Source organism: Rheinheimera sp. A13L, from assembly GCF_000217935.1.
Taxonomy (GTDB): Bacteria; Pseudomonadota; Gammaproteobacteria; order Enterobacterales; family Alteromonadaceae; genus Pararheinheimera.
This window is the reverse complement of sequence record NZ_AFHI01000067.1, coordinates 57,672-168,910: the sequence shown is the minus strand read 5'-3', so window position 1 is coordinate 168,910 and position 111,239 is coordinate 57,672. Positions and strand designations below refer to the sequence as shown.

Sequence of the window (111,239 nt, the reverse complement as noted above, 5' to 3'; positions counted from 1 at the left end):
TTAGTTAGCAACTTAGCTTCTGTTTGGGCCTGGCTGGGCTTTGCTACTTAAAATCAGTTGCTGAATAATGAGATCAGCCTGAGTTTTATAGAGCGCCCATTGTTGGTAATTGCCTTGTGTCAGCACCAACACCATATCCAGAGTTGGAAACACGGCAATATACTGACCACCATCCCCTTCGGCGGTGTAATAAGACACGCCATCCTGCTGGCGTAACCAGAAATAGTAACCATAATCTCCGGCCGGGCTTTTAGCATGACGGCTGGTCATCTGCTGCACCCAGCCCAACGGCAGCAGCTGTTCGCCTTGCCACTGACCTTGCTGTAAATACAAAATACCTAACTTGAGCATATCCCGTGGGGTGAGCCATAAACGGGCCGAACCTTCGGGCACGCCGTCGGGTTGAGTGTCCCAGCGGTAATTCGTAACACCTAACTTATCAAATAGCTGCTGTTTGGCCCAAGGCTGCAGCTGTTGTTTTAACTGCTGCTGTAGCAGCTGCAATACCAGATTAGGTAAAGCACTGTTGTACGCCCAGCTTTTTCCCGGTCCGGTATTGGGCTGTTGCAGCAGGTAATAGACAAAATTCTGCTGCTGCCACAGCTTCACCAAATCCTGCCCTGTCCATTCATCCCAGACAAAACCAGCCTGCATCGACAACAGCTGATGCAGGCTAATACTGGCTTTTAACGGGTCCGCTTTGATCACAGGGTGTTGTGGTAACAACTGTGCCAAAGTGGTATCAACAGTCAGACCTGTCTGCTGCAAAGCAATACCGGTTAAAGTGGCTGTCACAGCTTTTGTCACTGAAGCCACATAATGCGGTTTATCCGCAGTCCAGACAAAATCCTGCGACCCTTTCACCACCTTGATCCCTTGTTCAAAGTTGATAAAGTCGTTATTGCCCTTTTGATACAGCTCCAACACCAAAGCGCCGGATTTATACAGCAAAAGGCTATGTACTTGCTGATAACCGTTTGTTGTCTTGTCCTGCAGCTGCGATAACAGCTGATGCAAAATCTGCTCATTCAAGCCTTGAGCTGCAGGCCTTTGTACAGGCAAAGCCGGGTCTGGCCTCTTGTGCTGATGAAACTGAATGTTGTCCTGTGATGGCATGCTCTGCGCCAAAGCAGGTAAAAAAGCACCACACAAAACAGCCCTTTGAATAAGCCTTTTACCTGCAGTAAATAACATCTGTCAGAACTCCACTGTACGGCCAAGCTGCTGGCTTTGTTGGGCCAGTTCAATCAGCCGGATCCCTTGTAAAGCTTGAGTTGCAGAAACAGGGCTGGCTTTCCCTAGTTGTAGGGCGGCCACAAGTTGCTGATAAAACAGCTGATAATTGCCAGCTAAGGTTGGATAAGTTCTTTGTCCGTCCGCTTTAGCCAACACACCAAACAGAGCTTCAGACTCCAGCCCCCAGTTTGCACCTTGCGGTTTTTGCCCAGCTCTTAATGCGTCTTCCTGCGGATCTAAACCCGTTTTATGGCAAGAACCCTTATCACCCTGCAGAATGAATCTAGTGGTAGGAAGCGCACAAAAAGGGCTGGAATGCAGCACCACTTCTTTATCAGCGTAATGCAGCATCAAATGAAAATAATCCACTGCCTCACTGCCCTGACGCAAAGCGCGACAACGGGCAGTTAACGCCTCTGGTGCACCAAATAAAGCAATGCTTTGATCAATCAGATGTGGCCCTAAGTCATACAAAATACCAGTGCCAGCTCCTTGCTGTTCACGCCAGCGCTGCCTTGGCACAGGCCGGAAACGGTCAAAATGCGATTCAAAATAACGGATAACCCCAAGCTCTTCAGACTTGAGCAATTGCTGTAATGTCAGAAAATCCCCATCAAAACGCCTGTTATGGTAAACAAAAAGCTGGCGTTGCTGTTTGTCAGCCAGCTCAAACAACTCCCGACCTTGTGCCTCTGTCAGCACAAAAGGTTTTTCCACCAGCACATGTTTTCCGGCCAACAAAGCTTGTTTTGCCAAAGGGTAATGACTGTCATTGGGTGAGCTGATCACCACCAGTTCAGCATCCGACACACGAATAAGCTCATCGCCATGTTGATAATGCTGTAACTGTGGGTAATCTGATTTGAGTTCAGGCTGACTGCTGCTGATAGCCACCAGTTCCAGCTCTGATTGCTGCACAATAAAAGGCAAATGAAAGGTTTTGGCAGACAAGCCATAACCAATAACAGCTGTTTTGATCATTAGAACTCCGGCAAAATAACAACGACAGGCTTTGCTATCAGGCGCATCGAAAAATACAGCTAAGCTAACAGATACCCGCCTTGTTGCCTACTTTGCTAAGTTTGCTAAGTTTGCTAAGGTTGCTAAGGCAAGACTAAAGTTCTACCGGATAACCTGCGTCCGACCAGGCCTGAAAGCCTCCTGCTACAGAATAGACTGTACTAAATCCCATGTTTTGTAAGGAGTCAGCTGCCAATGCAGAACGAGATCCCGATCGACAGATCAAATAAATAGGTTTTGTTGCCAACAATTCCAGTGCGGCCTGGCTGTCACAGTGTGAAGCAATGCTGGGATGCTGATGGATGCGCATCTCCAACACCCCACGTGGATAATTCACTGAACGGTCGATATAACCCTGAACAACCTCATCCTGCTCCCGCACATCAACCAAAATAGTCTGGTGATCCTGTAAAGCCAGGGCTAATTCTTGTACTGACACTTCGACAATTCTGCTTTTTGCGTCATTGACCAGCTGTTGTGCACTTTTCATCACTTTCCTTTATAAGGTTATAAAACAGATTGAGTAAGAACCAGGCTGGCCATGATCACTAAAAATACTGAGAAAGATTTTTGCAGCTTTTCTTTGGGTAACAGATGCCCAATCCATAGGCCTAAAAAACTGCCTGCCACACCACCAGCGATCATGATAGAAATCACCAACCAATCAAAAGACTGATGCTGCATCGTCAGCACTTCATAGTATTTGGCAAAACCAACAAAAGACTTCAGCGTAATAATCAGCAAACTGGTGCCGACCGCCATCGCCATTGGAACACCGCCCAGCAACACCAGTGCCGGTACAATAAGGAAACCGCCCCCTACACCAACAAAGCCCGTGATCAGCCCAACAACCAATCCGTCCAGCACTACTTTAGCTCTGTTAATTTTGCCCTGAAGCTGCGGTGTTTGATTGCCACGCCACATCATCACTGCAGCCACAATCATCAGGAGCACAAAAACGGACAACTGAACCATGCTCTCCACTAAAGTGCCTAACCAGGCCCCACCATAAGTACCAGCCATGCCCGGAAGGCCAAACAGCAACACATGGGGCCAGGATACTTTTTTATTTTTTATATTCGGGATACTGCCAAACAAGCTGATCCCTGCGACTATCAATAAGGATGACGCTATCGCCATAGAAGCGGGCATATCCACCAGATACATCAACACGGGAACTGTCAGAATAGAGCCACCTGAGCCAAAAACTCCCAGACTGATACCTATCAGTAAAGCGCCAAGAATTGCTTGAACCATAAGAGACTCCCTTTAATAGCCACTCAAAAAGCACAACAACTTAAAGCTGATTCAGAGGGATTTTTAAGTATACTTTTCCGGTCTCGTCAGCAGGCGGCATATGCCCGGCCCTGATATTGACCTGAATAGAAGGCAGAATAAGCCGCGGCATCTCGAGAGTGGCATCACGGGCTTGCCTTTTGGCAACAAACTGCTGCTCTGAGATCCCATCTTGTACATGGATATTCCGCTCACGCTGCTCCCCTACCGTAGTGACATACTCATGTTCACGCCCTTGAGTTGGATAGTCGTGGCAGACATAAATTTGGGTAGTTTTGGGTAAGGCGAATAGCTTGTTGAGCGACTGAAATAAGGTGGAAGCATCGCCGCCGGGGAAATCACAACGTGCAGTGCCGACATCTGGCATAAACAAGGTATCGCCAACAAAAGCCGCTTTTTCATTAATCAGATAGGTTAAATCAGCAGGTGTATGACCCGGTGTATGTATCACCCGGATTTGCATAGTTCCAAGTTGCAGTACTTCGCCATCTTCAAATAAATGGTCAAATTGGGCACCATTAGGTAAAAACTCTTTTTCCAGATTAAAAACTTCTTTAAAAATGGCCTGCACTTGCCTGATCTGTGCACCTATGCCCACTTTTGCACCCAGTTTCTCCCTGAAAAATGGCGCTGCTGACAGATGATCGGCATGGGCATGAGTCTCAAGAACCCAACCCACCGTCATCTGATTCTGCTGAATGTAAGCCAGTATCGATTCTGCACCTGCAGTGGAGGTGCGCCCTGATTTGTAATCAAAATCCAGTACGGGATCGATCACTACCGCTTGTTTAGTGACAACATCAGATACAACATAACTAAAGGTTTCACTGTCGTTATCCAAAAAAGCCTGAACCTGAAAATCACTCATCATATGCTCCTAAGGGAACGCCTGGCGCTCCGTCATCACTGAACTAAAAGTTCTGAATACTAAGACCCTGATGCTGGCACAGTGCATCGACCCGCTGTGTTGCCTAAACCACAGCCACTAATTCAAATTAAGTATAAGCATATACCAAAAAGAGATAAACATATTAGACAAAACTAATTAAATTTGGCAAATCACTCTTTGTTTGATGTATATCAAACTTCAGTTTTCGAGAGTCATTAGATTAGAGATGACTGAACTACAACAACCTTTATCGCTTTTTATTGAATTCATAAGGGAAAACAATGATGCAAAAAAATGTGGGTGGTCTGGACAAAATAGCTCGGGTAAGTGCTGGAGTAGTACTGATCACCTTAGCTGCAATCGATATGATTGGCCCATGGGGTTGGCTGGGTATCATACCCCTGTTGACTGGAGTTGTAGGAATTTGCCCGTTGTACAGCCTGATAGGTATTAATTCCTGCCGGGTTTCAAAATAGAGACTCTTAGAGGATCCGCCAGGTCATGTTGGTTCTGACTCAGCTGTCAGCTCCAAATCAGTTTCTGTCGATTTAACTGCGTCACTTGCTATCAGGGGCGACGATGGATCCCTAACAGCATGATCCTGTTCTGAAACTGGCTATGGCTGAATTTAAGGGCACCATAGCCACATAGGATTTATCGGACAGCGTCGACAATGAATGGTTGTGTGTTCAGATATGCTACTTTTAAGCCATCAGCTCAATCAGATCTTTTTTAGCATGTAATTCAAGTTGCATGGTTCTGGCGATGTCCTTGAACTCTTCTGAGATATAAGTGTTGGTAAGCAATTCAGCCCAAAACTGCCCGGCCATGCCATAGACAACATATCGTATACCGGAGCTACAGTAAGTTCACCCTCTCCTGCATAATAAAACGACAGGTTTCCCCCATGCATATCCATATTTGCAATCAAACGACCAAAACACCAAATAACGGCGATAGTATCCGCATCCTCTGCACTCATCAGTTTGTTCTGCACCAGATGCTTAGCAATCACAGGCCATTCTGCTGGCTTGCCAACAAACTCATGATTTTTTGAATAAAAAGCAGCCATGCGCAACGAAACCTTTGCGGCCAAGTGTCCCCACTCTGTCAAATCGCTCACAACTTAAAAAAGTACGTTGCTCTTGCATCACAATGTTTGATTGAGCTGCTGCAATTCCATGATTAGCCAGAGTATTCAAGGCACTATGCTCCGCCTGCAACAAATCAACCCAGCGTTGGCTATTGGCGTTGACCGCAGGTTCAGTGAATTTGACTAATCTATGTTTGCCGTCGATAAAAGTACAAAACTTAGGTTGTTCACCTCCGGCTGAAGAGCCTACAACCTCTCCAGCCATTGCTTCCGTTGCAATTCTGGCAAAATCAGCTTCCGAAACAGCCGCCAGTTCATGCTGTAACCATTGCTGATAACTTAATTCACCAATCAACAAATGTCCTGGTGCATCACCTTTTGCATGCAACAAAGCGCTGAGTTGGCCCGACAGGGTGAGCGCCATGGATGGCGGCGAATAAAAAAACCAGCTCAAGGCTGGTTGATTTGTTTACTGAGTGATATACCCAGTAAAATGGCTTCGCTGCCGGGACTCGAACCCGCGCATCTTTCAACCTTGGGCGTGACAGGCCGGCCATGCTTTAACAGAGAGCAACCGACTGAACTGCTGTCGGCAGATGACCGAATTTTAAGAGTACAAAATTGCCCGGAGCAATTTTGAACAACGCGCAGCGTTGGCCCGACAGGGTGAGCGCCATGGATGGCGGCGAATAAAAAAACCAGCTCAAGGCTGGTTGATTTGTTTACTGAGTGACAAACCCAGTAAAATGGCGGAGCGGACGGGACTCGAACCCGCGACCCCCGGCGTGACAGGCCGGTATTCTAACCGACTGAACTACCGCTCCGCGCTGGAGTGAGCTTGCGCTCTAATGGCTTGTTTGCTGAATTGGCGGAGCGGACGGGACTCGAACCCGCGACCCCCGGCGTGACAGGCCGGTATTCTAACCGACTGAACTACCGCTCCGGAATCAGACAAACTATAAATGCTTTGTGGCGGAGCGGACGGGACTCGAACCCGCGACCCCCGGCGTGACAGGCCGGTATTCTAACCGACTGAACTACCGCTCCGAAGAAGCATTTATTAAATTGGCGGAGCGGACGGGACTCGAACCCGCGACCCCCGGCGTGACAGGCCGGTATTCTAACCGACTGAACTACCGCTCCGCGCCAATACACTGCAGCATTTTCAATTGGGTATGCTGCTGTGCGGCGGGAATAATACGGATTCACTGGTGGGCCGTCAACGACTTTTTTGCCGCTTTTGTTTATTCCTTAATCATCCGGTAAAGAAAGTTCCAGAATGTCGTTCGACTTGCTGCTTTTTTGCCCTGAACTGCTCGCTTTTGCTTCACCTGGTCCAGGCATGGCAATAGTATCTAAATCCATCGAGTTGTTCTTTTTCGCAAACAAGGTCTTAAATGAACGATCCGTTGCGACCATCCAAATGGCAAAACCACCACCACCTAAAATAACAATGTTGCTCAGGATCACTAATAACCATGGGAAAGGTTTCTTTTCTTCCACTACAGGCTCAGTCACCACAGGGCTGGCCTGCATTTCTGCGGCTTGAGTATTCAGGCCTGTATCCTCTGTAGCAGCCACCACAGGTTCTGGCTCTATCACTTGAGCAACAAAAGATGCTTGAGGTAAGGTGATCACTACATCGCGCCCCGTCACTGTCTGAGCAAACAGGGTGCTTTCGACTTTATAAGTGCCGCTGGCGTAATTGACTATTTTCAACTTTTTATCCACTTCGGCACTTTCGCCCAGGGTAAAACTTTGTATTTCATTATTTGGAAAACGAACCTTACCCTGCAAAGCGACTGACCTTGGATTAATCATAGGATCTGTCACTTTAAAAGTCAGCCAATGCAAATCTTCGGCTGTTGTCGCCTGCGCCACCTCGTAGCTGATTGGGCTTTTATGAATAATCACAGGCTCCTGAACTACCTCGCGGGTATATAAAGGCGTTTTCACCACAAACTTGGGTAACCACTGGCCCGGTTTCATCTCCAGTTTAAATTCACCGGTAAAAATACCGTCCCTGGGTTTTTCATCAAAATTGCGGCCATCATCAGCCAGAGTCGTCAGTTCAATCACACCAGCACCAAAATTCTCATGTTCCGAGTTGTTGCTGCTGATAAAAAGTACATCAAGCCGCAGCAAATCACGGAAGTCTTTTGCCACTATAGGCTTGCCCCCATTGGTCAATGTTGCTGTCACTTTAATGGTTTCCCCTACCATCAAATGATCTGGTAATGGAGGAACATTTAACTCTATATCTGTCAGTACCATAATTTTGCTTTCTGGCAAAATTTGCCCCAATGCCTGCCAGGGACCAGGAGTAGGCTTCTTAATTTTAATCAAATCGTAGGTTTTATCGTCAAACCACTCGATATCCTGATCGTCGGCATTAATAACATTCACTTTGCTGCCGTCGGGCTTCACCAAAATAACGGACGCTGAACCTCGTTTGCGGAAAAAGACCATGGTAATTTCTTCCACTTCGTAATCAATGCGGAATCTGTTATCAAACAAAGGGATCTGGTTTTTGGCGGGTAAATCGGGCAACACACTTAAACCTGTTGGATCATTCAGCGATTCGCCGACGCTGTCCGTCGTTACGCCAACATCCTGCGCCATTAACTGCAGGCTCAAACATAACAAAAGCGTGTACATTAATTTCGCCACAAGCAACTTCCTCCTTTTTTCTGCACCAGATCCAGACGTTGCTCATGCGACTGCAATTCAGCGTCAGAGGCAAAAATAACAGGTAAACGACTGGTTCGTTTTAGTTGCCCTACCACCACATTTTGTTGGGCTGCTGCTTGTTCATCATTGGCTAAATTTAAGCTGACTTGCCCCCCTGTCATCGCCAGATAAACATCAGCCAAAATTTCAGCATCCAACAAGGCGCCGTGTAAAGTACGGTGGCTGTTGTTAATGTCATAGCGACGGCATAGAGCATCCAGGTTATTTTTCTGTCCAGGATGGGCTTCACGCGCCATTTTTAGCGTATCCAGTACACCACAGATATCAGTGACAGGCGAAAGTGCAGGACGCAGCAGGTTAAATTCGTGGTTGATAAAGCCAACGTCGAAGGCTGCGTTATGGATCACCAGTTCAGCGCCCGCTATATACTGGCAAAACTGCTGGGCTATTTCGGCAAACCTTTGCTTACCTATTAAAAACTCATTGGTAATACCGTGAACCGCTATGGCTTCCTGATCAATCAATCGGTCCGGTTGCAGATACACATGGAAGTTATTGCCGGTCAGCCGACGGTTAATCAGCTCTACACAACCAATTTCTATGATGCGATGGCCTTCCTGCGGACTTAAGCCTGTGGTTTCGGTGTCGAGTACTATCTGTCTTTTCAGCATTCTGATTCGTGTTCTTAGCGCTTTTACGTTAGATTATACGCCGATTTCAGTTGTGGGAAGCATCGATGCGTAAAACAGTAGCAATCTATACAGACGGATCTTGTCTTGGAAACCCAGGACCAGGCGGTTATGGCGTGGTTTTACGTTATCAGGAGCACCAAAAAGAAATGTCTGGCGGCTACCAGAAAACCACCAACAACAGAATGGAATTACTTGCTGCTATTATTGGTCTGGAAAGTTTAAAACAGCCTTGTGATGTGGACTTAACCACTGACAGCCAGTATGTGCGTTTAGGTATTACGCAGTGGCTGACCAACTGGAAAAAAAACAACTGGAAAACAAGTCAGAGAGAACCTGTAAAAAATCAGGATTTATGGCGTCGCTTAGATGCAGCCTGTCAGGGACATAAGGTAAACTGGCATTGGGTCAAAGGGCATGCAGGACATCCGGAAAACGAACGTTGTGACGAGTTAGCCAGAATCGCGGCTACCCACAATGCCACAGAAGTGGACACTGGTTTCCAGGCCTCGTCATAAAGAGAAGACAGGCCAAAGTAATGAGACCGCAGTCCCCATCAGCAGTATAGAAAAGCTTTTCCGCACCCATAACTGTGGAATATAAGCCGACAAGATGATGCCAAGCAAACTGCCCCCAGCACCAATTAACCCCAGCCAGCCAATCAGTTCCAGCGGCAAGCTTTCACCCTGAACAGACATCAGCCAGTAATGGCTGATAAAGCCAGTGCTGCTTTGCAGAAAAATTAATGCCAGACTACAGGCTATAGCACCTGACATAGGGATTGTTGTTACCGCAAGCAGTAAGGGAACTATTAAAAAACCGCCGCCCACCCCCACCAAACCGGTCAGCATACCTAAACACATCGCCAGAGCAGCCAACAATAAAGAAGAATGGATCTGCCACTGCCAGATGTGTTGACGCCACATATTAGCGGCGCTGCCCAGCATTAAAATAGCCAGAATTAATAGTTGAAAAGATGAGTGCAGCCATTGAGCTAAAGCAACTCCCAGCAAAGTTCCAAAAAAGGCGGGTACAGCAAAACGCTTAAATAAAGCGAAATCGAGATGGCGTCGCCACAGATAAGGCAATAAAGCAATAAAGCTGATTTGAGCCACTACACCTAAAGACGAGACTATGGCGATTTTTTCCGGCAACTGCACCAGATGCACCAGTACAGGCACTGTCAGAATAGAACCACCCGATCCTAACAACCCCACACTTAAGCCAATAATCAGGGCCGAAATAAGCACCAAAGCAGACATAAAAAACCACAAAGCTTAATAACTAAAAGAAATATTAAGCTTCACTAAAGGAATAAGCAAGCACAGGTTAAATTCAAATGAAAACAAAAAAGCCAGCATCAGCTGGCTTCTGTTGGCTCAGACCTGCGACTTATTCTGCCTTTAGTAAAGCTTCCACTTCTTTGACAAAATCAGCATCGTCTGGCGAGACTTTGCTGCCAAAGTGTTTGACCTGTTGCTCGTCTTTGCTGACCAGATATTTGTTAAAGTTCCAGGACGGTTTTTCACCTGTTTTAGCAATTAAAGCTTTAAAGACCGGATTCACATCACTGCCGCGTACAGCGCTGGTGGCAAACATCGGGAAAGTCACGCCGTAGTTGATGTAACAGACTTCAGCAGTTTTTTCCGCATCGTCATGCTCCTGCATAAAATCGTCTGACGGGAAACCTAAAACCACTAAGCCTTGATCCTTGTACTTTTCATACAAGGACTGCAACGCAGTAAATTGAGGAGTAAAACCACATTTACTGGCGGTATTAACGATCAATAAAGTTTTACCTTTATAAGTTTCACATAAATCCAGAGTTTCTTTTTTACGTAACTGCGGCAGTGAATGGCCTAAAATTTCGCCACAGCTATTGGCAAAAGCCACGCCGCTTGCGCTAAGCAGTAAAGCTGCCGTCAGCATTTTCTTCATTGTTTTCATTAGTAGCTCCTGTTAGTAGATGATGTGAACCGTTACGGGCCAAGTTAGATATTGGATCTGAGCTGTAACAACAGACCGTCCATCAAAAGTTGTTATTTCAGCAATCTATCCTCAAAGTAATTGCTGCTGCAGCTAGGCGACAAGTGTGCGAGTCTCCAGGAGCATAGTCCACTATGTGACTGGAGCGAGAGCGCGAAGTCAACAACGCTGTGGCTGCAAGTACGACGAGGATAAAAAAAGGCGACTTACGTCGCCTGTTTCATTTTAAAATTTTACTGCACTAAAGCCAGAGCTTCTAAAATTTCACGTGGCTCTACTTCAGGGCCATTTAAGGATTCATCCCAGTTGGTGCCAATCAATACGCCATCGTCGTACATTTCTTGCAGCCAGCCTTCACAAAACACGTCCAGTGGAATAGCTTCAGGTTTGTAATCTGACCATTCATCCGAACAATGCACTAAAGCCGCTTCCTGACTGGACCAGAAAGGCATCACGTCTGTGTCTTCAAAATCAACAGACTCCACCACCAGCAAATCTTCGCCGTTTGCTAAAGTCCAAACCACACCATGGGTTTTGGCTTCCGCAATAAAATTTTGAAACACCGGATCATGTGAATATTCGCCCATGGCAACCACCTTTATCTGAACTGTTAGTTTAATTGCGACTATTAGAGCAGAAAACCAGATTAAAGACGAATTAAAATGCCCTTTCCTGCCTGGCGCTGTTCCCCTGTTTTTTAAAAATAACGTACAATTGCCGCATTCTAAACAACAAGATGAGTGACTCTTATGGCTCAGTATATTTACAGCATGTACCGCATGTCGAAAGTAGTGCCGCCAAAACGTACTATTTTAAAAGACATTTCGCTGTCGTTTTTCCCAGGTGCAAAAATTGGTGTTTTGGGTTTAAACGGTTCAGGTAAATCCAGCTTGCTGCGCATTATGGCTGGCGTGGATCAGGAATTTGACGGTGAAGCCCGTGCTTTAGCCGGTATCAATATTGGTTATTTGCCACAGGAACCTCAGCTTGACCCGGAAAAAACCGTGCGTGAAGTGGTAGAAGAAGCCGTTGCTGATGTGAAAAACGCCTTAACCCGTTTGGATCAGGTATACGCTGCTTACGCAGAAGAAAATGCTGACTTTGACGCTTTAGCCCGTGAACAAGGTGAGTTGGAAGCTATTATTCAGGCCAAAGAAGGTCATAACCTCGACAATATCCTTGACCGTGCTGCCGATGCACTGCGTCTGCCAGCCTGGGATGCGCTGATTAAACACTTATCAGGTGGTGAACGCCGCCGTGTGGCTATCTGCCGTTTACTGTTAGAAAAACCAGACATGCTGCTGCTTGACGAACCAACTAACCACTTGGACGCTGAATCTGTGGCCTGGTTAGAACGTTTCCTGCACGATTACACAGGCACTGTAGTGGCTATTACCCACGACCGTTATTTCCTCGACAATGTAGCTGGCTGGATTTTAGAGCTGGACCGCGGCGAAGGTATTCCGTGGGAAGGCAACTACTCCTCATGGTTAGAGCAAAAAGATGCCCGTTTAGAACAGGAAGAACGCAGCGAAAATGCGCGTCAGCGTTCTATCAAGCAGGAATTGGAATGGGTTCGCACCAATCCAAAAGGCCGTCATGCCAAGAGCAAAGCCCGTATGGCGCGTTTTGAAGAACTGCAAAGCCAGGACTTCCAGAAACGTAATGAAACCAACGAGCTGTTTATTCCGCCAGGACCTCGTTTAGGCGACAAAGTGCTGGAAGTGAAAAACCTGCGTAAAACCTTTGGCGACCGCGTTTTGATTGACGATTTAAGCTTCAGCATTCCAAAAGGCGCCATCGTTGGTATTATCGGCCCGAACGGTGCCGGTAAATCGACGCTGTTTAAAATGATCACAGGCATGGAACAAGCGGATGGCGGCACTATTGAAGTGGGTGATACAGTTCAAATTGCCAGCGTGGATCAGTTCCGTGACAGCATGAATCCGAAAAATACCGTATGGCAGGAAATATCCAACGGTCAGGATATTCTGCAGATTGGTAACTTCCAGATCCCAAGCCGTGCTTATGTCGGTCGCTTTAACTTTAAAGGCAATGATCAGCAGAAGTTTATTGGTGACTTATCAGGTGGTGAGCGTAACCGTGTGCATTTAGCTGCGCTGTTAAAAGCGGGCGGCAACATGCTGTTACTCGATGAACCAACCAACGATTTGGACGTAGAAACTTTACGTGCTCTGGAAAACGCCATCCTCGACTTCCCTGGCTGCGCCATGGTGATCTCGCACGACCGTTGGTTCCTTGACCGTATTGCCACTCACATCCTGGATTACCGTGACGAAGGCAAAGTGAACTTCTTCGAAGGTAACTATTCAGACTATGAAAGCTGGATGAAAGCTACCTACGGTTCAGATGCAATGCAACCGCACCGTATTAAATACAAAAAGATCTAACGAAAAAGGGGGCAAAGCCAATGGCTTTACCCCCTTTTTATTTACGCCGGGTTTTACACCGCGTCTTCGTTTTCTTCGCCTGTGCGGATACGAATAACTCGTTCCACATCAAACACAAAAATTTTGCCATCACCAATACGGCCTGTCTGGGCAGTTTTGATAATTACATCAATACAACGCTCGACCTGATCATCCGGCAGTACCAGTTCAATTTTTACCTTAGGTAAAAAGTCGACCATATACTCAGCACCACGGTACAGTTCGGTATGACCTTTTTGACGGCCAAAACCTTTCACCTCAGTCACTGTCATGCCGGTGATATTAATTTCGGCCAGAGCTTCCCGTACATCGTCTAATTTAAAAGGCTTAATAATAGCTTCAACTTTTTTCATGACTTCCTCAGCGCTGTTTCCGCATCCACGATGTGATGGGGTATCTTCTGTCTTTACCAAAGTTGCGGCTGGTCACTTTTGGACCCACGGCCGACTGGCGTCTTTTGTATTCGTTGATGTCGATTAAATTTAAAACCCGGCGAACTGTCGCTTCATCATAGCCCATCGCCACTATCTCAGGCAGTGACTTGTCGTGCTCGACATAAGCTTCAATCATCGCATCTAAATCATCATAAGGTGGCAAATTGTCCTGATCGGTTTGATCCGGTGCCAGCTCAGCGGACGGTGGCCTGTCTATAACCCGCTGCGGGATCACAGGCGAAATACTGTTGCGATACTCTGATAAACGATACACCAGGGTTTTAGGCACATCTTTAATAACCGCAAAACCACCACACATATCACCGTACAAGGTACAGTAGCCTACAGCGTTTTCGCTTTTATTGCCTGTAGTTAACAGCATACGGCCAGTTTTATTCGACATCGCCATTAATAACACACCACGAATACGGGCCTGCAGGTTTTCTTCTGTCGTATCTTTACCACGGCCTTTAAACAGCGGCGTAAGTTGCTGCATAAAGCTGTTGTACATAGGTTCAATAGAGACTGAATCAAACTCAACGCCCATCACTTCGGCCTGAGCTTTGGCATCTTCCACACTCATGGACGAGGTATAAGCAAAAGGCAGCATCAGGGCTTGAACCTTATCAGCACCTATCGCATCTGCCGCTATAGCCAGGGTTAAAGCTGAGTCGATACCACCTGACAAACCCAAGACTGCGCCAGGGAAACCGTTGTGCTGAATATAATCGCGGGTTGCCATCACTAAAGCGGCATAAACTTCAGCTTCAAGTGATAAGCGGGGTCTGAGATCAATAGAGCCATACTGCTGACCGCGGGCCGCTAAATTGACTGTCGCCAGTTCAGGCTCACAGGCTTTACCACGAAACAGCAGTTGTGCATCGGGGCTGACCACCAGAGACTGACCATCAAATACCAGTTCATCCTGACCAATCACATTATTCACATAAACAAAACCTAAATGCAGGTGTTTGGCCAGGGTTTGCAGTAACTCTTCACGCCGTGAAGCTTTGCCTGTTTCATAAGGCGATGCGTTTAACACCAAAGCCCATTCAGCGCCCTGCTCTTTGGCTAAAGCAGCCGGAGCGCCCTGCCAGACATCTTCGCAAATCAGTACCGCAAAACGCTTGCCTTTCAGCTCAAAACAACAAGCTTCTGTGCCTTCAGTAAAATAACGTTTTTCATCAAAGACGCCATGATTTGGCAAAGCCTGTTTGTAATAACGCGCTATCACTTCACCATTTTGGATCACAGAGGCGGCGTTATACAAAGCTTCACCGTCACGCCAGGGGTGACCCAGCACCAGCGTAGCAGGCAATTTAGCCGCACATATCTGCTGCAGACTTTGTTCAACCAACAGCTGCAAATCAGACCGCAGCAATAAGTCTTCAGGTGGGTAGCCAGTTAAGGTCAGCTCAGGAAATAACAACAAATCGCTTTGACTGCTTTTGGCAATTTCCAGCACTTTTGCGGTGTTTTGCGCCACGGCAGCCACAATAAAGGGCTGCTGCACCAGGGTAATAGAGACAGCAGAGGACATCTGAACCTGCACTAAAGGATGAAAAAACTGCCGCTATGGTAGCGATTTTTGCCGCCGGACTCAATCAAGCAGCGGCAGAAGCTGTATTTCAGCTGGCATTTAGATATTTAACATAAATGCAACTAAACTGAAGCTGATACATTCCACGGATGGTCAGGCTTATGCGATATCACCAGAGGATCCTAAAAATACGGGCTTTTAGCCTGATAGAGCTTTTAATTGTATTGGCTATTGTTGCGATACTTTCGGCTATAGGCATGCCTAATTTACGGGAAGTCTGGCAACGCTTGCAGGCCGAACACTTTATGCGGCAACTGAGTCAGCATCTGGCCTACGCCAAAGTCCATGCTATAGCCCAGCAAAAGCCGGTACAACTATGCCCGCGTCATGGACAACTATGCAGTTCAGACTGGAACTCGGCCCCTATTCAGCTGCATCAGAAAGGTTTAAAAAGTTGGCAGGACTTATTATTACGTGAACTGAAACACCCGGTGAAAAGCCATCAGTTGTTTTATAACAGGCCGTCACTGCAGTTTCGCAGTGACGGTAGTCTGGATTTATTGGGGTCCGGTACTTTTGTTTATTGCAGTAAAGAGCCGTACCGCTGGCACTTCAGGCTGAGTGTCAGTCAGGCTGGCCGTAGTCGTTTATGGCAAGAGAATAGCCCCTGCCCTTATTAAGCAGTGCAGTTTAGTAACTCCAACAGGCAGAACTTGGTTCACTGCTTTTTTGGCCATAGCTGTTCAGCAAAAATACCTGACAGCTTTTATCTTCGCTCTGAGCCTGCTGTGCCTGGGCTTTGAGCTGATAACCTTGCTCTGTGACCACAGCACTGACTTTATAACGGCCGGATTCGGTGACAAACTGCTTAGCCGCAAAACCCAGTTCAGTCAGATCGGCGCTATATCTGTGTTGATCAACCAGCAACATCTCCTGCAAACCTGCCACTTTCAACAGCGCTTGCATAGCTTCAGCTCTGTAGCTTTTTAACACATGGTCCTGATAACCAGGTAACAACACAGACGCCAGAATGCCCATAATAGCCAGTACCACCAACAGCTCAATTAAGCCTATGCCTTGCGTCCTGATCTTCATTCATAAGCTCCTTCTTCACTATGGTAAGTCCCCATTAACTGCCAGCGCGGGAAGCTGCCTTGTTGTATAGGTTGAGTGCAATGGCTGCAGTCGGGACTGATCTCCAGCAGATTATCAATGAGTACTTGTTGCTGGCTCTGATCAATCAGCGAAAAGCCACCCTGCGCATTGGTTTTAACGACCAAGGCTCCTGTGGCTTTTTCCAAAGGTAAAAGAGGCTGGCGATAGACAGAAGACGCATGATGTAAATGCAAAGCCATTAAAGCTGATGACGCCTGATCAATGCTGCAGATCTGTGTTAGATCCTGCTGCAACAGGCTTAGATACACCACGCCAGCAGCGACAACCGGAGGCTGAGTCAGACGTCCTGTAATATGGCTGTACCAACCATCTTTCTGTTGGATTTGCTGCCAGTCCTGATCGGTTAACACCGCAAGGCCAGGCGCCGCTGGCAAAGTCCGGTCGACTAAATCGGCAAACCTGGCAGGTGGCCCTTCTTGTAGTTTTAATAGCACTACGACACTTTTTTCTTGCCGCAATGCCCCTAACAGCACCAGCCATTGACTGCGTCTGGAATGAAAATCGCTGCCCGATCCTCCTACCGGAACTGCGGCATACAAAGTGCGGACAAATTGTATATCGCTGAACTCAAGGGATGACAAATCAGCGATTAGCTGGATGTTATAAAACTGGTTATGCTCCATCTGAGCCAACCAGACCTGACCCGCTTTGGTGCTGAAGATCAGACTGTCTGAAATTGAATCCCTGTTTTGATCGTACACAGTCAAGGCGCCGGATAAGTCAGACACTTTCTGCCCGGCGATTAGCCTGCCACGCACCTTGCCTGTAAAGGCTTCCACTTGATAAAACAGCGTTTTTTGCTTCGTAGCTCCGGTATTAGGTAACAAAAGCGACAAAAGCGAATCACCCGGCCCCTGAGCCTGCTCTGCCAGTAATACAGGTTGCGCCATAGCACCTGTTAATTCTTCAAAACCAGCCACTGCAGTAGTGGCAGACCACAAAAGTTCCGGCAGATGCAGGGGGTTGAGCTTTAGGGCAAAATACGACGGACTCTGATTGCTGCTGCCACTGATAAGAATAAACTGACCATTTTGTTTCAGCTCTTGCTCAGTGAGCAGCAGCGGCTGATGAACCTGCAGAGCCAAATCTTCCAGTTCAGCTCTGATCTGCGCTAAGGAGGGTAATAACGGCCAGGGTAGCCACCAGAGGGTGTCTTTCGTCTGATCATCCGCTTTGAATTTCAACACGCCTGCATAGCTGACCACCTGATAGTCTGCATCAACATAAGCAGGCAAGGGCTGACTTTGTGCATCCAGTGTACTGCAGGATAAAGCCTCCAATTGAGCAGGCAGATGACCCAGCCAGGCTTTGGTATCTTCCTGACTCAGCTTTAAATGGCTCGCTAATGCAGTATGCTGCTCCTGGTTTAGTTCTGTCAGTTGCACTGAACCAAAACCCGGTATATGGCTCCAGTAGTTGTCTGCTGACAGTGGATGACTGAATAACAACAGCCAGAGTCCAAGCCTAATAAAGCCCATCCCTGCCCCCTTCAGGCAAAGATTGCCTGACTAAAAAGCTGGTCACACTATGCTGATGATGCAACGCCCCTCCGGCAGTGCGAAGCTGATGCCACTCGCACTGCAACGAGAGATCGCTCCAGGCAGCATAAAGTGCAGGACAGGGAACGACCGTAAAAACCCTGGACTCAAAGTCACCTTGTTTCAGCTGTTGCAATTGCTGCACATGCTTACTTTGGGTTTGCTGCTTTAACTGCACAGCTAAAGTGGCACTACCCGCCAACTTTTGACTCAAGCTGGTTTGAACCAGCATAGGTATAGTAATGCAGGTTAAAATCAGCATTAATATTAAGGTGGTAACCAGAATAAAACCTTTAGAACTCAACATCATAACGACCTCCTTTTATAAGCGTGTGTTGCTAAATGCCACAGAACTGCTGACTAACAGGCGTCGGAACGGATCAGAGGGAGCTTTAAACCACTCTTGTCCCATCTGATAAAGCTGATTGTTTTGGTAACTAAAGTCTTCATCTAAACTACGTAACAACAAGTAAAACTTAATATTGATAATGCGGTGTTTTTGCTGCTGCCAATGCTGTGGCTGCATTTGTGCAGTAGTCAGGTAATAATCCACCTGACCATCTAAATTGGCGTCTAAACCAAATTCGAAATGCATACGCTCCACGCCATCCATAATGGAATCGGTATCCATAATGGATTGTCCTGCCGCATTGCGAATTAAGCGTTTGCGCATTAAAACCGGCACTGTCTTGCCCGCATGTTTTTGTTCGCTGATGTAAAAAACTTCATGGGAAAAAGGCCAGTACAATGAATCCGGAATCAACTCAGCACTGGAACTATTGACAAAACGACTGCTCGCCGCTGAAGTTTCAAAATAAAACCGGTTTGTGCGCATCTGAGTGGCGAACACGCTGCTGCCAACCAGACGTTTGAACTGCAATAATTCAGAGCCAGCTTTGGGCTGATTTAAGCAGCTCAGATGCTTTTGTTGTTTCACTTGTTCTGCATAAAGCGTCAGATAAGGCTGGTCTTTCATAGGGAAACTGCCGACATCCAACTCCGCGATACAATCCCCTAATACCGGAGGCAACTGATGCGAAGCTGAAGCCACATCCGCCAGACTACGACCAGCGAAAAACATCATATTTGGCAACTCAGACTGAAACAAACTCAGCAACATCTGGCTATTTTTCTGCAATTGCACCAGCTGTTGGGTTTGTCGATTGGATTGCTGAGTGGCAAACAAAGTCCCGATCAAAAAGGTCATCAAAACTAAACCTAAAGTCAGACTGATCAATACTTCCAGTAAGGTAAAACCGCGCATCTTAAGGCACCACCACAGAAAGTTGCAGCCGGTTAGGCGATAAATCGCAAACGGAGACCGGGCGCTGAATTTGAACTTTGGCCTGAGACCGCCAGCTTAACTGCACCAGTTTCTGATCTGCCTGCTGGCGAATACAAAGCGCAGGTTGTTGCAGTAGCTGTAAACTTTGGGGGTGACCTGACGCACTTAAGGTGCTGTATAAATGAAACTGACTCAGCTGTTCCGCATCACAGGAATGACGGTCAGTGCACTCAGCAGATTCAGTAGTTGTCCAGAGCGGATGAACGCCCTCATAATAGCCAGCAGAACTGTCATGACTTGCCATACGGCTGGCGAGTTCAGTGGTTAAAGACAGAGCTATGGTTTGCTGGGTTGCCATGATCACTTGCTGACGGGCAAATAAAGACGCACTTAAAACGCCAAGCCCTGTAAGACAGAGCAATAATAAACTGATCAGAACTTCGGTTAAGGTAAAACCAGAGGCATTCGGCATATCCTTGCGCCTGTGAAAGTCCGTTTACTTTAAATTTACCTGCGTTCCTTAAAAGGTCAAATCCTACCAGCACTTTTTCACAATGGTCGCACCAGTGCCACCGTTGGCGCCTTTAATACCCGCCTGGTTGTAGCTTAATGAAGTGCAGTCGTCAGCGGCTTGTGCACTTTTGGCTGTTGCTGTCAGGGTAAAAGTGCGGCTGGCTAAATTATCAAGATCAAAGTTAAAACGGTCGGATAAGTCATTGCTGCATTGCAGTGTTGGCAACTCTGTTGCTGCGCCATTATTGGTAGCGTACGTCATATTGGTGGTATACACCCTTTCCATAAACTGGGCGTATTCCAATAAACAGGCGGTAGCACTGGCACGGGCGCTGCCCAGCATATAGCCCTGATACGAAGGCACAGCAATAGCAGTTAAAGTGCCTATGATCGTAATGGCTATCAGTAACTCCACCAGAGAAAACCCATGAGATCTGGTACTTTGCATTAGTTGTCTACCTCTCGCCATGACACGCGGCCACGTCTGATTTGAGTGTTTACGTCTAAATTCACCACATTGGTGTCGGCCAAACCTACCGCCATTTTGTCTTCAAAAAACAAAGGTTCAGTTGGCATACTGTTAAAACGTACACCGGACAATTCCACTATCTCATCCCCTTCTGCCACCCCATCGTCCTGATTAAAACCTTCATCGCCTGAAATATCGAAGAAGTGGTATTTCAAGCGGCCACCATGAAAAGGATCGATGGCCATGACATAACCATCCCCTTCCGGATTACACACATTGCTGTCCGGGATAATGCTGTTCACCACTAAAGTGGTGCCCACTAAACGAGGCGACGACACAATACGTTCACGGGTATCGGGCAGGTCGATAAACCAGCCTTGAAAACCAGCCATATCATTAGCGGCAGAAGCAGACACAGTGCGTCCTTCTGTGCCATTGCTGTGGCTGACGTTGGTTAAAGTTCGCTCTTTAAGTAAAGCCCGGCCAGACAAAGCAGTGCCGTCCATAATGCCGTACCAGCTTTGTTCGTCATCCAGTTGAGGGTCTGGTGTTTCCAGATAGCGGCCTGTGCCAAAAAACAGCCACAACTTGCCGGTTTTAGGTTCAGACCCCAGCGCTATGCCGCCGGTAATAGATTGTGGATCACCAGCCGCATCTTCAGCCTGATACAAAGGCCCGCCGCCATAAGCTATACCCCAGTTTCCCGGGTTGTTTGACGATAAATCAAACTTCCAGACATTGCCTTGTAAATCTCCGGCAAAAAACCAGTCCGTATTGCCATTTTTGCTGTAATCCCAGCCTTCAATCTGCCCTAAACCTGTATCCCCTGAACCCGTTGTCACTTCCAGATCATTACCGGCAGCCATAGAAATCCCAGTTTCGATATCCAGCACTAACAAGCCAGGCCGGCCTGTGCTGTTGTTGTAGCCATAACCAATCACCACAGCCCATTTGCCGTTATTTAAGCGAGTCACCACAGGTTTGGCTGTAGTGATCCCTAACTCTGGAAAGCTTTTATCCCATAACAAACTGGCTTCGCTGATTTGCCCAGGGTCGGTAATATCAAGGGCAAACAAACTATTGCCGCCCCGGCCAGTGCTGCCAACCAGCACAGTACGCCAACTGCCATCAAAATACACATCGGCAGACACTGCTGTGCCATCGACAAAATAATCTTTTTGGATCACCCCACTGACATTGGGTTCACTCAGGGCCTTGAGGTTTGTTGCTGCCGTCAGCATCTGCTTTGGCACATAAGCAAAAGCTTCAGCACCAGTGGTGGCATTAAACGCATGCAACATACCGTCATTAGCACCGACATAAATCAGTGGCTGCCGGTTTTTATAAGCCGCGATATGCGCTTTGTAACTACTGGACTCAGGCCAGCTGTAAGCATGGTAATTAAAATTCACAGGTGCGCCTACATACACAGGAGAGGAGTTGGCAATATCACCTAAAGCTGTGGATCTGTTGCGGTAGCTGCCACCATTTTGTTGCTCCAGTGCGCTGTTACCACGTAAATAATCCACCACATTGCTGCTGCCCAAAGCCGCTTGTTGACTGCCAACACCACTGGTTAAGTTGGCCCAGACAAACACATCTGCAGCAGTTTCTGTTTTGCCAAAATAAATCACTCTGTCGTCCCAATCCGGCATTTCTTCAGCCGCACTCCAGACATAACTGGTGGTGTCTTCAATATTGTAATTCACCAGATCACCACTCCAGTCACCGCTGTTAAAGCGGCCCTGATACACACTTTGTTCCGCCTGCAAGGAGGTGGTGGTGCCCGCTAAATTCGACCCAGACGCCACCCGGGCAATAATAGCGGACAAGGTATTGGATAATCCTGTGGCAAAAGTGTCCGGGTCAGCCGCACTGAAAAAGCCCCCTCTGCTGTTCACAGCCGCATGTAATAAATCATCAATTTTTGCTGGTTGGGTGGCTAAAGGATCTGGCCATGAAATAGCACTGGCCGAGCCAATAGCATTAAAAGCTGTAGTAGAACTAATAGTGCCTTCGACTCCAAGGCCGACACCAAAAGTGACCATATGCTGCCAAAAGGCCGGATTAATAGGGCTGGTGGGGACTAAGTTATCCAGATCGGTGCGTAAATCCCGCTTCCAGTAGTACATAGCTACATCAGCCAGTGTATTACTGCGGCCATCCGAAAACGGCCCTGATGGCGCATAGACATAAGAGGTCCCGCCTGGCCTGCTGATGGTTTGATTATTGGTGGTACTGCCATCGTTGTTATTACGCGCTGCACTGGTTTGCGCTTGTGATGCGCTGTCTTCGCTCCAGTAGCCATCTGTCATCAAAATGCTGTAACTCTGGCGGCACATAATATGTTGGCTAGCATCATCAGTCCCCGGATCTTCTCCCCATGGGCCTTTGTTGTCGGTTCTGGAATAGTACAAACCTGCGTCATTTAAGGCTTTGCGCAGTGGGGTGCCGCTGTAGTCGTATATCCGTTCATACAGTTGATCGTAAAAATTTTGTTTGGCATTGCCGGTAAAAGGCCGCACTCCATTCACAATAGTGCTGATACTGGAGCCATCTACTGTGCTGCTGCCTTTATTAATAGCACCAAAACCCACCCTTAACGCTTCGGTTTGAGTAGAAAAAGCACGGCCTATACCGGCCTGAGAAGCCAATAAGCGTGAGCGGTAATAAGTATACCAGTTGGCAAAATTCTGCATTTCCTGATCGTAGCTGCAGGTACCCGCAGTGCAATCCGTTCGATTCACCCGCCCTTCACCACTGTAGCTTAAGGTGGCGGCATTAATTTCTACACGCTGATAATTGGTGTAGGTAAATAAACTACCGCCTGTATGCTGGTAATACACCGCAGGGTAAAAAGTCCGGCTTGCTGAAGTGTTCTGGCAATTGCTTTTTGTTGTTGCCGTAATAGTGCAATAACGCCAGGTCGCGCTGGATGTTTCATTCACAGTCAGGTTGCGGCTGCCTTTGAACGTGCGGAATGGATGATGATAAGCCGCAGCGGGGTTGGAATTCGGATACGAAGTGCCATCAGCTTTAATCCAGGGCTTATAAGTAATAGACGGATTATAGTAGGATTTATTCAGCGCATAGGAGCGCATAGCTCTGGAATACAAAGCCTCATTATTATTGGTGGCGTTCAGATTCGTCGCATTACTTTCATCCCGAAAAGAGACTACATGATGAGTGGCGTCTCCATCACCATAAATACCCGTCACTCTGGGATAAACATAATGTGGATTATCTGCATAAAGATCCGGGGTAATTTCCCAGTGCATTGAACCTGAGTCATCAATAATAAACATGATATTGGGTTCTACCGAGCTGCCAGTTTGCAGTGGCGGTGAGGTTAAATCAAGCGCGGCGATACTGTAAAAGCTGGTAAGCATTAAACTCAATGCCATGGGTCTTATGCACGATGTTTTTAGTTTCATCACATCAGCCTCAGCAGATTAGCGCCTGAATAAACTTTGCAGCATGACCGCAGCCCTGCCGTTGTCTGACACAGTACGTGCCGTAATACGAAAAGTGGGTGATAAACAACCCACAGAAATTTTGTCTTTACTGGCCACATCAGCGCATTCAGGCGGATAAGGCCAGTCGCCCATATATTCAATCAGAAACTGTGCACCGGTTTCGCTGTCGTTATTCAGTGCTGTAGCTGGTAGCCAAAGCAGCCCGTTGTCATTCCAGCGATCGTCAGCGCCAACCACAGGTAAATCATAAACTCCTGCACCATCAATCAGCGCCACAGGGTCGTTCACATTCAGTATACCCTCAGCCTCCAATAACGCCGCTTCTACCTGCTGGTAGGACGATTGCCGGTCGTACAAATTGGCGCTCATTCGCTCCTGCAATAAACTTGATTGCATACTGCTTACGGCGACCAAGGTAATGGCCAATAACAACAATAAGCTAATGACCAGCACTATGCCTTGCTGTTGATGAATGGGATGAGAGGACTGAATTCCCACTGCTTTCATAATCAAATCCTGTTCCTGATGCTGATCTGATAATTCATCCGGCTCATTTGTTCTGGTAACTGCAGATCAGAAGCCCCGGTAGCGGCAAACTGCAATGAAATGCGCACCGAAATAATATCCATCCAGTCCAGTACCTGATTGGCGTCACGCCAGCTTCTGCTGCGTTCGTCCATAAACTCCAGCTGTAAATCAGTGACACCATAAAGAATTTCTTCAGCCGCACTGTTGTTTCTGACCCGAAACAAAGAGGTGTTTTGTTGATCAGTGCTGGTGGCTACATACCAACTGACAGAATCAAAGTTCATCAGCATCGAATTAACTGCATATTGTTTTACTGTTCCCGCAGCACCATCACACAAGAGTGGAAAACCCAAACCTGAAGCACAGTTGCTGGCATTGGCCTGATGGGATACGCTGGTCAGATCGGTCGCGCTGACGCTAAAAATACTGCTTAAGGTTTCATCACAAAGTATTAATAAATCACCGTTTTGCAGCTGATGCTCTGTGCTGAGCAGCAGTTGGCTCAGTGCCGCATCATGGGATTCCACACTGTAACTGCGGCCAGAGCCAAACATCAGCCGGATAGCATCTGTACCCGCCAGCGGAGTCACTCCATTCATTGCAGGAGCAGGCTGCTGAAAGCCTTCAATACCGCCGTTCCAGACAGCCCAGGCTGAGCCTGCTACGTTAGCCGCATTGAGCACATTCACCACGCGGGACGCGTTACCACAGCCAATATAACCGGAGCGTCGGATGTCATTGGCCATCAGCTCAAAAGTAGTTCGGCTGGAGTTTTGTAATTCGCCCAACACTGTGTTCAGCTCCGCCGTTTTACTATTGGATAAATACACCCCTATCACAGAACCTGTCAGCAACAAGCCTAGCAGCATAGCAATCATCAGCTCAGATAAAGTAAACCCCTGCTGCTGCTTCATGGCCGCACCTGAATTTCAAAATTAGTGGAGCTTGAGACCTTTTCATCTAACCAGCTGATACTAATGGTATAAACACCAGCACCAGCATCCCAAGCTACTTCAGGGCAACTGCTGGTTCCAGTGGCAAGTTGTAACTGCAGTGACCACTCAGCCAGCAATTCAGACTCGCAATTCCCTGCATAAGAGCCTGCCCTGGCCACAACAGGGTTGGAGCGGATCATCTCAGTTAAAGTGCCCGCCATAATCAGCGCAGTGGTACGCTCCTGAGCGCTTTGGCTATAACGTACCGAGCTGCTTTGCAAAGCAGCTATGCCCAATAAACCAATGGCCAGCACCAGCACCGCGATCAGGATCTCGATCAAGGCAATACCTTGTTGTGTTGATCCGGAACAGCAGTTGTGATGATTGTCGCTATTGACGCTGTGCATGGGCGTTCCTTATCAACTGCCGCATTGGGACAGCTGAATACTGCTGCGCCCACCGGATAAGAAAGTCAGGGTTCTGCCATTGTCCGCAAAGTCGGGGCCATCGGCACATAAGCTAAAACTGGAATTGAGCGGTTGATTGGTTTGACTGCGGATCAACCCCTGCCCACTAAAACGCAGTTCAGTAAAAGCAGCGCTGATGATCAATCGCTCGTCAAAGCGGCCTGCCCGGATCACTACAACAGGGGAGGCTGTATCCGTCACCAACCAACCTTCCCAGGAACCACTTGCAGCCGAACAGTCACTTAGTTCGGCATTTGCTTTACATAAACGTATGGTTTGATTTTGTTTAATGGCTTCAGAGCGCGCCAGTTGGATCACAGAAAGTAGTTCATTGGCCTGGCCCGACAAACGGTTTCGGGCTAACAAATCAGTAAAGGAAGGCACAGCAACAGCCACAAGCACCAACAGCACCAGAAGAGAGATCATCAGTTCAATCAGGGTAAAAGCTTTTTGCCGCTGCAACAAAGGACGATCATCCATTTGTTTACTACTCCCATAGGTCACCTACTGAAAAGGACCAAGGGTTTAAGCATAGCAAAAGATTGGCAGGACGCTAGGCGCTCAACAGCACAGTTGTGCCTGCAGCCAAAGCTTCAGGCACAACTGGTTAATAAAGGGAAAATTATTTGAAATGATAGTGTTAGCGAAGCTCTGCTGGCACGGCAAAAATAACGTTTTCTTTACGGCCAGGATGTTCAATCACCTGTTTACCACCCCATTCGCTCAGACGCTGCACCACTTGCTGCACCAGTACTTCAGGTGCTGAAGCTCCGGCTGTCACGCCGACAGATTTAACGTCTTTTAACCAGTCCTGCTGAATATCAGCAGCAGTATCGATCAGGTAAGAACGACAGCCCATTTTTTCAGCCAGTTCGCGTAAACGATTTGAGTTACTGCTGTTTTTTGCGCCAACCACTAATAAGAGTTCAGTTTTGGCCGACAATTCGCGCACAGCATCCTGTCGGTTTTGGGTGGCGTAACAAATATCGTCTTTGCGTGGTCCTTCAATATCCGGGAAACGCTTGCGCAAAGCATCAATCACATCAGCGGTATCATCCACAGATAAAGTAGTCTGGCTGCTAAAGCACAACTGCGCCTGGTTTTTCACCTGCAGCTTTTCAACATCTTCCACTGACTCGACCAGATAAATGCCACCTTCAGCGTTATCGTATTGGCCCATAGTGCCTTCTACTTCAGGATGTCCGGCATGACCAATCAAAATACATTCGATGCCCTTACGACTGGCACGGGTCACTTCCATATGCACTTTGGTCACCAGCGGGCAAGTGGCATCAAACACCTTCAAACCACGCTTTTTAGCTTGTTCACGTACAGCCTGAGAAACACCGTGAGCGCTGAAAATAACAATGGCGTCATCCGGCACTTCGTCCAGTTCATCGACAAAAACTGCACCGGCACGACGTAAACCATCCACTACAAATTTGTTATGCACTACTTCATGGCGTACATAAATAGGTGGCTCGTAAATCTCCAGTGCGCGGGAGACGATGCTGATAGCACGGTCTACACCGGCACAAAAACCACGTGGATTGGCGAGTAAGATATCCATAATTAATTGATAACCTGTACGATTTCAACGTTAAAAGTCAGAGTCTGTCCAGCCAGTGGATGATTAAAATCAACAGTCACGGACTCACCCACTACTTCACGGATCAAACCCGGCAGTTCAGAACCATCCGGCATAGCAAAACCTACAATCATGCCCACCTGAGCAGGTGCATCGGCTGAAAACTTGCTGCGATCGACATAATAAATATTGTCAGGATTAGGCAAACCATAGGCATCTTCAGGCGCTAAGGTAAAAGTTCTTTTATCCCCTGCGGCCATTCCACCCAACTGGGCTTCAAAAGCGGGCGATAAACTGCCATCCCCCATTTGCAGTTTGGCCGGTTTGTTATGCACCCTGGTGCTTTCGGCGGCGCTGCCATCGGATAATTTAATATCAAAGTGAAATATCACAGTACTGCCTGGACCTATGATCACGGCTTGTCTCCTGAAGTGACTTTCTGGGTTTCGCTGTCGTTCGTAAAACTGTCCCAGATCAGTAAAACGGCACCAATGCTGATAGCGCAGTCGGCGATATTAAAAATAGGGTAATGCCAGTTCTGATAAAACACATGCAGAAAATCCACCACATAGCCATAAAGGCTGCGGTCGATTAAGTTACCAATAGCGCCACTGATGATCAAACTCAAGGCCAAAGACAACTTCACCTGAGCTTTAGGCAAACGGCTTAACCAAACGGCTAAAACGATGCTGACCACTAAGGCGATCAGGGTAAACAACCAGCGTTGCCAGCCGCCTGCATCACCTAAAAACGAAAAGGCAGCACCATAGTTACGGGCATAAGTGAAATTAAATACCGGTAACAAAGAAACCGACTCACCTAAACTGAAATTCTGAATGACCCAGACTTTGCTGAGCTGATCGGCAACCAGCAGCAGCAGGACCAGCCACCACCAGTGCCAACCCGTGTCTTTAAATAAACGGCCTTTAAATAACGACATCAGGCAAACTTCCTTACTTCACCAGCGCCTTCGACGTTATCCACACAGCGGATACAAATCAGCGGATGCAAAGGATTAACACCCACATCATGGCGATGATGCCAACAACGTTCGCATTTAGCCGCAGTAGACGCATTCAATACCACAAACAGGTTATCCATTTCAGTGGCAACTGCGTCAACCGGAGCAGCTTCATTGGAAACCACAGCGGTTGAAGTTAACAAGGCAAAACGTAACTCATCACCGATAGAGATCAGGTCTGTTGCCAGCTGGCCTTTGGCGTATAAAGTGACTTCAGCTTGCAGCGAGGCACCAATTTTGCCATCACGACGACCGACTTCCAGCACCTTGTTGACTGCATCACGCACTTCCAGCAGTTGTTGCCAGAAGGCATCATCAAACTGACCGGCAGGCACAGAGTTCAGCCCCTGATACCACACTTCAGTAAAGACAAACTCGCTATGCTGACCCGGCATCACTTCCCAGATTTCCTGTGCGGTGAAGCTCATGATAGGTGCCATCCAGCGCACCATGGCCTGTACCACATGGAATAAAGCAGTCTGGCAGGAGCGACGGGCTAAACCATCAGTTTTTGCCGTGTACTGACGGTCTTTAATTACGTCTAAATAGAAACTGCCCAACTCTACAGTACAGAAATTCATCAGCTTCTGGCTGACCTGATGGAACTGGTAGTTCTCATAGGCATCGACAATTTCCTGCTGCAATTTGGCAGCACGTTGCACCAGCCATAAATCCAGCTGCACCATCTCTTCAAATGGCACTAACTGTGTTTCTGGCTCAAAACCTTTTAAGTTCGCCAGAAGGAAACGGGCCGTATTACGGATACGACGGTATTTGTCAGCAGCACGATTTAAGATTTCATCAGAGACAGTCATCTCTGAGGTGTAATCTGTAGTGGCGACCCATAAGCGCAGAATATCGGCACCTAACTTGTTCATCACGTCTTGCGGCGACACTACATTGCCCAAGGACTTGGACATTTTGCGGCCTTCACCATCGACGGTAAAACCATGAGTCAGCACTTGTTTGTAAGGTGCGTGGTGTTTAATAGCCACACCCGTCATCAGGGAGGACATAAACCAGCCACGGTGCTGATCCGAACCTTCTAAATACAAGTCGGCCTGAGTGGCACCATGAAATTCAGGGCGAGGGTCAATGACACAAGCGTGAGTCACACCTGAATCAAACCAAACGTCCAGCGTGTCAGTGACTTTGACATACTGAGCTGCATCAGCGCCCAGCAAAGTTTCAGCATCTAAATCAAACCAGGCCTGAATACCAGACTGTTCGACTAACTTAGCCACCTGCTCCATCAGTGCCTGAGTATTAGGGTGCAAAGCGCCTGTGTCTTTATCGACAAAAAGCGCTATAGGCACACCCCAGGTACGCTGACGGGAGATACACCAGTCCGGACGACCAGCTACCATGTTTTCAATACGTTGTTGGCCCCAGTCGGGGATCCAACGGGTTTTGCCAATCTCTTGCAACGAGGTACTACGTAACCCTTTTTGTTCCATGCTGACAAACCACTGCGGTGTCGCACGGAAAATAATAGGGGTTTTATGGCGCCAGCAATGCGGATAGCTGTGTGTTAAGGCTTTATGTACCAGCAGCTTGCCTGCGTCTTTTAAAGCTTCAACCACAGAATCATTGGCTTTAAATACATGCTGACCAGCGAATAGCGGCGTATCCGGCAGATAGACGCCGTTCGCGCCAACTGGGTTGGCCACTTCTAAGTTGTACAGCTTACCTACTGTAAAGTCTTCAGGACCATGGCCTGGCGCTGTATGCACAGCACCAGTACCAGAATCAGTTGTGACGTGATCACCTAAAATGACCGGCACTTCAAAGTCATACAGCGGGTGTTTTAATTTCACCAGCTCCAGCGCCTGACCTTTGCAAAAGCCTAAATTATGGTAATGCTCCACACCAGCACGAGCCATCACAGAAGTGACTAAGTCTGTCGCCAGAATTAAACGTTCAGGGCCATGTGGGCCTTGTTCGACTTGAACCAGGCTGTAATCAATTTTGGCATTCAGGGCCACAGCGCGGTTGGCCGGTATAGTCCAAGGTGTGGTGGTCCAGATCACAACAGACACAGGGCCAGAACCGGTATGACCTTCAGGGTGATCGAATTTATTTACATCAGCTTCGTTGACCAGCGTAAAACGTACATCAATGGCTGGCGAGACTTTATCCTGATATTCCACTTCAGCTTCAGCCAAAGCAGAACCACAGTCTGTACACCAGTGCACAGGCTTAAAGCCTTGTTGTAAATGACCATTGTCAATGATACGGGCTAAAGAACGGATGATATTGGCTTCGGTATGAAAATCCATAGTACGGTATGGATTGTCCCAATCACCTAACACGCCTAAACGGATAAAGTCGATTTTTTGAGCTTCGATTTGCGTCAGTGCATAATCACGGCATTTTTGGCGGAATTCAGCAGCTGTAAGCTTGACGCCCGGCTTGCCGTATTTCTTTTCGACCACCAGCTCAATAGGCAAACCATGACAGTCCCAACCCGGCACATAAGGGGCATCGAAGTCAGACAAGGTCATTGCTTTGACGATCATATCTTTCAGTATTTTATTGACCGCATGACCAATGTGAATATTACCGTTGGCGTATGGAGGGCCATCGTGCAGGATAAAGGTTTTTTTACCTTGTTTGGCCTGACGAATTTTCTGGTACAGATTTTTTTCTGTCCAGTTGGCTAACATCTGTGGCTCACGCTGCGCAAGGTTGGCGCGCATGGCAAAAGCCGTGTCCGGTAAATTCAAAGTCTGCTTGTAGTCAGTCATCCGTTGTTGTTCCGTCTTCTTTAAGTTTAAATTCGTGATCACGCCGCCAGCAGCTTAAGCCGGTGGCAACGCAAAGTAGTCCCGCGCCTGCTGCGCATCTAACGCAATTTGTTGCTGCAATTGAGCAAGGCCGTCAAAACGTCGCTCCGGCCTGATTTTTTGCTTTAAAATCACTTCAATCTGCTGGCCGTATAAGTCGCCGTTAAAATCAAAAAAATGAGCTTCAAGCTGCTCTTTTTTACCTTGCAAAGTGGGTCTGGAACCAATATTGGCAACGCCATGGTACAGCCCCATTTGGGTCACAGCTTCAATGGCATACACCCCATGCACAGGCAAATTCTTCCGATAGAGCCAGACATTGGCCGTTGGAAACCCAAGCTGACGACCTACTTTCTGACCATGCCGTACCCGACCCATCAATGAAAATGGCCGGCCTAACATTTGAGCTGCCAGCTCTAGCTGATCGTGCTCCAGAGCCTGGCGAATTAAGGTGCTGCTGACCCGTTGATCATTTTGTTTCAGACTGGCCGTGCTGCCCAGGCCAAAACCATAGTCTGTCGCAGCCTGCTGTAACAAGGCAAAATTACCGGCACGGTTTTTACCGAAACAGAAATCGTCACCGACAATCAGATGCTTCACCCCGAGTTTATTCAGCAATAAGTCCTGAATAAACTGCTCTGGCTGTTGACTGGCAAAGTCTTTGGTAAAAGGCACGCAAAGCATGCGATCTACACCTTGTTGCGCCAGCCAGTGGTATTTCTCCCGAAAACGGCATAAACGCGCAGGTGCAGCTTCAGGGTTAAACAACTCCAGTGGCTGGGGTTCAAACACCATCACCACTGCAGGTAAATTCAACTCTGCCGCTATCGCTTTTAATTGCGTCAGTACCGCCTGATGACCCAGATGCACGCCATCAAAATTGCCTATAGTTAAGACGCAGCCCTGATGTCTGGGTTGGATCGTATGTAAGCCGCGAATTAACTCCATCCGGTATTCTTACTCTGCTGCTGCGAAAAGTGCCCGATTATAACCTTAAGTGACCCCAAGAATCATTTGCTTTCAGCATTTGTCTGGCGTTTAAAATCGTTCAAACGAACACCAAACGCAAAAAGTAAAACAAAGTAAGCCCCAATAGCAAAAGCAAAATAGGCCAATAAATGCAAGACCTGACCTGATAAACCTAAAGCTATCCAGCCAGCAAGGTCAGGCATCACATAAAAAATACAGCCTGCCATTACAGCTGCGGCGATAAAAGCCTTGGCGATAAACCAGCTGGTTTTGCTGCTGAAGCTATAAATATCGCGCTGCTTTAAGCCACGATAAAGTAAATACGCATTTAAAGTACCAGACATAGCCGTGGCCAACGCCAGACCAACATAACTTAAAAAAGGCGCCAGCATCAGGTTAAACACCATATTGGCTACCATAGCAATAATGGCAATTCGCACCGGTGTCTTAATATCCTGTCTGGCATAAAAAGCGGGAGCCAGAACTTTAATCAGCATCAGCGCCACTAAGCCAGTGTTGTAAGCTATCAGGCTGTAAGAGGTTTTTACCACATCATCGGCGGTAAATTCACCACGCATAAAGACCGACGCAATAATAGGTTCCGCCAGTACGATGAGCCCCATCATGGATGGAATACCAAACAGGCAAATAAAACGCACAGCCCAGTCCAGTGTGTACTTAAAGGCTTCTTCGCTCGCCGCTGCATAATGACGTGACAAGCCAGGCAAAATCACAGTAGCAATAGCAATGCCAAACAAACCCAAAGGAAATTCCAGCAGGCGGTCAGAGTAATACAGCCAACTGACAGCACCTGTGACTAAAAAGGATGCAATGATGGCATCGAGTAATAAGTTAATCTGACTAACCGACACACCAAACAAAGCAGGGATCATTAAAGTGCGGATTTTTGTCACATTGGGATCTTTCCAACCCCAACGTGGCATCACCAGAAAACCGGCTTTAGCTAAAAAAGGCAGCTGGAATAAAAACTGGATCAAACCACCTAAAAACACGCCCCAGGCAATAGCTTCAGCCGGGTTTTGCATTTGGGGAGCTAAATAAATAGCGGCCCCTATCATGGCAATATTTAAAAATACCGGTGTAAAAGCTGCTACCGCAAATTTGTTATAGGTGTTCAGCACGGCTCCCGATAAAGCAACAAAAGTGATAAACCAAAGGTAAGGGAAGGTGATTTTCAAAAGGAAACTGGCCTGCAGGTATTTATCCCCTTCAGGCGCGCCATCTAAATAGGCACTAAACCAACCAGCGCCAAATAACATCATCAATACAGGCGAGCCTATAACCGCCAACAGAGTGACGCCAGTCACAATAAAACCTAAAGTCCCTGCCGCTTTGGCGATCAGTTCACGTACCGCATCATCACCATGTTTTTCTTTGACTTCCGCCAGTACGGGCACAAAAGCTTGTGAAAAAGCTCCTTCGGCAAATAAACGTCGTAAAAAATTAGGAATTCGGTTGGCCATAAAAAAAACGTCGGCCATAGCGCCTGCGCCCAACACATTGGCGACGATCACATCACGCACCAAGCCCAATACCCGTGAAATAAGGGTCATAAAGCTTACGATCATGCCTGATTTTAATAATTTTCCTGACACAGACTGCTCCTGCAACGACATTTCTGCTATTTTCACCCGAGTCAGAGTGGATTACCAGCGAAGGGCTGATTTTATTCTGCAATCTGTCAAGGAAACCATTTGACAAGGGCCTACAAAATAGGCATATTATGCGGCCTTTAAAGGTCCCGGTTTAGTTTTTAGGAGTGTTACCTTGGCTAACATCAAGTCTGCTAAGAAGCGCGCTATTCAATCAGAAAAGCGTCGTCAGCAAAACGCAAGTCAGCGCTCAATGATGCGTACTTTCATGAAGAAAACATACGCTGCAGTGTTAACTGCTGATTTGGCTGCTTCACAAGAAGCGTTCAAAAAGATGGTTCCAATTTTGGATCGTATGGCAGACAAAGGTCTGATCCATAAGAACAAAGCTGCCCGTCATAAGTCACGCTTAAATGCGCACGTTAAGGCTTTAGCTACTAAAGCAGCTTAATTTCAATTCGCTGTTGTTCGCAACAGCAAATTGTGACAGTGCAAAATAAAGAAACCACCGCAAGGTGGTTTTTTTATTTGCAGCTGCTGATAAATCTTCACTTTTGCTTTATACAATTGAGCATTCGCAGCCATCCATGGCACTCAAAGTCTCAGACAGCTTTACTATTTCTTTTCACAATAGAGCTTATGCAGTAACCCAATCAAAGCAACAGCTTCTGCGCTATGGATACGATAAAACACCGTTTGAGCTTCTTTACGGGTTTTCACCAGCTTTTGTCGTCTGAGTACAGCCAGATGCTGAGACAAAGCCGACTGACTTAAACCCAACTTGTCGTTCATTTCGGTGACTGATAACTCAGACTCCAGCAAATAACACAAAATCAGCAAACGGCGTTCATTGGAAACCGCCTTCAGCAGCTTGGCTGCCTGCGCCGAGTTTTTCAGCATTTCTTCCAATTTCATTTTGTTGCTTCTTTGATCTAAAAAACAGCATTATGCCGCTAGGCGATCCGCTTAAACAATACGATCTATTCTCATCTGTCGTGTTTCGGGCTGTACCTGACTCATAGAGCAAAAACAAAGAGGGCAGCGTTTACAAAAAACATAGTATTTTTGATTGAAGCCGCAACAGCACAGGCTGAACTCTAGTTTTCGTTTGTGATCAGGAGCCATGCTTTTGGCCGATAAATTGGTTCCTGCACTGCCAAAAAATGGCATCCATTACTTTGACTGGCGGCTCCAGCATGATGAATGAAGAAACAAAATAGAGCCGATCCGCTAAAACAAAACTTGCAAGTCTTACTCATCATGACCGAAACTATGGTTAACACTTCAGTTAACTTGCGTCACTAATGGCCAAACAAATCAAAAAGACCTCGCTTTTAAGCGAAGCCGAACGACAGAAACTATTAAAAAAAGCGGGCAATAAAAAGCCAATCACTCAGCCACAGGCTACAACAGCTGCAATTCCGGCTGCACGCTCAGTGCCACGTTCAGCAAACCGATCAGCTGGCCAGGAGCAAGCGGACAACCCTACCGGAAGCAAAGCAAAACTCTGGGCTGGCATTGCAGTACTAGTGCTTAGCGTTTTTATCATAGCGCCAAAACCTCAATTGCTTGAATACCAAAGTGCTGGCCTTATTACAAAAAGTATCTATATGCCAGGCTGGTTTGGTAAGCCAGGTAGTATTCTGGATACCAATCAACGTGCAATAGTGGCAGAAGACGAATACAGTCTGTATTTGTGTTTTGAAGGCCAAAGCAATGAGCAGTGCGCAAAATACCAGCTACGTCAGCAACAAGGTTTGATTGCAGCTGCTTTATTCTGGTATTCATCACACTAAGGCTATTTGGAATGACTGCGCCAGCAAATCCGGCATAACCAGAGTTGTAGCCCCAGCACCAGCAAGATCATGGCAGAGGGATACAACAAAGAGCTGGGTGCGTAGTTAAACAACAAAGCTCCGCTGGTCAGGTAAATAAAAGGCTGTAATTCATAACACCAGAATGGTAAAACTCCATGCTCCTTAAATTTTATACCATAAGGGCTGCGGCGTTTCTCGCTGCGGATCACCCAAACCACAGCTCCGACAAATATCAGTACTACACCAGATAAAGCTGCAGTCCAATGGGGTAACCACAAGACGCTTTGTGCGCCACAGAGTACATAAAGATAAGGTAAAGTTTCATAAAGCCGTTCAGGGATCATGATGCTCTCCTTGCAGAATCAAAATCAGTTTAAGCATAGATTAAAGTAAAATAATTGTTACCGAAAAGTGCAATTTTATTAATCAATAGTCTAAGGCGGTCAATACCAATACAGATAAGGCATAAAAACCTGCGGCAAAGCACTGCGACTTCAAATAAGACGGGTATGGTATATAATGCCGCAATTCCCGGTCAGCTTAAGGCGGAGTAGTACTAATGCATGACGAAGATCTGGACTTGTTTTTACAGGAAATGGCTGGCGTGAAGCGCTTAAATGTCGATGCTATTGCCGATCCTAATGGTGAACATAATCCGAGCCTGGCCCAGCTGGCACGACGAAAGGCGGCCGAACAGGAAATGGAATACGATCCTAACTATCTGAGTATGGAGTACGTAGATCTGGTTGCACCTGACGATGTAATTGCCTATAAAAAAGATGGTGTGCAGGATGGCGTATACAAAAACCTGCGGCTGGGTAAATACCAAATGGATGCCACTCTGAATCTGCTGGGAAAAACCCTGGTCGAAGCCCGTGCTGCTTTATATAGTTTTATTGCCGATTGCCATCAGCGTGGCATACGGACTTTATTGATCCATCATGGTATGGGGCGTGACAGTAAACCTCATCCGGCGATATTAAAAAGTTACTGTTTTAAATGGTTACCACAAATACCTGAAGTCCTGGCTTGCCATTCTGCCTTAAAACCTCATGGCGGTTACGCTGCGACTTATGTGTTATTGCAGAAAAATGCAGAACAAAAGCGGGAAAACCGCGAGCGGCATCAGAAGAAATAACAACTGTACCCAAAGTAATTGAGTCAGGTAGGGGCTGGGTTTATCCCTGCCCGTTTCGCATTTGAATCGCTGCTGCGGCGAACTTCTTTCCAGAAGATCAGGCAGCCAACATTCAAGTAAGCTGGGTTATACCCAAAGTAATTGGAGTTGCAGTGAGGCGGCAAGTGAGCGAGACCCCATGAACATAGTCGTCCTATGTGATTGGGGCGAGAAACGCAGCCAACAAAGCTGCGGCTTCAAGTAAGCAGGGTATATACAAATACCCCCATACTGCGGGGGTACCTGGTCAGTACTATCCTTCGACTGACTGCTGTCCCTGGGAGCTATGAGTTGCCTCATTCGCTTCAGCCTTTGTTAGAAAAGCCGACAATGCCATTAATAACACCAAAATGGCGATTGCAGTAAAGCCAAGACCGCGACTGGACGCTTTACGCATAAAAAACCTCAGACTAAAAAATATTGTTATTGTTCTTGCTTTTTTGTGGATCTTGAGCAATCCAAAACCAGTGTAGACAACTTGTTGTTTAGTTACAAGATTTACAATCAATTACAACTAATTTTCTGATAAAGAGACTAAAGGAGGCGCAAAATAGCCTCTGTTTTTAGATTTTAGTCGCGACTTTTAGCTTTTAGTGGCGAGTTTATGCTGCAAAGCAGTAATCGCCTGACGCGCAGCCTCTTGTTGCAAACTATAAAATTGTTGCTGATATTCAAATTCAACAGCCTGACCATGCTCTTTGCATTGCAATAGCTGACGCATCGAGCTTTTGGTTTGCCGCACTAACTCGGTAGGCACAGTGGCTAAATCTGCTGTCATTGCCAGAGCCCTGGGTAAGAGTTGCTCAGCAGACAACACTTCTTTAACCAAACCATATTGCCAGGCTTGTTCTGCATTGAGTTTTTCACCACAAAACAACATAGCCATAGCTTGTTGCCAACCGATCAATTGCGGTAATAACCAACAATGTCCACCACCAGGATGCAAAGCCAGCTGGAAAAAACGACTGTCAAACCAGGCATCTTTGCTGGCTAAACGAATATCACAGACCATAGCCAGGTTCATACCGGCACCAACAGCTGGGCCATTGACTAAAGCTATAGTGAGGAGCGGTGAATCCGCCACCTGACTAAAGGCCTGATACAGCTGCTTCAGTTCGGTACCGTCGCCATCTACAGCATGTTGCAACACAGCTAAATCAGCACCGGCACAAAAAGCGCGTTCAGTGCCAATCACACACAAAACTTTCAGTTCTGGATCTAAACTCAGCTGATGCACAGCGGCCGCAATTTGTAAGGCGATTTCAGGTGTTAATAAATTACGTTTTTCAGCTGCCGTCAGTTGTAACACCGCAACATGACCCTGTTTTTCAATAGTAAAACTACTCATCAGTAGCCCCTTTCCCTGTTGACCAGATGCTTTAAAGGTAGCCCATTTATGGTGTGTTGATAATTTTCAACAATCTGATGAATTGCAGTGTCGACATTAGTTACAGCTGAGCAGTGTGGAGTCACCAGTACCGCCGGATGTTGCCAATAGGGATCGGTCGCAGGCAAAGGCTCCTGACGAAACACGTCCAGACAAGCAGCCTGCAGCTGACCAGCATCTAAAGCCGCTAATAAAGCCTTATCATCCACTATAGCCCCACGGGCCACATTGACGAGGATTGCCCCCTGTTTAAAAGCAGAGAAACGCTCTGTATTTAAGAAGTTCGTGGTCTCAGCTGTCAGAGGTAATAAACAAATAACCAAATCGGCATCACAAACAGCGCTTTTAAAGCCAGGATCGCCTGCGTAGCACCGGATACCATCCAGCTGTTTTAAGCTACGTGACCAGCCACTGACCTGATAACCTTGCTGCAAAAAATACTGCGCTGCCGCCTGCCCTAATTCACCTAAACCCAGCACACAAATCTGTTGCATAGTGCGGGGGCTTTTAGGTTTCCACAGCTGTTGTTGCTGCTGACGCTGAAACAGATCCAGACGCAACTGGTAATGCAGCACTATGCCAGCCAGGTAATTGACCATAGATGACGCCAAAGCCGGATCAACAATACGGCTTAAGGGTAAATCCGGCAACGTCGGATCCGACACAATGCTGTCGACGCCCGCGCCAAAAGATTGCAGGCTTTTTAAATTGCTTAAAGCCGCTAAGGAACCATGGGGTTGCTTCCAGACCACCGCCATCTGTACTTGCTCAGGCGCGCTGTAATCAGGCCATTGTTGAATAAGTACACCGGGTAATAAAGCACTTAGCTTTTCTACCAGAGCATCTAATTTACGATCAGGGATCACCAGGGCTATAGACATCAGTTCACCAAAGCTTCAATTTTTCGTCATATCTCTGACATGGGCAAAGCACATTCTACCCGAGCCTGAAGAACCAAGGCCAACAATTCGCAGGAGCTTTGTATGCTGCATTGTCGAACTATCTTCTTGTCTGACATTCATTTAGGAAATAAAGACTGTCAGGCGACCTATCTGCTGAACTTCCTCAATCAAACCAAAGCCGACACTATTTACCTGCTGGGCGATATCCTTGACCTGTGGGCTATGCAAAAACAAGTGTGCTGGAGTCCGGAGCAAAATGCAGTGATCCAAACGCTGCTGGCTAAAGCCGATCAGGGCACTGAAGTGATTTATATTCCAGGTAACCATGATGAAGAGTTCCGTCACTGGGCCGGTCGCCAGTTTGGCACTATCAAACTGCAATTACGGGGTTGTCACACCACGGCTTTAGGTAAAAAATTACTGCTGTTGCATGGTGATGAATTTGATAAAGAAGTGAACTTTGGCCGCTTTCACGCTTGGTTGGGTGACAATCTGTATGATTTTTTATTATTTTTAAACCGCTGGAGCAACCGCATTCGTCGGGCTTTAGGTGGCCGCTATTTCAGTTTGGCTGCTTTTATCAAAAGCAAAGTACCAGGCGCTCAGCAGGCGATTGCCCGCTATCGTGATGCTGCAGTGGCCAAAGCCAAAAGGTCAGGTTTTGATGGTGTGGTTTGTGGTCATATCCATCATCCGGAAATCAGCTTGCAGGATGGAATTATTTACTGCAACGACGGAGACTGGATTGATAACTGCACTGCCCTGATCGAGCAACAGGATGGTTCATTAACGCTGTACCATTGGACAGAACAAAGCCATACCTTAGCCGCAATGCCAATGGCTGTGCTGGCGGAAGATAAAGCTGCTCAGAGCAAAGTGGCCTGAGCAGCTTTATATTCTTCGTATTTGCAGCCAGACGGGCGGGGACAAGCCCACGCCCCTACAGTTGACTTGCACTCATTCGCCCCAGTCACATAGGCGACTATGCTCCTGGGGTCTCACTCACTTGTCGCCTCCCCGCAACTTCAAGTTTCTTGGGTATATCCAGCCCACTCTGATTAAAACTTCTACAAAAAGCCATAAATCTGACGCATTTTTGTCATCTTAACCCCCTACTCTCTGTACGGACAAAGGTCCTTACAGAGGTATCGCTATGATCAGTGTTGACCAAATGATGCAAACGCATCTGCCAAAACTCGAACAAAAACCCTGGTTAGCCAAACCGGTCAAAGGGGCCTTACGCCAACTTTTACACGAACAGGAATTTATCGCCTTCGCCAAACGTTATCCGCATTTGCAAGGGATTGAATTTGTAGAACAAGTACTGGATTACTTTAATTTTGCTTATGCAGTACGTGACAACGAAGTAGAACGTATCCCAAGCACTGGCCGTATCGTGATTATTGCCAACCACCCTATTGGCTCTTTGGACGGTTTAGCTCTGATCAAACTGGTGCGGGATATCCGGCCTGATGTGAAAGTAATAGCGAATCAACTGTTGATGGCAGTTGAACCTCTGCACTCCTTATTATTACCGGTCAATAATATGAGCGGTGGCACTGAACGCAGCCGCATCGACCGCATCAGCGACCACTTAGCTGCAGAAGGTGCGCTGATATTATTCCCAGCAGGTGAAGTGTCACGCTTAAAACCAAACGGTATTCGTGATGGCAAATGGCATGGTGGTTTTTTACGTTTTGCAATGAATGCCAAAGCGCCTATTTTGCCTATTTATATCGATGGCCGTAACTCAGCGATGTTTTATGGTGCTTCGATGATTTACAAACCACTGGCCACTATGTTGCTGGTGCAGGAAATGTTTAACCAGAAGCATAAAAACATTGCGATGCGGATTGGTGAACAAATTCCATATGACAGCTTTGCTCATCTGGCATTAGAAACACAAGCTAAGGTAAAGCTGTTTAAAAAACACTTGTATCGCCTTTCCAAAGACAAAGGGCCACTGTTTAAAACCCAAAAAGCCATAGCTCACCCTGAAGATCGTATTTTGCTGAAAAAAGCCGTCGAAGCCTGCCCGCTGCTAGGTGAAACCAGTGATGGCAAACAGATTTATTTATACCAGTATGAGCAAAGCTCGCCCGTACTGCGTGAAATTGGCCGCTTACGCGAAATTGCGTTTCGGGCTGTAGGTGAAGGTAGCGGTCAGCGCCGTGATATAGATCAGTACGACAGCTATTACGAACAACTGATTTTATGGGACAAAGACGACTTAGAAATAGTCGGAGCTTATCGTTTTGCCAACACAGCCAAAGTGATGGCAGAAAAAGGCCTGGCTGGTTTGTATACGGCGTCTTTATTTCAGTTTAATCCACAGATGACCCCTTATTTAGATCAGGGGCTGGAACTGGGTCGCAGCTTCGTACAACCACGTTACTGGGGCAAACGTAGTCTGGATTATTTATGGTATGGCATAGGCGCTTACTTAAAACAAAACCCGGATATCCGGTATTTGTTTGGCGGCGTCAGTTTATCCAACAGCTACCCTAAAGCGGCACGGGATCTGATGGTGTATTTTTACAGCCTGTATTTCCGCTGTCCTGAACAAAGTGCTGTGCCTAATATTCCTTACGAATTGCCTATGGATACCTTAAGCCAGCTGCAGCAACATTTTAGCGGCGATAACTACAGTCAGGATTTTGTGCAATTAAAGCACTTACTGGCCAATATGGGCGTCAGTATTCCCACTTTATACAAGCAGTACAGTGAACTGACCGAACCTGGTGGTGTACGTTTTCTGGCTTTTGGTGTCGATCCTGACTTTGCCGATTGTGTGGATGGTTTAGTTCTGGTGGATATGACAAAGCTGAAAGACAATAAAAAGGCGCGTTATATCTCCTGATCTTGAGCCCCGGGTTCATAAAGAAGCCTGTTCATTCAGGCTTTTTTGTTTTTGAATTCTGTATTTGTTGTTTTAAATCAATAAAACACGCAAAGCCAGAGCTCAGCCTTGTGCATTATTGATCTGGGGCAAAGTTTTACGGCAGCAGAAGCGCAGAATGACGCCAGTTTCTTAAGCTAAGGATCATTCTGATGAAAACAAGTTACAAAACCATCGCATCTCTTGTATTAGCAGTCTCTGCTGCCCCTGCTCTGGCCAACTGGTCAGTCAATGTTGGTGCTATTACTGTGGCACCACAGGATTCCAGCAGCCACCTGAATGTAGTGGAAACTGTTGCTGGTTTGCCAGCCAACTCCACAGAGTTGTCTGTAAATAACAATACCCAGTTGGGTATTACTATCGACTATCAACTGAATAAAAACTGGACCATAGAGCTGATTGCAGCCACCCCATTTAGCCATGATATCCAGGTGAAAGGTTCTGCCATCAATGGTTTGCCCATTGGCAGCAGCAAACATTTGCCACCCACTTTGTTAGCTCAGTACCATTTTGATTTGGGCGACAGCAGGTTTGATCCTTTTATTGGCTTAGGTCTGAATTACACTACCTTTTTTCAGGAAGAAGTATCAGGCGAACTGGTCAGCACCTTACAGGCGCTGGATGTCACTGATGCAAATGACAAAGTGGAGCTAAAATTAAAAGACTCAGTGGGCCTGGCCATGCAGGCAGGTGTCAATATCAAACTGGCGGACAACTGGAGCGCCCATTTGATGCTGAGCAAAATGGATATAGAAACTGAAGGTCGGGTGCAGGTCAACGGCACTACTATTCAATCAGTGGACGTGACTATCGACCCTTATGTTTGGATGATAGGCGCTCGTTATTCTTTTTAAGTCTTTCTCAGTAACACTGTTCCGGGCAGCTTTTACAGGCTGCCCGGACGTCGTTCAGGATGCGACAGCCAGTTTATCTAAATACAGCTGCGGTAAATTAAACTGAATGCCAATAGACAATCCTCTGTCTTCCAGTCTGGAATTACGCACTTCTCCCTGAATTTGCTGATCAATGCCTATTTTTTCACATTGAATATGTAAAACCACAGGCGCCAGATTCACCTTGCTGCCCTGATGAGAGGGCTCAAACAGGAAACGACAACCGCCACTGGATACGTCAACTAAATGCCCACGGAAACTGCGGGCATGCTGCACAACTTCCAAATTTAAACGTACCGAAGCAGGAATAAAAATGCTGTTACGTCGTTCGGTGCGCAAAGCACGGCGTTGGATCACCGCTGGAAAGCTGATCACCACTAATTTATCTGGGAAACGCATCAGTTGAAGCAGTTCAGATTTAAAGGCAAAACATTCACCGACAGAATCCTCCACTAAAAAGCGGCAGACCACAGCCAGACCATTAATAAAAAACCGGTCTGGCAAGCTGTCGTCATCAAGCCTGAACAACACATATTTACCGGCTTTATAACCCACCAGCTCACAGCTGCAGCGGCTTTTGCGTTGATCCAGCAATTCGACATCAAAACGCTGGCCAATTTTGACATGTGACAACCATTCTTTATTGTCTTGGGGTTCAGAACTCACAGCAACTTGCATACCTTATCCTTCAGGTTACATCGACTTCTTGTCGGCCATCTCACTCAAACGGGCTATATAAAAAAAGAGATGGAACTAGTGTGTAAAAAAATAACCTTGGGATCAAGATAAAAATGAAAATAACTGCAGATACAATAAAAATGAAAGGTTTAATTAAAAACTCTTTTACATAAAACAACAAAATCGTCAGGAACGATTTTCACTCACGTCGTCCGTGACGTTCGCCTCCGGCAGCTAAAGCTGTGAAAAACGGCTATCCTGCCGTTTTTTTAACAACGCGAAGCGTTGGCCCGGCAGGGTGAGCGCCAGGGATGGCTGCGAATAAAACAAAACCTGCCGAAGCAGGTCTTGTTTGTATCATTTTTAGGCTCTTAACCTAACCAGACTCGTGCGTTGCGGAACATCCGCATCCACGGGCTGTCTTCCTGCCATTCATCCGGATGCCAGCTGTTCGCCACAGTGCGGAATACCCGCTCAGGGTGAGGCATCATGATGGTGACACGGCCATCGGTAGTCGTTAACGAGGTAATACCCAGCGGTGAGCCATTAGGATTCGACGGGTACTGAGTAGTCACATTGCCGTAGTTATCGACAAAACGTAAGGCTACGGTGCCACTTTGATCCGCAGCCTGCAGTGCTGTTTGCGATGCAAACTCCGCATGGCCTTCACCATGGGATACAGCGATAGGCATACGGGATCCTGCCATACCTTTAAAGAATAAAGAGGCACTTTCCTGCACTTCAACCAGACTGAAACGGGCTTCAAAACGCTCAGACTTGTTGCGGACAAAACGTGGCCATAAATCAGCACCAGGGATCAGGCTCTTCAGATTCGACATCATCTGACAACCGTTACATACACCTAAGCTGAAGGTCGTTTCACGTTCGAAAAAGGCCGCAAACTCTGCCCGTGCTTTGTCGTTAAAGAGCACTGACTTCGCCCAGCCTTCGCCAGCACCTAAAACGTCACCGTAGGAGAAACCACCACAAGCCACTAAGCCGTTAAACTCAGCCAATGAACGACGACCAGATAAGATGTCGCTCATATGCACGTCTACCGCATTAAAGCCTGCTCTGTTGTAGGCAGCTGCCATTTCAACATGAGAGTTCACGCCCTGCTCACGCAGAATAGCAACTTTCGGTTGTGCGCCTTTCAGGATATAAGGGGCAGCCACATCTTCGTTCAGGTCAAAGCTTAATTTTGCATTTAAGCCAGGATCCGTCACGTCAGCTTTAGCCACAAATTCCTGACGAGCACCTTCAGGGTTATCACGCATCAACTGCATTTGATAGGTGGTTTCTGCCCAGATGGTACGCAAAGTAGTACGGCTGTTGCTATACACCAACTGATCACCGTGGCTGATCTGAATTTGATCGTCCGTTGTCACTTCACCTAATAAATGCGCAACTGCAGATAAATCATGCTGAGCTAAAATCGCCTGCACTACTGGTAAATCGCTGTTAGCCACCTGCACTACAGCACCTAACTCTTCGCTGAACAGCACGGCTAAATTGTCTGTGCCTAAAGTCTGAATATCCACTTTGACACCAGCTTTACCGGCAAAGGCCATTTCTGCCAGAGTCACAAACAAACCACCGTCAGAGCGGTCGTGGTACGCCAGTAATTTCTGTTGTGCAACTAAAGCCTGAACAGCCTGATAGAAGTTCATCAGTAATTCAGGGCTTTCCAGATCCGGTGCTGTCTGGCCTAATTGCTTATAGACCTGAGCTAAACAAGAGCCGCCTAAACGGTTGGCACCCTGACCTAAATCCAACAGGATCAAGCTGCTTGCACCTTTGTCAGTGCGCAGCTGTGGTGTCACAGTACGACGTACATCTTCAACACGGGCAAAAGCTGTGATAATCAAAGATAAAGGCGAAGTCACTGTCTTCTGCTCACCATCCTGTTGCCAGCTGGTTTTCATCGACATGGAGTCTTTACCTACAGGAATAGTTAAACCCATAGCAGGACACAACTCTTCACCTATGGCTTTAACGGCCTGATACAAACCAGCATCTTCACCAGGGTGACCTGCTGCAGACATCCAGTTGGCCGACAGTTTGATATGTTTAATATCGCCTATCTGAGTCGCTGCAATGTTAGTAATAGATTCAGCCACAGCTAAACGGGCAGAAGCTGCGAAGTCCAATAAGGCGACAGGGGTACGTTCGCCCATAGACATGGCTTCACCATGGTAAGTATCGTACGAAGCTGAAGTCACACCGCAGTTCGCTACCGGCACCTGCCATGGACCTACCATCTGATCACGCGCCACTAAACCTGTGACTGTGCGATCGCCAATGGTGATCAGGAAGGTTTTTTCAGCAATAGTAGGTAAACGTAATAAACGCTCAGCGGCATCAGCTACTGTGACGCCGTTCAGATCTAAAGCTTTACCTTCTGTCACTTGAGTTTTCACATCACGGTGCATTTTAGGCGCTTTGCCCAGCAGCACGTTCAGTGGCAAATCAATAGGCGTATTGCCAAAATGCTGATCAGATAAGGTCAGGTGGTGCTCTGCAGTGGCTTCACCTACTACAGCATAAGGTGCACGTTCACGTTTACAAATTTCTTCAAATACAGGCATCTGGTCGGCTGGAATCGCCATTACATAACGTTCCTGTGATTCGTTACACCAGATTTCCAGTGGCGACATGCCTGGTTCGTCGTTTGGCACGTTACGTAATTCGAACTTACCGCCCACACCACCATCGTTCACCAGCTCAGGGAAGGCGTTGGACAAACCACCTGCACCTACGTCATGGATAAAACAAATCGGGTTTTTATCGCCCAGCTGCCAGCAGCGATCTATCACTTCCTGGCAACGGCGTTCAATTTCAGGGTTTTCACGTTGTACTGAGGCAAAATCTAAATCTTCAGCCGACTGGCCTGAAGTCATAGATGAAGCTGCACCACCACCTAAACCAATGTTCATGGCCGGGCCACCCAGCACAACCAGTTTGGCACCTACAGGCAACAGACCTTTTTGCACGTGTTCAGCACGGATATTGCCTAAACCACCGGCAATCATAATAGGCTTGTGGTAACCACGCACTTCTTCGCCATTGTGGCTTGGCACTTTTTCTTCGTAAGTACGGAAGTAACCCAGAATATTTGGACGGCCAAACTCGTTATTAAAAGCAGCACCACCTAAAGGACCATCCGTCATGATGTCCAAAGCCGTCACTATACGATCAGGTTTACCGAAGTCGGTTTCCCACGGTTGTTCAAAACCCGGGATACGTAAGTTGGATACAGAAAAACCTGACAAACCGGCTTTTGGCTTAGCGCCAACACCTGTTGCGCCTTCATCACGGATTTCACCACCAGAACCAGTAGCAGCGCCAGGGAAAGGCGAAATAGCTGTTGGGTGGTTGTGAGTTTCGACTTTCATCAACACATGAATATCTTCATGGTTGTAGCCATATTCCTGAGTGTCAGCAGACGGGAAAAAACGACCGGCTTTAGAACCTGTCATTACAGCGGCGTTGTCTTTATAGGCTGACAACACATGTTCCGGTGTTTTTTCGAAGGTATTTTTGATCATTTTAAACAGCGACTTCGGCTGTTGTTCGCCGTCTATAGTCCAGTCGGCGTTAAAAATCTTATGACGGCAGTGCTCAGAGTTGGCCTGCGCAAACATATAAAGTTCGATATCATTTGGGTTGCGGCCCAACTGATTAAAATTTGTCACCAGATAATCGATTTCATCGTCGGCTAAGGCCAGACCCATATCTATATTGGCTTTCACTAAAGCTTCACGGCCACCTGTGATGATATCCACTGAACTTAAAGGCGCAGGTTCAGCTTTGCGGAATAAAGCTGAGGCTTGTTCAAACTCGCTGAACACCACTTCCATCATACGGTCGTGTACTAAGCCTTTTAACTGCTGCAGCTGAGCTTCAGTTAAAGTGGCAGTGGTCTGAATATAATAAGCCACACCACGTTCTAAACGTTTGACCTGACTCAGGCCACAGTTTTTGGCGATATCAGTGGCTTTGGAAGACCATGGAGAAATAGTGCCAGGGCGTGGCGTCACCACCAGCAACAAACCTTCTGGTGTATGGCTGACGATAGTAGGTCCGTAAGTCAGCAACTTGCTTAATGTAGTTTGTTGTTCAGCCGACAGTTCGCTGCTTAAATCAGCAAAATGCATAAATTCGGCATAAACACCATGTACAGGCAAGGAGGCTTTGGCACAAAGATCGATGAACTTCTGAACTCTAAACTCGGACAGTGCAGGTGCACCACGCAGGATCAACATAGGTTTTTTTTCCGTTGGTTGAGCGACAATGGAACCCAAAATCAGGCGCCGCATTATAAAGAAAAAACGTCAGTAATGGTATGAATAAGATCTGACGGCCTGCAGGAATTTTGGTATAAATGGCGCAGATTGGAAGCAAAGGCATAACCGGATGATTCGATTTGGTATTTCAGCAGCTGCACTGACAGCAGTAGTTTCTTGTACTCCGGTACAGGAACCTGTTCAGCTTCATGAAATTTATCAAAGAGATAGCATTCGTGTTGGCATTTTAAACAGCCCTACCAGCTATTATGTAGGAGCCGATGGCCCAACAGGGTACGACTATGAACTGTCGGTGGCTTTGGCAGAAAAATTAGGTGTCGAGCTGGAGTTATACCCCAGTTTTCAGCGTGAAGAATTACTGCAAAAATTGGATTCGGGTCAGGTTGATTACATAGCTGGTGGTTTAGCTGTGACGGACAGCCGCAAACAAAAGTACCGTATAGCACCAGCTTATTTATGGCGCAATGAAGTGGTGGTGTACCGTAAAGGTAAAAAAAAGCCGGGCAGTTTTAACGATATTAAAGCCCCTATTCTGGTACCTAAAGACAGCTCTTTGGCTGAAACACTCAAAGAAGTTCAAAAAGACCACCCACAACTGCAATGGCAGGAAAGTGAATCTGAAGATGCAGATGAACTGCTGCAGCAAGTAGAAGACGGAAAAATTCCTTATACGCTGGTCGATTCCAACTTATTGGCGGTGAATCAGCGCTTTTTCCCCAACTTAACGGTTGCCTTTAAAGTCAAAGAGCAGCAGCCAGTGGCCTGGCTGTTAAATAATAAAGCTGACGATTCCTTCTGGGCCGTATTGATTGAGTTTTTTGGCCAGAATTACCAGTCCGGTGATTTATTGAGCCTGGAAGATAAGTACTTTGGTCATATTCGACGTTTTGATTACATAGCCACGCTGGATTACATCAAAGCTATTGAAAAAGATTTACCTCGCTATCAGCCGTTATTCGAAAAATATGCAGGCAACTTTGACTGGCGTTTATTGGCAGCCATAGGTTATCAGGAATCCAACTGGCGGCCTGACGCCCGCAGCTCCACTGGTGTCATTGGTTTAATGATGCTAACGGTCAGCACAGCGCAAATGATGGGCGTCAGTAGCAGGCTGGATCCGGCGCAAAGTATCAGAGGCGGTTCTAAGTATCTGCAACGTATGGTTGAACGTATCCCTGAGCGTATTCAGATGCCGGACCGTCTTTGGTTTGCTATAGCAGCCTACAATATTGGTTGGGGCCATGTCGAAAGCGCTCGCGTATTAACTGAGCGGGATGGTGGCAATCCGGATCAATGGCATGAAGTGAAACAACGCTTGCCTTTGCTGCAACAAAAACGCTATTACCAGAATACAAAACTGGGGTACGCCCGTGGTGCTCAGGCGGTTTATTATGTGGAGAACGTACGTCGTTTCTACGATACGCTGTTATGGGTAGATGAAAAGAAAAAAACCGAACAAAGGTTAGATCAGCAAAAACAGCGCCTTAATGAGCAATTTGGCGATAAAACCGTAAATTCAATAGAAAAGTCCGGGAACATATAGCTGTCCTTATTAGTCTTATTATTGTAACTGCAACGTTAAGCTTTTATAGTAGCGGCACTAATTGGGAGTCATTGAATGTTAAAACGTAAAAAACCTACAATGCTGCGCAAGCGGCGATTAATGGATGTTGCATCCAGCAGAAGACGAGTGAGCCGCAATATGACGATGTTAAAATTAAACAGACGCCGCCGCTCTTTTCAATCTATTCAGGATTTAGCCAGCGCTAACGAGGCTATTGCTTAACCTGCCCTTCCTCAACACTCTGTTGTTTTTCCTGCTGTTTTAAAGCCTTTTGTTCTGCCCTGCGACGGCGGAAAAATTCAGAGAGTTTGTCGGCGCATTGCTGCGCTAAAAGACCATCCGACACATCAAGCTGATGATTCAACACCGGATGTTTCACTATATCCAGCACTGAACCTGCGGCCCCTGTTTTGGCATCTTTAGCGCCAAACACCAGACGTTTTACTCTGCTGTGCACTAAAAGACCTGCGCACATAGCACAAGGCTCTAAGGTGACATACAAGGTGCAATCAATTAAGCGGTAATTGCCAATTTTTTCTGCCGCCTGCCGAATCGCCATCATCTCGGCATGAGCCGATGGGTCATTGAGTTGAATGGACTGATTCCAGCCTTCCCCCAACACCACGCCATCTTTGACCAGCACAGCACCTACAGGAATTTCGCCGCTTTGCTCAGCTTTATCGGCCAGTTGCAAAGCATACTGCATCCAGTATAAATCGTTGTCTGCGGTCATCTTTGCCTCTTGTGCTGCTGAATCTGGCTAATTTTACCAGCTAAGGTTAAGCTTTTGACTATATTTTAGTGAGTTTACTTAAAGTTACCTAGCTTAAAATAGGCTAAGCATTTGAATAAAAACAAGATGTTAACTATGGTATAACACTTGCTACTTGTTGTACGCTCATTTATCAGTTCAGTTTATACAGACTTAGGGAAGGAATATCATGGGACCATTTGAAATAGGTTTTGTCGCTGTTGTTGGCGCTTTTGGTTATGCTTTTTATGAAAACTACACTAAAACACAAATCAAAATGAAAAGTGCCGGTCAATCAAATGACGAAATTAAACAACAAATAGAGCAACTAAAAGAAAGGGTTGCCACTTTAGAAGCGATAGTGACGGATAAATCCTATCAGCTGAAACACGAAATCAATAAGCTGTAAAAAGTGAAAAGGGGCAGATTAAATCTGCCCCTTTTTCTACCCATAGTAATTGGTATTGCAGCGCAACGACCTGTAGGGGCGTGGTTTATCCGCGCCCGTCCCGATTTAAAATCTAAACCGGGAACACGCAGTCAACAACGCTGCGGCTTCAAGTACGAAGGGGTTTATCCAAAGTAATTGGAGTTGCAGCTAGGCGACAAGTGTTCGAGACCCAAGGAGCATAGTTGTCCTATGTGACTTGGGCGAGAACACGCAGTCAACAACGCTGCGGCTTCAAGTACGAAGGATAAATTATTCCCACTCAATAGTTGCTGGTGGTTTACCTGAGATGTCGTACACCACACGGGAAATACCATTCACTTCATTGATAATGCGGTTAGAAATCTGACCTAACAGCTCATACGGCAAATGTGCCCAGTGTGCTGTCATAAAGTCGATAGTCTCTACTGCGCGGATAGACACGACCCAGTCGTATTTACGGCCATCGCCCATCACGCCGACAGATTTCACTGGCAGGAATACAGTAAAGGCCTGACTGACTTTGTCGTACCAGCCTGAATTACGCAGCTCTTCGATGAAAATCGCGTCGGCTTTACGTAATAAATCACAGTATTCTTTTTTCACTTCACCTAATACCCGCACACCTAAACCCGGGCCTGGGAAAGGGTGACGGTACAGCATGTCGTAGGGCAAACCTAAAGCTAAACCTACTTTGCGCACTTCATCTTTAAAGAGTTCACGCAGTGGCTCGACTAAACCCATTTTCATATCAGCAGGTAAACCGCCAACATTATGGTGCGACTTAATCACATGAGCTTTACCAGTTTTAGAAGCGGCAGACTCAATGACGTCAGGGTAAATAGTGCCCTGAGCTAACCAACGAGCGTTGCTTAGCTTTTTCGCTTCTTCGTCAAATACTTCAACAAATACGCGACCGATAATTTTACGTTTGGCTTCAGGTTCTGCTTCACCTTTTAAGGCGTCGAGGAAACGGTTTTCAGCTTTCACATGAATAATGTTCAGACCAAAATGATCACCAAACATATCCATCACCTGAGCGCCTTCGTTTAAACGCAATAAGCCGTTATCGACGAATACACAAGTCAGGTTTTTACCTATAGCGCGGTGTAATAACATAGCCACAACGGAAGAGTCGACACCACCGGATAAACCTAAAATGACCTGATCATCACCGACCTGCTTTTTGATATTGGCAATAGCGTCGTCAATAATGGTGGCCGGAGTCCAGAGTTTTTCACAACCACAGATATCGACCACAAACTGCTCTAACATACGCAGGCCCTGACGGGTGTGAGTCACTTCAGGGTGAAACTGTACGCCATAGAACTGACGGGCTTCGTCTGCCATAGCAGCATGAGGGCAAGTTGGCGTTTGCGCTGTAGTGACAAAACCTTCTGGGATTTGTACTACTTTGTCACCATGACTCATCCAGACATCGAGTAAGCCGTGGCCTTGTTCGTTCAGATGATCTTCAATACCGGTGAACATGGCATTTTCTGCAATCAGCTCAACCTGGGCATAACCAAATTCGCGATGCTCAGAACCAGACACTTTACCGCCCAGTTGCTCAGCCATGGTTTGCATGCCGTAGCACACACCCAGTACAGGCACACCGGCTTCAAATACATAAGAAGGAGCACGAGGTGAACCGGCTTCGGTCACACTTTCAGGACCACCGGATAAAATAATACCGGTTGGAGCAAATTCAGCGATTTGTTCAGCAGTAACGTCCCATGCCCACAGCTCACAGTAAACGCCAATTTCACGCACACGACGGGCGATCAGCTGAGTATATTGCGAACCGAAGTCGAGGATTAAAATTCGATGGAAGTGAATGTTTTTGCTCATAATCACCTTGTAGTAACAAATGTCGAACGAATAAAAAACTGAGGCTGGCGAAAAGCCAGCCTCTGATTAAGCGGTTAACCTAAGCGGTAGTTTGGTGCTTCTTTGGTGATTTGCACATCATGCACGTGCGATTCACCCATACCAGCTGAGGTTACTTTAACAAAAACCGGCTTAGTACGAACTTCAGCGATAGTAGAACAACCTGTTAAGCCCATAGAAGAGCGCAGGCCACCCATTTGCTGGTGAATAATAGTGCCGATTGGGCCTTTGTAGGCCACACGGCCTTCAATACCTTCAGGCACTAACTTCTCTGCATTGTTGCTGCCCTGGAAGTAACGGTCAGATGAGCCATTACGCTGCGCCATAGCACCTAATGAACCCATACCACGGTAGGATTTGTAGTAACGGCCCTGATACAGCTCAACTTCGCCCGGCGCTTCTTCAGTACCGGCAAACATAGAACCGACCATCACACAATGTGCACCAGCCACTAAAGCTTTAGCTATATCACCTGAGAAACGAATACCACCGTCAGCGATAATACAAACGTCCATACCCTGAACGCCATCTACTGCATCAGAGATAGCCGTCAGCTGTGGTACACCACAACCTGTGACAATACGGGTAGTACAAATAGAACCAGGACCTATGCCCACTTTGACAGCATTGGCACCAGCTTCGGCTAAGGCTTTTGCGCCTTCAGCTGTGGCAACGTTACCTGCAACTATTTGCAAATCAGGGTATAAAGCGCGGGTTTGACGTACGCGATCTAACACGCCTTCAGAGTGACCGTGTGAAGTGTCTATTAATAAAATATCCACACCAGCTTCGACTAAAGCGGCAATACGTTCGTCTGTGCCAGGGCCTACGCCCACAGCAGCACCCACACGTAAGCGACCAAATTCGTCTTTACAGGCATTTGGTTTGCTGGCGGCTTTATTGTAATCCTGTACTGTGATCAAGCCTTTTAATTTAAAAGCGTTGTCGACCACTAATACTTTTTCAATGCGGTGTTTGTGCATCAAAGCTAAAGCTTCGGCACGAGGGCCTGCTTCGTTCACTGTCACTAAACGCTCTTTTGGCGTCATCACAGAAGAAATAGCCAGTTGCGGGTTGGTTTCCACGTTCAGGTCACGACCTGTCACTATGCCAACCAGGTTGTTGTCAGCATCCACTACAGGGAAACCAGAAAAACCATGCTGAGCCGCCAGCTGCTGCACTTCACGGATACTTTGTTCCGGACGTACAGTGACAGGGTCTGAGACTACACCACTTTCGTATTTTTTTACTTTACGAACATTGGCTGCCTGCTCTTCAATAGTCATATTCTTGTGAATAAAACCTAAGCCACCTTCCTGTGCTAAAGCAATAGCTAAACGAGCCTCGGTGACAGTGTCCATAGACGCCGATACCATAGGAATATTTAACGTAATTTTGCTGGTCAATTGAGTCCGCAGGTCTGCGGTATGGGGTAACACAGTGGAGTGCGCCGGTACAAGTAACACGTCGTCAAATGTAATGGCTTCTTTCACGATCCTGAGCATTGCAACAATCTCGCTGTTAAAAAAAGAGGGGGGAATGTTGCGGCGCAATTTTATCCGCTTTTACGCTTTGCCACAATCAGTTTTTCGCTTTTGTGTTACATTAACTGCCTGAACCACCGGAATCCACCTTATGTCGCAAGCTGATATTTACACTGTCTCCCGCTTAAACTCTGAAGTTCGCCTGACGCTTGAGCTGCAATTCCGTCAGCTGTGGTTAGTGGGCGAAGTGTCCAACTTTATTGCTGCCTCTTCCGGTCACTGGTACTTTTCGTTAAAAGATCAGGCCGCTCAGGTCAAAGTGGCGATGTTTAAACAAAGCAACAGATACGCCAGTTTGCAGCCAAAGAATGGTCAGCAAATTTTGATCCGCGCCCGTATCAGTGTGTACGAACCCCGGGGTGAATATCAGTTATTGGCCGATATGCTGGAACCTGCTGGCGATGGCTTGCTTAAACAGCAATACGAACAAATTAAAGCCACGCTGGCTGCTGAAGGTTTATTAGCACCTGAGCGCAAAAAGCCGCTGCCTAAAAAAGTACAAAAAGTTGGAGTAGTCACCTCCCCTACTGGCGCTGCCATTCGCGATATCATCACAGTACTGAAACGCCGCGCTCCAGCTTTGGAAGTGATTATTTATCCTTGTTTAGTCCAGGGGACTCAGGCTCCGGCGCAAATTTACAATGCCATTCAAAAAGCTATCTCCCGCAATGAAGTGGATGTGCTGCTGATTGGCCGTGGTGGTGGCTCGCTGGAAGATTTGTGGTGTTTTAACGATGAGCAGGTGGCGCGCTTAATAGCCAACTGCCCTATTCCAACCGTCAGTGCCGTAGGCCATGAAATTGACTTTACCATAGCCGACTTTGTTGCTGACGTGCGTGCAGCTACGCCATCAGCTGCAGCTGAGCTGGTATCGCCTGATCAACAACAACAGCTGCAGTTAGTGCTCTCAGCAGAACAACGCTTGCAACGTTCGATGCAAAGCTATTTAAGACAGCAGCAACCGCGTTTAACGGCCTTGGTGCATCGATTAACCTTGCTCGACCCGGCTCGGCGTTTACAACAACAGCAGCAGTATCTGGATGAATTACAGATGCGGCTGCAAACAGCCTTAGTACGACGCATCGATAAAGCGGCGCAACAGCAGCAGTTTTTACAACATCGTTTGCAACAACTGACGCCACTGGTGCGGATTAAACAGCAGCAACAAAAGCTTGAACAGCACAACCATCAGTTACACCAATCCATGCAGCAGTTACTGAAGCAAAAGCAGCAGCAATGGTTATTGCAAAGCAGCCGTTTGCATACCGTCAGCCCCTTAGCCACTTTAGAGCGCGGTTACAGCATCAGCTTTGACGAGCAGCAGCAAGTGATTACGGATGCATCAACGCTACAACCGGGCCAGCAGGTGAAAACCCAGCTGGCGAAGGGGCATTTTCTCGCCCGTATAGAACAAGTTTTTCCAAAACACTGATGCAGCCAACTGATATCAGGCAAATAGCCACAGAATTAGTGCAAGTGCTAGGGCCAACAGACTGGGCCATAGGCGGCAGCTTCTTATTGCAGTGTTATGGCATAGAGCCACAAGCCCGGGATTTAGATTTAGTCTGCACACTGGAACGCTTTGAGCAGTTTAAAACCCTGCTCAGCCAGTATGCTCACCTTGTGCCTGTATCGCTGCATCCCATTTATCGCAGCAAGGGCTTTGCCCGTTTTAACAAAAATGGCCTTGTGATCGAACTGATGGCAGGCATACAGGTGTTAAAAGACGACGGCTTGCAGCAATTTTTGTTTCAGCCTGAAAAAACCAGTTGGCAGCAAGGGTTACCGCTTATGCAGTTAGCTGACTGGCTGGTGTTGTATCAGCTGTTTGAGCGGCCAAAGCGGGTGGCACAACTGCAGCAGTATTTCAATGACACGACCCACACAATAAAGACGAATAGATAAAAATCTCAGTTCAGGCCGACATACAAGTTGTAACTGTTCTGCAGATAGTTTTATGTTCTGATAGTGGCTGTATTTTTGTAAAGTAACAAGCAAACAGAAGGCCTGCACCAATGAAAGTAAAAGTATTTATAGCCACCAGCCTGGACGGTTTTATCGCTAAAAAGGACGGTGACATTCAGTGGCTGACATCAGCAACAGATTCTACCGACGATCATGGTTACAGCGCCTTTATGTCTGGTATTGACGTAATTTTAATGGGCCGGGCCACCTTTGAAAAAGTACTGAGTTTTGGCATCGACTGGCCTTATCAGGTTAAAACTGTGGTGTTGAGTCATCAGCTAAGCTCTGCTGATTTACCGCCTGAACTACAAGACAAAGTAGAGATCCGTCAGGGTGCTATGGTGGATATTATTCATCAGCTTAAGCAGCAAGGTTATAAAGCTGTTTATCTGGATGGCGGCACTATCATTCAACAAAGCCTGCGCCATAACCTGGTGGATGAACTGACGCTAACCCGTATTCCGGTGCTGATAGGTGAAGGCATCCCACTGTTTGGTACTTTGCCTGCGGATATCAAACTACAGCATTTGGAAACCCGGGTGTACCAGAGTGGTTTTGTGCAGAGTAGGTATGGTTGTATATAAGCGGGAGCTGAAATAAATCCTGAGTTACTGGTCTTTTTTTTTGTGCTGTGTATCGACTGCTTTTCTGATTAGTAGAAATGAGCGAAAACGGAAATGACGCACACCGCAAGATTCTAACACTTTCAAATTACCTAAAAAATGGACAGATAAAGATTTGCATCCTGATGCTAAAAATACGGAGATTCAAAGCGTGCGTCAAAAAGTGGTTTATATTTTAGTAACCTTGCTGATCATCTCATTGGCAGCGTTTTCTTATTTTCTTTATCAAAAATCAGATAGATACAATTTGAAATATGCTCAAACAGTAATCAAAGAAAATGCTTTTAACTCAAGTAACGTTGACTGGGAAAAGGAGTTTTTGATATCTGAAAGTATTTTGATGTCTGAAAAACATGAAAATTCATTTCATAACTCGCTTAGTCATTTATTGAAATCTCTAAAAGATAATCATTCTAGAATTATTCCTGATAAGAAAACCCATAAATCTAATGTCAAAAGCTTCACTGATTATTACTCTAAAAATGAAACACCAGTTGTAGTTATTAATAATTGGAGTGGTACTGATGTCGAAAGCGCATATTTGAAGATAAAGGAAAATATTACTAAAGCAGTTACGAGCAGTAGGTGCGGTATAATTATCGATATCTCGAAAAACTATGGCGGTAACGTATGGCCAATGGCTAATGGTATTAGCACATTAATAAGTGAAGGCGTTATCGGATCATTTGTTGATTCTAATGGGAAAGTACAAGAGATAATAAACTCTAAGGGTGTCATCAACATTAGAGGCATGTTTAGTCCATTTAGGGAAGACCATTCGCATGTGATGTATGACAAGAAAGTTGCAGTAGTTACGGGGCGACGTACTGCCAGCTCAGGTGAAATATTGTCGATCTTTATGCGAGGACAGCCAAATGTTAAATTTTTCGGTGAACCAACAATGGGTGTCCCTACCTCTAACAGAGTTTTCAAATTGCCTAATAATGTTAGATTTGCTTTAACAACAGCTGTGACTAGAGACCGAAATAATGTTATTTACTCAAAATCTATTAGCCCTGATGTAGTAACAAAAGAGCCTATTCAATTTTCTATAGAGTGGATTAATGAAAATTGTCAATGAAATTGAAACTATAGTGGCATGCTAAACTTCTAGCTACAAAAGAAAGTATCTCGCCAGCGGCGAAACGCTTTAAAGTAAGAAATCTAGCCATCAATAACAGTTACAGCTACAAAGCCGTAAGACACCACGGGCGGGTGCAAGACCCCCCCTACAATTTCGAATAGACGAGAAGCCCACAAACAACAAGGCCAGCTTTCGCTGGCCTTGTAAAACTTACTTCTTATTCACCAAATTCGCTCTGGCTTTTAAGATCCGGTCCCGCTTGTACTGCTGGTTGGGTGTCAGCATATTACGTTTACCGGCAAATGGGTTTTCGCCTTCGCGGAATTCAATCCGCACTGGGGTGCCCATCATCTGTAAAGATTTTCGGAAATAGTTCATCAGATAACGTTTGTACGAATCTGGCAGGTCGTCTACCTGAGTACCGTGGATCACGATAAGAGGCGGGTTGTAACCACCGGCGTGGGCGTATTTCAGCTTCACACGACGGCCTTTCACCATAGGTGGCTGGTGATCTTCCACTGCCATTTTCATAATACGGGTTAAAAGCGCTGTACTGACACGACGGGTGGCCGAGTCGAACGCTTCTTCTACCGATTCAAATAAGTTACCTACACCTGAGCCGTGTAACGCAGAGATAAAGTGCAGGCGGGCAAAGTCGATAAAACCTAAACGTCTGTCGAGTTCACGTTTGACATCTTCTTTAACACGTTCGTCCAGGCCATCCCATTTATTGACGGCAAGTACCAATGAACGACCAGCGTTCAGCACAAAACCTAAAATACTTAAGTCCTGATCAGAAATACCTAAACGGGCATCCAGCACTAAAATCACCACGTTGGCATCTTCAATGGCTTGCAAAGTTTTAATGACAGAAAACTTCTCGACCATATCGTCAATTTTGCCACGACGACGTACACCAGCCGTATCAATCAGGGTGTATTCGCGCTCACCCCGGGTCATAGGGATATAAATCGAATCCCGTGTTGTGCCTGGCATGTCGAATACCACAACACGCTCTTCACCTAAAATACGGTTGGTTAAGGTTGATTTACCCACGTTTGGACGACCCACTATGGCCAGCTTGATATGCTGATCCTTAGCCTGAGTAATGTCCTCTTCGCTTTCTTCTTCAAAGTCTTCCGGTAATTCTTCGCCCTTTTCAATGGCGGCAATACGCTGTTGCTGCTGTTCAGACAACATAGGCAATAACGCATGTTGCAACAAAGACAAGACACCACGGCCATGCACAGCGGCTATAGGATAGACTTCACCCTGCGCCAGACTGTAAAAGTCGGCAGTGGCTGTATCAGCATCCAGACCATCGGTTTTATTGGCGACCAAAAACACCTTTTTATTGATACGACGTAAGTGTTGCGCTATCGCATCATCGGCTACAGTAGCGCCGGCACGGGCGTCCACCATAAACAGCACTATGTCAGCTTCGTCGATCGCTTTCAGTGACTGCTCGGCCATTTCCACTTCAATGCCTTGCTCATTGCCGTCTATACCACCGGTATCGACCACAATAAATTCGTAACCTTCGTATTTGACTGAACCGTATTTACGGTCGCGCGTCAGGCCCGGAAAATCCGCCACTAAGGCGTCCCGGGTGCGGGTTAAACGGTTAAATAATGTTGATTTTCCAACGTTGGCTCTGCCAACCAAAGCCACTACAGGTAACATGGTTTTACCTCAAATAAAATTACTATGTATCCTTGTGGATACCGCAGGCCAACTGGCCTTCTCACTCTGTGACGCCAGGCTTTTCAGCCATGGCAACTACGTATAATTGGTTAAACTTTATTAAACAACAAGGCCGGAGGCGATGTTTCATCGGCTCCGACCTTGTCTTATTCCATACTCAGCTGGTTTAAGGTAAGCGTATTAAACTTAGCTCACCGTCCCGGGTTTGGATCACTAATTCATTAGCGGAGCTTACGCCCTGCACATAAAAACCTGAACCGTAAGATTCCTGAGCAACAAAGTCACCGCTGTTTTTATCTAACCAGAACAAATTCCCTTCCACATCACCAATAGCCAGGTAGTCTTTGTAAACTGCAGGGCCTGTCAGGAAATGTTTGTGTAAACCTAATTGTGCCCATTGTTCTGAACCGTTACGACGGTCAATGGCAAAAATTTTGCCTACGCTGTCCACCAGGTAAATCGTATTACCTTCGATGGTCATATCACGGAAGCTGGCGTATTCACGTTTCCACATTACCCGTCCAGTACGCAGCTCTAATGCAACTAATTCACCATTAAAAGCAATGGCGTAAATAGTACCGTCTACCACTACAGGTGTTGCATCCACGTCTACCATACGGGATAAATCTGTTGCGCCTTTTGGCACAGCAATGGCTGCGTCCCAGGCTAAGATGCCTTTATCCGCAATGAGTACTGACACTTTGCCTGCACCACTACCAAAAATCACGCCGCCGTTGGCCACTACAGGTTCACTGGTACCACGTAAACTTAATAAAGCACTTTCCTGCTCATGCATCCAGCGTTGCTCACCTGTATCAGGGTGCAATGCAAACATATAACCAGCGGAAGTATTCACCAGTACATAACCTTCGCCTGCAGCTGGTCTGGCAATCACTTCGCCTTTCACTTTCACACGCCATACCAGCTCGCCGGTTTCAGGATTTAACGCCAGCACATCGCCGTTTTCAGTACCGACAAATATTTTATCGTACCCCTGGCTGATACCACCGGAAACCCGTGCTGTTTCAGAGTTCCAGAATTTCAGACCATCCAGCAAACTGCCTGAGCCATCATTACGCACATCAAAAGTCCAAAGGCGTTTGCCTGACTCACGTTCAAAAGCCATGACCAAACCAGCACGACTGGCAGCAAACACTTTATCCTGATAAATCAAAGGGCGTAGCGCTGAATCGTAATGCTCAACACCATTACCAACGGATGTGCTCCAAATTTCTTTCGGTTCAATTTTGTTGTTAATTTCCGGATAGACCAATTCGTCCTTGGAAGAACAGGCAGCCAAAGTCGTCAACAACACCAGCATTAAGCCGATACGGGACCTGAATAACTTCACTCTTACACCTTAAGCAGCAGTTACGTGCGCCAGTTCGTCTAATTTCACTTTCAGAATTGGATTCTGAGCATCTTTATTCTCTGCTGCGGCAGCCAGATAGGCGGTTTTAGCTTTGGCCAATTCACCTGAACTGACAAGCACGTCACCAACCAGCTCTTGCTGCTGCGCTTTAAAAGCGTCAGGCACAGCCAAAGCAAGCGTAGCTAAAGCAGCAGGGTAATCTTTTTGTTCATTTTGCACACGGGCTAAACGTAGTTGTGCCAAAGCTTTGATTTCTGGTTGCGTGGCATTAGTGGCAACCCAGCTCAGTTGTTTAGCAGCAGTCGCATAATCTTCTTTGGCAACAGCGTCTTTGGCGGCGACTAAGGCTGCCAGCAAAGCGTAAGAAGAATCACTGTTTTCATCCACAAAAGTCTGGAACTGCGCCAACAACTCCGGGTTTTCCGTTGCTGTTTGTTGTTGCTCCAGTAACTGGGTATAAGCGCTGGAAGCAGCCATAGTGTTTTCCAGCTGAGTGTCCTGAATGTAACGCCAGCCGTACAATCCACCTAAACCTAAAACTACACCTGCGATAATAGAGGTACCGTTTTCTTTCCAAAAGCGCTTAATGGCTTCAACTTGTTGTTCTTCGCTGTTGTAAATTTCCATCTTCGATCCCTTTAAACCAGCTGCTTTAAAAAACAGCTTAATTCAGTCAATTTAATATTTTGTTGTGGCTTTTCTTCTCTGAGCCATTTCAGCGTAATTTCGCCCGCAGCCAGTTCAGTTTCACCTAATAACAAACCAAGGCTGGCGCCGGATTTATCTGCTTTTTTCAGTTGTTTCTTTAAGTTGCCGCCACCGGAGTGCGTCATTAAACGCAAGTCAGGTAAATCATTACGCAGGGCTTCGGCAATAGAAACTGCGGCAAGTTCCGCTGCATCCCCTAAGGCCATCAGATAAATATCAGTTTGCGCCTGGGCTTTTGGTAATAAGTCTAAGGTTTGCAGCAATAATACCAGTCGTTCCATACCTAAGGCAAAACCAACTGCCGGAGTGGCTTTACCACCCAGTTGCTCCACTAAACCATCGTAGCGGCCGCCGGCACAGACAGTACCCTGTGAACCTAAGCTGCTGGTCACCCATTCAAAGACAGTTTTGTTGTAATAATCCAGGCCACGCACTAAACGTGGGTTGATCACAAACTCAATACCAGCGGCCTTTAAACGTTGTTGCAGACCATCAAAATCAGCTTTGGATTCATCATCTAAATAATCCAAAAGTTGCGGCGCTTTACCCAACATGTCCTGCATCACCGGATTTTTACTATCCAGCACCCGCAGCGGGTTGCTGTGCATACGGCGTAAGCTGTCTTCGTCCAGTAACTCTTTGTGCTGCTCTAAATAGGCCACTAAAGCAGCACGGTAATCAGCACGAGCCTGATTCGAACCTAAAGAGTTCAGCTCAAGAGTCACATGAGACAACAAACCTAAGCTTTTCCATAAACGGGCGCTGAGCAGAATCACTTCAGCGTCAATGTCCGGGCCAGCCATACCAAAAGCTTCTAAACCAAACTGATGGAATTGACGGTAACGGCCTTTTTGTGGGCGCTCATGACGAAACATAGGGCCCATATACCACAAGCGTTGTTCCTGGTTGTACAGCAAACCGTTCTGATTAGCGGCACGCACACAGACCGCAGTGCCTTCAGGACGTAAAGTCAGGCTGTCACCATTACGATCAGCAAAGGTATACATTTCTTTTTCGACTATGTCGGTCACTTCGCCGATAGAACGCTTAAACAGCTCCGTCATTTCGACTATAGGAAAACGAATTTCTTCATAGCCATAGTTGCGCACTGTTTTACGTAAAATCTGTTCCACGTACTGCCATGCCGGAGTATCGGCTGGTAAACAGTCGTTCATGCCACGAATGGCCTGGATATCTTTTGACACGGGTTTTATCTCTTTATCCTAAGCGGATGATGCAGCGAAGCTACTCAATCCAGCTGTTTAATTTCAATCAGTCGTTTTTGCTCTGCCAGATACAAACGGATCTGAGCTTCCAGCTGCTCTGCGACAGTGTTGTTATCAATGCGTAATTTCTGGCGCTGACCTTTGAGGTAAAAACCACTCATACGGTTGGCCCCTGCGACGCCTAAATCAGAGATCAGCGCTTCGCCAGGGCCATTGACGACACAACCAATGACGGACACTGTGACAGGGTCGATAATATCTTCCAGTCGTTGTTCCAGTTCATTCATAGTTTTGATCACATCAAATTCCTGACGGGAACAACTTGGACAGGCAATAAAGTTAACGCCTCGGGAACGAATGCGCAGTGATTTTAAAATATCAAAACCCACTTTCACTTCTTCCACCGGATCGGCAGCTAACGAAATACGTAAGGTATCGCCTATGCCTTCAGACAACAGCATACCAAGACCAATAGCAGATTTCACTGAACCAGCACGAGCACCGCCTGCTTCAGTAATACCTAAATGCAACGGCTGCTTAATTTGTTTCGCCAGCAGGCGGTACGCACCTACAGCTAAAAACACATCGGAGGCTTTGACACTGACTTTAAATTGGTCGAAGTTCAGTCGGTCCAGAATTTCGACATGGCGCATTGCCGACTCGACCAGAGCTTCAGGCGTAGGTTCGCCATATTTCTCTTGCAAATCAGCTTCCAGCGAACCGCCATTCACCCCAATACGGATAGGAATATTTTTATCGCGGGCCGCTTCAACCACAGAACGGATACGGTCTTCACGACCTATATTGCCCGGGTTTATGCGCAAACAGTCCACACCGTACTCTGCCACTTTCAGCGCAATACGGTAGTCAAAATGAATATCGGCCACCAACGGAATAGGCGATTGCTGTTTGATCAGTTTAAAGGCTTCCGCCGCTTCCATGGTAGGCACAGACACCCGCACTAAATCAGCGCCAGCTTTGGCTATCGCATGAATTTGTGCCACTGTGGCTGCGACATCTGTGGTTTTGGTATTCGTCATCGACTGCACTGCAATAGGGGCATCGCCACCTATCAGTACATTACCCACTTTAATCTGAGTGGACTGGCGTCTTTTAATTGGATTTTCTGCGTAACTCATCAGTTTTGTCCGAGGGTTAACCGGGCGACCCGACCTGTTGGATAACCTGACAGATCAATGGCTTCGCCATTAAAGCTAAGAGTGGCGGCGGCGGCGTTGCCTAATAAAACTTTAACCGGTGCTACACCACGTAAATTTAACTCTTCTCCGGCTTGTCTGCTGCCAAAGGCCAGACGTTTGCCTGTAGCGTCCACCACATCAACCCAACATTCTGCGGTTAATGACAGACTGATGCTGGCATTGGCCGCTGCATCTGTTGATGCTGTGGTTGGAGACTCTGCGATAGCTGTAACCTGAGCCTCCACTGCAGGAACCTCTGTGGTTGTTACTTCAGGCTCTGGCGACAGAGTTAAAATGTCAGATTGTGATGCTGCATTTTGTGGTACAGCGGCTGGTGGTACTTGTGGCTCAGTATCAACAGCAGTGGGTGCAGCTATTTGCTCTTGTACAGGCAACACTGGTGCATCTGTCGCTACAGTGGCTTGTGGTTGAGTGCTCAGCGCAGAAGTTTCTGTGGGAGTTGGCGAGCTTTCCAGTTGCGTAACAGGTATTGAATTCTGTACCTGCTGGCTTTGCCCGAACACTTCGCTTTGTATTGGCTGCGCTTCTTCGCTGGCCAACATAGTTTCATCTGTTTGCGCCATAGGCAAAGCTGTGCCTGAGGCCGAACTGCCAAAACGGCTCTGCCAGAATCCCAGCACTAACAACACCACAAAAACTGCGATCACAAAGTAGGTGACCCAGATAAAGCGGTTTTCTGTGGCTTCCTTGGCGGTGCGTTTGGAAAAGCTGCGGGTCAGGCTTGGCACCTGATGTAAACCTTTAGAGTTACTGCTGTAAGCGTCCAGCACTTGCTGAGCCGGTATTTTCAGTAATTTGGCATAAGAGCGTAAATAACCACGGACAAAAGTTGAGGACAACTTAGCATCCACCTGATCCATTTCAAGATCGTCAATCAGGCTTTTGCCTAAATTCAGTTGCTGTGCCACTTGCGCTGTCGTCAGATTTTGTTGCTCTCTGGCCTGACGAAGGGTTTGTCCTGCGCTTAAAGTTTGTCCTGCGCTACTGGGCTGCGTTAATTCAGTCGTCATAATTCTAATTGTGCCGGATCTTTTAAGTAGATAAATTGCCCAGCCCGTATCGGGCTTTGCTCAGTTAAGTTGTTCCATTGCAGCAGGCTGGTTAGTTTCACCCTGTAACGCATCGAAATCCGGAATAAGGTGTCGCCATACTGGACCTGATAACGTTCTGGTACTTCAATTTGTGGTTCGATCTGCCGGGGTGCTTGTTGTCCAATCCACAGGACCTGGCCCTTGACTATAGGCTGATTATCACGCAAAGAGTTCCAGCTGATTATATCGCTAATAGTAACACTGTAACGCTCTGCTATGCCATACAAGGTTTCATCTTGTTGTACTTCGTGTTGCTGAACTTCAGTGGCAGAGGCAGCTTCTATCACTTCAGGCTGAAGATCTGACTCAGAAGAAGATACAGCAGGTTCTGTTACCGCTAAGTTTTCGGATACAACCCTGGATTCAGGCAAAGGCTCTGTGACAATGGCAGCGCTTAACCGGGCATCTTCGGTACGCTCTGCCACTGCCGCCGGAGGCTTTTTACGGGTGATTTTAATTTTAGGCTGAACTACCCCTGCTTTGAGCTGTTCTTTCGGTTGTTGCAACAATTGCTGCTTATAGTCTTGTCTGAGCAGACTGAATTCAGACTCCCGAAGTTTACCCTGACTAAACAACAAAGTTTCCTGACTTTGCGGATAAGTGGTCAGCAATAACTGCTCAGCCATTTGCATCCGGCTGTAGTCTTGCTGTTCCTGCGCTATCAAATAGCCGAGCAAGACAGAACGGGGCGAAATTTGAGAAGCACTTTGCATTCTGTCGAGCAGAACCTGGGCTGCGGGTAAATCAGCCATCGCATAATTGACTGAAGCTAAATTAAATAAAGCGCTGGGGCGACTGGCATTGTGTTTAATGGATAAATCTAAATAAGTTTTGGCCTGAATAAAGTCTCTTTGCTCTAAGCGACACAAGGCGATGTTTTCGTAGCTGTCGGCGGCACGGATATAGCCAGGGCGGCTTATCGCTTGCAACAGCAACTGCTCGGCTTGCTCATACTTGCCGCGCTGGCATAAAAAAGCACCGTAGTTGTTATAAGAGTCGGCGTTGTTGGGCTCAAGTTCTATGGCTGTTTTGTAGGAGTTTTCTGCGTCTTCGAACTCCGCCACCTGCTGATAATAATAAGCAAGGGCGTTATGCACTTCGGCCAGTTCAGGTGCTAAGCTTTTGGCTTTTTCCAGATTAAACTTGGCCTGAGCATTATCTCCCCTTTGCAGGTAATTAATGCCAAGAGCTATGCGGGTGCGGGCGGCTTCTTTTTGATCCATCTTAGGACGGATTTGACGGTCACTGCCCACTACCGTGGTTTCAGTGACACAAGCCGCTAACTGTAAACTGAAAACAACACAAGCCAGGAGCCTGAGTTTTTGCATAGGGATACCAGTTGAATGGAGTGTTACACCATTTTTACTGAAATCTCATGAGCTTTCATCTGTTTTTTTTCTAAACGTTTAGTTCTGTCTATTACATCACCCACTAACTGACCACAAGCAGCGTCAATATCATCACCACGGGTCTTACGTACCATCACCGTATAACCGTGTTCCTGCAGCACTTTATTAAAGCGGTCGATACGGGAATTGCTTGAACGTTTATAAGGCGAACCAGGGTATGGGTTAAATGGGATCAGGTTCACCTTAGATGGCGTACCTTTAAGGGCATGCGCTAATTCATGGGCTTGTTCCATGCTGTCGTTCACACCATCCAGCATTACATATTCGACTGTAACTTTATCGTTGGCCCGTGAATCTGTGACATAACGTTTAGCCGCAGCCAGGAATTCTTCCATAGGGTATTTTTTATTCACCGGCACTAATTCATCACGCAGCGTGTTATTCGGCGCGTGTAACGAAATCGCCAAGGCCACGTCGATACGCTCTTTGAGCATATCTAAAGCTGGTACTACACCTGAAGTACTTAAAGTGACACGGCGTTTGGATAAACCAAAACCAAAGTCTTCCAGCATCAGCTCCATAGCTGGCACTACGTTGTTCAGATTCAGCAAAGGTTCGCCCATGCCCATCATCACTACGTTGGTGACTGGTTTTTCGCCTGTATCGCCGTAGCTGCCAATGATTTGAGCTACACGCCATACCTGACCAATAATTTCAGACACTTTCAAATTGCGGTTAAAACCCTGCTGGGCTGTAGAGCAAAAGGTGCATTCTAAAGCACAGCCAACTTGCGAAGACACACATAAAGTACGACGGTCTTTTTCCGGGATCCAGACAGTTTCTACTTCCTGACCACCAGCTAAACCCATCACAAACTTGATAGTGCCATCAGCGCTGTCCTGACGAGTCACCACTACTGGTGCTGCAATCACGGCTTTTTCTTTTAATTTGTCACGCAACTTCTTGTTGATGTTGGTCATTTTATCAAAGTCGTCGATGCAGAAATGGTAAATCCATTTCATCACCTGATCGGCTCTGAAGCCTGCTTCACCAATAGAGACAAAAAACTCCTTCATCTGGGTACGGGTCAGATCAAGCAGATTGACTTTGTTTTCTGTTTGGCTCATTTGGGCTTTCCCTCACAACATAGATAGATAAAAAATAGGACAGTTTAAATAGATAGAAAGGGAGCTAAGCTCCCTTTCACTATAAATCGTCCCTTTACACTTTTTTAAACCTAAGTAATTGGAGTTGCAGCGAGACGACAAGTGCTTGAGACCCCAGGAGCATAGTTCACTATGTGACTGGGGCGAAAGCGCGCGGTCAACGAAGCTGCAGCTTCAAGAACGACGGTTTAATTAACGAGTACGGGCACACAATTCAGCTTCAGTGAAGAAGAACGCGATTTCACGGGCAGCAGAAGCAGCAGCGTCTGAACCGTGAACAGCGTTTTCGTCAATGCTTGCAGCGTAATCAGCACGTAAAGTACCGGCAGCAGCGTCTTTTGGATTAGTAGCACCCATGATTTCACGGTTTTTACGAACAGCGTCTTCGCCTTCTAAAACCTGAACCATTACCGGGCCAGAAGTCATGAAAGATACTAAAGCGTTGAAAAATGGACGCTCTTTGTGCTCGCCGTAGAAGCCTTCAGCTTGTTCCTGGCTTAAGTGCAGCATTTTAGCAGCAACGATACGTAAACCTGCAGATTCAAAACGGTGGTAGATAGCACCGATATGGTTCTTAGCTACTGCATCTGGTTTTACGATTGAAAAAGTACGTTCTAAAGCCATGACAGACTCCTGTAATCAAAAGGGTGAATAAATTTAAGGGCGAGAATTATACGCTAAGCAAAATAAAAAACCTATTTTTTCTAAATAGAGCCGATAAAGCTTTTATTTTGTGATCAGAACCAGTGCTGCAACTAGTAAAAAAGCAGCTCGAAGCTGCTTTTTTATAGAACAAGACCAGAATTAATGCCCTTCGCTGACCATATTGACAGTGTATTTTGGAATTTCGACTGTTAAATCTTCATCCGCTATACGAGCCTGACAACCTAAACGTGAGTCTGGCTCTAAGCCCCAGGCTTTATCCAGCATATCGTCTTCCAGCTCATCGCTTGGATTCAGAGAGCGGAAGCCTTCACGTACTATGACGTGGCAGGTGGTACAAGCGCAGGATTTCTCGCAGGCATGTTCAATGGAAATACCACAACGTAAAGCGACATCCAGCACAGTTTCACCTGTTTGGGCTTCGACTGCTACGCCTTCAGGGCACAATTGTGCATGGGGTAAAAAGATGATTTGTGGCATATCAGACCTCGTCGACCTTATGACCTTGCAATGCCTTACGGATGGAGATATCCATACGGCGCGCTGCAAACTCATCCGTTATATGATTGGTATGTTCAATGGCGGCTTTTATAGCGGCCGTGTTGTCGCCTTGTTTCACTGTCGCAAGTTCGGCAAGGGCTTGTTCTACACTTAATTTTTCTTCTGCAGTTAACAGTGCAGCATCGGCATTTAAGGCCGCACTGACAGCTTCCAGTACCCGTTCCGCTTCCACTTGTTGCTCCTTTAACAAGCGCAGCTGCATATCCTGCTTGGCATACAACATAGAGCTTTGGATCATGGTTGCGACCTGATCGTCACTTAAACCGTAGGAAGGTTTCACCTGAATACTGGCGCTGACGCCTGTGGATTTTTCCTGTGCTGTGACACTTAATAAACCATCGGCATCGACCTGAAAAGTGACACGAATATGAGCGCCACCGGCGGCCATAGCCGGAATATTGGTCAGATTAAAACGGGCGAGTGAACGACAGGCATCCACCAGTTCGCGCTCACCTTGCAACACATGGATAGCCATAGCGGTCTGGCCATCTTTAAAAGTGGTAAATTCCTGAGCACGGGCCACAGGAATAACGGTATTACGCGGAATGATTTTTTCCACTAATCCGCCCATAGTTTCTAAACCTAAAGACAGAGGTATCACATCTAAAAGCAAGGTATCGTGGTCAGATTTATTACCCACCAGCACATTGGCCTGAATAGCAGCGCCTATGGCTACTACTTTATCCGGGTCTATCGACGTTAAAGGCTCAGCGGCAAAAAACTCCGCCACAGCACTTCGCACCAATGGCACTCGGGTAGAACCACCGACCATCACCACCTGTTGAATTTCTTCGGTGTCTAAACCGGCATCACGCAGCACTTGTTTACAGGCACGAATGGTTTTGCGCACTAAAGGCTGAATTAAGGCATCAAAGTCGGCACGGCTGATCTGGCCTTTAAATTCGCCGGAGGCGAGTGGCAGGACAAAATCCAGCTGCTCTGTGGCACTTAAGTTTTCTTTGATTTGACGGGCGCTCACCAGATACTGGCGCAGCTCTGAATGCGAAAGCTTAGCCTGGCCAGTTTGCTGCTGTAACCAGTTAACTATAGTGTGATCAAAATCATCCCCACCTAAAGCCGAGTCACCGCCTGTGGCCAACACCTCAAACACACCACGCTTTAAGCGCAATATGGAGATATCAAAAGTACCACCACCTAAATCGTAAACAGCAACCACACCTTCCTGACCTGAATCCAGGCCATAAGCTAAAGCTGCTGCTGTAGGTTCGTTCAGTAAACGTAATACATTTAAACCTGCCAGCTTGGCAGCGTCTTTAGTGGCCTGACGCTGTGAGTCATCAAAATAAGCAGGCACAGTAATAACCACACCAGTCAGCTCACCACCTAAGGTCAGGCTTGCTGTATCTGCTAAAGTCGCCAGAATCTCAGCTGACACTTCAACCGGGTTTTTAATACCCTGAATAGTGTTAATAGCCACTAAACCAGATTGATCGACCAACTCATACGGAATATGTTCGGCATCTGCGTTGATTTCAGCAAAACCACGGCCCATTAAACGTTTGACTGACACTATAGTGTTGTGTGGGTCGAGCACAGCATCCGCTGCAGCGGCATGACCGACTATGACGTTGTCTTTGGTGTAACGCACCACAGAAGGCACCATGTCCTGGCCTGCTTTATTAAACAGCGTTTTGGCTTCGCCACTGCGGACAGTAGCAACCAGAGAATTGGTGGTACCGAGATCAATACCTGCGGCTAACTTGTGCTGATGTGGAGCCGCGCTTTGACCGGGCTCTGCAATTTGTAATAACGCCATGCTGCTCTTTAATCTTGTGTTTGTTCAATCAGCTCCAGCTCGTGCTGTAGCTTAAAGAAAAATTTGAGTTTGCGGATTATATCAGCCGCCTGGTGATCATGCTCAGGGTTGTTGGCATCCAGTGCCGATTGCAACTGTCGTAATAAAGCTTTTTTCTGTTGCTGAATTTGCTGGTCCGCTTCATCAATTAATGCATCAGGATCAGAGGCATCGCTAATCTCAGCCAGCAATTCGCGTAATTCCATTTGCTGCATTAAAAACGCAGGCTCCATAAAGCTGCGCTGCTCGTTACTGATTTTTAAACCCCGTAACGCCAACAAATGTTCAGCACGCAATAGCGGCTGTTTTAAGCTGTGATAGGCATCGTTGATATTGGCAGCCTGTTGTACTGCCATCAGCTTATCGCGCTCAGAACCTGCGGCATGTTTATCCGGATGAAATTGACGCTGCAATTCCAGATAACGAGTGCCTAATTCAGTCAAATCCAGCTCGAACTGAGCTGGCAGATGAAAAAGCTGAAAGTAATTCATCTGCGCCCTTTGTTAAACGGTGAAGCTTTCGCCACAACCACATTCGCCATTGACGTTTGGGTTGTTAAACTGGAACCCTTCGTTTAAACCTTCTTTGACAAAATCAAGCTGAGTGCCGTCGATATAAACCAGGCTTTTGCCGTCAACAATAAGTTTCAGTTCGTTTTGTTCAAACACCTGATCGTCATCGTTTAACTCGTCAACAAACTCCAGCACATAAGCCAAACCTGAACAGCCTGTGGTTTTTACACCCACACGCAAGCCAAGGCCTTTGCCTCTGTTGGCCAGGAAACTTCTGACGCGATCCGCTGCCGCTGGTGTCATTGAAATAGCCATAACTTAGTTCCCGTGACGTTGTTTGTAATCAGCAATGGCTGCTTTGATTGCATCTTCCGCCAGAATAGAGCAGTGGATTTTTACCGGAGGTAAAGCCAGTTCCTGCGCTATATCGGTGTTTTTGATTAAAGCCGCTTCGTCTATGCTTTTGCCTTTGACCCATTCAGTCACTAATGAGCTGGATGCAATAGCGCTGCCACAGCCATAAGTCTTGAACTTGGCATCTTCAATAATGCCCTCTGCGTTAATTTTTAACTGTAACTTCATCACGTCACCACAAGCCGGTGCGCCAACCATACCTGTAGCTATGCTTGGGTCGTCTTTAGCAAATGAACCGACGTTACGCGGGTTTTCATAGTGATCGATGACTTTAGTGCTGTATGCCATGGTACTTACCCTCTAATCCTGCAAATAACTTAGTGTGCAACCCAGGCTACGCTGCCTAAATCCACGCCGTCTTTGTACATTTCCCACAGAGGTGACATGTCGCGTAATTTATCAATGGCGTCATGCACTATCTTAATGGTGTGATCAATTTGCTCTTCCGTGGTGTAACGGCCGATGCTGAAACGAATAGAACTGTGTGCCAGCTCGTCAGTTAAACCTAAAGCACGTAATACGTACGAAGGTTCCAGACTGGCTGAAGTACAGGCTGAACCTGAAGATACGGCGATATCTTTTAACGCCATAATCAGGGACTCACCTTCCACATAGTTAAAGCTGACATTGGTAATGCCAGGCACACGTTGCACTGCATCACCATTTAAAAACACTTGTTCAATGTCTTTAATGCCGTCTAATAAACGGTCACGTAACACAGCAACACGTTCACGCTCAGCGTGCATTTCTTCTTTGGCAATACGGAAAGCTTCACCCATAGCCACTATCTGGTGCGTGGCTAAAGTGCCTGAACGCATACCACGCTCATGACCACCACCGTGCGTCTGAGCTTCTAAACGAATACGTGGTTTACGGCGCACATACAAAGCACCAATGCCTTTTGGACCATAAGTTTTATGACCGGAGAACGACATCAGATCGACTTTTAAAGTCTCTAAATCTATATCCACTTTGCCTGTGGCCTGAGCCGCATCCACATGGAAAATAATACCCTTGCTGCGGCACAGCTCGCCAATAGCAGCGATGTCCTGGATCACACCAATTTCGTTATTTACAAACATGATGCTGATAACAGTGGTATCTGGGCGGATAGCAGCAGTTAACTTGTCTAAGTCGACTAAACCACTGGCTTCTACATCCAGGTAGGTCACTTCAAAACCTTCACGCTCCAAAGAGCGCATAGTATCCAGCACAGCTTTGTGTTCAGTTTTGGCTGTGATCAGGTGTTTACCTTTTTTATGGTAAAACTGCGCTGCGCCTTTAATAGCTAAGTTGTTTGATTCGGTCGCGCCTGAGGTGAATACAATTTCACGTGGGTCGGCGTTCACCAGTTCGGCAATTTGCGCACGGGCAATTTCTACCGCTTCTTCTGACTGCCAGCCGAACTTGTGCGAACGAGACGCTGGATTACCAAAACAGCCATCCATAGTCAAAAATTGCATCAGTTTTTCGGCCACCCGCGGATCAACCGGGGTTGTGGCTGCATAGTCTAAATAAATAGGTAGCTTCATTTTCTGCTCCGGCTTTTGCCTACAACTGGCAACTGACTTCAATTTCAGTTGCTGGATTTTTTAACACACGGCCATCTTGCCGCTTCGCCACTTTTTTCACTTCATTCTGGCGAACCAGTTCACCTAAGGTGATACCGGTGAGGAAGTCTTCAATACGATCACTTAAGTCTGTCCACAAGGTGTGGGTTAAACATTTAGCACCGCTTTGACAATCAGATTTACCCTGACAACGTGTGGCATCTACGGACTCATCGACCGCACTGATCACAGCAGACACAGATATTTGCATCGGATCCTGGCCCAACTGGTAACCACCACCAGGACCACGCACACTGCTGACCAGACCTTGTTTGCGTAAACGGGCAAACAACTGTTCAAGGTAAGACAGGGAAATACCCTGCCGTTCAGAGATATCCGCCAATGACACAGGGCCAGATTGTGCATGTAATGCAACATCCAGCATAGCGGTCACAGCGTAACGGCCTTTTGAAGTTAAACGCATAACTGGCTCCCTGAAACGAATGGCGCAAATTGTACATTCTTGACTGTTTTAGTCAAGTATTAATCCTACTGTTTTAGTCAGGTATTATCCGTTTAGGTTCAACTCTTTTTTCGATGGATTGATCAGCTTTGCTTATCACAATTGCTAAATAGTCGGGTCAAAAGCGTCTACTGCTTTTTTACGTTGTTCAGCAGCGTCACGTTCGGCCTGGATAAAGGTTTCATCTTCAATGGCGATTTCCGGCACTATCTCGCAAACATTGCCACCGAGCTTGTTCACGCTCTGGCAAAGCTCTGTCACTTTATTATCCAGAAAATGCATATGATCCAGCATCAGGCCCATGGCATTGGCGACCGGATCCGGGTTATCGCTTGAGACCGCATAAGCATCAAAACCAAACTTTTTTGCCATTTGTTGGCGTTGTTCAGTCAGTTCCATATCCTGCTTAGCGACAATACGACCTGGAATACCCACCACTGTCGCGCCTGCTGGTACATCTTTCACTACTACAGCGTTGGATCCAATACGGGCAGACTCCCCCACATACAAAGGCCCTAATACTTTAGCGCCAGCTCCTATCACCACACCATTGCCTAAAGTCGGGTGTCTTTTGCCCGGACTCCAGCTGGTGCCACCTAAAGTCACACCATGGTACAAAGTGACGTCATCACCAATTTCAGCAGTTTCGCCTATCACCACACCCATGCCATGGTCGATAAAAAAACGACGACCAATTTTAGCGCCGGGGTGAATTTCTACCCCAGTCAGCCAGCGCGCTATGGTGCTTAAAAAACGGGCCAGCCATTTCCAGTTGGCTTGCCATAATCGATGATTCATTCTGTGCCACCATATGGCATGCAAACCTGGATAGTTAGTCAGTACTTCAAAAGCACTGCGCGCCGCCGGGTCCCGCTCGAACACACTTTTAATGTCTTCTTTGATACCTGCAAACATCTTACAAATCCTATTGCTTAGTTGTGCGTTGAATCGAGGCCAGAATGCCACGCAAAATATTCAGTTCCTGATCATCAGGTCTGGAACGGGCAAATAAGCGGCGTAAACGCGCCATCACAATGCCCGGATGCTGTTTAATAATAAAACCAGTGTCACTTAAGGTTTGTTCCAGATGGGTATAAAACTTCTCCATCTGGTCTATTTCCGGATAAACAGTTAAATCCGCTTCAGGGGTTTTATCCTGTTGCGCTAAAAAAGCCACCCGAACTTCATAAGCAATAATCTGTACTGCCATGGCTAAATTCAGGGAGCTGTATTCAGGATTGGCCGGGATACAAACATGGTAATTACACATTTGCAGCTCTTCATTGGTCAGGCCATTGTTTTCACGGCCAAATACCAGAGCTACAGGTTTTTGTGTGGCTTCGAGCACAGATTTTTCACCACATTCACGCGGCTCCAGCATAGGCCAGGATAAAGTGCGGGAACGGGCACTGCTGCCAACCACTAAACCACAATCAGCAATAGCCTGCTCTAAAGTATCCACTACTTGTGCATTGGCCAGAATATCACTGGCGCCTGCAGATAACGCATAAGCCTGACCGTCTGGTAATTCTTTTGGAGACACCAGCACCAGCTTGCTCAGGCCCATAGTTTTCATGGCGCGGGCAACTGAACCTATGTTTCCGGTATGAGAGGTACCCACTAACACAATTCGGATCTGCTCTAACATGCCCGCTCCAGCCTATATTTATAAAAGAAGCCTGTTACTGTTCTGAAGCCAGCTTCAGCAGGGCAACAAGCTTAAAAATTCAAGGGGCGGCATTTTATCACAGCATATAATTTTTGTAGATTGAAATTTGGCAGTCCAGCCATCTGAAATTTTTAGTGCAGATTTACATCCCACAAATACGACCGCTGGTGATTTCTGACTGCAAAAGCCGCTGTGCTTTGTTACACTAGCGCCGGTTTTTAACTCAGAAGGATCGTGTTATGAAGGCGTTATCGCAATTCGTTTTAGCATCCAGTTTAGTGCTTAGTCAGTTTTCTTTCGCAAACACCGACACCACAGCGTTACAGCAGGCGATGCAAAGCCCTACCCGCTCTGAAGCAAATAAAGCTCGTGATCAATACAGAAACCCTGTTGAAACCTTACACTTTTTTGGAGTTACACCACAAAGTACAGTGGTAGAGATATCCCCTGGTGGTGGCTGGTACACTGAAATTCTGGCGCCCTTATTAGCCAAAGAAGGCAAATACTACGCTGCCCATTTCCCGGCCAACAGCACCTCTGAATACGCAACACGCAACCTGAAAGCTTTTAAAGAAAAGCTTGCCTCTAATGAAGCGTATAAAAACGTGGTTGTGACCGAATTTTCTCCATTACCAGACCAGCAAGTGGCCCCAGCCAACAGCGCTGATGTGGTACTGACCTTCCGCAACCTGCACAACTGGTATATGCAAAAAGGTGAACAAGGCACGATCGATGCCTTTAAGTCTTTTTATGCGGCATTAAAACCAGGCGGTGTCTTAGGCGTAGTGGAACACCGTTTACCAGAAGATAAAAAATCGGCTGACTGGTTAAAGTCGGGCTATTTCCCACAAAGTTTAGCTGTTGAGTTGGCGCAAAAAGCTGGTTTTGTCTTAGAACAGAGCAGTGAAATAAACGCCAATGCAAAAGATACAGCCGACCACCCAGGTGGTGTCTGGACTTTGCCTCCTACGCTTTCACAAAAAGAGCAGGACAAAGACAAGTACCAGGCCATAGGTGAAAGTGACCGTATGACTCTGAAATTCCGCAAACCAGCAGCCCAATAGGCTGCTGTTTGTTTTAGTCACACTGATTTTTTAGTTTTTGATATTTTTTGATTAGGGCGAGACTGACGATGAAAGTATTAGTAATAGGTGGTGGTGGTCGTGAACATGCTCTGGCATGGAAAGCAGCACAATCGGCTCATGTCACACAAGTCTTTGTAGCTCCGGGCAACGCAGGTACTGCGCTCGAAGCCAACCTGACTAACGTGGCTATAGCAGCAGAAGATGTGCAAGCGTTGACCACTTTTGCCAAAAGCGAAGGCATAGCTTTGACTATAGTGGGCCCTGAAGCACCACTGGCCAAAGGTGTGGTTGATACCTTCCGTCAGCAGGGTCTGGCTATTTTTGGCCCGACCCAGGCCTCTGCTCAGTTAGAAAGCTCTAAAGCTTTTGCTAAAGACTTTTTAGCCCGTCATAAAATTCCAACAGCGTCTTATGCCAACTTTACTGAGATAGAGCCCGCAAAGGCTTATGTCAAAGCCAATGGCACTCCTATTGTGATCAAGGCCGATGGTTTAGCTGCAGGCAAAGGTGTGATTATCGCCCAGACTGAAGCTGAAGCTTTTGCTGCTATTGACGATATGCTTGCTGGCAACAAGTTTGGCTCTGCTGGCAGCCGTGTGGTGATTGAAGAGTTTTTAACAGGTGAAGAAGCCTCCTTTATTGTGATGGTTGACGGCACTCACGCTTTGGCTTTTGCTTCATCTCAGGATCATAAAGCCCGTGATGATGGCGACAAAGGTCCAAATACCGGCGGTATGGGTGCTTATTCGCCAGCGCCGGTAGTAACTCCTGCCGTGCATGACTGGGTGATGCAAAACGTCATTTACCCAACAGTGAATGGTATGGCGTCTGAAGGTCATATCTATACAGGTTTCCTTTATGCAGGCCTGATGGTCTCACCTGATGGCACCTGTAAAGTGCTGGAATTTAACTGCCGTTTTGGTGACCCTGAAACTCAGCCTATTATGATGCGTTTACAGTCCGATTTAGTGGAGCTGTGTCAGGCTGCTGTGGAAGGCAAATTAGCCCAACAAGAGATTAAATTCGACAGCCGCGCCGCTGTAGGTGTAGTGCTGGCCGCTGGTGGTTACCCGGATGATTACCGCAAAGGTGATGTTATTTCTGGTTTACCTACAGAAGACAGCCGTGAAGCCAAAGTATTCCATGCTGGTACTGTGTTAAAAGAGGGTCAGGTACTGACAGCTGGCGGTCGTGTACTGTGCGCCACAGCTTTGGGCGTGAATGTCACTGCGGCACAACAAGCAGCCTATGAGCTGACTGACAAGGTGCAGTGGGACGGTGTATTTAGTCGCCGGGATATAGGCTATCGCGCCATCGCCCGCGAAAATACCCGTCGTACTTGAAGCCGCAGTGTTGTTGACTTCGCCTCTCGCCCCAGTCACATAGGACTACTATGCTCCTGGGGTCTCGCTGGCTTGTCGCCTAACTGCAACATCAATTACTTAGGGTATTAGTTTATTTCTAAGGCGCCATTCGGCGCCTTTATTATTTGATCTTCGCTATTCACAGCAATTTCATACGAAATTCAACGATTTGCCCTTGTAGATTTTTCTGAGTGCCTTAGGCTGTACAGATCTGTTTTAAAGGACTTTTTTAATGAAATTATCCATTTTTACTTTACTGCTGCTCTCTGCTGGATCCTTTGGTGTATCTGCAACTTGTCAGACAGAAACCCCTATTGCGGCAATTCAGGGCGAAGGTCAACAAAGCCCGCTGCTGAATAAAACAGTATCCACTGCAGGTGTAGTCACAGCAGTGTTGTATCCGGGCAGTAAAGCAGCAGGGGTTTTGATCCAAAGCCTGAGCCCTGATACCAACCCTAAAACTAGTGAAGCCTTATTTATCGCTGATAAAAAGCTGGTTCAACAGGCAAAAGCAGGTCAACAGCTTGAAATTACAGGCAAAGTTGTTGAACTGAATGGCATGACAGCTTTGGTGGATGTAAAAACCTCAGTCTGTGGTCAACAGGAAGCGCCAAAACCTGTGGTGGCCACATTGCCAGTCAAGTCCAGACAAGACTGGGAAGCTTTGGAAGGCCAGTATTTATCGTTCCCCCAACCTTTGATAGTCAATGACACCTATCCGTTAGCACGCTATGGCGAAATTTTACTGGCCGATAAAAGACTCTGGATAGCCACCGAGCTGCACAGACCAGGTAAAGAAGCAAAAGAGCTAGAGCAACAGCAGCATTTAAGTCAGCTCTGGCTGGATGATGGGATTTTTGAGCAAAACCCTGATCCTGTGATCTTCCCCAATGGCAATTTATCTGCCACTAATACAGTTCGGATAGGGGATACCGTAAAAAACCTGCAGGGTTATTTAATTGAAACTAAGCAGGGTTATCGTTTAGTAGCGGCACAGCGTCCTGACTTTGTTGCAACCAATGCCCGGCCAGCTGCACCTAAAGCCAAAGCCGATGATCATATTCGGGTCGCGAGTTTTAACGTGCTGAACTTTTTTACCGGTGAAACTGCTGCTAAGCCTTTCCCTACCCGCCGTGGTGCTACAAATGCAAATGAGCTGCAGCGCCAACAAGCCAAAATGATAGCGGCTTTATCCGGTATGGATGCTGATGTCATAGGTTTACTGGAAGTAGAAAATAACGGCTTTGATAAACATGGTGCTTTGGCTACTTTGGTCCGCGAGCTGAATAAAGCCCTGGGAGAGCAACGTTATGCATTTGTGCAGCCGCAAAAGGCGTTAGGTGGTGACGCTATTAAAGTGGCTCTTATCTACAACCAAGATAAAGTCACAGAGGCTGGCAAAGCAGTGATGATTGCCGAAGGCCCCTTTGCTTATGGTTCGAGAGCTCCTTTGACTCAGACATTTAAAGCCAAATCCACAGAAGGACTTTTTACTGTCAGTGTGAATCACTTTAAATCCAAAGGCAGCTGCCCGGAAGATAAAGCCGCTGTAGACAATGGCAACAGGGATAATAAAGACGGCCAAAGCTGCTGGAATCAATCCCGTGTTGAAGCAGCCAAAACCTTGTCTGCCTGGTTACAGACCCAGCCAACGGGTGTCAACACACCCCATCAATTGGTGATAGGAGATTTAAATGCTTACCGTCAGGAAGATCCGATTTATGCACTGGAACAAGTAGGTTGGGTGCATCTGGCTCCCAAAGATGAAAGCAGGCATTATTCTTATGTCTTCAGAGGCCGCACAGGTTCATTGGACCATGCGCTTGCCAGCAAGACCATGGCAACACAGCTGACCCTATTCCAGCACTGGGCTATTAACGCCGACGAGCCAGCGATACTTGATTACAACACTGAGTTTAAATCGGAAGCACAGCAAAAAACCTTATACGCACCGGATCCATTCCGTTCATCGGACCACGATCCGGTTTTGATCGACTTTAAGTTTTAAACCTCTGGGTCAGAGCTGTTAGCTCTGACCCTTCTTCTACGCCTTACAAACAAAAGCCAGTTGGCTACGTGCTTTATTCAGTGCAAAACGACTGATCTCAGTACCACATTCTTTGGATAAATCCAGCCACAAATTCCATTCTTGCTTGCCCTGAACCTGCCACTGATAAATTTTTGTCCCTGCAGACACCAGCAACTTCTCTTCAGACCACCAGACTAAATCCTGGCCACCTGCCGGAAGCGCCAATTCAGTTTGAATATTCGTTTTGGTTTTTACATCGTAAGAACTTAAAAACAGCTGACCCTGTTTGGCCTGAGTGTAAAACCCTTTTTGAGTACCTGGTTGCCAGCTTAAAGCCCGGCCTACACCTGTTGCCAGAGTCGTCAGATTTCCGTCTTTATCCAGATAACGCACTGTGTGGTTATCTTCTTTATCACCCAGAATAAACAACAGTAAATCCTGATGTGGTCCCCAGGCATGATAACCCACGCCTTTAGGCTCTGCTTTCAGCAGACCCGTGTTGCCTTGCCAGTCCACAGCCCACAAACGTTGGGTTTGGTCCGCTTCCACTGCCACGAGCGACAAGCCTGAACCATCAGGCAATAAAGTTGGTGAATACTCGCTTAGGCTTGTTTTAGTTAGCAGCTGTTGTTTTTTATCCGAAATTAAATAAAGCCCAACATCGGTTTGCACTGCTGCATCTTTGCCCTGCTCCAGCGTAAAAAATAAGCTTTTTCCATCCTTACTAAAAGCTGGCTGGTTGATATAGGTTGGAGTTTCATTGATTTTAACTTGATTAGAAACTGATAAATTTTCTGATAAATCAGTCAGATATAGATTGTATTGCGGCAAAGCTGCTGCCAGAGGAAAAACCATAACAGCCAAAGCAAGAGAAAGTAATCGCACCGGTGGACCCTTTTTTGTTGAACAGCAGCAGCTTTATTACTGTGCTTGCAGTGACCTCACTTTATCCTTTATGGTAGGCGGCTGACAATCAACGGAACCAGGCTTTTTATGTCTCACAAAAATCCCATCATTGCGGTCACAGGCTCCTCAGGTGCTGGCACAACCACTACTATGAGTGCCTTTTCCCATATATTCCGCAGCCTTGGTATTGATGCCGGTTTTGTTGCAGGGGATTGTTTTCACAAATACAGCAGACCAGAAATGGATCTGGAGATCCGTAAAGCCAAAGAGCAAGGCAAACATATCAGCTATTTTGGTGCTGAAGCCAACGACTTTGCCGCGCTTGAGTCTCTGTTCTCCAGCTATGCCGAAACAGGCACAGGTAAAGTACGGCAGTATTTACATACCTTTGATGAAGCCGTGCCTTACAACCAACTGCCTGGTACTTTTACGCCATGGCAGGATTTAAGACCCAATACCGATCTGTTGTTTTATGAAGGCTTGCATGGCGGTGTGGTGACAGAAGAAAACAATGTAGCCCAACATGTGGATTTACTGATTGGCATGGTACCCATAGTCAACTTAGAGTGGATCCAGAAAATTATCCGCGACACTTCAGAACGGGGTCATAGCCGTGAAGCTGTGATGTCGAGCATAGTGCGTAGCATGGATGACTATGTGAATCAGATCACGCCGCAGTTTTCACGCACTCATATCAACTTTCAGCGGGTGCCTACAGTCGATACTTCTAACCCCTTCAGTGCTAAAGATATTCCGTCTTTGGATGAGAGTTTTGTGGTGATCCGTTTTCGCGGTATTAAGCATGTCGACTTCCCCTATTACCTGCAAATGATCAATGGCGCTTTTATGTCACGGGTCAATACATTGGTTGTGCCGGGAGGAAAAATGAATTTAGCCATGGAGCTGATATTAACGCCCTTGGTAGAGCAGCTGATTATTAAACGTCGTCAGGCCAGGGGGCAGATTAACTGGCTAGAGTAGATACCCTTCGTACTTGAAGCCGCAGCTTTGTTGCCTGCAAGCTCTCGCCCCAGTAATTCTGAAAATACCCGCCAGACATGACTGGCGAGTTCTCGCGTCAATCCAATTGCACATAGGACAACTATGCTCCTGGGGTCTCACGCTCTTGTCGCCTCCCTGCAACTCCAATTACTTTGGGTATAAAAGGGGCTAATCACATTTTTAAATGCTTATTCCATTTCCGGTAAATTACGACCGTAAAAAATTTCCCGCATTTCGCGTTTCACTTTTTTATTGATGACTTTGCGTTGTGTGTCATCCAGTTCACCCACACCAGTACCAAACAGATAGTTGTTTAAATCATACTCTTTGAGCATCATTTTGGTATGGAACAGGTTTTCCTGATACACATTCACATCCACCATCTGGAAAGCATTTTTGGTCTGCTTGTCCATAAAGTTCTGAATAGAATGAATAGGATGGTCGATATAGTGTTTCACGCCATTCACATCACGGGTAAAACCACGGACACGATAATCTATGGTTACTATGTCCGACTCAAAGCTATGGATCAGGAAGTTCAGCGCTTTCAGTGGTGAAATTAAACCACAAGTTGAGACTTCAATATCAGCACGGAAGGTGCAGATCCCATCCTGTGGATGTACTTCAGGATAGGTGTGCACACAGATGTGGCTTTTATCTAAGTGAGCCACCACAGAGTCTGGCAATGGACCAGGGTTTTCTGAATTATCCGGAGAACCTTCAATAGGTTCTTCACTAACCAGAATAGTCACACTTGCCCCTTGAGGGTCGTAATCCTGCCGGGCAATATTTAAAATGTTTGCGCCTATAATATCCACCACTTCGCTCAGGATATCGGTCAGACGGTCTGCATTGTATTGCTCGTCTATGTAGGAGATATACTCCTGACGATGTTGCTCAGTTTGGGCATAACAAATATCGTAAATGCTGAAACTCAGGCTTTTGGTCAGGTTATTAAAACCATGCAGTCTTAGTTTTTCAAAAGGTTTAACCACGTCTTCTTACCTCAATAGTCAGAGCTGCAATTCAGTATAGAACAGCTGCACCGATGCAATCTTTATTCAGCCACGGGCTGTACTTCAGATTGTTTCACACTAAAAGAATGAGTCACTTCAACGCTTTGTGACAACATAATAGACACTGAGCAGTACTTCTCAGCCGACAGATTCACCGCCTTTTCCACATGTTTTTCGCTGACGTCAAAGCCTGTTACCACAAAATGCAGATGAATTTTACTGAAAACACGAGGAATAGTTTCTACACGTTCGCCAGTTAAGATCACTTCACAATCAGTGACTTGCTGCCGGGCTTTTTGCAAAATACTAACGACGTCCACCGAAGAACAGGCACCCGCTGCCATCAACACCATTTCCATAGGACTTGGGGCAGCACTGCCTTCTTTGTGAGCATCAAACACCACATTATGACCACTGTCAGAGCGGCCAATAAACGTCTGGTCACCGGCCCATTTTACACTGGCTTGCATAGAAGATCCTGTTGTCCGTAGTAAAGAGTGGCTATTTTACGGAAAACAGTCAGATGAGGCTAGTTAAGATTAATCCATCAACGCAGCAACAGCTGTATCAAACAGATTTTTAATCAATAAAGATATTTCCTGAATAAGTTCTGTTTGCTGTTCAGTCGCTGGCTCTTCCAGTACAGAAGCTAATACTTCCTGAAAGTCATACAAGATGCCGTCCACTTCGCGCACTATCATGCTGCGATGATTCATCTCAAGTTCGGTATGCTGAGTACAGAGCTGAATAATTTGTTCAGCAATGGATTCTTCCAGCACTTCTCCCAGAGTTTTAGCGCCGGCGACGACCGGTCCTCGTTGTTCAAACAGCGACAAATGTTCAGTCAGAAACTGGATCAGATGCTCGTAGCCGGGTTTATCAGTTACCATACAAAAGGGACACCTATAGTGCACAACACTGGATACAGGACTTTATCTGCGCTTGACCAAAAAGCCCAGATAATTTGCCGATAAGTGAATGTCATTTAAGCAAATTTTGTTTGATAAAACAAATCGGGGCATAGCCCCGATTAAAATAAAACCTAAAAAAACTGACTTAGTCAGGATCAGAAGCTTAAACCAGGTGACAACTGTTCTGGTAACTGCAACTGTTCAAGCTCTACTGAAGCAACCGGATAAGCACAATAGTCTGCCGCATAATAAGCACTGGCTCTGTGGTTGCCGCTGCCGCCTATGCCACCAAAAGGGGCCGCAGAACTGGCGCCTGTAATAGGCCGGTTCCAGTTCACTATGCCTGCGCGGACTTTGCGGAAAAACAACTGATACAAGTCTTCATCATCCGACAATAAACCGGCAGACAAACCAAAGCTGGTATTATTGGCCGCTTTAATCGCATCGCTGAAATCAGCAAAACGGAACACTTTTAACAAGGGGCCAAAATGCTCTTCATCCGGCATAGTGCTGATAGCACTGCAGTCCAGAATTCCAGGACTTAACATAGCCGGGCTTTGTGGCTGCTGCTGCATAGCCAACAACACCTTTGCGCCTCGCTCTATTAAATCCTGCTGCGCTTTGAGCATACCTAAAGCTGCTTTTTCAGAAATTAAAGTGCCCATAAAAGGCTGTTCAACATCATCGTACAGCCCCACTTTCAGAGCTTTAGTCACCTCAAGCAAACGAGCCAGTATCGCATCGCCTTCCGCACCTAGCGGCAAATACAAGCGGCGTGCGCACGTACAACGCTGGCCTGCGGAGATAAAAGCCGATTGAATAATGTCATGCACTGCTGCATCTATATCTTTCACTTTCTGGACGATAAGAGGGTTGTTGCCCCCCATTTCCAGGGCCAAAATTTTATGCGGCTGACCAGCAAACTGTTGATGTAAATAATGACCTGTACCAGAGCTGCCGGTAAAAAATAAACCATCAATACCAGGGTGGCTGGCAATAGCTTTACCTGTCTCAATTTCACCTTGCAGTAAATTCAGCACACCAGCAGGTAAACCGGCTTTTTGCCACAACTGCACTGTCAGTTCTGCTACTTTTGGTGTCAGTTCGCTGGGTTTAAATACCACTGTATTGCCCGCCAATAAAGCCGGCACTATATGACCATTAGGTAAATGACCTGGGAAGTTGTAAGGACCAAACACAGCCACTACCCCATGAGGCTTGTGGCGGATCCAGGCTTTACCCTGTGGCATAGGGTTTTCTTTCACCCCTGTTCTTTCCTTATAAGCACGGGCAGAGATATCGATTTTGCCAATCATAGCCGCTACTTCAGTGCGGGTTTCCCATAAAGGCTTGCCTGTTTCTTCTGCAATACACAAAGCGAATTGTTCTTTGTGTTCTGTCAGCTGCGCGGCAAAAGCACGGGCTATCTCTAAACGCGCATCAAAAGTTAACTCGCTCCAGTCTTCAAAAGCCGCTCTGGCAGCCTCTATGGCACTGTTGACCTGAGTGGCGTCTGCGCTTTGGCCTTGCCAAATCAGCTGTTGTTTGGCCGGGTTTAACGAAGAAAATAAACTGCCAGCACCTTGTTGCCACTGACCATTAATAAATTGCACTGCTAATTCTGTCATGATGTCCGTCCGTTAAAGATTAAATCCGGGCTAAACGCACCCAGTCGCCATTGGTGACCTGCAATAAATCAGCACAGTCCTGAGGCAGAATCACTACCTCGCTGTTTTCATCAACATGCAGTTGCAACCAGGTCGCTCTGAAGTCTTCCAGCTTAGTGTTAGACACCATATAAGGCAGACCACTTGTCACAGTACCAATCTGCACCTGCAGCTTGCGGCTGCCGCGCACAGTGCGGATATGCTCCACTTTGGCTTCGACCGTTGGGCCTGCATCAAAAATATCGACATAACCTGTATTGGAAAAACCTTCTGATTGCAGTAAGGCCAAAGCCGGACGGGTTTTTTCATGCACTTTGCCAATCACAGCCTGAGCTTCTTTACTCAATAAACTGACGTAAATAGGGTATTTTGGCATCAGCTCAGCAATAAACACCTTCTGGCCTATGCCGGTCAGGTAGTCCGCTGTCGGGAAATCCACAGAAAAAAAGCTGTCCTGCAGCCATTTCCAGAAGGGTGAATGACCATCTTCATCCGACACACCACGCATTTCTGCAATGACCCTGTCGGCAAAACGCGAGCGGAATTCAGCAATAAATAAAAAGCGGAATTTGGATAACAAACGGCCATTATTTTGTTTGCGGCAGGATTCACGTAAAAACAGCGTACAAAGCTCAGAGACCCCTGTGTAGTCGTTACACAAAGTCAGAATATCCACAGGGTTATAAACCCCTAAGGCTCTGGAGGTATGCACTACTTTACCCAAATGATAATGGTAAAACGCATCTTCCAGCCCTACTGCGGCTTCAATAGCACTGGTCCCCACCACTGCTGCAGTTTCTGTATCTTCCAGTACAAAGAGATAACCTTCATCGCCTGGCTTATCGACCTTTTTGGCAAAGGAGGCTTCAGATCTGCTGATCTTACGCTGTAACAACTCATCATTGACGGGCAACGAAGTAAAGCCATGACCTGATTCGACAGCAATATCGTACAGTTCAGGATAATCTTCGGCTCGGATTGGGCGAATGACCATCATAGTCGCTTACTCCAGTTATTTTGCTTCAGAGCGCCTTTGAAAAGGCGCTTCATTTTTTGCTTTATTGTTATGTAGTCAAACAGTGTACAGAAGCTAAATTCAGCCTTGTTTCACTTGGGCTACTGCTTTTTCAAAACGTTTCATGCCTTCGATAATATCTGCTTCAGGGATCACTAAAGAAGGAGCAAAACGCACCACATCCGGGCCTGCCACTAAAGCAAATAAGCCCTGATCAGCGGCAGCAAGGAAAAAGTCACGTGAACGGCCTTTAAACTCGTCGTTTAACACAGCACCTAACAACATGCCCTGACCACGTACAGTACTGAACACATTGTGTTTTTCGTTGATAGCAGCCAGCTCACGACGGAACAACTGTTCGCGCTCCAATACACCATTCAGAACTGCTGGTTGGTTGATGGTATCCAAAGCGGCTTCAGCTACAGCACAAGCCAATGGGTTGCCACCATAGGTGCTGCCATGAGTGCCTACTTTTAAATGACTGGCGATAGCTGTAGTGGTCAGCATAGCGCCCACCGGGAAACCACCACCTAAAGACTTGGCTGTGGTCAAAATGTCAGGCACTACATTGCTGTGCATATAGGCATAAAGTTTACCAGTACGGCCAACACCGGATTGCACTTCGTCATAAATCATCAGCGCATTGAATTGATTACATAAATCACGCACGCCTTGCAGGAATGCAACCTCACCCGGAATAATACCGCCTTCCCCCTGCACTGGCTCTAAAATGACCGCACAGGTGTTGTCAGACATCAGCGCTTTTAAGCTTTCGAGGTTGTTGTATTCTGCATGGTCAATAGCACCTGGCTTAGGGCCAAAACCATCTGAATAGGCAGCCTGGCCACCTACCGTGACAGTGAAAAAGGTACGGCCGTGGAAGCTTTTACCAAAAGAGATAATTTGTTGTTTTTGCGCACCAAAGTTATCCAAAGCCCAACGACGTGCCAGCTTTAAAGCAGCTTCATTGGCTTCAGCGCCTGAGTTAGCAAAATAAACTTTTTCAGCAAAGGTACTATCGACTAACTTTTGCGCCAGACGAATAGCAGGCTCGTTGGTCATCACATTACTTAAATGCCATAACTTGTCGGCTTGTTCTTTTAAAGCAGACACCAATGCCGGATGGCAATGACCTAAGGCGTTTACTGCTATACCACCAGCAAAGTCAACGTATTCACGACCCGCCTGATCCCAGACCCGGGAGCCTTGACCACGGACCGGAATAATAGGTGCCGGTGCATAGTTTGGAACCATCACTTCATCAAATAAAGCACGGGTGACCTGAATATGTTCTGCCATTTTTTACCTCTGCTGCAATAAAAGTCCGCTGTTTACTCTGGTCAAATTTTCAGTAAAAAACAGCAAACGGAAAAAGATGCTTCACCGCATTATTACAGATAAAAAATGAAAAGTCTTGCTGTCAGAAGGGCCAAAAGCCTTGAAAAATAAGGCTTCCAGATAGTTTTGCATAGGATGTGAATAACTAGCTATTTGCTTTCTTCAGGAAACAGAGCAGAAAAACACAGAGGAACGAATGGCCCTGTTGATCTGCTCTGCCTTTTGACTCTACAGAAGTGCTGTTGAAAAAAACTGCATGTTTATTGACTAATTTTTTTGAAATTATTCAAAAGACAGCTTTTTCAGGTCAAGTTGGGACAACATTTTGCGCATTTCGTTATGAACGCCTGCGTCGTTTAACGCTTTATTGGCTTCTTCTACATCCAGTCTCTGCTCATTCACCAGAAACTTTACCTGCACATAAGTATTGGCTTGTTTGACCACACGGGTTAAATCACTGCAACTGCTTAACGGCGTATCATCCGCAATTTGATCCAGAATAGCGGCCAATGGCATACGTTTTAACTGCCAGCGCGCTATTAGATCCGCACTGATAATAGCGGCAAATTCTTCAATGCTGCTGGATAAAAAGCCTGCGTCAGCATCTAAAGCTTCTAAAGCATCGGTCAGTTCATTATCGCGGGCATCACGGGCTCGTAATAACTCAGTACGTTTCACCTGAGCATAACTGCGTAAGTAGTTGCGGATCACCACCATATGGCCCATGGTCTGGAACATAGCAGCACAAAAAGCAACAAAACCATTTAAGCCCTGTGCATTGGCAATCTCACGGGCAGCTATAGCTGTGGCCAAAGAGTATTCCCATATTTTGACTTTAAATTGCGCAAAAGGGTCTGTGGAATGCGGGATACAGTGCCGGAACGCATACACAGGAACCAAGGCCTGTAACGCTTCGATGCCAAGGAATCTTAATGCGGTTTTAATATCCTTTACCAAATTGCCTGAGCTGGTTTTATTACGATAACGAGGCTGGTTGACTAAACGCAGCACATCTTCCTTCATCCATTCCACATTACTGATCAGTGGATCCAACTGGTTTAAGGTGACGGCTTTTGCACTTAAAGCATCAATTAATGCCGGGAAGTTGGGACCTAAATCAAATAATGAACTGCTGACCACTTCGATGCTGCTCAGGCGTTGCATCAATTCCTGTGCAACTTCGTCGTGCAGATGCGCCTGAGTAAAGTCGAGGAAGATTTTTTTGGCGTTTTCACCAGACTGGCGGGCTTCGAGTGCTTTACGTTCGACCTCCAGCATAGGACGCTGTTCATTGGTGCTTTGCTGGTTTTTTAAATAACGTAAACGCTTCTGATTAGGATCAACACCAATCAGATTATCAATAAACAGCTGCTCCAGAGAGGAGAAAGAAGACAAAGACATAACTACCCTTTACTTTGTGTGTTTACACACCTTATTTATCCATTATTGTTCAGGCCTTTGCACAATGTCAGAAAGTTCTGCAATAACTGATGACCTTGCTCAGTTAATATCGCCTCGGGATGAAATTGCACCCCATGCACAGGCAACTTTTTATGCGACAGAGCCATAATTTCCGGCTGTTCTGCTTCAGTCCAGGCTTCAATACTAAAGTCATCCGGCACTGAATGACGATCAACAACCAAAGAGTGGTAGCGTGTTACATTCAAAGGGTTATTCAACCCCTGAAATAAGCCCCGCTCTTTATGTTTAATCAGCGAGTTTTTCCCATGCATCACAGTTTTAGCCCGCACCACTTTAGCACCAAAAGCCTGAGCTATCGCCTGATGGCCTAAACATACCCCTAAAATAGGAATTTGTCCTGCAAAATGCTGAATAGCTGCGAGTGAAATTCCAGCCTGATCAGGACTACAAGGACCAGGGGAAATCACCAGGCAGGAGGGCCGGATCGCAGCTATTTGAGTCAGACTGATTTCATCGTTACGCCTTACCAGTACCTGCTCCCCTAATTCAGCAAAATACTGAACTAAATTGTAGGTAAAAGAATCGTAATTATCTATCAATACAATCATAACAATCCGGCTTTTATAATACGATGTCGCAACTTAACCCTAATTAATTTAGGCAGGTAACACAAAACCAACAGCCTCATACACTTTTTCAAGTGTTACTGCAGCGCGGGATCTTGCTTGTGCAGCACCTTGTTTTAATACCTGATTTATCAGTGTCTGATCCTGGCGAATTTCATGGAATTTCGCTTGTACAGGTTCTAATAAGGCAATGACAGCATCCGCCACATCACCTTTTAAGTGACCGTACATTTTGCCTTCGTACTCAGCCACCAGACTGTCAATCGACTGACCAGTCACACCACTTAATATGCTCAGCAAGTTAGCCACACCCGCTTTGTTTTCCAGATCATAAGCCACACGAGGTGGATCTTCAGAATCCGTCATAGCCTTTTTGAATTTCTTGCTGATCATCTTCGGATCTTCCAGCAGACCAACAAAATTCCACGGATTCTCATCCGACTTGGACATTTTTTTGGTGGGTTCCTGCAAACTCATCACTCGTGCAGCCACACCAGGAATATAAGGTTCAGGCACAGTAAATACATCGCCGTGCAAGGCATTAAAGCGGCTGGCAATATCCCGGGCTAATTCAAGATGCTGTTTCTGATCATGGCCTACAGGAACCTGATTCGCGTTATACACCAGAATATCGGCCGCCATCAGCACAGGATAAGTAAATAAACCGGCATTGACGTTATTGTTGTGACGTTCAGATTTATCTTTAAACTGCGTCATGCGGCTTAATTCACCAAACTGGGTGTAGCAATTTAAAATCCAGTTCAGCTGGCTGTGTTCTGGCACATGAGATTGCATAAACACACTGGAACGGTTTGGGTCTATGCCGCAGGCCAGATACAAGGCCAGACTGTCGAGTGAAGCGTTACGCAGCGCAACAGGGTCCTGACGTACGGTAATGGCATGCAAATCCACAATACAGTACAAACAATCGTAGTCATCCTGCATTCTGTCCCATTGACGCAAAGCCCCCAGATAATTTCCAATAGTGAGCTGGCCTGAAGGCTGAGCACCACTTAAGACTATAGGTTTAGCTGTTGGGGTATTGGATTTTGACTCTGACATCTATCTTTCCTGTTCTAAACAACAAATGGCATCTGGTAACAAGGAGAAAGACTCCAACACCAGATCCGGCTGACTTTGTGCAATGGATTGGCCGTGATTATACCCATAGCTCAGCGCAATGACAGGCATACCAGCAGCCCGGGCCGCAAATATATCGTTTTCGGAATCCCCAACCAACAAAATGTCGGTAACTGGCAGCTGTTGCTGAGCCGCCAAAGCCAACAACATCTGTGGATCAGGTTTAGCTTTGTCGACATCATCAGCACACCAAATCGCTTTAAAGAAGTGCTGAATGCCTAAATGCCGCAACAAAGGTTCGGTAAATTGCCGTGGTTTATTGGTGACTACAGCTAAAGGATACAGCAGACTTAACTGCGCCAATACTTCGGGCACCTGGTCAAATAAACGGGTCTGTGAGCCATTGCTTTGCTGGTAAAAGTCTATAAACAGCTGCTGAGCCTGGTTAAACTCAGTGCTATCACAATGTTCGGGTTCAAGCTGGCCTGTTAATGCTCTTTTAATCAACATCGCCATGCCATTGCCCAGCCAATGCTGCACCTGAACCAGACTGACCTGCTCTTTGCCAAGTGTTGCCATCATCTGATTTAACGCAGGTAAAATATCCGGCGCGCTGTCTGCCAAAGTGCCATCTAAATCAAAAGCTAACAATTGAAAAGGACGCACTAATTCACTCCGGCCAGCTCAGCACGCATCTGCTCAATCACCTTCTGGTAATCACTCTGACTGAAAATGGCAGAGCCAGCCACAAAGGTATCAGCACCTGCTTCTGCAATGTCGCGGATGTTCTCAACTTTAACGCCACCATCAACTTCCAGCCGGATTGGCAAACCGCTTTGGTCAATGATCTGCCGGGCTTGTTGCAGTTTCTTTAAGGTAGCAGGAATAAAAGACTGACCACCAAAACCAGGGTTGACCGACATCAGCAGCACCAAATCGACTTTATCCAGCACATAATCCAGGTAACTTAACGGAGTTGCCGGATTAAACACCAGGCCGGCTTTACAACCCTGTTGGCGGATTAGCTGCAAAGTACGATCAACGTGTTTAGATGCTTCAGGATGAAAACTGATGATAGAAGCCCCGGCCTCTGCAAAAGCAGGCACCAGGCTGTCCACATTTTCGACCATCAGATGCACATCCACAGGAGCTGTGATGCCATAGTTGCGTAAAGCGCTGCAAATCATAGGGCCAAAGGTCAAATTTGGCACATAGTGATTGTCCATCACATCAAAATGCACAACATCAGCCCCGGCATGCAGAACCCGGGCGACATCCTCACCCAAACGGGCAAAATCTGCAGATAGAATTGATGGAGCAATCCAGTTCTGTTGGCGCATTTTCTCTCCAAAAAGCTGTTGTCATAAAGCGAGGCCCAGACTTTACTGAATCGCTGAGGAAAAATCATCTTTGTTGACAAGGTCTTCTGCACAAAAAGCAGGCAATAACGCACCGTTTTTGCACATTATTTAGCAAAGCCCCCAGTATCAAACTACTATCTATATGATTTATATATGAATAAAGCACTGGCATAAAAAATGGACTGTATTCACGGGAACTAATAGATAAGGGCAAATAAAATGACAAAAAAAGTAACACTGGGATCAAAAGCAACACCTAATACAATTCGCCTTAGCCTCGCGGCTTTACTGATCGCGGGCAGCAGTTTTGGTGTGAATGCGGCCACCCTTTCAGGTAACGTGGCCTTTACCTCAGATTATTTATTCCGCGGTATTTCGCAAACGGATGAAGGCCCTGCAGTTCAGGGTGGCTTTACTTTAAGTGGAGAATCTGGCTTTTATGTGTCGGCCTGGGGTTCAAATATCAAGTTTGGTGAAGGTAGCATGGAGCTTGACATTCTGGGCGGTTGGACTGGCGCTTTAAATGAAAGCTGGAATGTGGATGTAGGTGTTATGCAGTACCGTTATCCAAAAGGCGATAACGATGTAGACCAATTTGATTTCTTCGAAGGTTACGCCAAGTTTTTTTATGACAGCTGGACTTTAGGTGTCGCTTATTCGCCGGACTATTTTGGTACTGATGTAAACGACTACTACTACTTATCTGCTGATTACAAGTACCAGATGGCTGAGAATTTTGCCATTGATCTGCATTTTGGCTACAACGTCTTTGAAGACGCAGAGGAATTTTCCACCTTTTTAGCTGCTGGTCCTGTAAGTAAAGATACTTACCTCGACTGGAGTCTAGGCTTCAGTACAGAAGTCTGGGGTGCTGGCGTATCGCTGAAGTATGCAGACACTGATATCGAAGGTTCTGCAGAATGCGATTTATGTGATGGCCGTGCCGTATTGACCTTAAGTAAATCCTTCTAATCTGTCCTTGCAGGGCAAATCCACAATTTTGCCCTGCTTTCCCTTCGATTTCCGCAAAAAACACGACTAAAAGTGACTTTTGTCACTGGCTGGCCAAGTTATAAACTTGTAACTTGTTCTCAACTTGAGTATCATCCAGCACATAATTCAACCAGTTGAGGTTCGTATGAAACAGCAAGCAAACCGCAAAATAGTGTCCGCTCTGGCCATTAGCTTGTGTCTTGGTGTTGTGGCCTACCAACATAAAGATTCAACCACTGAATTATGTCAGGCCTCAGTTCAGGCTGATCCCGCTAAACCATTGGCTATTACGTCATTGTGTCAACCTTCTCAGCAAAGCTGGTTTAGTTGGTTACAAGGCAACAGCCGCTCCACTCAATTTCACTTTGTTGACTTACTTGAGTTACTGAACCGTTTTAACCAAAGAGGGTAAAATGGCAAAAGCTCCGGGCTTTAAGCAGGTACTCAAAGCCGTATTCGGTGCTATTGTTGGGGTTCAATCTGAGCAACAACGTCAACAAGACTTTCAGACAACAAGCATCTGGCCTTATTTAGTGGCAGGAATTTTTGCTGTGGTTATTTTTATTGGGTTATTGCTGCTGTTGGTCAGTTGGGTCGTCGAAGGCTGAGCACTGCTTGCATATAAAGCAAAAAGCTCTGCGACTTTGCCTCGTGTTGCACCTTTTTGACTGATAGAACGCCCGACCTGAATAGAGGTCAACTCTGCTTTCTCATATAACTTACGGGTTAAAATAGTGTCGTGATTACTGATCACAACGCTAATACCACGGCTCTGGCAATTTTCGGCCAGATTCGCCAGTTCTGCCTGATCATCCAAATCAAAACTGTTTTTAGCATAGGACGTAAAGCTGGCAGTGCGGCTCAGTGGCACATAAGGTGGATCACAATACACTACTGCAGGTGCTTTAATGTGTTGCATCAGCTTGTTGTAATCCATACAAACAAACTTTGCTTTTAACGCTTTTTCCGCAAAAAACCATAATTCAGCTTCGGGGAAATACGGCTTTTTATAGCTGCCAAAAGGCACGTTAAATTTACCACTGCTGTTGTAACGGCATAAACCGTTGTAGCCATGACGATTCAGATACAAAAATAACAAGGAACGCTGATAACTGTCCGTACTTTGATTAAACTCTTCCCGAAATGACAGATAGCTGCTTTTTTCATTACTGCTTTGGACAAATAGCCCTCTGGCATCGGCAATAAATTCAGCGGGCTGAGTTTGCAACAACTGATACAGGTTGATCAGATCCGCATTGATATCATTCAGCAGGTACTCCGGATAATCCGTGTTCAAAAATACTGAACCGGCTCCGACAAAAGGTTCGACCAACAAAGGTGCCTTTGGCAGCTGCAGAGAAATGGCGTCTACTAAATTATATTTTCCGCCAGCCCATTTCAGAAAAGCTCTGGATTTTTTCAGCATAAGTAAAGCACCTGTGCGCTCTGCGGTTGTATCACTTTAGTTCGCATTGGCTGAGCGGATCTCACGCTGAATATCACTTAAAGGCTTCACAAATGGGGTTTGTTGTCTTAACTCTTCAGGTAAAGACTTCACTTGCTGCCTGGCAGCACCACCATTCACATAAGAAGCAGAAACCACAACAAACTGAGTTTTACCTTGCTGCTGACGTTGATACAGTTGCAAGTTTAAGGTCGAATATTGCTGTAAAAATTTCTTCGCCGCAGCTTCCTGCGAAAAGACACCCAGTTGAATAGCGACAGTGTCTGGCAGCATCCCCAACAATACAGCAGCATCGTATTGAGTTGAGGTTTGGGCTGCTGGGGAAATTTGTCCGGCATCAGCCGCCATTTCCGCAACTAAATCATTTTGCCCGGCTGCAGTTTCAGTTGAAGTCTGAACTGGCGCCTGAACAACAGGGAGCTCTGCTGCGGCTTCAGGTTCAACGAACACAGCGTCTTCACCTGGTGCAGGTAACGCAGGGATCACGGGCTGCTCACGCATAGGCACAGATTCAATCGTCATAGAGACTATTTGTTGTTGCGGCAAACCGTTGTCATCTTTAGCCACTTCCCGGCGCTCTATCATGCTGGCAGCATCAGTGTTTCTTTCCATCGCCATTTGTGGCAAGCCCTGATCAGCAACCACTGCTTGCGCTGTGTTTGCTGCTGCAGAATGATTTACCGCAGCAGTGGACTGGGCTGGTATCTCTGCTTTGATTTCTACTGTAGGCTCAAAATGACGATCCGCTTGCAGGCGCGCTGCAGCACTGGTATCCGCCGCTGGATAATAAGGCACCATATCAGCAGCAATAGGCTCCCTGAACTGTTGCTCAGTCCACAACCAGAACATCACCACAGCAGCAATCAAACCAAAACCCAGGCTCATAACTAAAAATGGTGAAAAAAACTGACCTGAAGCCTGCTTTGCAGGTTTTTTTTCTTCCACAGCGCGACTGCGATAATCACTGCGTTGTTCGTTTTCTATTGAAAAGGATGGCTGCTCTTCTGCTGTATCTGTAGCACGAAGTCCCAGCGGGTCATCCCTGTCATTTAAATCAAAACTATGATCTCTGGCTCCGGCCACAAAAACAGGAGCAGCGTTCTCTTCCCTGGCTGTAAAATCCAGCGATGAAGCAGCGGCTTCTGCTTTGGGTTTAGAGAAAATAGCAGCTTTACGAGGGGAACTGGCATTCAGACCATGCAGCAATAGATGCAAATCACCGGCACAATCTTCAATACGTTCGCGTTGCTCACGGCCCTGTAAATGATAGGGAGCTAACAATTCAGCGGCTTCTTCTTCAGTGAATGCCGGAATATTCATCGCCAGACGAATATCATTTTTAGCCTTGAGGCTACTGATAAACACGCTGACTGGCAGTTGCTGAACAAGCAGCCAACTGGCTTCGTTTAATTGATCTGCATCGTCCACCAGCAACAGGTATTGTTGTGATTTATCCAACTGAGCCACAAAGTCCGTCAAAGTGCGGGGCATAGCTGCAGAGCCAAGCCATTGTTGCTGAAGTACTTTTAATACATCAACAGGGGTCAGACTGGCATCAGCCTGTAACAAAGCCAGATTAAACTGCTCAGAGCAAATTTCAGCCAGCGTCAGGATCAAGGTAGATTTTCCACTACCGCTTGACCCCACCAGTTGTAAACGGTCAGGCTGATTAAATTCCAGCTGCAACAGCAAACGTTGCAGTAACTGACGTTGGGTACCTAAAAGGCCTGATTGTTGCGTTAAACGCTGTTGCAGAGCTTGTTTACTCATATGCTGAAGAGAGCCATTAGTTCTTGTTCGGTCACATCATCGACTATTGCGCTTTGCCCTAATGCGGTGGGCACGATAAAGCGCATTTTGCCTGCCTGTACTTTTTTATCGGTTTTCATATAAGGCATAAAATCTGCAATTTTCATCTGCTCTGGCGGCGCCACAGGCAAATCAAAGGCAGATAACAATTGAATTATACGTTGTAATTCTTCAGTGTTGACATCACCACGGCTGACGGCCAGTTGTGCTGCCATCACCATACCCACAGCCACAGCTTCGCCATGTAACCAGTGTCCATACCCTAAAAAAGCTTCAATGGCGTGACCAAAGGTATGGCCTAAGTTTAATAAAGCCCGTTCACCTTGTTCTGTTTCATCACGGCTGACAATGTCCGCTTTCATCTGACAACAATGGCGGATCATTTCGCCTACGACGGCAGGCTGAAGTTCACGGATAGCCTGTTGATTTTGTTCCAGCCAGTGAAAAAAGGTCAGGTCGCTGATCAGTGCATACTTAATGACTTCTGCCATACCTGCGGCAAATTCTGCAGCAGGCAGCGAACTTAAGACAGAGGTATTGATCAGCACCAGATCAGGTTGCTTAAAAGCGCCAATCATATTTTTACCTAAGGGATGATTGACTGCGGTTTTACCGCCCACTGAAGAGTCTACCTGGGACAACAAAGTGGTAGGTACCTGAATAAAACGCACCCCCCGCTGATAACAGGCAGCGACAAAACCAGTCAGATCGCCAATCACTCCGCCCCCCAAAGCCACCAGTAACACATCACGGTTGATTTTGTGTTCAAGCAAAAAGGACATCACCTGCTCAAAAGAGCTCAGGGTTTTATAGGCTTCACCATCAGGTAAAATAAAGGAGTGCACAACAGAGTTGGGAAATAATGCAGTGACAGCAGGCAAATAAAGCCCTGCAACCACTGGATTAGAAATAATTACTACCTGACGGGCTTGAGGTAAAAAATCCGTCAAAGGCTGAGCAAATAACTGGGGACTGATCAGGATAGGGTAGCTGCGCTCTCCAAGTTGTACTGCAACTTTTTGCATACACAGCTCTCCTTAATATCCCTGAAAAGTTATCTCAAACTAGAAACCAAGTTGTTCAACGATTTGATTCGCTACTGAACGGGCACTTTGTTCGTCTGTACGTACGGTAAAGTCAGCAATCTCTTCATACAGAGGATTACGCTCAGCCGCCAGACGTTCCAGCACCTCTTTAGGTGCCTCTTCGGTTTGTAACAACGGACGTCTTTTGTCACGTTGAGTACGGGCCACTTGTTTCTCTATAGGGGTTTCTAAATAAACCACTATGCCACGCGCGGATAAACGGTTGCGGGTTTCTTTGCTCAGCACTGAGCCACCACCAGTCGCCAGTACTATGCCTTGTAACTCTGTTAAGTCCGAGATCACGTTTTCTTCGCGAACACGGAATCCCTCTTCGCCTTCCAGATCAAATACCCAGGCTATATCTGCACCAGTGCGGCGTTCAATTTCCTGATCTGAGTCGTAGAATTCGAGATGAAGCATGTCTGCTAAATGACGGCCAATTGTACTTTTGCCTGCACCCATTGGGCCTACCAGGAAGATATTGCGTTTTTCTGCCATAGTTCGTAATGCTGCTGCGCTAACTTAGAAGGTTAATTTCAGGACCCGAAAGCTCCCACGAAAATTTGAAGCGGTGAATTATGTCAGCAATCAGCTTGGCTTGGCAAGCGAATTTTCTGCCGGAGCCTGCGTCAGCTCCGGCCTTGCTTTACGTCATGCTACAGGCTTTCGGTCAGTATTTTTGGAGTGACAAAGATTAGTAATTCAGTTTTCTCATTAAAGTCATTGCGGCGCTTAAATAAATTACCCAAATAAGGGATATCGCCAAACACCGGAACTTTGGAGGTGGTATTGGTCATCTGCTGCTGGTAAATGCCGCCTAAAACCACTGTAGCGCCATTATCGACCAGCACCTGGGTCTGGATGCGCTGCGTGTCTATCGCCTGCGCTGGGCCATTACCAGTCGACACAGTTTCACCACGGGTATCCTGAGTGATCTCCAAATCCAGAATAATTTTATTGTCCGGCGTAATTTGTGGGGTAACTTCAAGGCTTAATACCGCCTTTTTAAAGGTCACTGTAGTAGCGCCGCTGCTGGATGCTTCCAGATAAGGAATTTCAGTACCCTGCTCTATCCTGGCTTTTTTCTGATTCGCGGTAGTAATACGGGGGCTGGCAATGATTTCGCCCTTGTTTTCCTGCTCCAGCGCTGACAACTCCAGATCCAGTAAAGTACCATCGGCGAATTTAGTGACATGAAAAGCTATACTGCCAGCCGGATTCGCTACAGGTAAATTCACATTCCATCTGTCATTGAGCGCAGGCACAGTGCCACCTGCCAAATTATTGGCACCTGGTGCGTTACCTGACCAGGCTCTGTCATTTTGCTGATCACTAAAACCCCAGCGTAAGCCTATTTCATCCCGCACATTATCTTTGACTGTCACCATACGGGATTCAATCAGCACTTGTTTCACAGGCACATCCAGTCGTCTGAGCAAGCGACGCACACTTTCAATAGTGGTTGCGGTATCTTTCACCAGTAAGGTATTGGTTCTGTCATCCACAGCCACATTGCCACGGGCAGATAACAAAGTGGCTTCTTTGTTATTTAACAAAGCAGCAATATCCGCAGCTTTGGCATAGTTAATAGGCAGGAATTCAGAAATTAAAGGTTCAAGCTGCTCCACCTGTTGCTGAGCCTGCAGCTCTTTGGCTTCACGGGCAGCCAGTTCATCTGAGGGCGCTATCATCAAAATATTGCCATCCATACGTTTATCCAGACCCCGCACTTTCAGCACTATATCCAGCGCCTGATCCCAGGGAGTGCCGTCCAGTCTTAAGGTGATATTGCCTGTGACTGAGTCGCTGGTCACCAGATTAAAGCCGTTGTAATCCGCAATAATCTGCAACACGGTACGAACCGGAATATCCTGAAAATTCAAAGAAATAGCTCGCCCAACGTACTGAGCAGTTGCAGCTGACTGCTGCTGATCCGCAGCACGTTTTTGCACCACCAGATGAAACACCTGATCGATTTGCTGGTAGCTGTAGGTGAACGAATCGAGCGTTGCAATCACCAGCCTGGCTTTGCTGCCTTCACGGAAAGTTTCTATGCCTTTGACCACAGTGGCAAAATCCAGCACATCCAGTTGATACAGTAACTCATCACTGATTTGGGTATCATGAAAATCCAGCTGGATCTGGCCATTTTGTTCAACCACATCCACAGCAGCTGAATTTTGCTGCAGAAATACCAGAACCTTAGCTTCGCCTTGTTCTCCACGCCGAAAATCTATCGAATCAATTTCATTAATAAAGTCTGTACTTTGTTGTGCTGAGGTGTAAAAAGCCAGCGCAGCACAAAACAGGACTATCACTTTATTGACGTGGAAGAGCCTGGAGCTTGTTTTAATTTTTATCATCATTCAGCACGCTCAGTTAGTTTCGGTTGCATCAGCGGACGCATTCAACAATTGCAATTTGCTATTTCTCTGCACAGTGCAACCACTGCCATCAGGAATAAATTCGGTAATTTCAATATAGTCTGGCTTTACAGCAATAACCTTGCCATGAAATAACCCTAGCCGGTCATTGATACTGATCCTGTGCAAACTTTGATCCGAAGCTTCAATCAAAGCCCACAGCTGCTCGGCATGGCCCAAAGTGCCGCGCATTTTTAAGTTGTCTACCGCGAATTGTTCCAAGGCGTGTTTTTCGCGCTGATTATCCAGTTGGACACAACCGGGCTGATGTACAGGCAATTGGTTGTAAGCCTCTGGCGAAGGCAAACTAAAAGGACTGCGTAAGTCGGAACTGGTGTAGGGCAAGTGCTCAAAAGCTTTGACCGGTGGCAGAGGCGGAATTTTGGCGCTGGTGCTTGCTTTCACGTCCGCCATAAACTGTTCAATATCGGCTGTGTCATCAAAACATCCGGTTAAACACAAGGTACAAAAGAGCAGAAATAAAGAAACTAATTTCATTTTTTCAGCTCCTTGTATCTATAGGTTTTAGCAATAACACTAAAACTTTGTTTACCATCTTCCCTGCTTTGGATCACAAAATCATGCAGACTGACAATACGGGGTAATTTGGCTATTTCACTGACAAAATTTCCGATCTGATGGTAATCCCCTATCACTTCTATCTGAATTGGCAATTCGGTATAAAACTCTTTCTCAATTTCCGGCATCCAGTTAATACGGACAAAAGTTAAACCCACAGAAGTGCCGGCAAAAGTAATATCATCCAGCATGCCAGGGGTTTCATGGGTTGCTGGTAATTGTTTTAATAAGGTGGAAAAGGTTTTTTCCATTTCCAGCATTTGTTCCTGATACAACTCAAGATTGATCGCCTTGCCATATTTACTCTGGTAATCCAGCCTCAGTTCCAGCTCTTTCTGCTGGGCGGCCTCAAGGTTGGTTACCTGAGTTTCAATCAGAAAAAAGTAGCTCAGCAGCATTACGCTAAAGGCAACAACCAAAGCCAAGGCAATTTTTCCGGCTTTGGGCCAGGCGCCCATATCGTTAAAATCAATTTCTGATAAGTCGATGTCGGACAAGTTAATGTTCAGGCTCATTTGCTTGCTCCGGTTTTAGCGGCAGCGGCATCAGGCGGTAATGGCGGAGGTTCAGCCCCAACCAGACCTAAATGCATTTTAAAATCACTCAATAAGCCACTATCCTCTTTACTGGCCTGAATAAATTCCAGCACAGGTTGATTCAGCAAAGGGGATTGTTCAATTACCCGCAGTAAGCTGGATAATCTGTTATTCGACTCACTTTTTCCAACTACAAGTAACCTGTTGAATTTTTTATCTAAAGACACCAGGTACACCCCTGCAGGTACGGTTTTAGCCACTTCATCCATAATTTGGGTGCCCAGATTTCTGCTGCGTTGTAACTGCTCAATCAGTGACATACGCTGCTGCAACCCCGCTTTTTGTTTTTCCAGCTCACTGATTTGGGCTATACGTTGATCCAACGTCTGAATTTCTGTTTCCAGCAATGCATTACGACTGAGCTGCCCTTCCACGCGAGCCTGATACAGCCAATAGACAAAAAACATCAACACAAAAGCCAGCACGGCCACCTGAGCCAACAGGGTCAGATAATTCAGCTGTTGTTGTTTGCGCGCGGCTTCTCGCCATGGCAGCAGGTTTATTGATGCCATGAGTTAAAACTCCGTAACGCTAAGCCTGTCGCGATCATCAGGCAAGGGGCTTTTTCAGTCAGTTCCTGACGATTAAGGTCCGCCGCTAATTCCATATGACGAAATGGATTGGCTAGCACAGTCTGAATAGCCAGCTCGTCACTGATCAATTTGTCTATACCATCCAGCAAGCTGGTGCCGCCACTGACCAGTAAATAATCCACCTGCTCTTTGCCGCTTGTGGTCAGGTACATCTGAATAGCACGGCGAATTTGTTGCAACAACATGGTCTGAAAAGGAGCCAGTACTTCAAAACTGTAGCTAGGGGGCAAGTCAGCCAGAATTTTTGCCTGCTCTGCTTCTTCATAGGTTTTATTGTAGTAATTCATAATGCTTCGGCTGTAATGCTCGCCACCAAAGGCAATATCTCTGGTATAAAGATTTTTATCGCCCTCCACTATGCTCAGTAACGTCATAGTGGCGCCTATATCCAGCACAGCCACCACTTTCTCTGCTGCATCTTCAGGCAACTGATCAAGACAGAGTTCAGCGGCCCGGCTTAAAGCAGAGCTTTCAACATCGATCACTTTGGCGGTAAATCCTGCAGATTCCAGGGCTGTAACCCTGGCCTGAACACTTTCGGTGCGGGCTGCACTCAAAAGCACATTGACCTTGCTTGGGTCTGTTTCATTGGCTTCCAGCCGCTCGAAGTCTAAACTGACTTCATTCAGCGGGTATGGAATTAAACTATCGGCTTCCAATTCAATCTGACGTGCTAATTCAGCGTCTGTTAAACTGGCATCCATAAAAATTACTTTACTGATCACCAAGGAACCTGACACAGCAGCTGCCGCATACTTAATTGATTTATCTATCTTTTTCCTGATATTTAATAAAGCATGGGCCACAGCTTCAATATCCTGAATTTCACGATCCACCATAGTGCCTTTCAGCATAGGTTCTATTGCAAAGGCTTCTACTTTATAATGCTGGTTGTGTTGGCTTAATAACACAGCTTTTACAGCATGTGAGCCAATATCGACCCCTAACATTAAGGTTTTTTTGTTTGAAACAGCTGCTTTAGCATAGCGTCCTGTACACAGGTCAATGATTTATATTGAACTTCTGTCAAGAGCTTAGTCGTTTCATACAAGATTGCGTAGGGTCAGCAAACAGCTTTTTGAAAAAAAACAGACTAGCAGTCCCGCTAGATCCGAAAATATACATTGAGGTTAATCAGTGTCGTGGTTTAAAAAACTAATCATTCTGGTGATTGCAGGCGTTTTTTCCGTTGTAGCTACAGTTGCGGCGAGTTATTGGTATGTCAAAGATGACCTGCCAAGTGTGGCTACATTAAAAGATGTAAAGCTGCAAACGCCTATGCGTGTCTTTAGTCAGGACGGTGAACTCATTTCACAATTTGGTGAAAAACGCCGTATTCCATTGAAACTGGAAGAAATGCCTGATTTGCTGCTCAAAGCGGTGCTGGCCACGGAAGACAACCGTTTTTATGAACATCCTGGCATTGATGTGATTGGTATGTTCCGTGCTTTTACTGTGGTCGCTATGAGCGGTGAAGCCCGGCAGGGTGCCAGTACTATTACTCAGCAATTGGCTCGTGTATTTTTCCTGACCCGGGAGAAAAAGCTGATCCGTAAAATTAAAGAAATCTTTTTAGCTTTACGTATTGAACAGGAACTCACCAAAGACGAAATTCTTGAACTCTATTTAAACAAAATTGAGTTGGGTCATCGCTCTTTTGGTGTGGGTGCTGCAGCTCAAGTGTATTTTGGCAAAAACATTCAGGATTTAACTTTATCTGAAATGGCTATTATTGCCGGTTTACCCCAAGGCCCTTCAGTATTAAATCCGGTACGTTCACCAAGCCGCGCACGAGCCCGCCGTAATATAGTACTGGGCCGTATGCTGAATGAAGGGTATATCACTCAGGCTCAGTATGACGAAGCGCTGCAGGAACCTATTTTATCCAAACTGCATGGCGCTCAGATTACCGCATCAGCGCCTTACATCGCCGAAATGGTGCGTCAGGAAGTGGTCGACAAATTTGGCGAAGAAGAAGCTTATTCCAAAGGTTTTCAGGTATTTACCACTGTAGATTCTAAATTACAGGGCAAAGCTGTAGCTGCAGTGCAAAAAAATGTCGTGGGTTATGACGAGCGTCATGGCTACCGTGGACCTGTCGCCACTTTATGGCAGGCCACAGCCCAACCTCAGGAAGATGGCTCAGTTAAATTTGCTGAAACAGAACCTATGACAGATGAAGCTATTTTGGCTTATCTGGATACACAACATGGTCTGGAAGATTTAGTTCCGGCCGTGATTACCGGAGTTTCAGGTCAGCAGGCCGAAGCTATTTTATCCGGAGGTCGTAAAATCACTCTGCCATGGCAAGGGTTAAACTGGGCCAGGGCTTTTATCAGCCATGACAGACAAAGCCATCCACCTAAAGCTGCAGCTGATGTATTAGCTCCAGGTATGCATGTGTTGGTGCGCCCTGATGCAGGCGAATGGCGTTTAGGCCAAATTCCAGGAGTCAGTGGGGCTATAGTGGCCATCAATCCTAAAGATGGTGCAGTGCAGGCATTAGTTGGTGGTTACAGCTTTGCAATGACACAGTTTAACCGCGCTACTCAGGCCAATCGTCAGGTAGGTTCTAACATCAAGCCTTTTATTTATTCTGCTGCGCTTGAAGAGGATTTAACGCTGGCGACCTTAATGAACGACGCGCCTATTCATCAATGGGATGAAGGCTCAAATCAGGCATGGCGGCCAAAAAATTCTCCTGAGGTGTATGACGGCGCTATCCGTATTCGTGAAGCTTTAGCCAAATCAAAAAACGTGGTCGCAGTGCGTTTATTACGGGCCGTGGGTATAGAAAACACCCGCCAGCACCTGACTAAATTTGGATTCAGAGAAAAAGATCTGCCGCACAGTGAAACCCTGGCTTTGGGTTCTGCGTCCTTAACTCCGCTGGAATTGGCGACAGGTTATGCGGTATTCGCCAACGGCGGTTTTTTAGTCAAGCCTTATGTGATTACCAAAATTCTGGATGATCAAAACAACCTGATTTACGAGCATATTCCTGTGCCGGTTTGCGCTGAATGTGAACAACAGGATTTGGCAGCCAAAGCGGCGGCCGAACAAGCGGCAAAAGAAGCTGCAGCTTTGGCAGAAAACGCAGATCCTGAAGCTTTGTTAGAAGCAACTTTCGCAGAACAAACTACAGCAACTGAAGCCACTGCAGCAGAGCAACCAGAGGTCAAAGTTCCGGCTTACGCTCCCAGAGTCTTATCAGCACAAAATGCCTTTTTAATTGCTGACGCGCTGAAAAGTTCTATTTGGGGTGGCGGCGACTGGAAAGCAGGCACTGGCTGGCTGGGTACTGCTCACAGATTACGAGAGCTAAAACGACAGGATTTAGCAGGTAAAACAGGTACCACCAATGATGTAAAAGACGCCTGGTTCTCAGGCTTTTCACCTGAACTGGTGGTGACTTCATGGGTAGGTTTTGATGACGCTGAAAGCCGCTTAGGTAAAACCGCCTGGAATAATAATTTAGGCAAAGATCAAATAGCTGGTGGTGAATCCGGAGCTAAAACCGCTTTACCTGCCTGGCAGGAATTTGTTGGATTTGCGTTAAAAGATAAACCACAAGTATATATACAGCCACCTGTGGGCATCACCTCAGTACGTATTGATCTGAAAACAGGTTTATTAACTCAGGCGACAGATAACAGCAGTGGCTTCGAGTTTTTTAAACAAGGTACTGAACCCAAAACTTATGTGAATTCCTCAGTGCAACAATTGCCAACTCAAAATAACCAGCAACAACAGGACGAAATAGAACTGTTCTGAGCTAGTCTCAGTTGATTTGTTGTCGTCCAGGGCCGCTTTTTAGCGGCCTCTTTTTTTACCTTTTGCAACTTAGTCTGAATTTTCCGCTGTGAAATAAGTCTGAGAAGAACTAACGGCAATTCAAGGACTTCTATTTATGAATACCAAAGGCTTATTGGACCAACTGCTAAAAGCAGGCTCAGATCTGATGCAACAAAAATCATCACCACAAAGTTCTTTTCCCTCTTCAGCGACTTCCTCAGTCAGCAAACTCATGTCTGGCTTTGGTGGCGGAGCCTTATCAGGTGGAGCTTTAGCTTTGCTGCTCGGTTCAAAACAAGGCCGAAGTCTGGGAGGAAAAGTTATTACTTATGGCGGTTTGGCTGCTTTGGGTGTACTGGCTTACAAAGCTTATGGTAACTGGCAACAACAAAACAAAGGGACAGTGGATCAACATGAGCCTCAGACAGTGGATCGTTTACCTGCAGCAGAGGCGGAACAACACAGTAACGCTATTCTAAAAGCGCTGATTGCTGCGGCGAAAGCCGACGGCCATATCGATCAGCAGGAACGTGAATTGATCGACAGAGAAATAGCCAAACTGACGTCGGATTTAAGCCTGCAGCGCTGGTTTGATCAGGAACTGGCCAAGCCACTGGACCCTGCCGAGATAGCAAAAGCAGCGACCACACAGGAACTGGCTGCGGAGATGTATCTGGCCAGTTTATTGGTGATCAATGAACAAAACTATATGGAAGGAGCTTATTTGCAGGAGTTAGCACGCCAGCTCAAACTGCCGGTTGAACTCAAAGCTGAATTGGAGTTTCAGGCGAAGCAGGCCCTTTCTCAATAACATCTGACCGTTAATCAGGCTATTCATCAGGCAACGCTGGCTTTGGAATTTGTTGCTGACAAAGCAGAATAGCCTGATTCACCGAGTTCAGATGATGTTTGGCAAATTCTTTAGCCAGATAAAAACCACCTGATGTGGTATTAAAAATATGCTGACGGTAAACCGGACTGCGATCAGACAGCAATGCGTTTAATGACAAATCCGGTAGCAAGGCAGCATCCACTCTTCTGGCGTCCAGAGTCCGCAATTGCTTATCAAATTCTTCAACATAAACAACATTCAAATACCCCGCTTTTTCCAGATAGCTGGCTTGCAGCGAACCACGTTTTACAGAGACGGAGATGGCCTTGTTTGCCAGATCCACTTTTGAGTCTGGCAAGGTTAACCATATATTATTCACTGTAACAAACTCGATAGACCGCACAGAGCTTTTATCACGCTCAGCATCAAACAAAGCCGGGTAGACTAAATCCAGCTCTCCTGTTGCGACATGATGAAATAAGCGCATGTTTGGGTAACTTTTCCAGTCAAACTGCAACTGGCTTTGTTGCTCTATGCAGCGTAATACAGAAGCATCATAACCTTGCGGCTCTGCTGCTCCAGGTAAAGACAGACTAAAATTCGTTGGATGGCCAGCTTTGACCACAGGTGTGGCTTGCACTGATGCCACAAAACACAAAAAGAGCCACCTTGTCATCAGCTTCAAGCCCACCCAATTTTTTTAAAGTATAGCCAAACTTCCGCAAGCGTTGCCGGAAAAAAAACCGGACTACTTCAAACTGTCCGGCTTTTCATTAAGGTTTTGAATAACAAGATTTTGAATTATAAGGCTTCGAACCAGAGCTTAGTCGCGTCCATCGCTTCTTTGACTCTGTCAGGACTGGTGCCCGCCAAAGCAGCACGTTTAGCCAGACCAGCTTCAATGGTCAGGGCGGCAAAAACATCATCACTGATTAAAGGCGATACCTGCTGCATTTCAGCTAAAGCTAAAGCTTCCAGAGGTTTTTGCTGTTTTGACGCCACCAGCACCAGCTCACCGGATAGTTCATGAGCGTCACGGAAGGCGATGCCTTTACCCACCAGATAATCGGCCAAATCTGTCGCATTGCTGTACCCAAGCTCTGCTGCTAAACGGCAACGTTCTACATTAACGGATAAATGCGGCAATACAGTCGCCAGCACCAGCAAGGACTGTTGCCAGCTTGCCATTAAATCAAAAAAGCCCTGTTTGTCTTCCTGCATATCTTTGTTGTACGCCAAAGGCAAACCTTTGAGTACATGCAAAATAGCCACTAAATGCCCCAGTACCCGGCCGGTTTTGCCACGTAATAACTCAAATACATCAGGGTTTTTCTTTTGTGGCATCAAGGATGAGCCGCTACTGATGGCATCACCCAACTTGAAGAAAGCCGCTTCGCCTGAGCAGAAGAAGATCACATCTTCGGATAAACGCGATAAATGCGTCATACACAAAGAGGCGGTAGCGGATAATTCCACCACATAATCCCGATCAGATACTGCATCTAAGCTATTGAGCGCTGCGGATTTAAAGCCTAAACGCTGCGCTAAAGCTGTGCGGTCGATTTGAATGCCAGTACCAGCCAAAGCGCCACAACCTAAAGGACAAACATCCATACGCGCCAAAGCATCGTCGATACGGCTTAAATCCCGTTTAAACATTTCGATGTAAGCCAAAGCCCAGTGACTGACCAACACAGGCTGAGCCCGTTGCAGGTGAGTAAAGCCCGGCATCACAGCACCAAAATGCGCATCAGCAAAAGTAATAAGGGCACCAATAGCGGTGATTAACGTGCTGCGAACCTGATTGGCATTCAGCTTGGTCCACAAGCGTAAATCGGTCGCCACTAAGTCGTTACGGCTGCGGCCTGTATGCAGTTTTTTCGCCACAGCACCAATTTTTTGCTGCAACTGAGCTTCCACCCAGCTATGAATATCCTCTTCCTGCGTCTGCAACGGCAGCTTAGGATTAGATTCCAAAGCCAAAGCTAAATCAGCCAGCGCATGATCCAGTTGCTCTGCTTCAGCAGCCGTAATAATGCCAGCTTCAAGCAAGCCTAGGGTCCAGGCACGGGAGGCCTGAATATCCTGTTGCGCCAGCAGATAATCAAAACTTAATGAGTCATTAAATTCACTGAACTCGGCCAGACTGGCTTCGGTAAACCGACCACCCCACATCGCCATGATAAATACCTCTGCATTAATAGTAGATATACCCAAAGTAATTGATGTTGCAGCGCGACGGCAAGAGAGCGAGACCCCATGAACATAGTAGTCCTATGTGATTGGGGCGAGAGAACGCAGTCAACAAAGCGGCAGCTTCAAGTACGAAGGGTATAGAATGGGCGGCTTAATGGCCGCCCGAATAATTACGCCAGGAGCTTAACCTTTTCTATGCAAAGCACGAATACGGCTGGCTAAGCTGTACAGGCGGATAAAACCTGCAGCATCTTTTTGGTTGTACACTTCATCCCCTTCAAAAGTAGCGAAGGCTTCAGAGTACAGGCTGTTGGGTGAACGACGTTGCGTTACTGTCACATTGCCTTTGTACAGCTTGACGACTATGTCACCTGTCAGTTGGTCAGCCAGAGAAGTAGCAGCAGCTAACAAGGCATCTTTTAACGGCGTGAACCAACGGCCATCATAGACCAGCTGAGCAAACTCTAAGCCCACTTCTTCACGGTATTTCAGTGAAGTACGGTCATACACCAAAGATTCCAAAGCGCGTAATGCCGCGACTAAAATAGTGCCGCCAGGCGTTTCATAACAGCCACGGGATTTCATACCCACTAAACGGTTTTCGACGATGTCGATACGGCCAATACCATGTTCTGAACCGATAGCGTTCAGTACTTCAATGGCTTTGATTGGAGCTACCGCTTCACCATTTAACTTCGTCAGTTCGCCTTTTTCAAAACTTAACTGAATATGTTCGGCTTTATCCGGCGCCTGCTCTGGAGATTTAGTCCACATCCAGATTTGATCTGATGGTTCATTCCACGGGTTTTCAATCTCACCACCTTCGTGCGAGATGTGCCATAAGTTGGCGTCACGGCTATAAATTTTGGTGGCAGAAGCTGTGGTTGGCACATTTTTCTCAGCCAGATAATTTAGCAAGGACTGACGTGAGTTAAATTGCCATTCACGCCATGGCGCTATCACTTTTAACTGCGGCGCTAAGGCGGCAAAAGCACCTTCAAAACGCACCTGATCGTTACCTTTACCAGTACAACCATGGCATAAAGCATCTGCACCTAATTTCAGCGCCAGTTCAACCTGAGCACGGGCAATCACAGGGCGCGCCATTGAAGTACCCAGCAAATACTGGCCTTCATACACTGCACCTGTTTTTAAGGTTGGGTAAATCACTTCTTTAATCAGTTCTTCACGCAGGTCGACCACGTAGCACGAGCTTGCGCCTGACTTAATGGCTTTTTCTTCCACACCAGCCAGTTCTTCATCACCTTGCCCAACGTTGGCTACAAAAGCTATGACTTCACAGTCGTAGTTATCTTTTAACCAAGGCACGATCGCCGATGTGTCTAAACCACCTGAATAAGCTAAAACTACTTTCTTGATACTCATGTCCAACCTCAACTAAATAAACTGACTAATACTGCGTTCTGAGCGTGCATACGGTTTTCTGCCTGCTGCAACACCAGCGAATTATCACTGTCCAGCACTTCGCTGGTCACTTCCTGACCACGGTGAGCTGGCAGGCAGTGCATAAAATGTTTGACTGCTAAACGCTGCATCACTGCAGTGTTGATTTGATAAGGTGCAAACAGGTTCTCGACCAGCTTAGGGTCAGCCTTAGCACCCATCGACATCCAGGTGTCGGTGTAAATAGCATCGGCACCAGCAGCAGCTGACACATGCTGACTTAAGGTCAGTTTAGCGCCGCTTTTTTCTGCCATCACCTGAGCTTTTAACAATACATGAGCATCAGGACCAAAGCCTTGTGGTGTGACCACAGTCAGCGTCATGCCCAGAATAGCTGCACCTAACATCAAGGAGTGGCAGACATTGTTACCATCACCGACAAAAGCCAGGTGCACTTTGCTTAAATCGCCATAATGCTCTTTTAACGTCAACAAATCCGCCAGTGCCTGACAAGGATGGTACAGATCACTCAGTGCATTAATCACTGGCTTTTTGCTGCTTTGCGAAAGCTGCACTAATGTTTTCTGAGAATAGACCCGCGCCACTATGGCATCACACCAACAAGCCAGGTTACTGCCAAAATCTTCCACTGATTCGCGTACGCCCATAGCCCCGTTTTGCTGATCCAGATACACACTGTGACCACCTAATTTGTTGATCCCTACATCAAAGCTGACGCGGGTTCGCAAAGAAGGTTTTTCAAACAACAAGGCAATGCTTTTGCCTTTAAGTGCAGAGCTGTACTGCTCTGGCTTTTGTTTGATCTGAAGCGCCAGCTCCAGCAAGTCGGATAATTGGGTCTGGTCTAATTCAGCTAAACATAAAAGCTGGGTTAATTTACTCATAAAAACACACTGCATGTCCGCTAGGCGGCATCCTTATCGTTGCAACAGGCTCAATTATTGAGACACTGTTTAGTTTCTAAACTAATACACGATGCAAGTCCCTACTGCTTGTTGCTGCATCAACTTTAATAAATCGTCGGGATGCTGCCATCCTGCCACTGTAATATTACGTTTCAGTGCTTGTGCTGTTTCAAGCGCAGCATCCAGTTTTACTTTCATGCCACCTTTAATCACCCCATCAAGCACCAGTTGCTGCGCTTGGGCTGCAGTTAAAGTGGGGATAAGCTGCATAGTGGCGTCAAGAATTCCCGGTACATCGGTCAGTAATACCAGTTGGCCTTGCACCAACTGGCAAATAGCAGCTGCTGCAATATCGGCATTCACATTGAGTAACTGGCCATCGGCACTTAAGCCAATAGAGCTGAATACAGGCGTAAAACCCTGGGCCAATAAGGTATTCAGCAGCAGTGGATTATTAGGTTTGGCAATACCAACAGCACCTAACTTCTGATTAATATCAAAAGCTAAACTACCACCTGCTGCCAGGCTTAATCCCACAGGATTTAAGCCCTGCAAGGTAGCCCGCGCCACCATATCAGCGT

The 111,239-nt window shown here is 46.6% G+C and carries 110 protein-coding genes and 4 tRNA genes (1 of these 114 only partly in view); 26 read left to right on the top strand and 88 right to left on the bottom strand.

Annotation, left to right across the window (positions count from 1 at the left end; translation table 11 throughout):
- Nucleotides 1–12 precede the first annotated feature (12 nt).
- The 5 genes from RHEIN_RS18790 to RHEIN_RS18770 form a co-directional block, all read right to left on the bottom strand.
- A complete protein-coding gene (locus RHEIN_RS18790; protein WP_008900564.1) occupies nt 13–1,194 on the bottom strand; it encodes a serine hydrolase domain-containing protein in 1,182 nt (393 codons plus the stop codon).
- A 3-nt stretch (nt 1,195–1,197) separates the two neighbouring features.
- A complete protein-coding gene (locus RHEIN_RS18785) occupies nt 1,198–2,217 on the bottom strand; it encodes an oxidoreductase (RefSeq protein WP_008900563.1) in 1,020 nt (339 codons plus the stop codon).
- A 133-nt stretch (nt 2,218–2,350) separates the two neighbouring features.
- Nucleotides 2,351–2,746 carry a rhodanese-like domain-containing protein gene (locus RHEIN_RS18780; RefSeq protein WP_008900562.1) on the bottom strand — a complete coding sequence of 132 codons (396 nt, stop codon included), beginning with the start codon at nt 2,744–2,746 and terminating at the stop codon, nt 2,351–2,353.
- A gap of 17 nt (nt 2,747–2,763) precedes the next feature.
- Entirely contained in the window at nt 2,764–3,513 is a 750-nt protein-coding gene (locus RHEIN_RS18775; protein ID WP_008900561.1) for a sulfite exporter TauE/SafE family protein, read from the bottom strand.
- A gap of 40 nt (nt 3,514–3,553) precedes the next feature.
- On the bottom strand, nt 3,554–4,420 hold the full coding sequence (locus RHEIN_RS18770) for an MBL fold metallo-hydrolase (protein ID WP_008900560.1): 867 nt from the start codon (nt 4,418–4,420) through the stop codon (nt 3,554–3,556).
- Nucleotides 4,421–4,722: 302 nt separating this feature from the next.
- On the opposite strand from RHEIN_RS18770, the gene RHEIN_RS18765 reads away from it, so the two are divergent.
- Nucleotides 4,723–4,917 carry a YgaP family membrane protein gene (locus RHEIN_RS18765; RefSeq protein WP_008900559.1) on the top strand — a complete coding sequence of 65 codons (195 nt, stop codon included), beginning with the start codon at nt 4,723–4,725 and terminating at the stop codon, nt 4,915–4,917.
- A 245-nt stretch (nt 4,918–5,162) separates the two neighbouring features.
- Here the strand turns inward: RHEIN_RS18765 and RHEIN_RS21395 are convergent, their stop codons facing one another.
- The 8 genes from RHEIN_RS21395 to dnaQ all read right to left on the bottom strand — a co-directional run bounded on the left by RHEIN_RS21395 (nt 5,163) and on the right by dnaQ (nt 8,896).
- Entirely contained in the window at nt 5,163–5,513 is a 351-nt protein-coding gene (locus RHEIN_RS21395) for a HipA domain-containing protein (protein ID WP_008900558.1), read from the bottom strand.
- Nucleotides 5,485–5,958 carry a HipA domain-containing protein gene (locus tag RHEIN_RS21390; RefSeq protein WP_008900557.1) on the bottom strand — a complete coding sequence of 158 codons (474 nt, stop codon included), beginning with the start codon at nt 5,956–5,958 and terminating at the stop codon, nt 5,485–5,487. Before RHEIN_RS21390 ends, RHEIN_RS21395 begins: the two co-directional genes overlap by 29 nt.
- A gap of 323 nt (nt 5,959–6,281) precedes the next feature.
- Nucleotides 6,282–6,358: transfer RNA gene (locus tag RHEIN_RS18755), tRNA-Asp, on the bottom strand.
- 42 nt (nt 6,359–6,400) lie between these two features.
- Nucleotides 6,401–6,477 (bottom strand) — tRNA-Asp (locus RHEIN_RS18750).
- A 27-nt stretch (nt 6,478–6,504) separates the two neighbouring features.
- Nucleotides 6,505–6,581: transfer RNA gene (locus tag RHEIN_RS18745), tRNA-Asp, on the bottom strand.
- Nucleotides 6,582–6,600: 19 nt separating this feature from the next.
- A tRNA-Asp gene (locus tag RHEIN_RS18740) sits at nt 6,601–6,677 on the bottom strand.
- Nucleotides 6,678–6,785: 108 nt separating this feature from the next.
- The gene (locus tag RHEIN_RS18735; protein ID WP_008900556.1) at nt 6,786–8,204 is read right to left on the bottom strand and encodes a TIGR03503 family protein; all 1,419 of its coding nucleotides are present in this window, start codon (nt 8,202–8,204) and stop codon (nt 6,786–6,788) included.
- The gene (gene dnaQ, locus RHEIN_RS18730; protein ID WP_008900555.1) at nt 8,192–8,896 is read right to left on the bottom strand and encodes a DNA polymerase III subunit epsilon; all 705 of its coding nucleotides are present in this window, start codon (nt 8,894–8,896) and stop codon (nt 8,192–8,194) included. Before dnaQ ends, RHEIN_RS18735 begins: the two co-directional genes overlap by 13 nt.
- Nucleotides 8,897–8,961: 65 nt before the next feature.
- On the opposite strand from dnaQ, the gene rnhA reads away from it, so the two are divergent.
- Nucleotides 8,962–9,432, top strand: a complete 471-nt coding sequence (rnhA, locus tag RHEIN_RS18725) for a ribonuclease HI (protein ID WP_008900554.1) — start codon at nt 8,962–8,964, stop codon at nt 9,430–9,432.
- Here the strand turns inward: rnhA and RHEIN_RS18720 are convergent.
- The 3 genes from RHEIN_RS18720 to RHEIN_RS18710 all read right to left on the bottom strand — a co-directional run bounded on the left by RHEIN_RS18720 (nt 9,427) and on the right by RHEIN_RS18710 (nt 11,487).
- Nucleotides 9,427–10,176 carry a sulfite exporter TauE/SafE family protein gene (locus RHEIN_RS18720; protein ID WP_008900553.1) on the bottom strand — a complete coding sequence of 250 codons (750 nt, stop codon included), beginning with the start codon at nt 10,174–10,176 and terminating at the stop codon, nt 9,427–9,429. The two genes, rnhA and RHEIN_RS18720, sit on opposite strands and share 6 nt — an antisense overlap.
- Before the next feature lie 130 nt (nt 10,177–10,306).
- Nucleotides 10,307–10,861, bottom strand: a complete 555-nt coding sequence (locus RHEIN_RS18715) for a glutathione peroxidase (RefSeq protein ID WP_008900552.1) — start codon at nt 10,859–10,861, stop codon at nt 10,307–10,309.
- A 272-nt stretch (nt 10,862–11,133) separates the two neighbouring features.
- On the bottom strand, nt 11,134–11,487 hold the full coding sequence (locus tag RHEIN_RS18710) for a DUF2750 domain-containing protein (RefSeq protein WP_008900551.1): 354 nt from the start codon (nt 11,485–11,487) through the stop codon (nt 11,134–11,136).
- 162 nt (nt 11,488–11,649) lie between these two features.
- Between RHEIN_RS18710 and ettA the strand changes: the two genes are divergently transcribed.
- Nucleotides 11,650–13,311: an energy-dependent translational throttle protein EttA gene (ettA, locus tag RHEIN_RS18705; RefSeq protein ID WP_008900550.1), complete on the top strand. Its 1,662-nt coding sequence runs from the start codon at nt 11,650–11,652 to the stop codon at nt 13,309–13,311.
- A 53-nt stretch (nt 13,312–13,364) separates the two neighbouring features.
- Here ettA and glnB read toward each other — a convergent pair whose 3' ends face one another.
- Nucleotides 13,365–13,703, bottom strand: coding sequence for a nitrogen regulatory protein P-II (gene glnB, locus RHEIN_RS18700; protein ID WP_008900549.1), 339 nt, complete (start codon nt 13,701–13,703; stop codon nt 13,365–13,367).
- Nucleotides 13,704–13,710: 7 nt separating this feature from the next.
- Nucleotides 13,711–15,324: an NAD+ synthase gene (locus RHEIN_RS18695; protein ID WP_008900548.1), complete on the bottom strand. Its 1,614-nt coding sequence runs from the start codon at nt 15,322–15,324 to the stop codon at nt 13,711–13,713.
- Between the two features lie 161 nt (nt 15,325–15,485).
- Between RHEIN_RS18695 and RHEIN_RS18690 the strand changes: the two genes are divergently transcribed.
- A complete protein-coding gene (locus RHEIN_RS18690) occupies nt 15,486–16,004 on the top strand; it encodes a GspH/FimT family pseudopilin (protein ID WP_008900547.1) in 519 nt (172 codons plus the stop codon).
- Nucleotides 16,005–16,014: 10 nt separating this feature from the next.
- On the opposite strand, the gene RHEIN_RS18685 is transcribed toward RHEIN_RS18690, so the two are convergent.
- From RHEIN_RS18685 to murJ, 17 genes are all read right to left on the bottom strand, one after another.
- Nucleotides 16,015–16,419, bottom strand: coding sequence for a type IV pilin protein (locus RHEIN_RS18685; protein WP_008900546.1), 405 nt, complete (start codon nt 16,417–16,419; stop codon nt 16,015–16,017).
- Nucleotides 16,416–17,978, bottom strand: coding sequence for a hypothetical protein (locus tag RHEIN_RS18680; RefSeq protein WP_008900545.1), 1,563 nt, complete (start codon nt 17,976–17,978; stop codon nt 16,416–16,418). The genes RHEIN_RS18685 and RHEIN_RS18680 overlap by 4 nt, the downstream gene beginning before the upstream one ends.
- A complete protein-coding gene (locus RHEIN_RS18675; protein ID WP_008900544.1) occupies nt 17,965–18,348 on the bottom strand; it encodes a hypothetical protein in 384 nt (127 codons plus the stop codon). The genes RHEIN_RS18680 and RHEIN_RS18675 overlap by 14 nt, the downstream gene beginning before the upstream one ends.
- A gap of 12 nt (nt 18,349–18,360) precedes the next feature.
- Nucleotides 18,361–19,302 (bottom strand): PilW family protein, encoded by a 942-nt coding sequence (locus RHEIN_RS18670; protein WP_008900543.1) that lies wholly within the window; start codon nt 19,300–19,302, stop codon nt 18,361–18,363.
- Nucleotide 19,303: 1 nt separating this feature from the next.
- Nucleotides 19,304–19,795, bottom strand: a complete 492-nt coding sequence (locus RHEIN_RS18665; protein ID WP_008900542.1) for a prepilin-type N-terminal cleavage/methylation domain-containing protein — start codon at nt 19,793–19,795, stop codon at nt 19,304–19,306.
- 63 nt (nt 19,796–19,858) lie between these two features.
- Nucleotides 19,859–20,284 (bottom strand): type IV pilin protein, encoded by a 426-nt coding sequence (locus RHEIN_RS18660; protein ID WP_008900541.1) that lies wholly within the window; start codon nt 20,282–20,284, stop codon nt 19,859–19,861.
- A complete protein-coding gene (locus RHEIN_RS18655; RefSeq protein WP_237704452.1) occupies nt 20,284–23,694 on the bottom strand; it encodes a pilus assembly protein in 3,411 nt (1,136 codons plus the stop codon). The genes RHEIN_RS18660 and RHEIN_RS18655 overlap by 1 nt, the downstream gene beginning before the upstream one ends.
- Before the next feature lie 63 nt (nt 23,695–23,757).
- Nucleotides 23,758–24,288 carry a pilus assembly PilX family protein gene (locus tag RHEIN_RS18650; protein WP_008900539.1) on the bottom strand — a complete coding sequence of 177 codons (531 nt, stop codon included), beginning with the start codon at nt 24,286–24,288 and terminating at the stop codon, nt 23,758–23,760.
- A gap of 2 nt (nt 24,289–24,290) precedes the next feature.
- The gene (locus RHEIN_RS18645) at nt 24,291–25,223 is read right to left on the bottom strand and encodes a PilW family protein (protein ID WP_008900538.1); all 933 of its coding nucleotides are present in this window, start codon (nt 25,221–25,223) and stop codon (nt 24,291–24,293) included.
- Nucleotides 25,220–25,651: a type IV pilus modification protein PilV gene (pilV, locus tag RHEIN_RS18640; protein WP_008900537.1), complete on the bottom strand. Its 432-nt coding sequence runs from the start codon at nt 25,649–25,651 to the stop codon at nt 25,220–25,222. Before pilV ends, RHEIN_RS18645 begins: the two co-directional genes overlap by 4 nt.
- Nucleotides 25,652–25,663: 12 nt before the next feature.
- The gene (locus RHEIN_RS20560; protein ID WP_008900536.1) at nt 25,664–26,191 is read right to left on the bottom strand and encodes a GspH/FimT family pseudopilin; all 528 of its coding nucleotides are present in this window, start codon (nt 26,189–26,191) and stop codon (nt 25,664–25,666) included.
- Nucleotides 26,192–26,351: 160 nt separating this feature from the next.
- A complete protein-coding gene (gene ispH, locus RHEIN_RS18630) occupies nt 26,352–27,281 on the bottom strand; it encodes a 4-hydroxy-3-methylbut-2-enyl diphosphate reductase (protein WP_008900535.1) in 930 nt (309 codons plus the stop codon).
- A 2-nt stretch (nt 27,282–27,283) separates the two neighbouring features.
- A complete protein-coding gene (fkpB, locus tag RHEIN_RS18625) occupies nt 27,284–27,715 on the bottom strand; it encodes an FKBP-type peptidyl-prolyl cis-trans isomerase (RefSeq protein WP_008900534.1) in 432 nt (143 codons plus the stop codon).
- Nucleotides 27,712–28,239, bottom strand: coding sequence for a signal peptidase II (lspA, locus tag RHEIN_RS18620; RefSeq protein ID WP_008900533.1), 528 nt, complete (start codon nt 28,237–28,239; stop codon nt 27,712–27,714). Before lspA ends, fkpB begins: the two co-directional genes overlap by 4 nt.
- A complete protein-coding gene (ileS, locus tag RHEIN_RS18615) occupies nt 28,239–31,067 on the bottom strand; it encodes an isoleucine--tRNA ligase (protein ID WP_008900532.1) in 2,829 nt (942 codons plus the stop codon). Before ileS ends, lspA begins: the two co-directional genes overlap by 1 nt.
- A gap of 54 nt (nt 31,068–31,121) precedes the next feature.
- Nucleotides 31,122–32,054, bottom strand: a complete 933-nt coding sequence (gene ribF / locus RHEIN_RS18610; RefSeq protein ID WP_008900531.1) for a bifunctional riboflavin kinase/FAD synthetase — start codon at nt 32,052–32,054, stop codon at nt 31,122–31,124.
- Between the two features lie 62 nt (nt 32,055–32,116).
- On the bottom strand, nt 32,117–33,691 hold the full coding sequence (gene murJ / locus RHEIN_RS18605; RefSeq protein WP_008900530.1) for a murein biosynthesis integral membrane protein MurJ: 1,575 nt from the start codon (nt 33,689–33,691) through the stop codon (nt 32,117–32,119).
- A 172-nt stretch (nt 33,692–33,863) separates the two neighbouring features.
- Between murJ and rpsT the strand changes: the two genes are divergently transcribed.
- Entirely contained in the window at nt 33,864–34,139 is a 276-nt protein-coding gene (rpsT, locus tag RHEIN_RS18600) for a 30S ribosomal protein S20 (RefSeq protein WP_008900529.1), read from the top strand.
- Nucleotides 34,140–34,303: 164 nt separating this feature from the next.
- Here the strand turns inward: rpsT and RHEIN_RS18595 are convergent, their stop codons facing one another.
- On the bottom strand, nt 34,304–34,603 hold the full coding sequence (locus RHEIN_RS18595; RefSeq protein ID WP_008900528.1) for an ArsR/SmtB family transcription factor: 300 nt from the start codon (nt 34,601–34,603) through the stop codon (nt 34,304–34,306).
- Nucleotides 34,604–34,992: 389 nt separating this feature from the next.
- Here RHEIN_RS18595 and RHEIN_RS18590 point away from each other — a divergent pair, with 389 nt between their 5' ends.
- Nucleotides 34,993–35,484 (top strand): hypothetical protein, encoded by a 492-nt coding sequence (locus tag RHEIN_RS18590; RefSeq protein ID WP_008900527.1) that lies wholly within the window; start codon nt 34,993–34,995, stop codon nt 35,482–35,484.
- 2 nt (nt 35,485–35,486) lie between these two features.
- Here RHEIN_RS18590 and RHEIN_RS18585 read toward each other — a convergent pair whose 3' ends face one another.
- On the bottom strand, nt 35,487–35,849 hold the full coding sequence (locus tag RHEIN_RS18585) for a hypothetical protein (RefSeq protein ID WP_008900526.1): 363 nt from the start codon (nt 35,847–35,849) through the stop codon (nt 35,487–35,489).
- A 215-nt stretch (nt 35,850–36,064) separates the two neighbouring features.
- Here RHEIN_RS18585 and smrA point away from each other — a divergent pair, with 215 nt between their 5' ends.
- Nucleotides 36,065–36,643 (top strand): DNA endonuclease SmrA, encoded by a 579-nt coding sequence (gene smrA, locus RHEIN_RS18580; RefSeq protein ID WP_008900525.1) that lies wholly within the window; start codon nt 36,065–36,067, stop codon nt 36,641–36,643.
- A 622-nt stretch (nt 36,644–37,265) separates the two neighbouring features.
- Here the strand turns inward: smrA and RHEIN_RS18570 are convergent.
- Both RHEIN_RS18570 and RHEIN_RS18565 read right to left on the bottom strand, forming a co-directional pair.
- Nucleotides 37,266–38,030 carry an enoyl-CoA hydratase-related protein gene (locus tag RHEIN_RS18570; protein ID WP_008900523.1) on the bottom strand — a complete coding sequence of 255 codons (765 nt, stop codon included), beginning with the start codon at nt 38,028–38,030 and terminating at the stop codon, nt 37,266–37,268.
- Complete coding sequence (locus RHEIN_RS18565) at nt 38,030–38,950, bottom strand: 2-hydroxyacid dehydrogenase (RefSeq protein WP_008900522.1); 921 nt, start codon at nt 38,948–38,950, stop codon at nt 38,030–38,032. Before RHEIN_RS18565 ends, RHEIN_RS18570 begins: the two co-directional genes overlap by 1 nt.
- A 102-nt stretch (nt 38,951–39,052) precedes the next feature.
- On the opposite strand from RHEIN_RS18565, the gene RHEIN_RS18560 reads away from it, so the two are divergent.
- From RHEIN_RS18560 to RHEIN_RS18550, 3 genes are all read left to right on the top strand, one after another.
- Entirely contained in the window at nt 39,053–39,856 is an 804-nt protein-coding gene (locus tag RHEIN_RS18560) for a UDP-2,3-diacylglucosamine diphosphatase (RefSeq protein WP_008900521.1), read from the top strand.
- A gap of 268 nt (nt 39,857–40,124) precedes the next feature.
- A complete protein-coding gene (locus RHEIN_RS18555) occupies nt 40,125–41,831 on the top strand; it encodes a GNAT family N-acyltransferase (protein WP_008900520.1) in 1,707 nt (568 codons plus the stop codon).
- Nucleotides 41,832–42,022: 191 nt separating this feature from the next.
- Nucleotides 42,023–42,724, top strand: coding sequence for an OmpW/AlkL family protein (locus RHEIN_RS18550; protein ID WP_008900519.1), 702 nt, complete (start codon nt 42,023–42,025; stop codon nt 42,722–42,724).
- Nucleotides 42,725–42,778: 54 nt separating this feature from the next.
- On the opposite strand, the gene RHEIN_RS18545 is transcribed toward RHEIN_RS18550, so the two are convergent.
- Nucleotides 42,779–43,441, bottom strand: a complete 663-nt coding sequence (locus RHEIN_RS18545; protein WP_008900518.1) for a PilZ domain-containing protein — start codon at nt 43,439–43,441, stop codon at nt 42,779–42,781.
- Between the two features lie 371 nt (nt 43,442–43,812).
- Nucleotides 43,813–47,706 (bottom strand): phosphoribosylformylglycinamidine synthase, encoded by a 3,894-nt coding sequence (gene purL, locus RHEIN_RS18540; protein WP_008900517.1) that lies wholly within the window; start codon nt 47,704–47,706, stop codon nt 43,813–43,815.
- A 151-nt stretch (nt 47,707–47,857) separates the two neighbouring features.
- Here purL and mltF point away from each other — a divergent pair, with 151 nt between their 5' ends.
- Both mltF and RHEIN_RS21125 read left to right on the top strand, forming a co-directional pair.
- Nucleotides 47,858–49,291: a membrane-bound lytic murein transglycosylase MltF gene (mltF, locus tag RHEIN_RS18535; protein WP_008900516.1), complete on the top strand. Its 1,434-nt coding sequence runs from the start codon at nt 47,858–47,860 to the stop codon at nt 49,289–49,291.
- Between the two features lie 75 nt (nt 49,292–49,366).
- Nucleotides 49,367–49,534 carry a hypothetical protein gene (locus tag RHEIN_RS21125; protein ID WP_008900515.1) on the top strand — a complete coding sequence of 56 codons (168 nt, stop codon included), beginning with the start codon at nt 49,367–49,369 and terminating at the stop codon, nt 49,532–49,534.
- On the opposite strand, the gene tadA is transcribed toward RHEIN_RS21125, so the two are convergent.
- Complete coding sequence (tadA, locus tag RHEIN_RS18530) at nt 49,524–50,045, bottom strand: tRNA adenosine(34) deaminase TadA (protein WP_008900514.1); 522 nt, start codon at nt 50,043–50,045, stop codon at nt 49,524–49,526. The two genes, RHEIN_RS21125 and tadA, sit on opposite strands and share 11 nt — an antisense overlap.
- A gap of 208 nt (nt 50,046–50,253) precedes the next feature.
- Here tadA and RHEIN_RS18525 point away from each other — a divergent pair, with 208 nt between their 5' ends.
- Nucleotides 50,254–50,472 (top strand): hypothetical protein, encoded by a 219-nt coding sequence (locus RHEIN_RS18525; RefSeq protein ID WP_008900513.1) that lies wholly within the window; start codon nt 50,254–50,256, stop codon nt 50,470–50,472.
- Nucleotides 50,473–50,763: 291 nt separating this feature from the next.
- On the opposite strand, the gene guaA is transcribed toward RHEIN_RS18525, so the two are convergent.
- Nucleotides 50,764–52,341: a glutamine-hydrolyzing GMP synthase gene (gene guaA, locus RHEIN_RS18520; RefSeq protein ID WP_008900512.1), complete on the bottom strand. Its 1,578-nt coding sequence runs from the start codon at nt 52,339–52,341 to the stop codon at nt 50,764–50,766.
- 74 nt (nt 52,342–52,415) lie between these two features.
- On the bottom strand, nt 52,416–53,885 hold the full coding sequence (gene guaB / locus RHEIN_RS18515; protein WP_008900511.1) for an IMP dehydrogenase: 1,470 nt from the start codon (nt 53,883–53,885) through the stop codon (nt 52,416–52,418).
- A 130-nt stretch (nt 53,886–54,015) separates the two neighbouring features.
- Here guaB and xseA point away from each other — a divergent pair, with 130 nt between their 5' ends.
- The 4 genes from xseA to RHEIN_RS18495 all read left to right on the top strand — a co-directional run bounded on the left by xseA (nt 54,016) and on the right by RHEIN_RS18495 (nt 57,593).
- Entirely contained in the window at nt 54,016–55,356 is a 1,341-nt protein-coding gene (xseA, locus tag RHEIN_RS18510; RefSeq protein WP_008900510.1) for an exodeoxyribonuclease VII large subunit, read from the top strand.
- Nucleotides 55,356–55,829, top strand: a complete 474-nt coding sequence (locus RHEIN_RS18505) for a hypothetical protein (protein WP_008900509.1) — start codon at nt 55,356–55,358, stop codon at nt 55,827–55,829. The genes xseA and RHEIN_RS18505 overlap by 1 nt, the downstream gene beginning before the upstream one ends.
- Nucleotides 55,830–55,939: 110 nt before the next feature.
- Nucleotides 55,940–56,473 carry a dihydrofolate reductase family protein gene (locus RHEIN_RS18500; RefSeq protein WP_008900508.1) on the top strand — a complete coding sequence of 178 codons (534 nt, stop codon included), beginning with the start codon at nt 55,940–55,942 and terminating at the stop codon, nt 56,471–56,473.
- Nucleotides 56,474–56,663: 190 nt separating this feature from the next.
- A complete protein-coding gene (locus RHEIN_RS18495) occupies nt 56,664–57,593 on the top strand; it encodes a S41 family peptidase (RefSeq protein ID WP_008900507.1) in 930 nt (309 codons plus the stop codon).
- Nucleotides 57,594–57,806: 213 nt separating this feature from the next.
- Here RHEIN_RS18495 and der read toward each other — a convergent pair whose 3' ends face one another.
- The 18 genes from der to trmJ all read right to left on the bottom strand — a co-directional run bounded on the left by der (nt 57,807) and on the right by trmJ (nt 75,119).
- Nucleotides 57,807–59,279 (bottom strand): ribosome biogenesis GTPase Der, encoded by a 1,473-nt coding sequence (gene der, locus RHEIN_RS18490; RefSeq protein ID WP_008900506.1) that lies wholly within the window; start codon nt 59,277–59,279, stop codon nt 57,807–57,809.
- A 187-nt stretch (nt 59,280–59,466) separates the two neighbouring features.
- On the bottom strand, nt 59,467–60,651 hold the full coding sequence (bamB, locus tag RHEIN_RS18485; protein WP_202797843.1) for an outer membrane protein assembly factor BamB: 1,185 nt from the start codon (nt 60,649–60,651) through the stop codon (nt 59,467–59,469).
- Nucleotides 60,652–60,660: 9 nt separating this feature from the next.
- A complete protein-coding gene (locus RHEIN_RS18480) occupies nt 60,661–61,299 on the bottom strand; it encodes a YfgM family protein (RefSeq protein ID WP_008900504.1) in 639 nt (212 codons plus the stop codon).
- Nucleotides 61,300–61,310: 11 nt separating this feature from the next.
- Entirely contained in the window at nt 61,311–62,585 is a 1,275-nt protein-coding gene (hisS, locus tag RHEIN_RS18475; protein ID WP_008900503.1) for a histidine--tRNA ligase, read from the bottom strand.
- 44 nt (nt 62,586–62,629) lie between these two features.
- Complete coding sequence (gene ispG / locus RHEIN_RS18470; protein WP_008900502.1) at nt 62,630–63,745, bottom strand: flavodoxin-dependent (E)-4-hydroxy-3-methylbut-2-enyl-diphosphate synthase; 1,116 nt, start codon at nt 63,743–63,745, stop codon at nt 62,630–62,632.
- Complete coding sequence (locus RHEIN_RS18465) at nt 63,745–64,836, bottom strand: RodZ domain-containing protein (protein WP_008900501.1); 1,092 nt, start codon at nt 64,834–64,836, stop codon at nt 63,745–63,747. The genes ispG and RHEIN_RS18465 overlap by 1 nt, the downstream gene beginning before the upstream one ends.
- Nucleotides 64,833–66,245 carry a type IV pilus biogenesis/stability protein PilW gene (pilW, locus tag RHEIN_RS18460; protein WP_008900500.1) on the bottom strand — a complete coding sequence of 471 codons (1,413 nt, stop codon included), beginning with the start codon at nt 66,243–66,245 and terminating at the stop codon, nt 64,833–64,835. Before pilW ends, RHEIN_RS18465 begins: the two co-directional genes overlap by 4 nt.
- Before the next feature lie 23 nt (nt 66,246–66,268).
- The gene (locus RHEIN_RS18455) at nt 66,269–67,393 is read right to left on the bottom strand and encodes a bifunctional tRNA (adenosine(37)-C2)-methyltransferase TrmG/ribosomal RNA large subunit methyltransferase RlmN (RefSeq protein WP_008900499.1); all 1,125 of its coding nucleotides are present in this window, start codon (nt 67,391–67,393) and stop codon (nt 66,269–66,271) included.
- 231 nt (nt 67,394–67,624) lie between these two features.
- Entirely contained in the window at nt 67,625–68,056 is a 432-nt protein-coding gene (ndk, locus tag RHEIN_RS18450; protein ID WP_008900498.1) for a nucleoside-diphosphate kinase, read from the bottom strand.
- Between the two features lie 180 nt (nt 68,057–68,236).
- Nucleotides 68,237–68,575: an ISC system 2Fe-2S type ferredoxin gene (fdx, locus tag RHEIN_RS18445; RefSeq protein ID WP_008900497.1), complete on the bottom strand. Its 339-nt coding sequence runs from the start codon at nt 68,573–68,575 to the stop codon at nt 68,237–68,239.
- Between the two features lies 1 nt (nt 68,576).
- Nucleotides 68,577–70,433, bottom strand: a complete 1,857-nt coding sequence (gene hscA, locus RHEIN_RS18440) for a Fe-S protein assembly chaperone HscA (protein ID WP_008900496.1) — start codon at nt 70,431–70,433, stop codon at nt 68,577–68,579.
- A gap of 8 nt (nt 70,434–70,441) precedes the next feature.
- Nucleotides 70,442–70,963, bottom strand: coding sequence for a co-chaperone HscB (hscB, locus tag RHEIN_RS18435; protein WP_008900495.1), 522 nt, complete (start codon nt 70,961–70,963; stop codon nt 70,442–70,444).
- A 12-nt stretch (nt 70,964–70,975) separates the two neighbouring features.
- Complete coding sequence (gene iscA / locus RHEIN_RS18430; protein ID WP_008900494.1) at nt 70,976–71,299, bottom strand: iron-sulfur cluster assembly protein IscA; 324 nt, start codon at nt 71,297–71,299, stop codon at nt 70,976–70,978.
- A 3-nt stretch (nt 71,300–71,302) separates the two neighbouring features.
- Nucleotides 71,303–71,686 carry a Fe-S cluster assembly scaffold IscU gene (gene iscU / locus RHEIN_RS18425; RefSeq protein WP_008900493.1) on the bottom strand — a complete coding sequence of 128 codons (384 nt, stop codon included), beginning with the start codon at nt 71,684–71,686 and terminating at the stop codon, nt 71,303–71,305.
- A 29-nt stretch (nt 71,687–71,715) separates the two neighbouring features.
- Nucleotides 71,716–72,930, bottom strand: a complete 1,215-nt coding sequence (locus RHEIN_RS18420) for an IscS subfamily cysteine desulfurase (protein ID WP_008900492.1) — start codon at nt 72,928–72,930, stop codon at nt 71,716–71,718.
- 19 nt (nt 72,931–72,949) lie between these two features.
- On the bottom strand, nt 72,950–73,432 hold the full coding sequence (iscR, locus tag RHEIN_RS18415) for a Fe-S cluster assembly transcriptional regulator IscR (RefSeq protein WP_008900491.1): 483 nt from the start codon (nt 73,430–73,432) through the stop codon (nt 72,950–72,952).
- 144 nt (nt 73,433–73,576) lie between these two features.
- Nucleotides 73,577–74,386 carry a serine O-acetyltransferase gene (cysE, locus tag RHEIN_RS18410; RefSeq protein WP_008900490.1) on the bottom strand — a complete coding sequence of 270 codons (810 nt, stop codon included), beginning with the start codon at nt 74,384–74,386 and terminating at the stop codon, nt 73,577–73,579.
- Between the two features lie 10 nt (nt 74,387–74,396).
- Nucleotides 74,397–75,119 carry a tRNA (cytosine(32)/uridine(32)-2'-O)-methyltransferase TrmJ gene (trmJ, locus tag RHEIN_RS18405; RefSeq protein ID WP_008900489.1) on the bottom strand — a complete coding sequence of 241 codons (723 nt, stop codon included), beginning with the start codon at nt 75,117–75,119 and terminating at the stop codon, nt 74,397–74,399.
- Nucleotides 75,120–75,379: 260 nt separating this feature from the next.
- Here trmJ and RHEIN_RS18400 point away from each other — a divergent pair, with 260 nt between their 5' ends.
- The 3 genes from RHEIN_RS18400 to RHEIN_RS18390 all read left to right on the top strand — a co-directional run bounded on the left by RHEIN_RS18400 (nt 75,380) and on the right by RHEIN_RS18390 (nt 79,597).
- Nucleotides 75,380–76,204 carry a class I SAM-dependent methyltransferase gene (locus RHEIN_RS18400; protein ID WP_008900488.1) on the top strand — a complete coding sequence of 275 codons (825 nt, stop codon included), beginning with the start codon at nt 75,380–75,382 and terminating at the stop codon, nt 76,202–76,204.
- A 68-nt stretch (nt 76,205–76,272) separates the two neighbouring features.
- Nucleotides 76,273–77,568, top strand: coding sequence for a phosphoribosylamine--glycine ligase (gene purD, locus RHEIN_RS18395; RefSeq protein WP_008900487.1), 1,296 nt, complete (start codon nt 76,273–76,275; stop codon nt 77,566–77,568).
- A gap of 253 nt (nt 77,569–77,821) precedes the next feature.
- Nucleotides 77,822–79,597: an ExeM/NucH family extracellular endonuclease gene (locus tag RHEIN_RS18390; protein ID WP_008900486.1), complete on the top strand. Its 1,776-nt coding sequence runs from the start codon at nt 77,822–77,824 to the stop codon at nt 79,595–79,597.
- 36 nt (nt 79,598–79,633) lie between these two features.
- Here the strand turns inward: RHEIN_RS18390 and RHEIN_RS18385 are convergent, their stop codons facing one another.
- Entirely contained in the window at nt 79,634–80,503 is an 870-nt protein-coding gene (locus RHEIN_RS18385; RefSeq protein ID WP_008900485.1) for a TolB family protein, read from the bottom strand.
- Between the two features lie 108 nt (nt 80,504–80,611).
- Between RHEIN_RS18385 and RHEIN_RS18380 the strand changes: the two genes are divergently transcribed.
- Nucleotides 80,612–81,505: a phosphoribulokinase gene (locus RHEIN_RS18380; RefSeq protein WP_008900484.1), complete on the top strand. Its 894-nt coding sequence runs from the start codon at nt 80,612–80,614 to the stop codon at nt 81,503–81,505.
- Nucleotides 81,506–81,714: 209 nt separating this feature from the next.
- On the opposite strand, the gene speD is transcribed toward RHEIN_RS18380, so the two are convergent.
- The 11 genes from speD to rpe form a co-directional block, all read right to left on the bottom strand.
- A complete protein-coding gene (gene speD, locus RHEIN_RS18375; RefSeq protein WP_008900483.1) occupies nt 81,715–82,521 on the bottom strand; it encodes an adenosylmethionine decarboxylase in 807 nt (268 codons plus the stop codon).
- Nucleotides 82,522–82,583: 62 nt separating this feature from the next.
- Complete coding sequence (locus RHEIN_RS18370; protein WP_008900482.1) at nt 82,584–83,012, bottom strand: OsmC family protein; 429 nt, start codon at nt 83,010–83,012, stop codon at nt 82,584–82,586.
- A 69-nt stretch (nt 83,013–83,081) separates the two neighbouring features.
- A complete protein-coding gene (locus RHEIN_RS18365; RefSeq protein WP_008900481.1) occupies nt 83,082–83,432 on the bottom strand; it encodes a DUF3802 family protein in 351 nt (116 codons plus the stop codon).
- Nucleotides 83,433–83,608: 176 nt separating this feature from the next.
- Nucleotides 83,609–85,081 carry a succinylglutamate-semialdehyde dehydrogenase gene (astD, locus tag RHEIN_RS18360; protein WP_008900480.1) on the bottom strand — a complete coding sequence of 491 codons (1,473 nt, stop codon included), beginning with the start codon at nt 85,079–85,081 and terminating at the stop codon, nt 83,609–83,611.
- Between the two features lie 19 nt (nt 85,082–85,100).
- A complete protein-coding gene (astA, locus tag RHEIN_RS18355) occupies nt 85,101–86,117 on the bottom strand; it encodes an arginine N-succinyltransferase (protein WP_008900479.1) in 1,017 nt (338 codons plus the stop codon).
- Nucleotides 86,118–86,216: 99 nt separating this feature from the next.
- The gene (locus RHEIN_RS18350; RefSeq protein WP_008900478.1) at nt 86,217–87,434 is read right to left on the bottom strand and encodes an aspartate aminotransferase family protein; all 1,218 of its coding nucleotides are present in this window, start codon (nt 87,432–87,434) and stop codon (nt 86,217–86,219) included.
- A gap of 321 nt (nt 87,435–87,755) precedes the next feature.
- On the bottom strand, nt 87,756–88,874 hold the full coding sequence (locus RHEIN_RS18345; RefSeq protein ID WP_008900477.1) for an HDOD domain-containing protein: 1,119 nt from the start codon (nt 88,872–88,874) through the stop codon (nt 87,756–87,758).
- 35 nt (nt 88,875–88,909) lie between these two features.
- On the bottom strand, nt 88,910–89,503 hold the full coding sequence (locus tag RHEIN_RS18340) for an anthranilate synthase component II (RefSeq protein ID WP_008900476.1): 594 nt from the start codon (nt 89,501–89,503) through the stop codon (nt 88,910–88,912).
- A gap of 48 nt (nt 89,504–89,551) precedes the next feature.
- On the bottom strand, nt 89,552–90,583 hold the full coding sequence (gene trpS, locus RHEIN_RS18335) for a tryptophan--tRNA ligase (protein WP_008900475.1): 1,032 nt from the start codon (nt 90,581–90,583) through the stop codon (nt 89,552–89,554).
- Entirely contained in the window at nt 90,584–91,267 is a 684-nt protein-coding gene (locus RHEIN_RS18330; protein ID WP_008900474.1) for a phosphoglycolate phosphatase, read from the bottom strand. It abuts the gene before it with no gap.
- A complete protein-coding gene (gene rpe / locus RHEIN_RS18325; protein WP_008900473.1) occupies nt 91,267–91,941 on the bottom strand; it encodes a ribulose-phosphate 3-epimerase in 675 nt (224 codons plus the stop codon). Before rpe ends, RHEIN_RS18330 begins: the two co-directional genes overlap by 1 nt.
- Nucleotides 91,942–92,181: 240 nt before the next feature.
- On the opposite strand from rpe, the gene RHEIN_RS18320 reads away from it, so the two are divergent.
- From RHEIN_RS18320 to RHEIN_RS21480, 3 genes are all read left to right on the top strand, one after another.
- Nucleotides 92,182–92,934, top strand: coding sequence for a TorF family putative porin (locus RHEIN_RS18320; protein ID WP_008900472.1), 753 nt, complete (start codon nt 92,182–92,184; stop codon nt 92,932–92,934).
- Nucleotides 92,935–93,100: 166 nt separating this feature from the next.
- Nucleotides 93,101–93,367, top strand: coding sequence for a hypothetical protein (locus tag RHEIN_RS18315; RefSeq protein ID WP_008900471.1), 267 nt, complete (start codon nt 93,101–93,103; stop codon nt 93,365–93,367).
- 1 nt (nt 93,368) lies between these two features.
- Nucleotides 93,369–93,563: a DUF2970 domain-containing protein gene (locus RHEIN_RS21480; RefSeq protein ID WP_083826343.1), complete on the top strand. Its 195-nt coding sequence runs from the start codon at nt 93,369–93,371 to the stop codon at nt 93,561–93,563.
- On the opposite strand, the gene RHEIN_RS18310 is transcribed toward RHEIN_RS21480, so the two are convergent.
- The 9 genes from RHEIN_RS18310 to RHEIN_RS18270 form a co-directional block, all read right to left on the bottom strand.
- Nucleotides 93,482–94,381 carry a Dam family site-specific DNA-(adenine-N6)-methyltransferase gene (locus tag RHEIN_RS18310; protein WP_008900470.1) on the bottom strand — a complete coding sequence of 300 codons (900 nt, stop codon included), beginning with the start codon at nt 94,379–94,381 and terminating at the stop codon, nt 93,482–93,484. The two genes, RHEIN_RS21480 and RHEIN_RS18310, sit on opposite strands and share 82 nt — an antisense overlap.
- Nucleotides 94,382–94,417: 36 nt before the next feature.
- Nucleotides 94,418–96,190 (bottom strand): SPOR domain-containing protein, encoded by a 1,773-nt coding sequence (locus RHEIN_RS20555; RefSeq protein WP_008900469.1) that lies wholly within the window; start codon nt 96,188–96,190, stop codon nt 94,418–94,420.
- Complete coding sequence (aroB, locus tag RHEIN_RS18300; RefSeq protein WP_008900468.1) at nt 96,187–97,254, bottom strand: 3-dehydroquinate synthase; 1,068 nt, start codon at nt 97,252–97,254, stop codon at nt 96,187–96,189. The genes RHEIN_RS20555 and aroB overlap by 4 nt, the downstream gene beginning before the upstream one ends.
- A gap of 39 nt (nt 97,255–97,293) precedes the next feature.
- Entirely contained in the window at nt 97,294–97,812 is a 519-nt protein-coding gene (gene aroK / locus RHEIN_RS18295; RefSeq protein ID WP_008900467.1) for a shikimate kinase AroK, read from the bottom strand.
- Nucleotides 97,813–97,970: 158 nt separating this feature from the next.
- A complete protein-coding gene (locus RHEIN_RS18290; RefSeq protein WP_008900466.1) occupies nt 97,971–99,680 on the bottom strand; it encodes a type IV pilus secretin PilQ in 1,710 nt (569 codons plus the stop codon).
- A 9-nt stretch (nt 99,681–99,689) separates the two neighbouring features.
- A complete protein-coding gene (locus tag RHEIN_RS18285) occupies nt 99,690–100,235 on the bottom strand; it encodes a pilus assembly protein PilP (RefSeq protein ID WP_008900465.1) in 546 nt (181 codons plus the stop codon).
- Nucleotides 100,232–100,831: a type 4a pilus biogenesis protein PilO gene (locus tag RHEIN_RS18280; protein WP_008900464.1), complete on the bottom strand. Its 600-nt coding sequence runs from the start codon at nt 100,829–100,831 to the stop codon at nt 100,232–100,234. Before RHEIN_RS18280 ends, RHEIN_RS18285 begins: the two co-directional genes overlap by 4 nt.
- On the bottom strand, nt 100,828–101,424 hold the full coding sequence (locus RHEIN_RS18275) for a PilN domain-containing protein (RefSeq protein WP_008900463.1): 597 nt from the start codon (nt 101,422–101,424) through the stop codon (nt 100,828–100,830). The genes RHEIN_RS18280 and RHEIN_RS18275 overlap by 4 nt, the downstream gene beginning before the upstream one ends.
- The gene (locus tag RHEIN_RS18270) at nt 101,412–102,455 is read right to left on the bottom strand and encodes a pilus assembly protein PilM (RefSeq protein ID WP_008900462.1); all 1,044 of its coding nucleotides are present in this window, start codon (nt 102,453–102,455) and stop codon (nt 101,412–101,414) included. Before RHEIN_RS18270 ends, RHEIN_RS18275 begins: the two co-directional genes overlap by 13 nt.
- Nucleotides 102,456–102,642: 187 nt before the next feature.
- On the opposite strand from RHEIN_RS18270, the gene RHEIN_RS18265 reads away from it, so the two are divergent.
- Together RHEIN_RS18265 and RHEIN_RS18260 are read left to right on the top strand one after the other, a co-directional pair.
- On the top strand, nt 102,643–105,279 hold the full coding sequence (locus RHEIN_RS18265; RefSeq protein WP_008900461.1) for a penicillin-binding protein 1A: 2,637 nt from the start codon (nt 102,643–102,645) through the stop codon (nt 105,277–105,279).
- A gap of 136 nt (nt 105,280–105,415) precedes the next feature.
- Nucleotides 105,416–106,111, top strand: coding sequence for a tellurite resistance TerB family protein (locus RHEIN_RS18260; RefSeq protein WP_008900460.1), 696 nt, complete (start codon nt 105,416–105,418; stop codon nt 106,109–106,111).
- A gap of 19 nt (nt 106,112–106,130) precedes the next feature.
- On the opposite strand, the gene RHEIN_RS18255 is transcribed toward RHEIN_RS18260, so the two are convergent.
- From RHEIN_RS18255 to argB, 5 genes are all read right to left on the bottom strand, one after another.
- Nucleotides 106,131–106,808, bottom strand: a complete 678-nt coding sequence (locus RHEIN_RS18255) for a substrate-binding periplasmic protein (protein ID WP_008900459.1) — start codon at nt 106,806–106,808, stop codon at nt 106,131–106,133.
- A gap of 125 nt (nt 106,809–106,933) precedes the next feature.
- Nucleotides 106,934–108,313 (bottom strand): argininosuccinate lyase, encoded by a 1,380-nt coding sequence (gene argH, locus RHEIN_RS18250; RefSeq protein ID WP_008900458.1) that lies wholly within the window; start codon nt 108,311–108,313, stop codon nt 106,934–106,936.
- Nucleotides 108,314–108,511: 198 nt separating this feature from the next.
- Complete coding sequence (locus RHEIN_RS18245; protein WP_237704450.1) at nt 108,512–109,720, bottom strand: argininosuccinate synthase; 1,209 nt, start codon at nt 109,718–109,720, stop codon at nt 108,512–108,514.
- A gap of 2 nt (nt 109,721–109,722) precedes the next feature.
- The gene (locus RHEIN_RS18240) at nt 109,723–110,637 is read right to left on the bottom strand and encodes an ornithine carbamoyltransferase (protein ID WP_040555434.1); all 915 of its coding nucleotides are present in this window, start codon (nt 110,635–110,637) and stop codon (nt 109,723–109,725) included.
- Nucleotides 110,638–110,718: 81 nt separating this feature from the next.
- Nucleotides 110,719–111,239, bottom strand: the 3' portion of a protein-coding gene (gene argB, locus RHEIN_RS18235; protein ID WP_008900455.1) for an acetylglutamate kinase. The gene runs 250 nt beyond the window's last position; the window shows 521 of its 771 coding nt (coding positions 251–771); its start codon lies beyond the right edge, outside the window; the stop codon is at nt 110,719–110,721.

Coding starts and splice junctions, on each gene's coding strand:
- iscR (WP_008900491.1), bottom strand. CDS start 73,432: ATGCGTTTAACTTCAAAAGGCCGTTACGCTGTGACCGCTATGCTGGAT.
- RHEIN_RS18650 (WP_008900539.1), bottom strand. CDS start 24,288: ATGAAAGCAGTGGGAATTCAGTCCTCTCATCCCATTCATCAACAGCAA.
- RHEIN_RS18310 (WP_008900470.1), bottom strand. CDS start 94,381: ATGCTGAAAAAATCCAGAGCTTTTCTGAAATGGGCTGGCGGAAAATAT.
- aroK (WP_008900467.1), bottom strand. CDS start 97,812: ATGGCAGAAAAACGCAATATCTTCCTGGTAGGCCCAATGGGTGCAGGC.
- pilV (WP_008900537.1), bottom strand. CDS start 25,651: ATGCACAGCGTCAATAGCGACAATCATCACAACTGCTGTTCCGGATCA.
- purD (WP_008900487.1), top strand. CDS start 76,273: ATGAAAGTATTAGTAATAGGTGGTGGTGGTCGTGAACATGCTCTGGCA.
- ribF (WP_008900531.1), bottom strand. CDS start 32,054: ATGGAGTTAATTCGCGGCTTACATACGATCCAACCCAGACATCAGGGC.
- ispH (WP_008900535.1), bottom strand. CDS start 27,281: ATGGATATCTTACTCGCCAATCCACGTGGTTTTTGTGCCGGTGTAGAC.
- RHEIN_RS18595 (WP_008900528.1), bottom strand. CDS start 34,603: ATGAAATTGGAAGAAATGCTGAAAAACTCGGCGCAGGCAGCCAAGCTG.
- purL (WP_008900517.1), bottom strand. CDS start 47,706: ATGTTGATCCTGCGTGGTGCACCTGCACTGTCCGAGTTTAGAGTTCAG.
- RHEIN_RS18270 (WP_008900462.1), bottom strand. CDS start 102,455: ATGTTAGGGGTCGATATTGGCTCACATGCTGTAAAAGCTGTGTTATTA.
- hscA (WP_008900496.1), bottom strand. CDS start 70,433: ATGGCGTTATTACAAATTGCAGAGCCCGGTCAAAGCGCGGCTCCACAT.
- RHEIN_RS18710 (WP_008900551.1), bottom strand. CDS start 11,487: ATGGGCGAATATTCACATGATCCGGTGTTTCAAAATTTTATTGCGGAA.
- rnhA (WP_008900554.1), top strand. CDS start 8,962: ATGCGTAAAACAGTAGCAATCTATACAGACGGATCTTGTCTTGGAAAC.
- ettA (WP_008900550.1), top strand. CDS start 11,650: ATGGCTCAGTATATTTACAGCATGTACCGCATGTCGAAAGTAGTGCCG.
- RHEIN_RS18565 (WP_008900522.1), bottom strand. CDS start 38,950: ATGTCTATAGCCCTGGTGATCCCTGATCGTAAATTAGATGCTCTGGTA.
- cysE (WP_008900490.1), bottom strand. CDS start 74,386: ATGTTTGCAGGTATCAAAGAAGACATTAAAAGTGTGTTCGAGCGGGAC.
- aroB (WP_008900468.1), bottom strand. CDS start 97,254: ATGCAAAAAGTTGCAGTACAACTTGGAGAGCGCAGCTACCCTATCCTG.
- fdx (WP_008900497.1), bottom strand. CDS start 68,575: ATGCCACAAATCATCTTTTTACCCCATGCACAATTGTGCCCTGAAGGC.
- trpS (WP_008900475.1), bottom strand. CDS start 90,583: ATGTCAGAGTCAAAATCCAATACCCCAACAGCTAAACCTATAGTCTTA.
- RHEIN_RS18660 (WP_008900541.1), bottom strand. CDS start 20,284: ATGCAAAGTACCAGATCTCATGGGTTTTCTCTGGTGGAGTTACTGATA.
- rpe (WP_008900473.1), bottom strand. CDS start 91,941: ATGCGCCAACAGAACTGGATTGCTCCATCAATTCTATCTGCAGATTTT.
- astD (WP_008900480.1), bottom strand. CDS start 85,081: ATGACAGAATTAGCAGTGCAATTTATTAATGGTCAGTGGCAACAAGGT.
- RHEIN_RS18780 (WP_008900562.1), bottom strand. CDS start 2,746: ATGAAAAGTGCACAACAGCTGGTCAATGACGCAAAAAGCAGAATTGTC.
- RHEIN_RS18645 (WP_008900538.1), bottom strand. CDS start 25,223: ATGAAGCAGCAGCAGGGGTTTACTTTATCTGAGCTGATGATTGCTATG.
- glnB (WP_008900549.1), bottom strand. CDS start 13,703: ATGAAAAAAGTTGAAGCTATTATTAAGCCTTTTAAATTAGACGATGTA.
- RHEIN_RS18380 (WP_008900484.1), top strand. CDS start 80,612: ATGTCTCACAAAAATCCCATCATTGCGGTCACAGGCTCCTCAGGTGCT.
- RHEIN_RS18350 (WP_008900478.1), bottom strand. CDS start 87,434: ATGGCAGAACATATTCAGGTCACCCGTGCTTTATTTGATGAAGTGATG.
- RHEIN_RS18275 (WP_008900463.1), bottom strand. CDS start 101,424: ATGGCATCAATAAACCTGCTGCCATGGCGAGAAGCCGCGCGCAAACAA.
- RHEIN_RS18545 (WP_008900518.1), bottom strand. CDS start 43,441: ATGCAAGTTGCTGTGAGTTCTGAACCCCAAGACAATAAAGAATGGTTG.
- RHEIN_RS21125 (WP_008900515.1), top strand. CDS start 49,367: ATGTTAAAACGTAAAAAACCTACAATGCTGCGCAAGCGGCGATTAATG.
- RHEIN_RS18680 (WP_008900545.1), bottom strand. CDS start 17,978: ATGGGCTTTATTAGGCTTGGACTCTGGCTGTTGTTATTCAGTCATCCA.
- RHEIN_RS21480 (WP_083826343.1), top strand. CDS start 93,369: ATGGCAAAAGCTCCGGGCTTTAAGCAGGTACTCAAAGCCGTATTCGGT.
- RHEIN_RS18320 (WP_008900472.1), top strand. CDS start 92,182: ATGACAAAAAAAGTAACACTGGGATCAAAAGCAACACCTAATACAATT.
- RHEIN_RS20555 (WP_008900469.1), bottom strand. CDS start 96,190: ATGAGTAAACAAGCTCTGCAACAGCGTTTAACGCAACAATCAGGCCTT.
- guaA (WP_008900512.1), bottom strand. CDS start 52,341: ATGAGCAAAAACATTCACTTCCATCGAATTTTAATCCTCGACTTCGGT.
- RHEIN_RS18340 (WP_008900476.1), bottom strand. CDS start 89,503: ATGATTGTATTGATAGATAATTACGATTCTTTTACCTACAATTTAGTT.
- RHEIN_RS18290 (WP_008900466.1), bottom strand. CDS start 99,680: ATGATGATAAAAATTAAAACAAGCTCCAGGCTCTTCCACGTCAATAAA.
- der (WP_008900506.1), bottom strand. CDS start 59,279: ATGTTACCTGTAGTGGCTTTGGTTGGCAGAGCCAACGTTGGAAAATCA.
- guaB (WP_008900511.1), bottom strand. CDS start 53,885: ATGCTCAGGATCGTGAAAGAAGCCATTACATTTGACGACGTGTTACTT.
- ileS (WP_008900532.1), bottom strand. CDS start 31,067: ATGACTGACTACAAGCAGACTTTGAATTTACCGGACACGGCTTTTGCC.
- iscA (WP_008900494.1), bottom strand. CDS start 71,299: ATGGCTATTTCAATGACACCAGCGGCAGCGGATCGCGTCAGAAGTTTC.
- dnaQ (WP_008900555.1), bottom strand. CDS start 8,896: ATGCTGAAAAGACAGATAGTACTCGACACCGAAACCACAGGCTTAAGT.
- RHEIN_RS18525 (WP_008900513.1), top strand. CDS start 50,254: ATGGGACCATTTGAAATAGGTTTTGTCGCTGTTGTTGGCGCTTTTGGT.
- RHEIN_RS18720 (WP_008900553.1), bottom strand. CDS start 10,176: ATGTCTGCTTTGGTGCTTATTTCGGCCCTGATTATTGGCTTAAGTGTG.
- RHEIN_RS18455 (WP_008900499.1), bottom strand. CDS start 67,393: ATGAGCCAAACAGAAAACAAAGTCAATCTGCTTGATCTGACCCGTACC.
- RHEIN_RS18315 (WP_008900471.1), top strand. CDS start 93,101: ATGAAACAGCAAGCAAACCGCAAAATAGTGTCCGCTCTGGCCATTAGC.
- RHEIN_RS18400 (WP_008900488.1), top strand. CDS start 75,380: ATGAAGGCGTTATCGCAATTCGTTTTAGCATCCAGTTTAGTGCTTAGT.
- iscU (WP_008900493.1), bottom strand. CDS start 71,686: ATGGCATACAGCACTAAAGTCATCGATCACTATGAAAACCCGCGTAAC.
- RHEIN_RS18345 (WP_008900477.1), bottom strand. CDS start 88,874: ATGTCTTTGTCTTCTTTCTCCTCTCTGGAGCAGCTGTTTATTGATAAT.
- RHEIN_RS18655 (WP_237704452.1), bottom strand. CDS start 23,694: ATGCTTACCAGCTTTTACAGTATCGCCGCGCTTGATTTAACCTCACCG.
- RHEIN_RS18370 (WP_008900482.1), bottom strand. CDS start 83,012: ATGCAAGCCAGTGTAAAATGGGCCGGTGACCAGACGTTTATTGGCCGC.
- RHEIN_RS20560 (WP_008900536.1), bottom strand. CDS start 26,191: ATGGATGATCGTCCTTTGTTGCAGCGGCAAAAAGCTTTTACCCTGATT.
- xseA (WP_008900510.1), top strand. CDS start 54,016: ATGTCGCAAGCTGATATTTACACTGTCTCCCGCTTAAACTCTGAAGTT.
- RHEIN_RS18570 (WP_008900523.1), bottom strand. CDS start 38,030: ATGAGTAGTTTTACTATTGAAAAACAGGGTCATGTTGCGGTGTTACAA.
- RHEIN_RS18560 (WP_008900521.1), top strand. CDS start 39,053: ATGCTGCATTGTCGAACTATCTTCTTGTCTGACATTCATTTAGGAAAT.
- astA (WP_008900479.1), bottom strand. CDS start 86,117: ATGATGGTCATTCGCCCAATCCGAGCCGAAGATTATCCTGAACTGTAC.
- lspA (WP_008900533.1), bottom strand. CDS start 28,239: ATGTCGTTATTTAAAGGCCGTTTATTTAAAGACACGGGTTGGCACTGG.
- RHEIN_RS21390 (WP_008900557.1), bottom strand. CDS start 5,958: ATGGCGCTCACCCTGTCGGGCCAACTCAGCGCTTTGTTGCATGCAAAA.
- RHEIN_RS18240 (WP_040555434.1), bottom strand. CDS start 110,637: ATGAGTAAATTAACCCAGCTTTTATGTTTAGCTGAATTAGACCAGACC.
- RHEIN_RS18665 (WP_008900542.1), bottom strand. CDS start 19,795: ATGCCGAATGCCTCTGGTTTTACCTTAACCGAAGTTCTGATCAGTTTA.
- mltF (WP_008900516.1), top strand. CDS start 47,858: ATGATTCGATTTGGTATTTCAGCAGCTGCACTGACAGCAGTAGTTTCT.
- RHEIN_RS21395 (WP_008900558.1), bottom strand. CDS start 5,513: ATGGCTGCTTTTTATTCAAAAAATCATGAGTTTGTTGGCAAGCCAGCA.
- argH (WP_008900458.1), bottom strand. CDS start 108,313: ATGGCGATGTGGGGTGGTCGGTTTACCGAAGCCAGTCTGGCCGAGTTC.
- RHEIN_RS18685 (WP_008900546.1), bottom strand. CDS start 16,419: ATGAAGATCAGGACGCAAGGCATAGGCTTAATTGAGCTGTTGGTGGTA.
- RHEIN_RS18585 (WP_008900526.1), bottom strand. CDS start 35,849: ATGATCCCTGAACGGCTTTATGAAACTTTACCTTATCTTTATGTACTC.
- RHEIN_RS18480 (WP_008900504.1), bottom strand. CDS start 61,299: ATGGAAATTTACAACAGCGAAGAACAACAAGTTGAAGCCATTAAGCGC.
- RHEIN_RS18775 (WP_008900561.1), bottom strand. CDS start 3,513: ATGGTTCAAGCAATTCTTGGCGCTTTACTGATAGGTATCAGTCTGGGA.
- trmJ (WP_008900489.1), bottom strand. CDS start 75,119: ATGTTAGAGCAGATCCGAATTGTGTTAGTGGGTACCTCTCATACCGGA.
- RHEIN_RS18550 (WP_008900519.1), top strand. CDS start 42,023: ATGAAAACAAGTTACAAAACCATCGCATCTCTTGTATTAGCAGTCTCT.
- RHEIN_RS18280 (WP_008900464.1), bottom strand. CDS start 100,831: ATGAGCCTGAACATTAACTTGTCCGACATCGACTTATCAGAAATTGAT.
- RHEIN_RS18390 (WP_008900486.1), top strand. CDS start 77,822: ATGAAATTATCCATTTTTACTTTACTGCTGCTCTCTGCTGGATCCTTT.
- RHEIN_RS18765 (WP_008900559.1), top strand. CDS start 4,723: ATGATGCAAAAAAATGTGGGTGGTCTGGACAAAATAGCTCGGGTAAGT.
- smrA (WP_008900525.1), top strand. CDS start 36,065: ATGCATGACGAAGATCTGGACTTGTTTTTACAGGAAATGGCTGGCGTG.
- RHEIN_RS18770 (WP_008900560.1), bottom strand. CDS start 4,420: ATGAGTGATTTTCAGGTTCAGGCTTTTTTGGATAACGACAGTGAAACC.
- RHEIN_RS18500 (WP_008900508.1), top strand. CDS start 55,940: ATGAAAGTAAAAGTATTTATAGCCACCAGCCTGGACGGTTTTATCGCT.
- RHEIN_RS18670 (WP_008900543.1), bottom strand. CDS start 19,302: ATGCGCGGTTTTACCTTACTGGAAGTATTGATCAGTCTGACTTTAGGT.
- RHEIN_RS18255 (WP_008900459.1), bottom strand. CDS start 106,808: ATGACAAGGTGGCTCTTTTTGTGTTTTGTGGCATCAGTGCAAGCCACA.
- RHEIN_RS18785 (WP_008900563.1), bottom strand. CDS start 2,217: ATGATCAAAACAGCTGTTATTGGTTATGGCTTGTCTGCCAAAACCTTT.
- RHEIN_RS18690 (WP_008900547.1), top strand. CDS start 15,486: ATGCGATATCACCAGAGGATCCTAAAAATACGGGCTTTTAGCCTGATA.
- RHEIN_RS18285 (WP_008900465.1), bottom strand. CDS start 100,235: ATGAAATTAGTTTCTTTATTTCTGCTCTTTTGTACCTTGTGTTTAACC.
- RHEIN_RS18260 (WP_008900460.1), top strand. CDS start 105,416: ATGAATACCAAAGGCTTATTGGACCAACTGCTAAAAGCAGGCTCAGAT.
- tadA (WP_008900514.1), bottom strand. CDS start 50,045: ATGACCGCAGACAACGATTTATACTGGATGCAGTATGCTTTGCAACTG.
- ndk (WP_008900498.1), bottom strand. CDS start 68,056: ATGGCTTTAGAACGTACTTTTTCAATCGTAAAACCAGATGCAGTAGCT.
- RHEIN_RS18420 (WP_008900492.1), bottom strand. CDS start 72,930: ATGAAGCTACCTATTTATTTAGACTATGCAGCCACAACCCCGGTTGAT.
- RHEIN_RS18675 (WP_008900544.1), bottom strand. CDS start 18,348: ATGATGTTGAGTTCTAAAGGTTTTATTCTGGTTACCACCTTAATATTA.
- ispG (WP_008900502.1), bottom strand. CDS start 63,745: ATGAGTTACGCAGAAAATCCAATTAAAAGACGCCAGTCCACTCAGATT.
- RHEIN_RS18365 (WP_008900481.1), bottom strand. CDS start 83,432: ATGGTAACTGATAAACCCGGCTACGAGCATCTGATCCAGTTTCTGACT.
- RHEIN_RS18715 (WP_008900552.1), bottom strand. CDS start 10,861: ATGAAAACAATGAAGAAAATGCTGACGGCAGCTTTACTGCTTAGCGCA.
- RHEIN_RS18695 (WP_008900548.1), bottom strand. CDS start 15,324: ATGTCCTCTGCTGTCTCTATTACCCTGGTGCAGCAGCCCTTTATTGTG.
- RHEIN_RS18465 (WP_008900501.1), bottom strand. CDS start 64,836: ATGACGACTGAATTAACGCAGCCCAGTAGCGCAGGACAAACTTTAAGC.
- hscB (WP_008900495.1), bottom strand. CDS start 70,963: ATGAATTACTTTCAGCTTTTTCATCTGCCAGCTCAGTTCGAGCTGGAT.
- RHEIN_RS18590 (WP_008900527.1), top strand. CDS start 34,993: ATGGCCAAACAAATCAAAAAGACCTCGCTTTTAAGCGAAGCCGAACGA.
- pilW (WP_008900500.1), bottom strand. CDS start 66,245: ATGCAAAAACTCAGGCTCCTGGCTTGTGTTGTTTTCAGTTTACAGTTA.
- RHEIN_RS18555 (WP_008900520.1), top strand. CDS start 40,125: ATGATCAGTGTTGACCAAATGATGCAAACGCATCTGCCAAAACTCGAA.
- RHEIN_RS18505 (WP_008900509.1), top strand. CDS start 55,356: ATGCAGCCAACTGATATCAGGCAAATAGCCACAGAATTAGTGCAAGTG.
- RHEIN_RS18790 (WP_008900564.1), bottom strand. CDS start 1,194: ATGTTATTTACTGCAGGTAAAAGGCTTATTCAAAGGGCTGTTTTGTGT.